We start from the raw sequence: 83,426 nt of genomic DNA, 5'->3' as shown, positions 1-83,426 counted from the left end.
CCCAGCTAGACCACTGGGTTGATAGGCCAGAGGTGGAAGACCGGTAACGGTTGGAGCTGACTGGTACTAATAGGCCGAGGACTTGTTACAAAGACGCTACGCATCCACTGTGCGGTTCTGGAAGAACAACCAGAACCGATCGAGCCCCTTCGGGGTGCTGGTTGTAATTTCATAGTGTTTCGGTGGTTATAGCGTTGGGGAAACACCCGGTCCCATTCCGAACCCGGTAGTTAAGCCCTTCTGCGCCGATGGTACTGCACTGGTTACGGTGTGGGAGAGTAGGTCGCCGCCGAACTTAATTTGCCCTGCGGGTTGAGCGCCACAAGCGCTCCCCGCAGGGCTTTTTTGCGTTCAGAACAGCGTGTCCGCGAGGGCCGCGACCGCCGGCGCGTCGCAGTCGCGGAGCAGTGCCCGGAGATTCGCGGCCGCTCTGCGATCGTCGTACCCGTACCCGAGCCTTGCGATCGCCGCGCCCCACCGGACGTCGTCGTCGACCGCATCGGCCAGGTTCGGCCACCCGCCCCGCAATCGGTGCAAATAGGCAGGCCAGCGCGTGGCGATCTCCGCTACGGCGACCAGGTGACCGGCTTGTTCGATCTCCTCGGTGTAGAGGACGCGGAGGTAGAACTGCCAGACGTTGAGCAGCCGCTTCTCCTCGCGTACCGACTGCTCCGGCTGTGCCCGCAGCCGACGGCGGAGGTGCTCACGTACTTCGGGATGCTGCTCGATGGCGATGACGACCTGCTCGATCTCCTCGGCGGTCGAGACCTCCGCGAACATCGCCGAATCCGCGGCGATGCCCGCGGAGCTCTTGCCGACCTCCCCCTCACGATGCACCGGCCCCAGTTGAGCGAGAAGCACCTGGTCGACGTTGTCCTCGGTGGTGCGAGGCAGTCGTACCGGTAGCTGGACGAGCTTGCGCAGGAACGTCCACCCCGGGCTCGGGTCGTCGGGATGCGTCACGATCTTCGCGTCGGCGAGCTCACGATAGGCGTGGTCGACGTGCGATGCGACCACGGTGGTGTCGAGACCCAGCACGAACCTCGTGGTGGGGAAGTCGTCCGACAGGAAGACGTTGATCGCCTCGAACACCTGGGCAGTGGTGCGCGGCGTACACCGGTCGAGGTCGTCGATGAGCAGGATGAGCCGGTACCTGCGTCTCGAGGTCCTTCAGGAGCGTCTTGATGTCGTGCTGGACCAGGTAGAGGTAACCGGAGCGGGCGTTGTAGTAGGGGTCGCGGATCAACGGATCCGTTGTGGTACCTGCGAAGACAGTGCTTGTCACAGGTCCGGCGAACAGCTCACCCGGCAGGAACCCCGCCGCCTTGGCGAAGAAGTAGCGGAACCCGGTGTGCACGAGACCTGCCGCGGCGAGGCCTGCAGTCACCCACCACGCCCAGCCGACGTTCAGCTTGCTCAGCGCACCCAACGCCGACAGCCCGAACCCGAGCCCGGCGAAGGACAGCAACGGGGAGAAGATCCGCCTCCACAGCTGACGCTGGAGGTGCCGGCGGTCGACACGTCCCGCGTTGCGGGTGAACCAGTACCGGTCGCGGTTGTTCTGCTCCGGCATGATCGCCGACTCGGCGGCCTCGGTCACCGCCTTGGCCAGCCCCGCCCACACCTGCTCGCTCGACTGGTGCCGCCAGGGGTTGAACGGCGCCACGAGCGGCATGATCATCGGTTTGATCTTCGTCGGCTCCTGCGGCCGCGGCTCCATCCCCGCCGGCGGCCGGTAGAGCATCCGGTCCGCCTGGCGCACGGTGAACCTGCGCATCGGCTTCACCGGCGTGGGCGGGGTGCGCAGCCTGTTCCTGACCAGCTCCAGCAGCGTGCTCTTGCCCGAACCCCATGCGCCTTCGACCGTGATCACACTTGGTCCGTCGTCGTCACCTGGCCGGAGCACGTCTCTGAGCGCCTCCACCAGTGTGCCGCGGTCGAGCAGGTCCTCCTGTGCGACGTGATCGCTGAAGCCTCGCGTGGAAACTGAGCCGATTCGGTGTGGTGGCGGGAGAAGAGGATCCCAGATGCGGAGTCTGCCGGTTCGGCTGCCGGACGCGATGCGGGCACGCCCGTCCGGGCCCAGGTAGGTGACGAGCGCGGAAACCCGGGACGGCTCACTCCAGTTCAACAGCTCGCCCGTGCGCGGGTTCCAGAGTCTGACCGAGCCGCCCTCGCTCCCCGACACCAGGAGCGGCTGGCTCGCAGCCGGGCACACCGCAAGCGACGTCACCGAAGAGGTGTGTCCAGCCAGGCGGTGGATCTCACGATTGTTCCGGCGGATGACGATCACGGTCTCTTCTGCCGTCGCGACCAGGTCGGCGATCCGCACCGTCCGGTGGGGTGGGAACAGTCCCTCGGCGAACTTGAGGTTGAGCTGTTCACGGGCACCCGTGAACAGGTTCACGGTCTCGGCGGATCCTCCCTCGAAGTACACCGTGAGCCGCGGCTCGGCGCGGTCGACCGAGAGCCCGGTGATGGTCGCGCCGAGCACGATGGTGCGTTCTAGCTCCAGGTGCGGCACGTCGGCTGAGGTCATGCCTGCAAGGTCGGCAAAGTACCGAGTTTCGTTTCCGGGAGGTTTCTGTCCGGTCGGACCAGTGGGAAAACCGCCTGAACAGGGTGAAGATGTGGACCATGGAACACCGAGCCCGCACCTCTGGACTGCGCCGCAGCCGCACGGTCACCACGCCGAGGCTCGGTGAGCTGTTCAACGGCTATCTGGATCCCGCACGGCCCCATGCCGGCGCCTACGACGAGATGTTCTCCACGGACAACGGGGTGCGGAGTGCTTACCGTGCGCTGTACGAGTCGGTGGCTCCGTCGCAGGTCAACGAGCTGAACGCGCGGTCGGAGGCCCTGGGCAGGGCCTTTGTGGACCAGGGCATCACGTTCTCGCTCAGCGGGCAGGAACGGCCGTTCCCGCTCGACCTGATTCCTCGCATCATCACGGCGAGTGAGTGGTCGAAGCTCGAGAAGGGCATCGTTCAGCGGGTGCGGGCGTTGGAGATGTTCCTGGCGGACATCTACGGTGACGCGCAGATCGTCCGGGATGGAGTGTTGCCGCGGCGTCTCATCACGAGCTGCGAGCACTTCCACCGGGAGGCGGCCGGCATCAGTCCGCCCAACGGGGTGCGCATCCACGTCGCGGGAGTGGACCTGGTGCGGGACGAGCAGGGGACGTTCCGGGTTCTTGAAGACAACCTTCGGTGCCCGTCGGGGGTCTCCTACGTAATGGAGAACCGGCGGACCATGGCGCGGGTGTTTCCCGACCTGTTCGCGCGGCATCGTGTGCGTGCGGTCGGGGATTATGCGGTTCATCTGCTCAGGGCTTTGAGGAATGCTGCCGCGCCCAATGCCGCGGACCCGAACGTCGTTGTGCTCACGCCTGGGCTGGCGAACTCGGCCTACTTCGAGCACTCGCTTCTCGCTCGGCAGATGGGTGTGGAGCTGGTCGAGGGGCGGGATCTGTTCTGCCGCGACAACTTCGTGTACCTGCGGACGACCGAGGGTGAGCGGCAGGTCGACGTCATCTACCGGCGCATCGACGACGACTTCCTCGATCCCGTGCACTTCCGGCCGGACTCGGTGCTGGGCATCGCGGGGCTGTTGAACGCGGCGCGGGCCGGCAACGTCGTCGTCGCCAACGCCGTGGGCAACGGGGTGGCGGACGACAAGCTCGTCTACACGTACCTGCCGGAGATCGTGCAGTACTACCTCGGCGAGAAGCCGTTGCTGCCCAACGTGGACACGTTCCGGTGCTGGCTCTCCGAGGAACGGTCGCACGTGTTCGACCACCTCGACGAGCTCGTGGTGAAGCCCGTCGAGGGGTCCGGCGGGTACGGGATCGTGTTCGGGCCGGACGCGACGGTGCGGGAGCTCAACTCGTTGCGGAAGCGCATCAAGAGCAACCCGCGCGGGTGGATCGCGCAGCCCGTGGTGCAGCTCAGCACGGTGCCGACCAAGATCGGCGACAAGCTGGCGCCGCGGCACGTGGACCTGCGGCCGTTCGCGGTGAACGACGGCAACTTCATCTTCGTGCTGCCCGGTGGGTTGACCCGGGTCGCGTTGCCGGAGGGCAGTTTGATCGTGAACTCGTCGCAGGGCGGCGGGTCCAAGGACACGTGGGTGCTGGCGGCCAAGTCGTCCACGCAGGAGCGGGAGCTGGCGGAGCCGGGGCTCGCCGGTCCGTCCGAAATGGAGGTCGCGGCGGCCGAGCAGGGGCCGGAGCTGACCACGTCCCAGCAACAGCAACAGCAGCAGCAGGGAGGCGCGCAAAATGCTGGCACGCAACGCTGAGTCGCTGTACTGGATCGGCCGCTACGTCGAACGGGCGGACGACACGGCGCGCATCCTGGACGTCTCGGTCCACCAGCTGTTGGAAGACGCGACGGTCAACCCCGACGCCACGTCACGGCAGTTGCTGACGGTTCTGGGCATCACGCCGCCGGAGGGGGCCGACCAGTTCGACGTGTGGTCGTTGACGGAACTGGTGGCGTACAACAAGGACAATCCCAGTTCCATCGTGTCGTCGGTCAACAGCGCGCGCGAGAACACGCGTGGTGCTCGTGAGGTCGTGTCGACCGAAATGTGGGAGTGCCTCAACGCGATGTGGAACGCCGTGGCCGAACGGCAGACCTACGCGCGCACGATGGGACCGCACGCGTTCTTCAGCTTCGTTGAGGAGCGGGCGGCGATGTTCGCAGGGCTCGCGGACTCCACGATGTCGCGGGACGACGGGTGGCGGTTCCTCGTGCTGGGACGGTCGGTCGAGCGCGTCGACATGATCGTGCGGTTGCTGCTGGCTCGGGTGGGGGACAAGGCTTCTTCGCCAGGATGGGTCACGGTGCTGCGGTCGGCCGGTGCGCACGACACGTACCTGAGGACGTACCGCGGTGCGTTGGACGCGTCGCGGGTGGTGCAGTTCCTGTTGTTGGACAGGCTGTTCCCGCGGTCGGTGTTCCACGCGCTGAAGCAGGCGGAGTCGTGCCTGGAGCAGTTGGAGAACCAACCGTCCGTGCGCGTCGGTGCGCGTGCGGAGGCTCTGCGGTTGCTCGGCAAGGCACGGAGCGACCTGGAGTTCTTGAGGCCGCACGACTTGCTGCCCGACCTGCCGAAGCGTCTTTCGGCCTTGCAGAAGACCGTGCGTGACGTCGGCGAGGCCGTGTCGCAGCAGTACTTCCACGTGGCGCCGTGGGTCGCCTGGACGAACACCGAGGTGGGCTGACCATGAGCTGGCGAGTGCGTGTCGTGCACACGACGGGCTATCAGTACGAGGCACCGGTCATGCAGTCGTACAACGAGGCGCGGCTGACACCGCGCGGTGACCGCCGTCAGAACGTGGTGGTCTCCCGCGTCGAGACCACGCCGGCGACCCGTGCGTACCGGTACACGGACTACTGGGGCACGGAGGTCACGTCGTTCGACCTCCACGCACCCCACAAGGAACTGCAGGTCGTCGCGTCGTCGGTCGTGGAGACGAGCGACGTGATCGAGCCGGTGACCACGGGCACGTGGGCGGACATGCGCGAGGACAGCGTCCTCGACCGGTACACGGAGTTCCTGGAGCCGACGCGCTACACGCCGCGCAACCGCGAGCTGCTGGCGAAGGCACGCGAGCTCAAGAAGGGCAAGACGCCGTCCGAGGCCGTGCTCGCCGCCTCCGAGTGGGTGTGGGAGCAGCTGAAGTACCAGCCGGGTTCGACGGGCGTGCACAGCTCGGCCGTGGACGCGTGGCACGAACGCAAGGGCGTGTGCCAGGACTTCGCGCACCTGACGCTGGTGCTCTTGCGCGGAATGGGAATTCCGGCGCGGTACGTCTCCGGATACCTGCACACGAAGAAGGACGGTGCGCTGCGGGAGACGGTGCGCGGCGAGTCGCACGCGTGGATCGAGGCGTGGACCGGTGGGTGGTGGGGGTACGACCCGACCAACGCCATGCCGGTCGGTCCGCGGCACATCTGGGTGGCGCTCGGGCGTGACTACGCGGACGTGGCCCCGTTGAAGGGGATCTACTCGGGTGGGGCGGCCACCGCGCTGGAGGTCACCGTGGACATCACACGGCTTGCGTAGGCGAGGTTGTTTTCACCCGAATGAGCGCCTTCATTGGACCGACTGCAATCCCTAGCGTCGGCCCTATGAGCGTGATCACATCCACCGCGTGCAGCAGGGCCTTGGGCGACGAGCTGCGCCGGCTCCGGGAGTCCTGCACGGACCTGGGCGGTGCCCACATGGCCGTGCGGCTGGGCTGGCACCCGAGCAAGGTGACCAACATCGAGAAGGGCAAGGCGCGCGCCAGCGAGATCGACCTGGTGCAGTTCCTGACGATGTGCGGCAAGGACATCGACTTCTTCGAGGACTTCCGAAGGCGCTACCGGTACGCCTTCGACGAGTACGTGGTGCAGGTGAACGAAGAGCTGCGCACGGTTGCGTTCGCCGAGTCCACGGCGGAGACGCTCAGCAGCTACTCCTCGCGGGGCATACCCGGGTTGGTTCAGACGCCGGAGTACGCCGATGCCCTGTACCGGCTGGGTGGCTTCGTGCCCGAGGAGCGAATCCCGAACCTCGTGCGGTTCCGCGTCGAGCGGCAGGCCATCCTTCGCCGCCACGATCGGCCGACCTGCGTGTTCTTCGTGCACGAGCTGGCGCTTCGGCAGAAGGTCGGCGACGACCGGATCATGGAGGACCAGTACGCCAAGCTGCTGTTCAGCGCACAGGACATCCGGATCGTGCCCGCGGACGTCGTGGTGCCCTCTTCGGGCTGCGTGTTGTGGTCGTACGAGAAGTCGGCGCCGGTGGTCTACTGCGAGGCCGACCTCGTGAACGTGTTCGTGCAGGACCCAGGTGCCATCGCGCGCACCAGGCTCCTCTTCGATCACCTGGAGCGAGTCGCGTTGGATGCGGGACAATCGCGGACGAAGCTGGCGGAGTACGTCAGCCCACCGCGAGAGGAATTCGATGGCCGGGGACCGCGTCTGGCGTAAGAGCAGCTACAGCGGAGCGACCGAGGGCGGCGAGTGCGTCGAAGTGGCGTTCGGCCACGACGTGCTGGTTCGCGACTCCAAGAACGCCGACGCGGGCACGCTGAGCTTCAGCGCACCCGCGTGGCGTGCGTTCGTTCAGCGCCAGCCGTGACGTTCGCGTAGGACGTCCACGACCTGGCCGAAGGCGGCGGGGCCGAGCACGGCGCCCTCGCGGCGGATGTCGTCGTCCGAGTCGAGGGCGAAGACGCGGTCGAGGCGCAGGTACGACGGCTTGCCCTCGCGGTCCCAGGCGCCCGCGCCCAGCTCCAGGAAGTCGCTGCGCGGCTCCTTCGACGAGAGCATCAGCGCGACCAGATCGCCGTTCGCATGGCCCACGACCAGCAGCGGACGGTCCTTGCCGCGGGTGGCGTCCTCCTCGAAGGGAACCCACGCCCACACGACCTCGCCCGGGTCGGCGTCGCCGTCCATGGTGGGGGCGTAGTCCAGCTTGGCGGCCCGTGCCGCGTCGAAGATCTCGCGGACCGCGCCCTTCGCCGGGCGGGGGTCTTCACCGTTCATCTGCACGGACGCACCCTAGTGGTGCAGAGCACGCCGGCCACTATGGGACCATAAGGGGACACCCGTCCGATTTTTTGTTGAGGACTGCCTTGACCACGTTCGCCGACACGACCTTCACGCCGCCGGAGCTCATCCGGAACTTCTGCATCATCGCGCACATCGACCACGGCAAGTCCACCCTGGCCGACCGGATGCTGCAGCTCACCGGCGTCGTCGAGGCGCGGGCGATGCGGGCGCAGTACCTCGACCGCATGGACATCGAGCGCGAGCGCGGCATCACCATCAAGGCGCAGAACGTGCGCCTGCCGTGGCAGCTCGACGGGCAGGACGTCGTCCTGCACATGATCGACACGCCTGGGCACGTCGACTTCACCTACGAGGTGTCGCGCGCACTGGAGGCCTGTGAAGGCGCCGTGCTGCTGGTCGACGCCGCGCAGGGCATCGAAGCGCAGACGCTCGCGAACCTGTACCTGGCGATGGAGAACGACCTCACCATCATCCCGGTGCTGAACAAGATCGACCTGCCCGCGGCGGACCCGGACAAGTACGCCAAGGAGATCGCGCACATCGTCGGCTGCGAGCCGGAGGAGGTGCTGCGCGTCTCGGCGAAGACCGGTCTCGGCGTCGGTGCGCTGCTCGACGAGGTCGTGCGGAAGGTCCCGGCACCGGTCGGAGCGGCCGACTCACCGGCCCGCGCGATGATCTTCGACTCGGTCTACGACACCTACCGCGGCGTCGTCACCTACATCCGCGTCGTCGACGGCAAGATCACGCCGCGCGAGCGCATCAAGATGATGTCGACGGGCGCGACCCACGAGATCCTCGAGGTCGGCATCGTCTCGCCCGAGCCGAAGCCGTCGCAGGGCCTCGGCGTCGGCGAGGTGGGCTACCTGATCACCGGCGTGAAGGACGTGCGCCAGTCCAAGGTCGGCGACACCGTCACGTCGGAGCGCAAGGGCGCCACGGAACCGCTGGCCGGCTACCGCGAGCCGCGTCCGATGGTCTACTCGGGCCTGTACCCGGTCGACGGTTCGGACTACCCGGAGCTGCGCGAGGCGCTCGACAAGCTCCAGCTCAACGACGCCGCGCTCACCTACGAGCCCGAGACGTCCGCGGCGCTGGGCTTCGGTTTCCGCTGCGGCTTCCTCGGTCTGCTGCACCTGGAGATCACCCGCGACCGCCTGGAGCGCGAGTACGGTCTCGACCTCATCTCCACGGCCCCGAACGTCGTGTACCGCGTCGTGATGGAGGACGGCACCGAGCACGTCGTGACGAACCCGTCCGACTGGCCGGAGGGCAAGCGCGCCGAGGTCTACGAGCCCGTCACCAAGTGCACCATCATCGCGCCGTCCGACTACATCGGCGCGATCATGGAGCTCTGCCAGTCCAAGCGCGGCCAGCTCGGCGGCATGGACTACCTCTCCGAGGACCGCGTCGAGCTGCGCTACACGATGCCGCTCGGCGAGATCATCTTCGACTTCTTCGACTCGCTGAAGTCGCGCACCCGCGGCTACGCGTCGCTGGACTACGAAGAGTCCGGCGAGCAGGACGCGGAGCTCGTCAAGGTCGACATCCTGCTGCAGGGTGAGACGGTCGACGCGTTCAGCGCGATCGTGCACAAGGACTACGCCTACGCGTACGGCACGCGCATGGCGACCCGTCTGCGTGAGCTCATCCCCAGGCAGCAGTTCGAGGTGCCGATCCAGGCTGCGATCGGTGCCCGCGTGATCGCCCGCGAGACGATCCGCGCCATCCGCAAGGACGTGCTGGCCAAGTGCTACGGCGGTGACATCACCCGCAAGCGCAAGCTGCTCGAGAAGCAGAAGGAAGGCAAGAAGCGCATGAAGATGGTCGGCCGCGTCGAGGTGCCCCAGGAGGCCTTCGTCGCCGCGCTGTCCACGGACGAGCCGAAGGGCAAGAAGTAGGCGCGGTGGCACGTCTTCATGTCGGTTGCGCGATGTGGAACCACAAGGCGTGGCTCGGGCGGTTCGTGCCGCAGTCGCACCCCGTCGGGGAGCGGCTGCGGGCCTACGCGGGCTGGTGCAACGCCGTCGAGGGCAACACCACGTTCTACGCGACGCCCGCCAGGAAGACCGTCGAGACCTGGGCGCGGCAGACCGGCCCCGGTTTCCGGTTCGTGGTCAAGCTGCCCAAGGTCGTCACGCACGAGCGTCGCCTGACCGGTGTCGAGGCCGAGATGCGTGCCTTCCTGGACGCGGTCGAACCTCTCGGCGAGCGTGCGGTGCTGTGGACCCAGCTGCCCGGCTCGTTCGGCCCGGCTGAGGTCGACGCCCTGGGCCGCTTCCTGCGCAGGCTGCCCGCCGGCCTCCGGCGTGCCGTGGAGGTGCGCCACCCGCTGTTCTTCACCGACGGCGGAGCGACGTCGCTGCTGGAGGGCGCGCTCGCCGGCGCGGACGCCGAGTGGGTGCCGTTCGACACCGAGATCTTCTTCCGGAGCCCGCCGACCAGCGAGGCCGAGCGGGAGGCCTGGGACAGGAAACCGCGGCTGCCGCGGCGCACGCGGGGGCTGACCGACCAGCCGATCGTCCGCTACCTGGGCCGGGACTCGGTCGAGGAGACGGTCGAGGGGTGGCAGCCGTGGACCGAGGTGGTCGCCGGCTGGCTGCGGGAGGGCAGGTCGCCGACGGTGTTCCTGCACACCCCCGACAACAACGACGCGCCGGCGCTCGCCCGCCGGTTCCACGACGAGGTGCGAGCGCTGGTCCCCGGCCTCGACCCGCTGCCCGAACCCGAGCCGGTCGAGCCCGCGACGCTGTTCTGAGCGACCTGGTGTTGCTGAACCAGCAACGTTGATTGCCAATTCGGCACGGTCTGCGGCACCTTGGAACCATGACGACAGCGCAGGAGTTCTGGGAGACCTTCTACTCGGAGCGGGACCAGGTCTGGTCCGGGAAGCCGAATCCGTTGCTGGTGCGCGAGGCCGAACGGCTCACCCCCGGCAGTGCCCTCGACATCGGGTGCGCGGAGGGTGGCGACGCCGTCTGGCTGGCGAAGCGGGGCTGGCGTGTGCTGGGCGTCGACGTGTCGCAGGTCGCGCTCGACCGGGCGCTGAAGCACGCGTACGACGCCGGCGTCGAGATCGCGGTGGAGCGGCACGACCTCAAGGCCACGTTCCCCGAGGGCCTGTACGACCTGGTGAGCGCGCAGTTCCTGCACTCGCCGGTCGAGGAGGACGGGGAGCGCAACAGCATCCTGAAGCGGGCTTCGCAGGCGGTGGCGCCGGGCGGGCACCTGATCATCGGCGGGCACGCGGGCGCGCCGTCGTGGTCGGAGCACCAGGACTACTACTTCCCGACGACCAAGGACGTGCTCGACCACCTCGCGCTGCGCGACAACTGGATCGTCATCACCGACGAGGTGGTGGAACGGCCGCTCACCGGGCCGGACGGTCAGCAGGAGACGCGCAAGGACAACGTCCTCACCCTCAAGCGGCTGTTCTAGAAACGCGAAGGCCACCCTCGGCAACGTTGCCGGGGTGGCCCAAGGGGTCCTCGTCAGGCGGAGCGGATCAAGCGGTCCATCGCCTGGCGGTTGATGATCGAGCGGAGCTCGCCGGTCTCCTCCGCGCTGTGGCGCGACAGGATGGCGTCCAGTTCGAGCCGGTCGCTCTCGGTGGTGTAGCTGGCCAACTGCCGCTCCAGGCTCTGGCGCTTCACACGAGCGGCACGGCGGGAAGCCAGGCTCGAGCGCAGGGACTTCACGGACAGGTCGTGGCGGGTCATCGTGTCCTTCCAATCTTGGTTACGATTCGATAATACACCCTGTTCAAGAGACCTGTACCGATGAAGAAGCGAGTTAGCTCACGTACTCGTCGAGCAACCGGAGCGCCCGCGCGTACTTGGCCTTAAGTCGATCTTGTGTCGCCTCGTCCAGCCGGGCGATGCGGGCGGGCGAGAGGTTGTCGCTGATGTCCGCGCGCTTCACGGAGAGTGCCAGCGGGTTCGCGGCCACGCGCCGCAGGTAGTCCTCCTGCGGCTCCTCCGGCAGGTGCGACAGGGCCACGACGGCGTCGACCACGGCGGCGGGGCAGCCGCGCGCGAGCAGGTCGTCCGCGGTCACCGCCGTGTCTTCGACGACGTCGTGCAGGACGGCGGCCATCTGCTCGTGCTCTCCGGTCACGGAGGCCATGACCCGCAGCGGGTGTCCGATGTACGGCCGGCCCGACTTGTCGACCTGCCCGTCGTGGGCCGCGGTGGCGATCGCGATGGCGTCTTCGAGGGTGAACACGCGCATCAAGCTAAACCAGGGCTTGACCTGACGCAGTGGTCTAGTCCATTTTTAGTCCACTCACAACATGGCCGCCGCATGATGTGTGGAGGTGGACCATGTCCAAGACCAGACGAGCAGCCGTTGCGCTGCTCGCCGCGCTGTTCTCGTGCGCCGGTCTGGTGTTGGTGATCAACGGGAGCGCTGCCGCCGCGAACCTCGCGGCGAACAGCGGCTTCGAGGCCGGCAACCTGAGCGGTTGGACCTGCACCGAGGGCACGAGCGTCACCGGCAGCACGAAGCGCACCGGCACGTACGCACTGCAGGGCGCTCCCGCCGGGCAGAGCAACGCACGGTGCCAGCAGACCGTGACGGTGCAGCCGAACACGGCCTACAAGCTGTCCGCGTGGGTGCAGGGCAGCTACGTCTACCTCGGCGTCACCGGTGGCGTGGAGAAGAACACCTGGACGCCCGGCTCCAGCGGCTTCTCGCAGCTCGCCGTCGACTTCAACTCCGGCAGCGCCACCAGCGTCACGATCTACCTGCACGGCTGGTACGGCCAGCCCGCGTACTACGCCGACGACGTGAACCTCGACGGTCCCGGCACCCCGCCGACGACCACGACCACCACGACGTCGACCACCACCACTACGACGACCACGACGACTACCACCACCACGACCAGCAACCCGCCGAACACCGGTCTGCCCAAGCACGTCCTGACGGGCTACTGGCAGAACTTCTACAACGGTGCGCGCGCTCTGAAGCTGGCGGACGTCCCCACCACCTACGACATCATCGCGGTCTCGTTCGCCGACGCCACGGCGGTGCAGGGCCAGGTCGCGTTCAACCTCGACCCCGGCCTGAGCAGCCAGCTCGGCGGCTACACCGACGCGCAGTTCCGCGCCGACGTCAAGACCGTGCAGGCCCGCGGCCAGAAGGTGATCATCTCCGTCGGCGGTGAGAAGGGCACGATCAGCGTCGGCAACTCGACGGCGGCGACGAACTTCGCCAACAGCGTCAAGGGCCTGATCTCGTCCTACGGCTTCGACGGCGTCGACATCGACCTGGAGAACGGCGTCAACGCCCAGTACATGGGCCAGGCGCTGCGTGCCATCCACGCCGGTGGCGGCAAGGTCATCACCATGGCGCCGCAGACGATCGACATGCAGAACGTCAACGCCGAGTACTTCAAGCTGGCGCTGGCCACCAAGGACATCCTGACGATCGTCAACATGCAGTACTACAACTCCGGCTCCATGCTCGGCTGCGACCAGCAGGTCCACAGCCAGGGCACGGTCAACTTCCTGACCGCGCTCGCGTGCATCCAGCTGCAGTCCGGTCTGCGCGCCGACCAGGTGGGCCTCGGCCTGCCGGCGTCGCCGTCCGGTGCCGGCGGCGGTTACCAGTCGCCGTCCAACGTCAACAACGCGCTCAGCTGCCTCGCCCGCGGCACCAACTGCGGGACGTTCAAGCCGAGCACGACCTGGCCGTCCATCCGCGGCGCCATGACGTGGTCGATCAACTGGGACGCTTCCAACAACTGGCAGTTCGCCAACACGGTCGCTCCTCATCTGGACTCCCTGCCCTAGATGATGGAACCGGTCGGCGCCACGTCCACAGTGGACGTGGCGCCGGACGTCCGTCCGAAGCGGTTCTCGCGTCGCCAACGACACAGCGCTCCGCCAGGCATTCGCCGCCTGATCCAACTAGGTTGTGCTTCATGTTCCACACGCTGGCCGTGCCCGTGATCGCCGCGCCCATGGCGGGTGGCCCCTCCACCCCCGAACTGGTCGCCGCGGTGAGCGAGGCAGGCGGGTTCGGGTTCCTCGCGGCGGGCTACCTCACCGTCGAGCAGCTCGCGGAGAAGATCACGCGCACGAGCGAGCTCACCGGCAAACCGTTCGGGGTCAACCTTTTCGTGCCCGGCACACGGCCGACAGCCGACATCTCGTCGTACGTGCAGCGCGTCACGTCCTACGCCGAGAAGGTCGGCGCGGTACCCGGCGATCCCCGCTGGGACGACGACAACTACGCGGCGAAGCTCGAACTCGTGTTGGCGCTGCGCGTGCCCGTGGTGTCGTTCACCTTCGGCCTGCCCGACGCGGACGACGTGCGGCGGCTCAAGGCGGCCGGCTCCACGATCGTCGTGACGGTCACCACCCCCGGCGAGGCACGGCAGGCGCAGCAGATCGGCGCCGACGTCGTGTGCGTGCAGGGGTCGGACGCGGGCGGTCACCGCGGCACGTTCGTCGACGACGGCGTCTCGCCCGGCGGCGGCGACCTGTACGGCACCCTCGCGGCGATCAGGCTGGTGCGCGGTGCCGTCGACCTGCCGGTGATCGCGACCGGCGGCCTCGTCACCGGCGCCGACGTCGCCGCCGTGCTGGCGGCGGGTGCGGTCGCGGCCCAGCTCGGCACCGCGTTCCTCGGTTGCCCGGAGGCGGGAACCAATGCGGCACAACGGGAAGCGCTCGCCGAAGGAGCCCGGCGCACCGCGCTCACGCGGGCGTTCAGCGGCCGACCGGCGCGCGGGCTCGTGAACCGGTTCATGGTCGACCAGGGCCCGCACGCGCCCGCCGCCTACCCGAACGTCCACCACCTGACGAGGCCGGTGCGCGCGACCGGCGAGGTGGAGGTCATGTCGCTGTGGGCGGGCACCACCTATCCGCTCGCGACGGCCGAACCCGCGGGTGCGCTGGTGGAGCGGATCGGCGCCGAGCTGTCGGAAACGATCAATTCCTTGGCAGAGCGGTTCCCGCGCGGCTAAGAAGGAGGGCGTGACCTCGCTCTCCGATGAGATGTTCCAGGCGATGATGGACTGGAACCCGCTGTTCGCCACGCTCGTCGGCGTGCCGGGCTGGGACGATCGCCTCGAAGACGTCACCGTCGACGGCCACCGGGCGCTGCGAGCCCGGTTGACCGGCATCCTCGGCCGCCTCGACGGCAGCGACGAGGACCCGGTCTCGCGGGACGTGATCCGGCACCAGGCCGAGTCGATCATCACCAGCATCGACGCGCGGCTGGTCGAGCACTCGGTGTCCAGAGGAGTCAACGCTCCTGTCGCGAGCATGCTCCGGGCCGCCTCCCAGGTGGACTTCTCGCGGCGGCGGCACCTCGTCCCGCAATTCCTGGAGCAGGCCGCGCAACGGTTGCTCGACACCGACCGCAGGCCGTTGAGCCGGCACGTGCGCAACGGCGCGGCCTACGTCGAACGGTTCCTCGCCTCGCCGCGCCAGGAGTGGGAGGGCGACGCGGACCTGCGCCCGGCGTTCGCCCGCTACCGCGAGGTCCTGCTCGGCCTGCCCGGACGTGACGACGACGAGGCGGGCCTGTGCTGGCTGCCCGACGGCGAGGAGAACTACCGCGGGCTCGTCCGCAGCTACACGACCGCCTCCTACAGCCCCGCCGAGCTGCACCAGCTGGGACTCGACCTGATCGCCGGGCTGCGCGAGGAGTACGCGGAGATCGGCTCGCGGGTGTGGGGTGTCAGCGACGTCCGGGAGATCTTCCGGCGGCTGCGCACGGACCTGTTGTGGGACAACGAGGACCAGATGCTCGTCAGCGCGGTCGACGCCGTCGCGCGGGCCGAGGCCGAGGCGCCCAAGTGGTTCGGGCGGGTGCCGCTGGCGCGCTGCGAGATCAGGTTCGTGCCGGAGGTCGACCGCCACAACGCCGCGTTCGCGTACTACGAGGACGCGGCCCTCGACGGGTCCCGTCCCGGCACGTACTTCGTGAACCCGTTGAACGCCACCGGACGCAGCCGCACGGTGTCGGAGGTGACGGCGTTCCACGAAGCCATTCCCGGCCACCACTTCCAGCTTTCGATCGCCGCCGAGACCGAGCTGTCGAACGTGCGCAAGTTCGCGTTCATCGAGTCCTACCTCGAAGGCTGGGGCCTCTACACCGAACGCCTGGCCGACGAGATGGGCCTGTACTCCTCGGACGAGGCGCGCCTGGGCATGCTGGGCCTCGACGCGATGCGGGCCGGCCGGCTGGTGGTCGACACGGGCCTGCACGCGCTCGGGTGGCCTCGGCAGCGGGCCGTCGACTACCTGCGCGAGAACACCGCCATGGACGACGCGGAGATCGACTCCGAGGTCGACCGGTACATCGAGGCGCCGGGGCAGGCGCTCGCGTACATGGTGGGGCGCCTGGAGATCCAGCGCGTGCGCGAGGAGGCCAGGGCGGCGATGGGTGACCGGTTCGACATCAAGGAGTTCCACGACCTCGTGCTGGAGAACGGCATCGTGCCGTTGCCCACGCTCGGCAAGCTCGTTTCCGACTGGTCCAGGAGGGCCTGATGTCGCTCGCTGATGAGATGTTCCAGGCGATGATGGACTACTCGCCGCTGCAGGCCACGATGCTGGGGGTGCCGGGCTGGGAGGAAGGGCTCGGTGACCTGAGCGCCGAAGGCCAGCGGGCCGACCGCGACCGGATCGCCGCCCTCCTGGACAGGGCCGAGACGGACGACACCGAGGACGCCGTCACGCTCGCGGTGATCAAGCAGCAGGGCAGGGCGATCGTCGACCGCATCGACGCCAGGCTGGCCGAACACACCGTCGGGACCATGAGCGCGCCGGTGAACGGCCTGCTCATGATCTCCTCGAAGCTGGACGTGTCCCAGCGCCTCGACAAGTACCCGCGCTACATCGAGCAGGCCGCCGAGAGGGTCCGCGACTCCGACCGGCGACCGCTGAGCCGTCACCTCCAGACGGGTGTGCAGCGCATGGACGCCTTCCTGGCCCTGCCCGCGCAGGAGTGGGAAGGCGGGCACTCGGCCGAGATCCGCGCCGCCGTCGCCGGGTTCCGCGACGTGCTGGCGTCGATCGAGGACGGCCGCGACGACGACAAGGCGGGGCTCTGCTGGCTGCCCGAGGGCGAGCGGAACTACGCGAACCTGGTCCGCAACTACACCACGACCTCCCGCACCCCCGACGAGCTGCACCGGCTCGGGCTCGACATCATCGCGTCGCTGCGCGAGGAGTACGCGGAGATCGGCTCGCGGCTGTGGGGCACGAAGGACGTGCCGGAGATCTTCCACCGGTTGCGCACGGAACTGCTGTGGGACAGCGAAGAGCAGATGATCGAGAACGCCGTCGCGGCGATCGCCCGCGCGGAGGCCGAGGCGCCGAAGTGGTTCGGCCGCATGCCGGGCATCGGCTGCCAGGTGCGTGCCGTGCCGCAGGAGGAGCAGCGCACGTCGGCCATCGCGTTCTACCAGCCCGCGCCCGCCGATCGCAGCCGTCCCGGCACGTACTGGCTGAACCCGTTGGGCGCCACCGAGCGCAGCCGCACGCTGTCCGAGGTGACGGCGTTCCACGAGGCCGTGCCGGGTCACCACTACCAGTTCTCGATCGCCGCCGAGACGGAACTGCCCAACATGCGCAAGTACGCGTTCATCGAGGCGTACCTGGAGGGCTGGGGGCTCTACACCGAGCGCCTCGCCGACGAGATGGGCCTCTACTCGTCCGACGAGCAGCGCCTCGGGATGCTGGGCCTCGACGCGATGCGCGCCGGGCGGCTCGTGGTCGACACCGGCCTGCACGCGTTCGGGTGGACGAGGCAGCAGGCCATCGACTACCTGCGCGAGAACACCGTCATGCCGGAGCCCGAGATCAACGCCGAGATCGACCGGTACATCGAGACGCCGGGGCAGGCGCTCGCGTACATGGTGGGGCGCCTGGAGATCCAGCGCATCCGGGCGGAGGCGGAGACGAAGCTGGGCGACCGGTTCGACGTGCGCGCGTTCCACGACCTGGTGGTGGGGAGCGGCGCGGTGCCGCTCTCCACCCTCGACCAGATCGTCACTTCTTGGACTGACGCTCCATGACGGAGTGCCGCTTCGAGTAGGCGAAGTAGAAGATCAGGCCGATCACGAACCAGACCGCGAACCGCAGCCAGGTCTCCGGGGTGAGGAACGTGATCAGCCAGATCGAGAAGATCACGCCGATGATCGGCACCACCGGCATGCCCGGCGTCCGGAACGTCCGCGGCAGGTCGGGCTGCTTGTACCGCAGCACGATCACGGCGATGCAGACGACGACGAACGCCAGCAGGATGCCGATGTTGGTGAGTTCGGCGGCCTCCGCGATCGGCAGGAAACCGGCGATGATCGCGGAGGCGGCGCCCAGCACCCAGGTGATGCGCGAGGGCACGTGCTTCACCGGGTGCGTCTTCGCGAACCACTGGGGCAGCAGGCCGTCGCGGCTCATCGAGTAGCCGACGCGGGCCGCGCCCAGCAGGAACGTGAAGAGCACCGTGGTGATGCCGAGGATGGCGCCGACGCTGATGATGATGCCCAGCGCGGGCAGGCCGACGTCGGCGAACGCCGTGGCGAACGCGGACTCCGAGTCGACGTCCTTGTAGTTGACCATGCCGGTCAGCACCAGGCAGGCGAGCACGTACAGGACCATCGAGATCGCCAGCGAGTACAGGATCGCCTTGGGCATGTGCCGCTGCGAGTCCTTCGACTCCTCGGCCGCCGTCGACATGGCGTCGTAGCCGAACACCGCGAAGAACACCGTCGCCGCACCCGTGAGCGCACCCGAGATGCCGAACGGGAAGAACGGGTTGTAGTTGTCGGTGTTGATGTGGAACGCGCCGACGACGATGACCAGCGCCACCACCGCGACCTTCAGGTACACCAGCGTGGTCTCGAACCGTGCGGCGTTCTTCATGCCCATGTTCAGCACGTAGGCGATCAACAGGCACAGCACCACGGCGAACAGGTTCACCTTGTACGTACCCGCGGCGACGTCGCCCGTCTCGGTGCCCGGTGCACCCAGCATCCACTGCGGGAGCTGGATGTTGAGCAGGCTGAGCAGTTCGGTGAAGTAGCCGGAGATGCCGATCGCGACCACCGCCACGATCGCGGTGTACTCCAGCAGCAGGTCCCAGCCGATGAACCAGCCGACGATCTCGCCCAGGACCGCGTAGCCGTAGGTGTAGGCACTGCCGGCCTTCGGGATCAGGCCCGCGAACTCCGCGTACGAGAACGCCGCCGCCGCGCTCGCGACACCGGCGATGAGGAACGAGACCAGCACGGCGGGACCCGCCGTCTTGTTCGCGACGGCGCCCGCGAGCGAGAAGATGCCCGCGCCGATGATGCCGCCGATGCCGATCGCCGTGAGCTGCCACAGGCCCAGTGTTCTGGTGAGCCCGTCGCCCTTGTCCTCGGCGATCTGTTCGATGGGCTTGCGCCTGAAGACGCCCTGTGTGGTCATGCCTAGCTCCCTTGATGAGTGGGTCCGGGCGAACCTATTCGCGACAACTGTCACGCGGTTTGTCCGGACCCACCAATCAAGGAGCCGATTTTTGGCTTTTCGTGCTGTTTACGGGCGGCTGAACACGATCTTCCCGGCGGTGTCGCCGTCCAGCATCGAGCGGAGGCCCTGCTCGGCGTCCTCGAACTTCAGCTCGGCGCCGATCTGCGGCTTGAGGTCGTTCAGGGCGCAGAACCTGATCAGGTCGCCCAGTTCCTCGCGCGTGCCCATGGTCGAGCCGACCACGCGCAGCTGCAGGAAGAAGAGCCGCTGGAGCTCGGCCGCGGAAGCGTCACCCGACGTCGCGCCGGAGATCACCACGATGCCGCCGGGCTTGAGCGACTTCATGGAGTGCGACCAGGTGGCCTTGCCGACGGTCTCGAACACCGCGTCGACCCGTTCGGGCAGCCGGGCGCCGGACTCGAACGTGTCGTGGGCACCGAGGCTCGACGCGAGCGCGCGCTTCTCCTCCGTGCGGCCCGTGACCCACACGCGGAACCCGGCGGCGCGGCCGAGCTGGATCAGCGCGGTCGACACACCGCCCGACGCGCCCTGCACGAGCATCGTCTGGCCGGGGCGCAGGCCGGACTTCACGAACAGCATCCGGTACGCGGTCAGCCACGCCGTGCCCATGCAGGCGGCTTCGGCGAACGTGAGGTCAGCGGGCTTGGGCAGCGCGTTGCGGGCCGGCACGACGACGTAGTCGGCGAACGTGCCCTGGTGCTTCTCTGTGAGCAGCGTGCGCTTCGGGTCGAGCGTCTCGTCGCCGTCCCAGCCGGGGTCGCCGATGACGGAGTGCAGCACCACCTCGGTGCCGTCGTCGAGGACACCGGCGCCGTCGCAGCCGAGGATCATCGGGAACTGCTCGGCCTTGATGCCGACGCCGCGCAGCGTCCACAGGTCGTGCATGTTGAGGCTGGCCGCCTTCACCGCGACGCGCACCCACCCGGCGGGAACCTCGGGGTCGGGGCGCTCGCCGACGCGAAGCGAGGCCAGCGGGTTCTCAGGACTGGGTTCTGCTGCGTAAACGGCGAACATGGTTCGCAACATACCCACCTGGATCGTGGCCAAATGCCGTGACTCGGGTCACGCGACTACTCTCGGGGGCGTGGACTGGCTGGTGCAGTGGTGGGACGGGGTCGAGCTGTGGGTCGTGCAGCTGCCCGTCGCCGTGCAGTTCCCCGTCGTGATGATCGTGGTGCTCCCGCTCTGCCTGGGCGTGGCACGGCTGATCGACCGGGTCGCTGACTGGGGTGCGAAGAACCCGGCGTCCGGTTCCGAGGTGGAACCCGAGCCCGAGCCCGAGAAGGTCGCCGCGTGAGCCCTGGTCGTCGCCTGACCGTCGCGCTGGTCGGGCTCCTCGCGCTGGTCGTCATCGGGTGGTTCGTCAAGGACAACAGCGCGGAGCCGCCCACCTCGACCACGAGGCCGGTGCACACGGGCTCCGCGCAGGCCGAGACCGTGCCCGGCTCGAACTCCGGGCTGGACGTCGAGGCGCTGTCGAAGCTGCCCGCCGAGGCCGCCCAGACCTGGAAGCTGATCGAGGCGAAGGGGCCGTTCCCGTACCCGCGCAACGACGGCGTGACGTTCCAGAACCGGGAGAAGCGCCTGCCCGCCAAGGACTCGGGGTACTACAAGGAGTACACCGTGCCGACGCCGGGAAGTCCCGACCGAGGTGCGCGGCGCCTCGTCACCGGTTCGGAGAAGGAAGTCTTCTACACCGGCGACCACTATTCGTCGTTCGTCGTCGTGGACGTGAAGAAATGAAACGGCACATTCTCGTTTCGGAGAAGTCCGCCGCGATCTCGGCCATTGCCGCCGCATTGGACTTTCCCGAGTGGTTCGGGCAGAACCTGGACGCCCTCTACGACAGCCTGACCGATCTGTCGTGGCTGCCCGCGGGTGAGTACGTGCTGGTCGTGCCCGCTGATCTGGACTCCTCCGTGCTGGAGGTCCTGCGCGACGCCGCGAAGCAGACCGCCGAATCAGGTGACCGGAAAGTGCGCGTGATTCGCACAGAACGGTGACTTGGGCTGCGGTTGTGGCGTCCGGAGTGGACAGTGCCGTTCCATGGGAACGCAATTCCGCCGCTGGGGCTCCGCGCTCGGCGTCGTCGTGGTTGTCGGTGCGCTTTGTCCGGCGGTGTCCTTCGCCGGTGACCCCGACTGTTCGCAGGAGGGGGCTTTCACGCCGTTCGAGACGATCGACGGCGACAACCCCGTGACGATGCCGAACGGCCGCGTGGTCGAGCTGCGCGCGTCGAACAAGTCCCAATGCGCCTGGGGTCGCATCTCCTACGGCACGCCCGGCGAGGAGATCTGGACCGACCGCAAGGAGCCCTCGGCCAACGGGCACGAGGGCTTCCTCGGTTACACCAGGATCGACTCGGGTTCGGCGAAGTACACCGACGCGTTCAAGAACGACGGCAGGGTGATGCGCGCCTGCGGGTCCTCGCAGGGCGTCATCGAGTGCACCGGCTGGTTCTAGTCGGCAGGCACCCAGGAGGGCTTGCGCTTCTCCTTGAACGCCGCGATGCCCTCCTGGCCCTCCGGGCCGCCGAAGTGCTGGGCCGACAGCTTGAGCATGTCCGCGAAGACCTCACCGAGGTTCGTGGACCTCTCCTGCTGGAGCATCTCCTTGGTGGCCGCGAGCGCGTTGGGGGCGCCGAGCGCGAGCATGTCCGCGTAGCGGCGGACCTCCGCGTCGACGTCGTCGGTGGCGGAGTTGAGCAGGCCGATCTCGACCGCGCGCCTCGCGTCGAACGTCTCGCCGGTGAGGAACAGCTCGTGGGCCTTGCGGGGGAGCAGGCGCGGCAGCACGGTCACCGAGATGACGGCCGGCACGACGCCGATCCTGACCTCGCTGAACGCGAAGGTGGCCGTGCTGGCGGCGATGGCGATGTCGCACGCCGCGACGATGCCGACGCCGCCCGCGCGAGCCGGGCCCTTCAGTGCCGCGACCACCGGCTTCGGGCTGGTCCAGAGCTGTTCGAGGATCGCGGGGAACTCGTTGACGCCCTGGTCGCCCGCGCTCGCGCCGGCCGCCTCCTTGAGGTCCATGCCGGAACAGAACACGGAGCCCGTGTGGGTCAGCACGACCACGCGCACCTGGTCGTCGCTCGCCGCGCTGCTCAGGTGCTCCTTGAGCTCCCGGCGCAGCTGCGAGGACAGCGCGTTGCGGTTGTGGGGGGAGTCCAGCGTGATCGTCGCGATGCCACGCTGCACCTCGTAGTGGACCAGCTCGTCTGCCATGTCGCTGACCTTAGCTTCCGGGCAGGTTGACAGCATCCTGTCATTCATGACAGGATGCTGTCATGACACAGACGGTGTACCTCGTCCTGGCCGACCAGCTCGCCGACTGGGAGTACGGCCACGTGGCCGCGCAGGTGAGCCTGCAGCAGTTCCAGCAGCGGCCGGGGCGCTACGAGCTGCGGACGGTCGGCCTGACCACGGATCCGATCCGCACGGTCGGCGGTGTGCGGATGCTGCCGGACGTCGCCATCGAGGACGTGTCGGTGCAGGACGCGGCGATGCTCGTCATGCCGGGTGGCGACGAGTGGGAAACCGGTTCCCTGGCGGCGTTCGGGAAGCTCGCGCGGCGGTTCCGCGAGGCGGGCAAGCCGATCGCGGCGATCTGCGGGGCGACGGTCGCGCTGGCGGCCGAGGGACTGCTCGACGACGTGCCGCACACGTCGAACTTCCCCGGAGCACTGGGTTCTTACGGCGGCGCGGCTCTCTATCGCGACGAACGCGTGGTGCGCGCGGACGGTGTGATCACGGCCGGTGGCGCGTCCGCGCTGGAGTTCGCCCGCGAGGTGCTGGCGGAGCTGGAGACGTTCTCGCCGGGGACGTTGCAGGCCTGGTACGAGTTCAACCGCGACGACACGGCCGAGGCGTTCGGGAAGCTGGTGGCGAGTGTCCAGGACTGAGTCGGTGCCCAGGACCGAGTCAGGGGACGTGCTGACCGACGTCGTGATGAGGACTTTCCGTTTGTACGGAGCGTTCCTCGACGCGGCCGAGGTGATGACGAAGCCGGTCGGCCTGACCGCGGCGTGGTGGCAGGTGCTCGGCGCGGTGCTGCGCGAACCGCTGTCCGTCTCGGGCATCGCGCGCGAGATGGGACTGGCGCGGCAGTCCGTGCAGCGGATCGCGGACCTGTTGGTGGACAAGGGTTTGGCGGAGTACCTGCCGAACCCGGCGCACGCCCGCGCGAAGCTGGTGCGGCCCACTCCCGAGGGTTTCGCCGCCATCGAACGGCTGCGGGACGCGCAGCACGAGTGGGCCAACCGCGTCAGTGCGCAGGTCTCGCTCGAAGACCTGCGCACGACGCTCGCCACGATGACCGCTCTGGTCGCGGCTACGTCCTGATGCCCGGCAGGGGGTGGGGCATCGGGATCGCTAGCCGATCGTGGTCGTGGTCAGCACGGGGCTCGGGTCCGGGTAGCCCTTCGCGGCGGCGTTGACCGGGAACCCGATGACCGTGACGACGGCGGTGAAGGTGAGGCCCGGGGCGTCGTAGCTGGTGCCACCCAGCTTCGTGGTGATCGTCCCGGTGCCGCCCGCCTGCAGGTTGATGGTGACGGTCGGCAGTTCGAAGTCCGCGCCGCCCTTGATCGGACCCGGCACGCTCAGCACGACGTCGTTGCCCTGCAAGGCGACCGTCGGCGTACCGCCCAGCCCGGAACCGCCGGCCAGCGACGCGGACTGGAACTTCGAGTTGGCGGGCACCGGCAACTTCAGCGCGAGACCCTTGATCTCCCGCACCTGCCGCCCGCCGGCCTCGGTCGGGATCTTGTTGGGCGCGGGGTCGATCGTGACCGCGAGGGAGCCGTTGGGCGCGACGGTCGCGGGTGCCGACGCGTCGACGCCCTGGTCGAGCGTGAAGTCCGACGACTGCCCGGCGGCACTCGCCCGGAGCTTGTAGGTGATGGTCTGCGGAGCTGCTGACGCGTTGGCGGCGAACATCAGCATCGGTACCAGTGCTGCTGCTGCGATTCCGGCTAGCTTCATGGCCTCTCCCCGTTGAGTGGACGAGGGACACTTCCAGCACGCGGCGTAGTCACCTGACTACTCATGAGTAGGTTTCACGTCAACAGTTCACGGTTCACATCGCCCGAACGGCGCTGTGTCTTCGATCTTGTGGCGGCGGCCGGAAGTGGCGCGGGGGAGCGGTTGGGCTCAAATGTGCTAGGCTTCTGGCATAGCCTTCGCCGCTAGGCGGAGGAAGTGAGCCCAGGTGCGCGTCCGGACGGTCGCTGCCTGGGCTTCGCGCTTTTCAGAGCTGGCCCAGGTCCACGACGGTCCCGGTGATGGGCGCGATCCGCCGCTTCCAGTCGCCGCCTGCGCCGTGGCACCAGGCGAGCGCATCGCTGATCCACAGCGCGGGCTCGGCAGACGACTGGATGTGCTCGTACACCAGTCCGGCATCGTGGGCCTTGGTCCTGGTGCCAATCACCAACCGGTCCCGCCCGTTGGCCACGGGGTCACGTGAATCGAGCACCAGGCGGGTGACACCGGCGCCGATGGCGTCCTCCACCAGCAGCGGGAGGAGCTTCGAACGAACCTTCTCGCTCTTGCCGCGCCCAACGTAGACGTTGACCACGAGGTCACAGCGCGCCAGGCTGTCGGCGACCAGCTTGCGGCGGGCGGGTTTCTCGGTCTTGAAGTGCACTCGCCGACAGCCGGGCAGCAGTAGGCCACGCATCATCGAGCGCGTGGAGTGCAAAGCGTTCGGGGCGATCAAGACGGCTGCCATGAGGTAGCCGCTCCGCTCCGACTCGTCGACGAACATATGCATCCAAACAGGATCGCAGGTGACACCGACAAATCCCGTTCGGGTGCTTGCACGTCAACCAAGGACTTGCTTGCGGGACAAGCTAAGCGGCCACCGTACGGCGTGCCAGGGCGAAGTCGTAGCGGTCCAGCACGAGCTGCGCGACCTCCACGTCGTCACCCAACGGCTGGGCCACCACGGCATCGCCCGCGAGCCTCGCCACCTTGTCCGGCAACAAGCCCGGCGCCAGGAACCACGACGCCACGGCGATCCGCGTGGCACCGCGAGCCTTCAGCTTCTCGATCGCCTCGGGCACGGTAGGCGAGGCGATCGACGCGAACGCCGCCTCCACTCCGGCCCACCCCGACTCGCGGGCCCACCGCCGGGCCACGCGGGCCACGGCCTCGTTCGCCGGAGCGTGCGAGGACCCGGCGCCGGCCAGCACCACGCCCAAGGACCTGTCCCCGAACGACACCCCGGCCTCGGACAGCCGGCGCAGAGCCGCCGACTCCAGTCGCGGGTCCGGGCCCAGCACATCCGTCACCACGGCAGGCACGCGGGACTCGGCCACGGCGGCCGGGACGTCGACGCGGGCGTGATAAGCCTTGCCCAGCAACAAGGGCACGACCACGGCGGGGCCGCGCAGCACGTCGTTCAGCCGGGGTGCGCACAGGTCCAGGAAGCACCCGCGGACGTCCAGCTCGGGTCGCAACGACCGCACGACGTCCAGCAGGGCGTGGATCGACGCGGCCGAACGAGGGTCGCGGCTTCCGTGGGCTACAGCGACAAGCGGGATCACAGCGCTCCCGTCAGTCCGCGCGCCCGCAGCACGGCGCGCTCCAACGGCCGGAACAGCAGCAGCTCGATGCCGATGCCCACCAGCAGGATCAGGAAGATCGCCGCGATCACCATGTTGATGTCGTTCAGCGACGACCCGTTGTGCAGGTACTGCCCGAGCCCGACGCCGAGCTGGGGCGACGTCGCGATGATCTCCGCGGCCATCAGCGACCGCCACGAGAACGCCCAGCCCTGCTTGAGACCCGCCAGGTAGCCGGGCAGGGCGGCGGGCAGCAGGATGTGGCGGGCCGAGGCGAGCCGGCCTGCGCCGAGGGCGCGTCCCACGCGCGGCAGCAGCGGCGGGATCTGGTCGATGCCCGCCACGAGGCCGTTCGCGATCGACGGCACCGAACCCATCAGCACCACGAAGTAGATCGTGGACGGCGTCACGCCGAACCACAGGATCGCCGCCGGGACCCAGGCCACCGAGGGAAGTGACTGCAGGCCCGTCAGCAGCGACCCGATCGCCGCGCGGACCACCCGCACCTTGGCGATGAGCAACCCCAGCGGTGTCGCGATCACGACGGCCGCCAGGAACCCGAGCACCGCACGGTGCAGCGAGGTCCACAGGATGCCGAACGCCTCGCCGGTGGAGATCGAGCGGACGAGCTCGTTCCACACGTTGACCGGGGCGGGGAGCTGGAACTCGGGCAGCAGAGCCGAAGCCCACAACGCCTGCCACACGCCCAGGAGCAGCGCGAAGGCGATGATGGGTGGCACGCCCGTCTTCAGGAACCGGCGCCAGACCGGCGGCTTGTGCTCCTCGACGGGAACATCGAGCGCGTCGAGGCCGGCGCCGACCTTGTCGAGCGTGTCAGGAGGCGTGGCCACTGATGACCTCTCGCAGGTGGGTGTTGATCTCGTCGAGGACGTCGGACGAGGAGTCCGTCACGTCCCACTCGCGCACGACACGGCCGGGACGCGAGGACAGCAGGACGACGCGCTGGCCGAGGCGAACGGCCTCGCGCACGTCGTGCGTCACGAAGATGATCGCGGTGTTGGTGGTCTCCCAGACGCGCAGCAGCTCGCTCTGCAGCACGTCGCGCGTGATGGCGTCGAGGGCCGCGAACGGCTCGTCCATCAGCAGCAGGGCGGGAGCGCCGTCCGCGGAGACGGTGGTGGACGCCAGCGCGCGAGCCAAGGCCACGCGCTGACGCATACCGCCGGAGAGCTCGTGCGGACGCTTGTCCGCGACGTCGCCCAGCCGCACCAGTTCCAGCAGCTGCAGCGCGCGGCGCTTGCGGGCCAGCCGGCCGACACCGGCGAAGCGCAGTGCCAGCTCGACGTTGCGCGCGGCGGTGAGCCACGGCATCAGCGCGGGCTCCTGGAACATCACGGCCGGACGCGAGGTGTTGAGCTGCAGCTCGCCGGACGTCGCGGCGTCGAGGCCGGCGACGATGTTGAGCAGCGTGCTCTTGCCGCAGCCGGAGGCGCCGAGGAGGCACACGAACTCACCGGGCTTGACCTTCAGGTCGACGCCGTCGAGCGCTACCACGGCCGAGTTGCCGTGGCCGAACACCTTCCGGACTCCGGCCAGTTCAACGGCAGTGTCCACAGTGGACGGGACAGTGGTCTCGAGCGTGGCGGTCATGGTCGTGTGCCTTCCCTCGGCGTCGAAGACTTACTTCTTGTCCAGTCCGGCTGCTTGCACCTGCGGCTTGCCCTGTGCCTGGAGAACCTTGTTCAGCAACGTGAAGTCGGCGTACCCGGCGACGTTCGCGGCCTCCTTCGCCACGCCCGCCGTCACGGCGTCCTTCGCGAGCTGCGGGAAGGACTTGGCCTGCGCGTCGGTCGTCAGCTCGATGTTGTCCCACGCGGCGTCGAGGATCTTGTCGCCGAGCTTCTTGGACGTGAGCTTCTCCAGTGAGGCGTTCACGGACTTCTTCGCCTCGTCCTTGTTGGCCTTCGCCCAGTCGATCGCGGCGACGTGGCCCCTCAGCACCGCCTCGACCGTCTCCGGGTGCTCCTGCAGGAACTTCGTCCGCACGATGACCACGGTGGTCGGGAACGCCCCGCCCTCCCACAGCGTCTTCTCGTCCACCAGCACCTTGGCACCGGCCTCGGCGACCAGGCGCGCCGACCACGGCTGCGGTGCCCAGGCGGCCTGGATGTCGCCCTTCTTGAACAGGTCGAGCGACGCCGCGTTCTCCGCGTTCTGCACGGTCACCTGGCCGGTGAGGTTCTTCTCCGCGAGGAACTTCTTCAGCGACACGTCCTGCGTGTTCGCGAGCTGCGGCGTGGCGACGACCTTGCCCTTGAGGTCCTCGATCGAGTTGATCTCGGGCTTCACCACGAGCTGGGCGCCACCGGACGTGGCACCCGCGATGAGCTTCACGGCCTCGCCCTTGGACTTCGCGTAGGCGTTGATCGCCGGGCCGGAGCCGATGTACGCGATGTCGAGCGACTCGCCCAGCAGGGCGTTCACCTCGTCAGGGCCCGCGTTGAAGGTCTGCGTCGTCAGCTTGGTGCTGCCGAGCTCCTTCGCGAACAGGCCCTTGTCGACGCCGATCAGCGCGGCGGCGTGGGTGACGTTCGGGAAGTACCCGAGGCGGACCTCGGCGGCGGCACCCTTGGACTCGGCGGCGGGGGCGTCGGAGGAACCGGCGCGGCTGCAACCGGACAGGGCTGTCAGAGCGATCAGGGTGACGGCGATGGCGGGCTTGAGGTTCACGGAAGCGAGGCCTTTCAGGGACCAGGGGAGACGAGGGCGTGAGTGTCGGGGGCAGCGGCGCTGCCCCCGGTACAGCTCTCCACGCCGTCCTCAAGCAGCGGCAGCGGAGCCCCGACCAGTCCGGCGGCGAGAGTGGAACCGTCACTCGCGTCGATCACCAGGAAGGACCCGGTGCGCCGGCTGAAGCTGTAGTCGTCCAGCGGAACGGGCTCCGCGAGTCGCAGAGCCACTCGGCCGATCTCGTTGAGCTCCAGCGAGCCAGGACTGTCCACACTGGACAGGTTCTGCTCGTCGAAGCGGTCGCGCAGGTCGGTGACCATCGCCTGCACGGTGCGCGTGCCGTGCTTGACGAGGACTCGGGCGCCGGGCCGCAGCGGCTTCTCCGCGAGCCAGCAGAGGGTGGCGTCCAGCTCGTCGGTGACGGTGGGTTCGTTGCCCGCCACCGAGATCAGGTCGCCGCGCGAGATGTCGATGTCGTCGGCCAGCAGCAGCGTGACGGACTGGCCGGCCGCCGCCTCGGTCAGTTCGCCGTCCGCCGTGTCGATCTTGGTGACCGTCGAGCGACGGCCGGAGGGCAGCACGACGATCTCATCGCCCGGCTTGACCGTGCCCGCCGCGATCAGACCGGCGTACCCGCGGTAGTCGAGGTGCTCGGCGGTGCGCGGGCGGATCACGTACTGCACGGGGAAGCGGAACGGCGCGTCGTGCGGGTCGGGCTCGACCGGCACGTTCTCCAGGTGCTCCAGCAGGGTCGGGCCGGAGTACCAGGGCGTGTTCGCGGACTTCTCCACGACGTTGTCGCCCGCCAGCGCGGACACCGGGATCTCGACGACCGCGTCCTCGGTGTAGCCGAGGGCCGTGGCGTGCGCCGTGAACTCCTTGGCGATGCGGGAGAACGTCACCTCGTCGTAGTCCACGAGGTCGATCTTGTTGACCGCCAGGACGAGCCGCGGCACGCCCAGCAGCGCGAGGACCGCCGCGTGGCGCCGGGTCTGCTCGATGACGCCCTTGCGCGCGTCGACGAGCAGGACCGCGAGCTGCGCGGTGGAGGCGCCGGTGACGGTGTTGCGGGTGTACTGGACGTGGCCGGGGGTGTCGGCGAGCACGAACGACCGCTTGGGCGTCGCGAAGTAGCGGTACGCCACGTCGATCGTGATGCCCTGCTCGCGTTCCGAACGCAGGCCGTCCACCAGCAGTGACAGGTCCGGCGTCGCGAGACCGCGGTCGGCGCTCGCGCGGTGCACGGCGTCGAGCGTGTCCGCGAGCACGGACTTGGTGTCGTAGAGCAACCTGCCGACGAGCGTGGACTTCCCATCGTCCACGCTGCCCGCGGTGGCCAGCCTCAACAGGTCGCTCATTTAGAAGTAGCCCTCCCGCTTGCGGTCTTCCATGGCGGCCTCGGACAGCCGGTCGTCGGCCCGCGTGGCGCCGCGCTCGGTCAGTCGTGACGCGGCGACCTCGGCGATCACCGCGTGGATGTCGGCGGCGTCGGACTCGACGGCACCCGTGCAGGAGCCGTCGCCGACCGTGCGGTAACGAACCGTCTTGCGCAGCAACGTCTCGCCCTCGCGCGCGGTGCCCCACGGGCCCTCGGCGAGCCACATGCCGTCGCGCAGGAACACGTCGCGCTGGTGCGAGTAGTAGATGTCCGGGAGCTCGATGCCCTCGCGCTCGATGTAGTTCCACACGTCGAGCTCGGTCCAGTTCGACAGCGGGAACACGCGGACGTGCTCACCGGCGCGGTGCCGGCCGTTGTAGAGGTTCCACAGCTCCGGCCGCTGGCGCTTCGGGTCCCACTGGCCGAACGCCGTGCGCAGGCTGAAGATCCGCTCCTTGGCGCGGGCGCGTTCCTCGTCCCGGCGGCCGCCGCCGAAGACCGCGTCGAACTTGTGCTGCGTGATGGAGTCCAGCAGCGGCACGGTCTGCAGCGGGTTGCGCGTGCCGTCCGGGCGCTCCTCGAGACGGCCGTCGTCGATCCAGTCCTGGACCTTCGCGACCTCCAGGCGCAGACCGTGCTGTGCCACGACGCGGTCGCGGAACTCGATGACCTCGTCGAAGTTGTGCCCGGTGTCGACGTGCAGCAGCGGGAACGGCACCGGCGCCGGGTAGAACGCCTTGATCGCGAGGTGCAGCAGCAGCGTCGAGTCCTTGCCGCCGGAGAAGAGGATCACCGGCCGGTCGAACTCGCCCGCGACCTCGCGGAAGATGTGAATCGCCTCGGATTCGAGGCGTCCCAGGGTGTCCAGAGCCAGTGTCATCCGTGCAACCCACATTCCGTCTTCGCCTGACCGGCCCAGCGACCGCTGCGCGCGTCCTGCCCCGGCAGCGGCTTGGCGGTGCACGGCAGGCAGCCGATGGAGGGATACCCCTCCTGCACCAACAGGTTCTCGAGGACGCCCTTCTCGCGGATGTAGGCGTTGAACTCGTCGTCGCTCCACGGCGCGATCGGGTTGATCTTCACCAGGCCGTTGCGCTCGTCCCACTGCACGATCGGAGTGTTCGCCCGCGTCGGGGCGTCCACGCGGCGCACGCCGGTGACCCACGCGTCGTACTTCGCGAGCTCCCGGCGCAGCGGCACGACCTTGCGCAGGTTGCAGCACTTCGCCGGATCCGACTGGTACAACAGGCCGAACTCCGCCTCCTGGTCCGCGACCGACTGCTCGGCGGCGGCGTTGACGATGCGCACCTCCGGGTAGACGACCCCGACGGCGTCGCGCACGCCGATGGTCTCCGGGAAGTGGTAGCCCGTCTCCAGGAACAGCACGTCGAAGTTCGGCTTCACCTTGGCGGCGAGGTCGATCAGCACGGCGTCCTGCATGTTGGAGGCGACGATGTAGTTGTCGCCGAACGTCCGCGCCACCCACTCCAGCGCCTCTTCGGCGGTCGCGTCCTTCAGCTCCAGTTCCGCGGCCTCGGCGACGATCCTGAGGTCTTCCTTGAGATCGCTCACTTCTTCACCTCCTGCGGCAGGTTGAGCCCGACGAACGAGACCTTGAAGACGCGGCGGCACCCGGTGCACAGCCACGCGTAGCTGGGTTCCTCCTGCGGCCGGAGGTCCTCGTCGCCGCAGTAGGGGCAGTAGAACGGCGTCGCCCTTTCACTCATCGCAGCGAACCCTCTTCCGCCCTGGCGACCCACTGCGCGAAACGCTCGTCGGTCTCGCGCTGGGCGACGAAGTTCCGCACGACCCGCTCGACGTACTCGGGCAGTTCGGCCGCGGTCACCTTGTGGCCGCGCAGCTTCCGGCCGAATCCGGCGTCGAGGCCGAGGCCGCCGCCGAGGTGCACCTGGAAGCCCTCGACCTGGTTGCCCTGCTCGTCGGTGACGATCTGGCCCTTGAGGCCGATGTCCGCGGTCTGGATGCGGGCGCAGGAGTTGGGGCAGCCGTTGATGTGCACGGTGATCGGCGCCGTGACCCCGTCGACGATGTCCTTGAGGTTGGCTTCGAGCTGCGTGACCAGGTCGAGGGCACGCGCCTTCGTCTCGACGATCGCGAGCTTGCAGAACTCGATGCCGGTGCAGGCCATGATTCCCCTGCGCCACGGCGACGGGTCGACCTGCAGGCCCAGCTTGGCGAGATCGCTCTTGAGCGCGGGGATCTCGGCCTCGGGCACGTCCAGCACGATGATCTTCTGCTGCGGCGTGAAGCGGACGCGGTTCGAGCCGGCCCGCTCGGCGAACTTCGCCACCTCGACGAGGATCGACCCCGACACGCGGCCCGCGACCGGCGCGGCGCCGACGTAGAACAGGCCGTCCTTCTGCTTGTGCACGCCGATGTGGTCGAGCTGCTGGTCCAGGGTCTCCGGCGCTGGACCGTCGATCATCTTGCGCTTGAGGTACTCGTCCTCGACGACCTGGCGGAACTTCTCCGGGCCCCAGTCGGCGACGAGGAACTTGATGCGCGCGCGGTGGCGCAGGCGGCGGTAGCCGTAGTCGCGGAAGACGCTGATGACGGCTTCCCACACGTCCGGCACCTCGTCGAGCGGCACCCAGGCGCCCAGGCGCTTGCCCAGCATGGGGTTCGTGGACAGGCCGCCGCCGACCCAGAGGTCGAAGCCCGGCCCGTGCTCGGGGTGGTTCACACCGACGAACGCGATGTCGTGGATCTCGTGCGCGACGTCCTGCAGACCGGAGATGGCCGTCTTGAACTTGCGCGGCAGGTTGGAGAAGCGCGGGTCGCCGATGTAGCGCTCGAGGATCGTGTCGATCGCCGGCTGCCCGTTGATGATCTCGTCCTGCGAGATGCCCGCGACCGGCGAACCGAGGATGACGCGCGGGCTGTCGCCGCACGCCTCCATCGTCGTCAGGCCGACGGCTTCGAGCTTCTGCCAGATCGTGGGAACGTCCTCGACCCGGATCCAGTGGTACTGGATGTTCTGCCGGTCGGTGATGTCCGCGGTGTCCCGGGCGTAGGTCTGCGAGATCTCGCCGAGGACCGTCAACTGCTCCGTGGTGAGCGCACCGCCGTCACTGCGGACGCGCATCATGAAGAACTCGTCGTCCAGCTCCTCCGGCTCCAGCGTGGCCGTGCGGCCGCCGTCGATGCCGGGCTTGCGCTGGGTGTAGAGGCCGTACCAGCGGAACCGTCCGCGCAGGTCGGCCGGGTCGATCGAGTCGAAACCGCCGTGGGCGTAGATGTTCTCGATGCGGGCGCGGACGTTGAGCGGGTTGTCGTCCTTCTTGCTCCGCTCGTTGGGGTTCAACGGCTCTCGGTAACCGAGTGCCCACTGCCCCTCGCCGCGACGCTGCTTGGCGCGCGGTGACGTCTGCGGCGTGGCCATCGCCATCCTCCGGGGTTTCGTGGCGCTCGGTGCGCGTGCGAAGCCCGGAGGTGCTCGTGGTGGGGGCGTCGTCAGCGCGCCGGGCGCTGACGGGAACAAATCAGCGCGCGGTCATGCCGAACGACGGCACATCGCGCTGGAGACACGACGGAAGTCGACGTGGCGGCGGGCCACGAGGCGGACTCCAGTCGAATGCATGACCTCAGTGTGCATGCCGTCCAGTGCGTGGTCCACCGCCAACCGCATGCTGGGATCCCCGAGGGGAAGTTGACATCGTGGGCCGATTTCACTCCGTGATAATTCTGTCACCGACAGATACTTCCGCTGGTCGAACACCGCCATTCGGGCCGGGTAGGGGACACTGGGAGTCATGCCCTCCGCTTTGCCCGATGGCGAGCCCGCGCCCGCCGACGGTTCGCTTCCCCCTTCCGCTCTCGCCGGTGTCGGCTCGCGCCCGTTCGGCGTCTACGTGCACGTGCCGTTCTGCGCGACCCGGTGCGGCTACTGCGACTTCAACACCTACACGCCCGGTGAGCTCGGTTCCTCCGCGTCACCGGAGTCGTGGCTGGAGGGCCTGCGCCGCGAGCTGGACCTGGCCGCGTCCGTCCTCGGGTCCGCCGTGCCCGCTCAGACCGTGTTCGTCGGCGGCGGCACCCCGTCGCTGCTGGGCGCCTCGGGCCTCGGCGACGTGCTGGACGCGGTGCGGCAGTCGTTCGGCCTGGCCCCCGGCGCCGAGGTGACGACGGAGTCGAACCCCGAATCGACGTCTGTTCCGTTCTTCGAAGGGATTCGTTCGGCTGGCTACACGCGCGTGTCCCTGGGCATGCAGTCCGCCGCACGGCACGTTCTCGCCGTGCTCGACCGCAAACACACGCCCGGCCGTCCGGGTGAAGCCGCCCGTGAGGCGCGGGCAGCCGGATTCGACCACGTGAACCTGGACCTGATCTACGGCACACCGGGGGAGCGGCCCTCGGATCTGGCCGAGTCCCTCGACGCCGTGCTGGCCGCGGGCGTCGACCACGTGTCCGCCTACGCGCTGATCGTGGAGGACGGCACCGGCCTCGCCCGCCGCATCCGCCGCGGCGACCTGCCCATGCCCGACGACGACGTGCTCGCCTCGTCCTACGAGATGGTCGACTCTGTGCTCAGCGGCGCCGGCTTCACCTGGTACGAGGTGTCGAACTGGGCGACGTCCGCGCAGGCGCAGTGCCGGCACAACGTCCTGTACTGGAAGGGCGCCGACTGGTGGGGCTTCGGCCCCGGCGCGCACAGCCACGTGGGCGGGGTGCGCTTCTGGAACGTGAAGCACCCGGCCCGCTACTCGGCCCTGCTCGCCGAGGGCAAGTCACCCGCCGCGGGCCGCGAGACGCTGTCGGCCGAGGACCAGCGCGTCGAACGGGTGCTGCTGGAACTGCGCCTCGCCGAAGGCCTGCCCGTGGACGTGCTGGACGACGCCGGCCGCGAGGAGGCGAAGCAGGCGATCGCCGACGGACTTCTCGAGCCGCACGACGACCGCTGCGTGCTCACCGACCGCGGCCGCCTGCTGGCCGACGCCGTGGTCAGGCGCCTGCTTCCCTGATCAGCGGGCGCGCAGGTCGTGCTGGCTGCGCACCTCGGTGATCTTCTGTCCTTGTTTGTCGTACGTGACCGTGCCCCACCAGAGCCCGTCCTCCCTGCGGGTCTCCTCCCAGACGACCGAGCCCTTCCACCACTCGTCGTCGCTGAGCACCAGGCATGGTTTGCCGGGTGGCCGCAGCCACACAACGTTGTCCACGTTTGGACCCTAGCGACCAGCACCGACAAAAACCGGAGCCCGGATCGAGCACGACTTCAGAGCGCGCACCGAGCAGGAAACGGGCTGGGTAAACTCGGGAGCACGGACATGGAGGTGAACAGCGGTGAACGCCGATGAGCGTCGTTTCGAGGTGCTTCGCGCCATCGTTGCCGACTACGTGTCCAACCAGGAGCCCGTGGGGTCGAAAGCCCTGGTCGACCGGCACAACCTGGGTGTGTCGAGCGCGACCGTGCGCAACGACATGGCCGCGCTGGAGGACGAGGGGTACATCGCCCAGCCGCACACCAGCGCGGGGCGCGTGCCGACCGACAAGGGCTACCGGCTCTTCGTCGACAAGCTGAGCGAGATCAAGCCGCTCTCGCAGGCCGAGAGGCGGGCCATCCGCAGCTTCCTCGACGGCGCGATCGACCTCGACGACGTGATGCGCCGCAGCGTGCGGTTGCTCGCGCAGCTGACCCGGCAGGTGGCGGTGATCCAGGTGCCGACGCTGTCGCGCGCGGCCGTGCGGCACCTGGAGGTGCTGCCGATCACGCCGTCGCGGCTGATGCTGGTGCTCATCACCGACACCGGCCGCGTCGACCAGCGCATCGTCGAGCTCGGGGACGTGATCAGCGAGGAGCACACGGCCCAGCTGCGCGGCGTGCTGAACCAGGCGATGGCGGGGCAGCGGCTCGCCGAGGCGAGCGCCAAGGTCGCCGAGCTGCCGGACGAGGTTCCGTCGAACCTGCGCGACCCGATGCTGCGAGTCGCTACTGTGCTCATCGAGACGCTGGTGGAGCACCCCGAGGAACGGCTCGTGCTCGGCGGTACCGCGAACCTCACGCGCAGCATCACCGACTTCCCGGGCTCGCTGCGGCAGGTGCTGGAGGCGCTGGAGGAGCAGGTCGTCGTGCTCAAGCTGCTCGCCGCCTCCCGCGACCCCGGTCGCGTGCTGGTGCGCATCGGCGAGGAGAACGAGGCCGCCGAGATGCGCAGCACCTCCGTGGTGTCCATCGGCTACGGCAGCCGGGACAACCCGCTCGGGGGCCTGGGCGTCGTCGGACCGACGCGCATGGACTACCCCGGGACCATGGCCGCCGTGCGCGCGGTCGCCAGCTATGTCGGTGAGATCCTGACCGGTCGTTGACCAGAAACGTCTTGCACTTGAGATGAACACGAAAGCGAACAAGGTGGCCAGGGATTACTACGGCATCCTCGGTGTCTCGCAGAACGCGACACAGGATGAGATCAAGCGCGCCTATCGCAAGCTCGCGAGGCAGCTGCACCCGGACGTCAATCCCAACGAGGAGGCCCGCTTCAAGGAGGTGACGGCCGCCTACGAGGTGTTGTCGAACCCCGAGAAGCGCCGCGTCGTCGACCTGGGAGGCGACCCGCTCGACTCGGGCGGCGGTGGCCGAGCGGGTGGTGACCCGTTCGCGGGCTTCGGCCTCGGCGACATCATGGACGCCTTCTTCGGTGCGTCGCCCGGTGGCGGCCGCGGGCCGCGCAGCCGCGTGCAGCCCGGTTCCGACGCGCTGATCCGGCTCGACATGACGCTGGAGGAGTGCGCGGCGGGCGCCACCCGTGAGCTCACGGTGGACACCGCGATCCTGTGCGACCGCTGCCACGGCGCCGGCACCCAGAACAACTCCAAGCCGGTGCAGTGCGACACCTGCCACGGCCGCGGCGAGGTGCAGTCGGTGCAGCGCTCGTTCCTCGGCCAGGTCGTCACCTCGCGCCCGTGCCCGGTGTGCCGCGGCTACGGCGAGGTCATCCCCGACCCGTGCCAGCAGTGCTCGGGTGACGGCCGCACGCGGTCGCGCCGCACGATCTCCGTGAACATCCCCGCCGGTGTCGCCGAGGGCATGCGCGTGCGCCTCGCGGGCCAGGGCGAGGTCGGTCCCGGCGGCGGCCCGGCCGGTGACCTCTACGTCGAGGTCGAGGAGCACCCGCACGAGATCTTCGAACGCGACGGCGCCGACCTGCACTGCATCGTCCAGATCCCGATGACGACGGCCGCCCTGGGCGCCACGTTGCCGTTGAAGACCCTGGACGGCGAGGAAGAACTGCAGATCGACCCCGGCACGCAGCCGGGCACGCAGCTCGTCATGACCGGCCGCGGCATGCCGAAGCTGCGGTCCACCGGCCGTGTCGACGGCCGCGGCGACCTGCACGTGCACCTCGAGGTGGTCGTGCCGACCAAGCTCGACGCCGCGCAGGCCTCGTTGCTGCGCGACCTGGCCGAGATGCGCGGGGAGAACGAGCCCTCGCTGTCGCACAACGGCAAGGGCGGCGGCGGGCTGTTCTCCCGCCTGCGCTCCTCGCGCGGCCACCGGTGACCCTGCCGGTCTTCCTCGTCGAGGCGTTGCCCTCCGGTGAGGAGTTCGTGCTCGACGGCCCGGAAGGCCGGCACGCCGCCACCGTGAAGCGGTTGCGCGCGGGTGAGGAACTCGTGCTGTCGGACGGTTCCGGTGCCCAGGTGCGCTGCGTCGTGGTGGCGGTGGAGAAGGACGCCCTGGCGGTGCGCGTGGTCGAGCGCTGGGTGGAGCCCGAACCGGCACCGCGCGTCGTGCTCGCCCAGGCCCTGGTGAAGGGCGACCGGGGCGAGCTGGCGGTCGAGCTGGCCACCGAGGCCGGTGTGGACGGTGTGGTGCCGTGGCGCGCGGCCCGCTGCGTGGCGAAGTGGGAGGACGGCCCGCGCGGCGCGAAGGCGTTGGGGCGCTGGCGATCCACGGTTCGTGAGGCGGCCAAGCAGGCCCGCCGCGCGCGGGTGCCGTTCGTCGACGAACCCGTGAGCACGAACCAGCTTTCTCATCGCGTGTCGTCGTCGGCGCTCACTCTCGTGTTGCACGAGAGTGCGACCGAACGGCTCGCGGACGTCGCGTTGCCCGATTCCGGGGACGTGCTGCTCGTCGTGGGTCCCGAAGGCGGAATCACGCCGGAGGAACTCGACGCGTTGCGATCTTCGGGTGCCCGGATCGTCCGATTGGGGCCAACCGTTCTGCGTGCATCTACCGCCGCGGCGGTTGCTCTTGGTGCCATTGGGGTACGTACTGCTAGGTGGTGACCCCGATCACTCCTAGGGTGAACATCGGATGGATTGGCTTGACGCAAGTTGTAGCGAACCGCAGGCGGTTGGGGTTACTCTTGTTCGCAGTGGGGCTGATTGGTCTATCCGGAAACGGAGTAGACGATTAGACCTTCTGACCAAAAGACTCGCCGGACACCTCCCCCCTCGGTCCGGCGTCGGCGCCTCGCGGCGAAGCGACCCCCAGGCTTCGGACCGCGAGGCGCCCCTTTTGGTTTCCAGGCCTGTTTGTGCGGCCCCCTGGCCTGCGGGTTCGTCACCTCCTATCGAACCGGCGTGCTTCCCGGCGAATTCTTGCCGTTCACGTAAGTTCTGCGTGTGCAGCGAATTGCTTACGGTGACCACCCCAGTCAGTTCGGCGAGCTTTACGTTCCCGAGACCGCGACTCAGGGTGCCGTTGTCGTCATTCACGGTGGTTTTTGGCACCAGCGCTACGGCCTCGAACTAGGCCGTCCTCTCGCGGACGTGCTCGTCGCGGAAGGATTTGTTGTCTGGAACATCGAATACCGGCGCGTGAGCGGCGGAGGAGGGTGGCCGCAGACCGGTGAGGACGTGCTCGCCGCCATCGACGCCGTCGACATCGGGCCCGTCGTGACGCTCGGGCACAGCGCGGGAGGCCACCTCGCCGTCTGGGCGGCCAAGCACAGCGCGCGAGTGGCCGGAGCGGTCGCCCAGGCGGCGGTGCTCGACTTCACCAGACACATCACACCGCGGGCGCTGGAGCTGTGCACCGAGGAGCAGTTCGCGCAGGCCTCGCCGGCCGCGCTGATCCCCATCGGCAAGCCCGTGGTGTGCGTGCACGGCGACCAGGACGAGGACGTCCCGGTCGAGCAGTCGATCGGGTTCTGCGCCGCCGAGCCGCAGGCGGAGCTCGTCGTGGTCGAAGGGGCCGGCCACATGGACATGATCACGCCGGGTACCGAGGCGTGGGAGAGGTGCCGCGCGGCTGTCGTCCGGCTCGCGCGCGACTGCTAGAAAGGGCCGGTGCCGAAGGTTGTCGACCACGAGGAACGCCGCCGCGAACTCGCTGAGGCAGTGTGGCGCATCGTGCGGCGGGACGGCATCGACCACGCGTCCGTGCGCGCCGTAGCAGCGGAGTCCGGCTGGTCGAGCGGGTCCCTGCGCCACTACTTCCCGACGCAGGACGCCTTGCTGGGGTTCGCGATGGAGCTCGCGTACCGGCGGTTCATCGCGCGGCTGGAGAAGATCGACACCACCGCCGCCAACCGGGAGGTGCTGCGGTCCTTCGCCCACGAGATGCTGGCGATGGACGACGACCGCCGGGTCGAGGCCGCGGTGCTGCTGTCGTTCCTGCCGCGGGCGATGGTCGAGCCGTCGTTGCACGAGCTGGAACGCCTCGGCACCCGCGAGCTGTACGGCGAGGTCGCACGCGTTCTCGTCGCTGCGCAGGAAGCCGGTGAGCTGCGGGACGGCGTCGTGCCCATGAAGGCCGCGCGGCGGTTGATCGTGCTGATCGACGGGCTCAACATCCACCACGGGCTCGGCCCCGACGAGCTCACGGTCGCCGACATGGTCGAGGCCGTCGACGAGCAGCTCGACCGGCTGTTCGCTTAGCTTGGGGCCATGTCCTGTTTGTTCTGCCGGATCGTCGACGGTGAGGTTCCCGCGACGGTCGTGCACGAGACCAAGACGACGCTCGCGTTCCGCGACATCCAGCCCAAGGCGCCCGTGCACGTGCTGCTCATCCCGCGCGAGCACGTGCCGAACGCCGTCGACCTGGACGGCGACCAGCTCGGCGACCTCTTCGCCGCCGCGAAGGAGGTCGCCGACGCCGAGGGCGTGGCCGAGTCGGGCTACCGGCTGCTCTTCAACACCGGGCCGGACAGCGGGCAGGAGGTCTTCCACGCCCACCTGCACCTGCTGGGCGGGCGGCGCCTCACGGCCTAGCCCAGGGCCTGCAACAGCGGAGCGTGGTAGCGGGTGCGGTCACCCGGCAGGTGCTCGGCACCGCGGACCATCCAGGTGGCCTCACCGCACGACTCCAGTCCGTTCTCACGCACGAACGCGACGACCTCGGGGTCGTGCACGTCGACGCGCACGCTGGGATCACCGGCGGCGCAGTCCGCGATGAGCGCGCACGCGTCGGCGGCGGAGTCCGCGATGACCGGGCCGATCAGCTTCCGGGCCTCGCGCACCTGCCACGTGCCCGCGGCGCCGTGCTCGGAGATCAGGACCGTGCCCATCCTGAGCAGCGACTCCCACAGGTACGGCCGCGTGAGGCCGGTGACCTTGGTGTCGAGCGCGACGAGGTCGTCGAGATCGGCGGCGGTCGCGGCGCGCGACACGCCGGAGGCCGGTCCGGTGAAGGCCCCGACGTGCATGTCGGTGAACCCGACGGCGTGGAAACCCATCCGCTCGTACAGCGGCCTGCCCATCGGCGTCGCGAACAACGTCGACACGTCCGTGTCGAGGACGTGTGACACCAGCCGGTGGGCGTGACCCTGGCGCGCGGCGCGTTCTGCGACCAGCACCATGCTGACCGACGCCAGCTCCGGATAGCGCGTCACGATCGTCGTGCCGACGAGGCCCCGCTCGTCGAACAGCCCCCAGCCCTCGCCGTACGCGAGCAGGAACTCCCACTTGCTCTCCTCGCGCGGCCACGACCGGCTTTCCGCCAGGTCAGCGCACGCGGGAATGTCGTCCAGCGTCAGTCGTCGCAGTTCCACGGTTCCCCCTGTCATCCCAGCGCGAGCGACGCGGGCGCGAAGTACCGCCCGCGGTCGCCGCCGACGTCGTCGACGCCGTGCACCATCAGCGCGCAGCACCCGCGCACCTCGTACCCCTCGCCCGACAGGAACGCCACCACGTCCGGGTCGCTCACGTCGACGCGGGACGGTCCGGCGCCGGCGGCCACATCAGCAATGATCTCGCACGCGGCGGCCGCGTCCGGCGCTACCAGCGGACCGATGACCAACGTCTCACCCATGCGCCGCGTGCAGACGAAACCGTCCTCCGCGACGTGGGGCGTGTACACCGACGACGAACCGAACACGTGCGCCCAGAACGCCTCGCGCGTGAACCCGCTCGCCGCCCGGTCCAGCGCCACCACCGAGGCCAGGTCGTCAGGCGTCGCCGGACGCGTCACGCCGGCGGCCGCGCCGGTGATCTCGCCGTGGTACTCCGACGCCCGCCCGACCGGGTGAAAGCCGAGCCGCTCGTACAGCGGCTGGCCCATCGCGGTGGCGTACAGCACCGAAGGACCCGCATCCAGAACATTGGACACGAGAGCACCGGCGATGCCCCTGCGTTCGGCCCACGAACCGACCAGCACGCCGCTGATCGCCTGCATCTCGGGATACGGCGTGACCAGGGTCGTGCCGAGCAACCCGGTCTCGTCGAAGGCGCCGAAGCCCGGACCGAGGACCAGCAGCATCTCCCACTGCGCGGGCGTCCAGCTCCAACCCCGGTCCGTCACGAGCTTCATGCACTCGGGTACGTCTTCAACGCCAAGCCTGCGGATCTCCACAGCTGCCGAGCACACACCGTGAGCAAAGCGGTAGCCACCCATTTTCGGCCGGACTAGCATCGACGGCACCAGATCCGAGCGACAGGAAGCAGGCCGGGGCCACGTGGCCGAAGAAAACCAGCAGAGCAACAAGGAAGGTCAGTCCCGGTTCGCCGTGCCGGAAGGTGCGGTGCTCACGCTGCTCGGGTCGCGCGACGAGAACCTCCGGCTCGCGGAGGAACTGCTCGACGCCGACGTGCACGTGCGCGGGAACGAGATCACCTTGTCCGGCGACCCCGCCGACGTGGCCTTCGCCGAACGCGTCTTCTCCGAACTGATCACCCTCGCGGGCCGCGGTCAGGCCATCGACCAGAACGCCGTCCGCCGCATCGTCGCGATGCTCAGCGCGAACGACGTCGAGTCGCCCGCCGAGGTCCTGAGCCTCGACATCGTCAGCCGCCGAGGCCGCACGATCAGGCCGAAGACGCTGAACCAGAAGCACTACGTCGACGCGATCGACAAGAACACGATCGTGTTCGGCATCGGTCCCGCCGGCACCGGCAAGACGTACCTCGCCATGGCCAAGGCCGTGCAGGCGCTGCAGGCCAAGCAGGTCAACCGCATCATCCTCACCCGCCCGGCCGTCGAGGCGGGCGAGCGCCTGGGCTACCTGCCCGGCACGCTCTACGAGAAGATCGACCCGTACCTGCGCCCGCTCTACGACGCGCTGCACGACATGGTCGACCCGGAGTCGATCCCGCGCCTGACGCAGGCGGGCACGATCGAGGTCGCACCACTGGCTTACATGCGTGGTCGGACCCTCAATGACGCGTTCATCATCCTCGACGAGGCGCAGAACACGACGCCCGAGCAGATGAAGATGTTCCTCACCCGCCTCGGCTTCGGCTCCAAGGTGGTCGTCACGGGTGACATCACCCAGGTCGACCTCCCCGGCGGCCAGCGCAGCGGCCTGCGGGTCGTGAGGGACATCCTCGAAGGCGTCGACGACGTGCACTTCTCGGTGCTGACCAGCCAGGACGTGGTGCGCCACCGCCTGGTCGGCGACATCGTCGACGCGTACGACAAGTGGCAGGTCCAGCAGGACCTCGTCGACCAGAACGGGCAACACCACGGACCCGGTGCACGCCGGGGGAACCAGCGGCGGGGACGATAGGCGCCGTGAGCATCGAGATCGCCAACGAGTCGGGTGTCGGAGTCGACGAGGGTTCCATCGTCTCCGCCGCCCGCTTCGCGCTGGACCGCATGGGCGTGAGCCCGCTGGCCGAGCTGTCCGTCCTGCTCGTGGAGCTGGACGTGATGGCCGACCTGCACGAGCGCTGGATGGACCTGCCGGGTCCGACGGACGTCATGGCCTTCCCCATGGACGAGCTGGACTCCGCGCGCCGCCCCGACGCCGCGGGCCTCGGGCCCGCGCTGCTCGGGGACATCGTGCTGTGCCCCGCGTTCGCCAAGGACCAGGCCAAGAAGGCGGGCCACGGCCTGCTGGACGAGCTGCACCTGCTGACCGTGCACGGCGTGCTGCACCTGCTGGGCTACGACCACGCCGAGCCCGCTGAGGAACGTGAGATGTTCACGTTGCAGAACCGCATCCTCGGCGACTTCCGCACCGCCCGTGACGAGGCCGAACGGGCCGCGCACCAGCGCAGCGCCGACGACAAGGTGCTCGGCGCGGTCGGCCTGGACGAGAAGAACGAAGAAGCCTGACGCGATGAGCGCGAACCCTGCCAGTGTGATCGTGCTGGCCGTTCTGCTCGTGCTCGCCGCAGGCCTGTTCGCGTGCGTGGATGCCGCTCTCGGCACCGTGTCACGCGCACGGGTGGAGGCCCTGCAACGGCAGGGCCGCTGGGGCACCGGGCAGTTGCTGCACGTCCTCAACGACCGGCCGCGGCACGTCAACCTGCTGTTGCTGCTGCGGCTGGCCTGCGAGATGTCGGCCGCCGTGCTGGCCACGACGGTGTTCCTCGACTTCGTGGAGCACGACGGGCTCGCTGTCCTGTACGCCTGCCTGAGCATGCTCATCGTGTCGTACGTGCTGGTCGGCGTCGGACCGCGCACCCTGGGCCGTCAGCACCCGTACGGCGTGAGCCTGCTCGCCGCGGGCACCGTCCGGCAGCTCGGGCGCGTGCTCGGTCCGCTGTCCAAGCTGCTGATCCTCATCGGTAACGCCATCACGCCCGGCAAGGGCTTCCGCGAGGGGCCGTTCAGCTCCGAGGTCGAGCTGCGAGAGCTCGTCGACATGGCGCAGGAACGCGGCGTCGTGGACGAGGGCGAGCGCGAGATGATCCACTCGGTGTTCGAGCTGGGCGACACCATCACGCGCGAGATCATGGTGCCGCGCACCGAGATCGTGTGGATCGAGCAGTCGAAGTCGGTGCGGCAGGCGCTCGCGCTGTCGTTGCGCACGGGCTACACCCGCGTCCCGGTGATCGGGGAGAGCGTCGACGACGTGCTCGGCGTGGTGAACCTCAAGGACCTGATGCGGGCCACGCTCGCCGAGGACGAGGACCCGAAGAACGTCGCCGAGCTGATGCGCCCGATGAGCTTCATCCCGGACTCGAAGCCCATCGCGGACCTGCTGCGCGAGATGCAGGTGTCGCGCCGGCACATGGCGATCGTCGTGGACGAGTACGGCGGCACCGCGGGCCTGCTGACCATCGAGGACATCCTCGAGGAGATCGTCGGTGAGATCACCGACGAGTCCGACACCGACGACCGCCCGCCGGTCGAGCACCTGGAGGACGGCGCGGTGCGGGTCAGCGCGCGCCTGCCGGTGGACGACCTCGACGCGTTGTTCGGCACCGAGCTCGACGACCACGAGGTCGAGACCGTCGGCGGCCTGCTCGCGCAACGCCTCGGGCGCGTGCCGCTGCCCGGCACCGAGGCGGAGATCGCCGGCCTGCGCATGCGGGCCGAGGGCGGCAAGGACGAACGCGGCCGCATCCGGGTGACCACTGTGCTCGTGCGTCCAGTGCAGAAGGAGACAGAAGAAGATGACTGACGTCGACCCGGAGAACGCGAAGCTCATCACGCTGGCGCGGTCCGTCCGTGCGCGCAACGGCGCCGAGGAGGGCGCGGCGGTGCGTGATCTCGACGGCCGCACCTACAACGCCTCCACTGTCTCGTTGCCGTCGCTGAAGCTCACCGCGCTGCAGGCGGCCGTCGCGGCCGCCGTGTCGAGCGGGGCCGAGGGACTGGAGGCGGCGGCGGTCGTCACCGAGTCGAACCGGGTGGACGGGGAGTCGCTGGCAGCCGTGCGCGACCTCACGCCGTCGGGCCCGGTGCTCCTCGCGAACCTCTCGGGCGAGCTGCGCGAGCAGTTCTAGACGCCCCGGAAGGCCCCGCGAACGGCCATAACCAGCAAGAGGGACAATGGACGGATGGATGGTTACCGCTCCGGGTTCGCGTGCTTCGTCGGCCGCCCGAACGCAGGGAAGTCGACGCTGACGAACGCGCTGGTGGGCACGAAGGTCGCCATCACGTCCAGCAAGCCGCAGACGACGCGGCACACGATCCGCGGCATCGTGCACCGCGAGGACGGCCAGCTCGTGCTGGTCGACACGCCCGGTCTGCACCGGCCGCGCACGCTGCTCGGCCAGCGCCTCAACGACCTGGTGCGCGAGACGTGGTCGGAGGTCGACGTCGTCGGCTTCTGCGTGCCCGCGGACCAGAAGGTCGGCCCCGGTGACAAGTTCATCGCCGCCGAGCTGGAGAAGGTCGCCAAGCGCACGCCCGTGGTCGGCATCGTCACCAAGACCGACCTCGTGTCGCAGCAGCAGGTGATGGAGCAGCTGCTCGCGTTGCAGAAGGTCATGGAGTTCGCCGAGATCATCCCGGTGTCCGCCGTCGACGGCTTCCAGGTCGACAAGCTGAGCGACCTGCTGCTGAAGAAGCTGCCCGAGGGCCCGCAGCTGTTCCCGGACGGCGACCTGACCGACGAGCCGGAGCAGACGCTGGTCGCCGAGCTCATCCGCGAGGCCGCGCTGGAGGGCGTGCGCGACGAGCTGCCGCACTCCATCGCCGTGGTGGTCGAGGAGATGCAGGCGCGCGAGGGCCGCAACGACCTGATCGACATCCACGCGTTCGTGTTCGTGGAGCGGCCGTCGCAGAAGGCGATCATCCTGGGCCACCGGGGCGAGCGGCTCAAGCAGGTCGGCATGGCCGCCCGCAAGCAGATCGAGGCGCTGCTGGGCAGCCGGGTGTACCTGGACCTGCACATCAAGATCGCCAAGGACTGGCAGCGCGACCCGAAGCAGCTGCGCCGCCTGGGATTCTGATGGCCAACCTGTACCGCGACACCGGCATCGTGCTTCGCGTGCAGAAGCTCGGTGAAGCGGACCGGATCATCACCTTCCTGACCCAGAAGCACGGCAAGCTCCGCGCCGTGGCCAAGGGCGTGCGCCGCACGTCGTCGAAGTTCGGGGCGCGGCTGGAGCCGTTCTGCCACGTCGACGTGCAGTTCCACCCCGGCCGGTCGCTCGACATCATCACCCAGGTGCAGACGCTGGACGCGTTCGGCGTCGGCATCGTCACCGACTACCAGCGCTACACGGCCGCGTGCGCCATCCTGGAGACCGCCGAACGGCTCACGGCCGAAGAGGGCGAACCTGTCCTGCGGCTCTACATGCTCGTGGCCGGGGCGTTGAGGGCTTTGTCGAACGGTGAGCGCGACCCGTCGCTGCTGCTGGACGCGTTCCTCATGCGCGCGATGGCGTTCGCGGGTTGGGCGCCCGCGGTGAACGAGTGCGCGAAGTGCGGCGATCCCGGTCCGCACCGGGCGTTCAGCATCCAGGCGGGTGGCTCGTGCTGCCCGAACTGCCGTCCCGCGGGCTCGTCGTCGCCGTCCAGCGACACGCTGACGTTGCTCTCCGCACTGCTGCACGGCCAGTGGACCGTGGTCGACGAGATCCCGCACATCGCCCGTCGTGACGCGAGTGGGCTGGTCGCGGCGCATCTGCAGTGGCACCTCGAACGGCAGCTCAGGTCGTTGCCTTTGGTCGAGCGCAAGGCGCAGCCGGCCGACGGCTAATGTGGCGGCTACCCGACAACGGTTTTCGCCCGAGAGGATGCCGAGCTCTTATGTTGCGTCGCCGCCGCTCCGAGCGTGAGAAGCGCGTACCGCGCCCGCCGGAGCCGCACGAGTCCGGTGCGACGCCCCCGGACATCCCCGCCGACCTGGTGCCCAAGCACATCGCGATCGTGATGGACGGCAACGGCCGTTGGGCGAACCAGCGCGGGCTGTCGCGGGTGGAGGGGCACAAGCGCGGTGAGCAGGTCGTGCTCGACGTCGCGAAGGGCTCCATCGAGCTGGGCGTGAAGTGGCTCTCGCTCTACGCCTTCTCCACGGAGAACTGGAAGCGCAGCCCCGAAGAGGTCCGCTTCCTGATGAACTTCAACCGCGACGTGATCGCGCGCCGCACCGACGAGCTGGACGAGATGGGTGTCCGCATCCACTGGGCCGGCCGCTCGCCGAAGCTGTGGGGCAGCGTCATCAAGCAACTGCAGGAGGCCGAGGTCCGCACGGCCGAGAACGACGTGCTGAACCTCGTGATGTGCGTGAACTACGGCGGCCGCGCGGAGATCGGTGACGCCGCCCGCGAGGTCGCGCGGCTGGTCGCCGCCGGGAAGATCAACCCGGACAAGGTCGACGAGCGCACGCTCGCGAAGTACCTGTACAAGCCGGAGATGCCCGACGTCGACCTGTTCATCAGGCCGTCCGGTGAGCAGCGCATCTCGAACTTCCTGCTGTGGCAGTCCGCGTACGCCGAGATGGTCTACCAGGACATCCTCTGGCCCGATTTCGACCGCCGCGACCTGTGGCGGGCCTGCGAGAAGTTCGCCGGGCGCGACCGCCGCTTCGGCGGTGCCGTCGACAAGCCGGGCGAGGAGGTGGTGTCGTCGTGAACGCGAGTGGTGAGGCCCTGGAGGCCGCGCGCAAGGCGTTGGAGCTGTTCCACGACGTCTCCGTGGACGACGACGGCGCGTTGAGCTTCCGTCACGGCGACGTGCCGTGCGCGGTGCAGGGCATGGAGCTGGCCGAAGGGCTGACGGTTCTCTCGCTGACGGTCGTCGTCGCGTGGGACCTGCCGGCCGAGGCGGCCGGGTGGGTCGCTGAACGCGCTGGTCAGGGTCTGTTCGGCACGCTCGGCGTGATCCATTCCGAACGTGGCACCGATGTGATGCTGCGCTACGCCTTCCCGGCGGACGGCCTCAAGCCCGAGCCGCTGAGCACGCTGCTCATGCTCGTCGTGTCGACCGCGTCGCAGGTGCGCGGCGAGCTCCTCTCCCGGTTTTCTTGAGAAAGGACCCTTCCATGGGTGGCGTGATCATTTACGAGCCGGAAGAGGACTCGGACGTCAACGAGTTCCCGTGGACCGTCACGTTCGAGCCTTCGGGCGGCGACGACTGGGACTCGTTCATCTGCGGCCCGTACGAGCGTGACCACGCCGTCGCGCTGGCCGAGGCCGTGGCGCTGGACGACGCCGAGGGCGGCGTGCTGGCCATCGTGAAGCCGATGCTGCCCGCGCTGTCGGCCGAGGACGTCTCCGCCACCATCGAGGAGCTCCGCGAGGCCGCCCTCGAGGAGGAGGCCGACGACGAGGAGACCGTCAACGGCACCCCGGTCGACTTCGACGACGACGACCTCGAAGAGGAGGAGGCGGAGTTCGACGAGCCGCCCTCGCCCGAGGAGATCCGCGAGGGCATGGCGCGCCAGTACCGCCGCCTGCTGGACCTGGACGCGGACGCGGACGCGGAATGACGATCACCGGCGAGATCCGCTCGTCGAAGCGGCGCTCGGGCCCGCCTCGGCTGAAGATCACGTCGTTGGAGGTGCTGTGCGGGATCCTCGTTCTCGCACTGCTCTTCCAGTCCAGGCTCGTGGACCTGCTCGACGTGCCGAAGCTGCGCACGGCCTCGACGGTGTTCGTGGCGATCTGCGTGCAGGCGATGCCGTTCCTGGTGCTGGGCGTGCTGATCTCGGGCGCCATCGCGGCGTTCGTGCCCGCCTCGGCGCTGCGCCGGCTGCTGCCCTCGAAGACCGCGCTGGCCGTGCCCGTGGCCGGTGTCGCGGGCATCGCACTGCCGGGCTGCGAGTGCGCCTCCGTGCCCGTGGCGAAGCGGTTGATGCAGCAGGGCGTCGCACCCGCCGTGGCGCTGACGTTCCTGCTGGCCGCACCCGCGGTGAACCCGATCGTGCTGGTGTCGACCGCCGTGGCGTTCAACGACACCCCGATGATGGTCGCCGCGCGGTTCGTGGGCTCCCTGCTGACCGCGATGGTCATGGGCTGGCTGTGGGTGCGCTTCGGCAAGATGGAGTGGATCGCCGAACGCGCGCTGGCCAAGCTCGCTGACCACTCCGGCAGGTCCAAGTGGGCCGTGTTCGCCGAGAGCGCGCGGCACGACCTCGTGGACGCCGGCGGGTTCCTGGTGCTGGGCGGGCTGTTCGCGGCGGCGTTCAAGACGTTCGTGCCCACCGCGTGGATGCAGACGCTGGGCGGTCAGATCGTGCTGGGCGTGATCGTGATGGCCCTGCTCGCCGTCATCCTGGCGCTGTGCTCGGAGGCCGACGCCTTCGTGGCGGTGGCGTTCTCCGCGCTGCCCCTGCTGCCGCGCCTGGTGTTCCTCGTCGTCGGCCCGGCCGTCGACGTGAAGCTGATCGCGCTGCAGGCCGGTGCGTTCGGCAAGTCCTTCGCCTTCCGCTTCGCCCCGGCCACCTTCGTGGTGGCGATCCTGTGCGCCGTCGTGAGTGGAGTGGTGCTGCTGTGAGACGGGAAACCCAGAACATCCTGCTGGTCCTGCTCGGCGGCGCGCTGCTGAAGATCAGCTTCTCGGGCCTGTACCTCAGGTACGTGCAGAAGAGCCTGCTGCCCCTGCTGATCGCGGCCGGCGTGATCATGATCGGCCTGGCGCTGTTCGCCATCGTCCAGGACATCCGCCGCGGCAAGGCCGCCTCCGAGGACGACCACGAGCACTCGCACTCGTCGCGCTCGACGTGGCTGATGCTGCTGCCGGTGCTGGCGGTGTTCCTGATCTCGCCCCCGGCCCTCGGCGGCGACGTCGTGAACTCGGCCGCGGACACGAACCAGACGCAGCGCTCCCGCAACCTGCTGGGCGAGCTGCCGTCCGGGGACGTGATCCCGTTGTCCATGACGGAGTTCGTCACGCGCACGGCGTGGGACGAGTCCGGGACGCTGGACGGGCGCCGGGTGAAGCTGACCGGGTTCCTGCTTCGCGCGGAGGGCGACACCTTCGTCGCACGGCTCGCGATCTCGTGCTGTGCCGCCGACGCCCGGCCGCTGAAGGTGCGGGTGACCGGGGACGTGCCCTCGCTGCCCGACGAGCAGTGGGTCGAAGTGACCGGTCAGGTCGTGCCGAAGTCGGCGAACGAGAAGAACTCCTGGGTGCCGAGCTTCACCGTGGAGTCGTTCACGCCCGTGGCCGAGCCGGTCGAGCCCTACGAGAGCTAGTGGCGCGACTCGGAACGTTGGCGAGGTGATCCACGCTCAGCAGGGCGCCTCGCGGCACCGCCCCCACGCCCCCATACGTCCAGTATGAGGACGTGGGGGCGGCACCACGATGCACCCGTCTGACCGCGAATTCCCCCGGCAACCTTCCGAGCCACACCACTAGGTCCGGGGCGCCCCGGACCGGGTGCCCCGTCCTCGCCCTACTTGAGGCCCTTGGCCGTGCACTCCGCGCACGTCCCGAAGATCTCGACGGTGTGGCTGACCTCGGAGAACCCGTTCTCGGCCGCCACCCGGTCCGCCCACTTCTCGACGGCGGGACCCTCCACCTCGACCGTGCGGCCGCAGTGGCGGCACACGAGGTGATGGTGGTGGTGCGCCGAGCAACGGCGGTAGATCGCCTCGCCCGAGTCGGTGCGCAGGACGTCGACCTGGCCCGCGTCGGCGAGGGACTGCAGGGTGCGGTAGACCGTGGTCAGGCCGATGCCCTCGCCGCGGCGGCGCAGTTCCTCGTGCAGTTCCTGGGCGCTGCGGAAGTCGTCGAGCTGGTCGAGCAGGTTCGACACCGCGGTGCGCTGCTTGGTGGACCTCAGTCCGGTCACAACTTCTCCTCGACGTGCGTCACAGCGTCCACCACGATGTGCGCCAGATGTTCGTCCACCAATCGGTACACGACCTCACGGCCGTGTCTCTCGCCGTGCACCACGCCCGCCGACTTGAGCACGCGCAGGTGCTGGCTGATCAGCGGCTGCGCGACTCCCAGCGCCTCGACCAGTTCGTGCACGCAGCGGTCGTGTTCCCGCAGCTGCAGAACGATGGCGATGCGGACCGGGGCAGCCAGTGCGCGCAGCAGGTCGCCGGCCTCGGCGAGGGTGTGCGCGGAGCGAGGTGCCGCGGGCGCCGGGGCCTCGCGTTCGGGGGAGTGCTCGCCGTGCAGTTGAACGGTCATGGCGGCGCACCTCACCTGGTAGGGATTTTCACAACCAATTCTACGGTGATGATGAGCAGTACCAGCAGGACCACCACGCGCAATGTGCGATGACCTGGGGAAAGAACCTTCCAGGTGGCCGCCAGGAGCGCCGCGGCACCCACGAACAGCACACCGAGCAGCACCGCGCCGAGGGTGCCGCCCACCAGAACGCCGGTGATGAACAGACCGAGCACGAGCACGAACGCCACGACGGGGCGCACACGCGCGAGTGGGCCGTCGCCGGGCAGGAGAGGGCGCTTGGAGGTCACCGTGCCATCCTTGCACCGTGCTGCTGGTGTGCCGATTCCGCGTGTCCGACCCCGAGACGTTCACCGCCCGCGTCGAAGAGGCGTTGAAGCTGCTGACGGCTCAGCCGGGGTGCCACAAGGGCACGCTCGCGCGGTCGACCGACGAGGACGACCGCTGGGTGCTGACCGTCGAGTTCGAGTCCGTGGTGGCGTACCGGCGCGCGATGTCGCCGTTCCCCGTGCGCGAACACGTCATCCCGCTGCTCTCCGAGGCGTTGACCGACGAGCCCGCCATGTACGAGCCGACGCTGACCAGCACCGGCGGCGAGGTCGAGACGCACACGAGCGTGCTCGCCGAGGACGCGTTCACGGTGCGGCTCGGCGAGGCGGCGGGTCCTACGACCCCGCGGCGATAGCTTCCATCTCCTTGACCCATTCCTCCTGCGAGTCGTGGGGGAGCAGTTCCAACGCCCTGCGCGCGGCCTCGGCAGCCTCCTCCGACCGGCCCAGCGCATGCAGCGTCTTGGCCTTGCCGCTCTCGGCGTAGGCCTCCGGGGTCTTCTCGAACGCGTCGAGCGCCTCGTCGTAGCGGCCGTTCTCGAAGTAGAACCAGCCGAGGTTGTTGTGCAGCGGTCCGAGCCAGCGCACCAGCTCCGGGTTCGCCACGACGATCTCGAGGCCCTGCTTGGTCCACTTCTCCGGGTCGTCGACCAGCGACGCCATGTGCGCGGCGTCGACCGCGAGCGACAGGTCACCGCGCGTCTTCGCCAGGATGAACGCCGCCACGAACAGCGGTTGCGCCGCCTCGGGGTCGCCGGCGGAGCGGTGCAGCCTGCCGCGTTCGAGCAGCGCGCGCACCCGGCCCGTCGAGTCGGGGGCGACCAGCACCTCCGCCTCGTCGACCAGGGCATGACCTGGGGCGAAGTTCTCCCTCAGGCCCTCGACGCGGGCGAGCTGGGTCAGCACCTCCGCCCGCTCGTCGTCGGTCTCCACGTTGCCCAGGAACGCGCGGAACCTCGCCTCGGTGCCGTCCAGGTCGGCGAAGTCCCACAGCTCTCGCAGCCGGTCTTCCATCTGCGCAACGTACCGCGAAGGGGCCACTGGTTTCAGCTGGTGAGAGAATCGCGTAGCAGGATCGCACGGTGAGGTCCGCCCGACGATGTGATCGTGTGGAGGCAGGGGTGCGCAGGTCGTTCAAGTTCCTGCTGCGCCCGACTTCCAAGCAGTCGAAGGCGCTGGACGAGATGTTGCGCGATCACTGCTCGCTCTACAACGCGGCGTTGCAGGAACGCCGCGATGCTTGGCGGCATCCGTCGAAGACGACGATTCGCTACCCAGACCAGTCTGCCCAGCTCAAGGAAATCCGCGCGGCCGATCCCGGACGGCAGGGCCGCTGGTCGTTCTCCAGCCAGCAAGCGACGTTGCGGCGTCTCGACAAGGCGTTCGCCGCATTCTTCCGCCGAGTGAGCAACGGCGGGAAGCCCGGCTATCCGCGATTCAGGGGCGTTGGTCGGTTCGACACCGTTGAGTTCCCCAAGGATGGTGACGGCTGCCGGTGGGATTCCGTCTCAGGGCAACCAGCGACCCGTGTCCGGTTCCAGGGAATCGGGCACGTGCGAGTGCATCAGCACCGCGCGCTGAAGGGCAGAGTCAAGACCGTCAGCGTTAAGCGCGAAGGAACACGCTGGTACGTAGTGGTGTCCTGTGACGACGTACCGGCACAGCCGCTACCCCCGACCGGGCGACACGTTGGCATCGACTTGGGCGTCGTGCACTTCCTGACCACCTCATGCGGCGGTCACATCGCCAATCCACGGCACGGCAGGCGCAACGCCAGTTCTCTTGTAGATGCACAGCGTGCTCTCAAAGCGTTCCCAAAGGTCCGCGACGGCCAGAGAAGCGTGCGCCATCGCCGAGCTGTGGCCAAGGTCGCCGCGCTGCATCGCACCGTACATCGCCAGCGAATTGACCACGCGCACAAGACCGCCCTCACCCTCGTTCGCTCCTATGATCAGATAGCTCACGAAAAACTGAACGTCACGGGCATGGTTCGCGCACCTGCGCCTCGGGCGGACCCAGCCGGGCACGGAGGCTTCCTGCCGAATGGTGCCGCCGCGAAGTCCGGGCTCAACAAAAGCATTCTCGATGCGAGTTGGGGGTGTTTCCTGAGCATCCTCGCGAACAAGGCTGAAAGCGCCGGTCGCGTCGTGATCGCTGTGGACGCCCGCAACACCTCCCGCGTCTGCCCTCAATGCGGGCACCTCGCGAAGGAGAACCGCATCACCCAGGACACGTTCAGGTGTGTCAGTTGCGGCTACTCGGCCAACGCCGACCACGTTGGCGCACTGAACGTCGCAGTCAGGGCCGGGCTGGCCCTTCCCGTCGTGGCTCAGCGCCCGCCGGGAGAACCCGTGGTCTCACCGCGGGAGGAGTCACTCGTGCAGGGTAAGGCGCTACCGGTCGCTCGTTCGGGGCACGACGTGACGGGCTAGGCTTGAGCCCCCGATTCTCATTCCCCCGATGGAGTTCCCCTTGCCCGCCGATCGCATCGAGACCGTTGTCAGCCTCTGCAAGCGCAGGGGGTTCGTCTACCCGTGCGGGGAGATCTACGGCGGTACCCGCTCGGCATGGGACTACGGGCCTCTCGGCGTCGAGCTCAAGGACAACATCAAGCGGCAGTGGTGGAACTTCATGGTCCGCGGCCGCGAGGACGTGGTGGGCCTCGACTCGTCGGTGATCCTGCCGCGTGACGTGTGGGTCGCCTCCGGTCACGTCGAGGCGTTCGTCGACCCGCTCGTCGAGTGCGAGTCGTGCCACAAGCGGTTCCGCGCGGACACGCTGTCCGAGGAGTACGCGGAGCGCACCGGCAAGGAGGTCGCCGAGGGCGACGTCTCCGACGTGCCGTGCCCCAACTGCGGCGTGCGCGGCTCCTACACCGAGCCGAAGATGTTCAACGGCCTGCTCAAGACGCACCTCGGTCCGATCGAGACCGAGGAGGGCCTGCACTACCTGCGCCCCGAGACCGCGCAGGGCATCTTCACGAACTTCCTGAACGTGCAGACGACGTCGCGCAAGAAGCCGCCGTTCGGCATCGGCCAGATCGGCAAGTCGTTCCGCAACGAGATCACGCCGGGCAACTTCATCTTCCGCACCCGCGAGTTCGAGCAGATGGAGATGGAGTTCTTCGTCGAGCCGGGCACGGACGAGGAATGGCACCAGTACTGGATCGACGAGCGCACCCGCTGGTACACGGACCTGGGCATCTCCAAGGAGAACCTGCGCCACTACGAGCACCCGAAGGAGAAGCTGTCGCACTACTCGAAGCGGACGGTCGACGTCGAGTACCGCTTCCAGTTCGGCGGCCAGGAGTGGGGTGAGCTCGAGGGCATCGCGAACCGCACCGACTTCGACCTCACGACGCACTCGAACCACTCGGGTGTCGACCTGTCGTACTTCGACCAGGCCACGAACTCGCGCTTCCGGCCGTTCGTCATCGAACCGGCGGCCGGTGTCGGCCGCCCGATGATGGCGTTCCTGCTGGAGGCCTACACCGAGGACGAGGCCCCGAACGCCAAGGGCGGCGTGGACAAGCGCGTCGTGCTGAAGCTCGACCGCCGCCTCGCGCCGGTCAAGGTCGCGGTGCTGCCGCTGTCGCGCAACGCCGACCTGTCGCCCAAGGCCCGCGACCTCGCGACGGCCCTGCGCCGCAACTGGAACGTCGACTTCGACGACGCCGGCGCCATCGGCCGCCGCTACCGCCGCCAGGACGAGATCGGCACGCCGTTCTGCGTGACGGTCGACTTCGACACGCTCACCGACCTCGCCGTGACGGTGCGGGAGCGCGACACGATGTCGCAGGAGCGCGTGGCGATGGACCAGCTGGAGTCGTACCTCGCGGCACGCCTCGTCGGCTGCTAGGAAACATCCGGCCGCGAGGCAACAGATCGGCGTGTGCGTGCGTGCTTAGTGCATGCACGCACAGCGATTGACGCGGACAGGCGTCCCGCTCCTCGGAGCGGGGCTCGTCCTGCTGGCCGGGATGGTCGTGGTGGCGCTGACCATCCCGGTGACCGGTTACGCCACCGTGCAGGTCTGGGTGGGCGTGGCGGCGGTGGCGCTCGGGCCGTGCTGGGCGGGCCTGGTCCTCCTGCGGTCGTCGCGGCACCAGGCGCCCCAGCGCCTCGGCCTTCCGGTGGGCGCCTCGATGGTGCTGACCGCCACCGCGGGACTCGCCGTGCGAGATCACCACGTGGAACACCCGGCCGCACCGGTCACCGCCGCCGCTGTGGCCTACGGCGTGATCGCCCTGGTGTCGGTGCTGCTGACGGTGCTGGCAGCCACGATGATCGAGCCGCCGCTCACACCGGACGAGCTGGACAGCCGTCCGGTGGACGTCCGCGACCTGCACACGTGGGGCAAGCGCACAGCCGTGCTCGGCGCCCTGTTCGCCGCGGGGCTCGTGGCGACCTCGTTGACCGCCTCAGCACCGGACGCCGCACTGTTCGGGGTGATGACGGCCGGCTGCGCGGTCGTCTCCGGTGTGGTGCTGACGAGGGTCCACGATCTGCGCGGGGCCTTCCGGAGTCGCGCGCTGGTGACCGTGCTGCTCGTGGTCGCGATGTTCGTCGTGGCCATGGCGTGGCCGGTCGTCTACGGCATGTCCGCGGAATCCTTGATCGGGGCGGTTCTGCACGCACTCCAGCTCATCGCCGCGATGTTCGTCGTCGCCCTGTGCGCCTTCCGGCTCGTACGCTTCCTCGGTCGGTACGGCGCGTTGCCGCACACCCGTCACCGGCCGGACGCGGAGGTGGCGCGATGAGCCCGCGGGAGATCAGGCAACTCGGTGTCGTGCTCGTCGCGGCGGCGCCGGGAATGGCGCTCGCGGCGTTCGTGTCGGCGATGACGTTGCCGCTGTACGACTTCGTTCGTCCCTGGTTCGTCGCATGGGGTCTCCTCGTGACACTCGGCTGCGCGGCCGTGGGGGTGGTCGTGGTCCAGGTGCCGGACCTGACGCGGCTGGCCAAGGCCTTCCGGTTTTCGCTCTTCATCCCGGTTGTCACGGGCTTCATCGCGCTGGAGACCCTCTACACGGACTATCCCGAGGTGGACGGCCTGCTGACGAGCCCGAGCTCGATCGCCTTCACGGTGGCTGTGATCGCGTCGCTGGCGGGTTTGTCGTACGTCGGGGTGCAGGTGGACCGGACCGCCAAGCATGACCAGCGAGGTGGTCCCGCCTTGGAGACGTTCATCCCGTGATCGCGGGTTTCGAGCCGCGAGCAACATCCTCGGACGTTCGCGCGTGTAGAAGACATGACGGGGGCACGCGGGCAGGCGGCGGCGGGGGTGGTGCTCCTCGCCTGGATCGTGGTGTTCGCCGCGCTGACCGAGGTGGAGAACCCCCAGGTCCTCCTGGCCACGGCCGTGAGCGGCGGGCTGGTGTGCCTGTGCGCGGTGGCGGGCGGCGTGGTGGCGGTGCGGGTCACCGACGCGGAGGCGGCTGCCCGGCTGCGGCACGTGTTCGTGGTGCTGGAAGGCACCGCGATGGCGATCTTCTACCTGTTCTACGGGTTCGCGTTCAGCGTGGAGCCGGTGGGGAGGCCGGGGGAGTTCGCGGTCGTGGTCCTGCTGGTGCTCTCGGTGCCGGCGCTCGGTGCGCTGGTGCTGGTCCTGTCGCGGAGCTACGCCGTGCACAAGCTCGTCGTCAACGCCTACGGGCCGCTGGTGCCGGATTCCGGCGAAGGGGTTCGGCTGCAGCGGATCAGGGTCCTCGGGACCGTGCTCGTCACGGTCGGGCTCGCGCTGGCGGTGTCCGCCATGACGGTGGCGCTCGTGGCGCCGCTGTACCGGCCGGTGCTGCTGGTCGTGGGTCTGCTGGTCACGCTCACGCCCGTCGTGCTCGGGATGAGCCTGGCGCGGGTGACGGACGTCCACTCCGCGCGGCGCCGCAACGTCGGCAACTACGTCATCGTCCTCGCCGCTTCGGGCTTCGCCGTCTCCGAGTTCTCCTCCGGCGCGGGCGTCGCGGGGGCGTTGTTCGGCGCGCTGGTCTTCGGCGCGGTCGTGCTGCTCGTGATCGCGATCCTCGTGGTGCGCGAGTTCACCGGCGAGTGGGACCGGCCCTGGCGAGGTCGGCGGGTCAGCCGTTGACGCCCAGCTTCGCGAGGACCGCCGACGCGACGGCGTTGATCGACTGCCTGGCCGTCGTCCACGAACCCGTCGGGCTCGTGGTGAGCACGGCGACGGCGTAGCGGCCGTCGAGCACGCCCGCGCTGTGCAGGTAGACGTCGCTCGGCAGGTAGTACATCCAGCCCTGCTTGGCGTAGACGCCGGTGACGCCGAGCAGGCCGAACGCCTGGTCGAAGCCGTCGGCGGCGGTGGCGGGGGCGGACGACAGCGCCGCGACGACCGCGTCGCGCGCCGGCGAGCCGAGGATGTAGTGGTAGAGCCGCACCATGTCGTTCGCGGTGATGACGACCTCTCCCCACTGCGAGGGGTCGTCCGGCGCGTGCGTGCCGGTGAGGCCCGCCGCGGCGGCGACGCGGCCGATGGCGTCCATGCCGTCGAACCGCGTCCACAGCACGTCCATCGCGTTGTCGTCGCTCGTGCTCAACGCGCGGTGGATCAGGTCTTGGTCCTCGCCGGACAGCTGCTGCTGCAGCGCGTCCACGGCGAGGATCAGCTTCGACAGCGACGCCGAGTAGAACGGCTTGTCGCCCTGCTCCGAGACCGCCTGGTCCGTCTGGAGGTCCAGCACCGCGAGGCCGACGTCGGACGCGCCGCCCGCCGCCGCGATGCCCGAAAGTTCGGTGGCCGACATGCCGGCTATCGCCGAGGACGAGCCGGGGTCCGGCGTGTCGGCCTCGGCGGTGTCCAGCACGTCGGGGCCGCGCGAGACATCGGCCGCCGGCTTCCCGTGCGCCAGGCACGGCGACGCTTCTGGCACGACGAAAACGGCCGCGACGAAGAAGAGGATCAGGGCCCAGCGCACACTTCAAAGGTCCGCTTCACAGGACTCTGGTGTCGAGCTCTTCCTCCTGTGCGGTTGCTGAAGAATCGTCCCTGACCACCACGTATGCGCCGGAGCCGGGACGTTCCGTCACCGCCTCGACGAGTTCGGTGCCGCGGTAGAGCAGGCCGACGCCGTCGTCGGTGCAGTACGTCGTCGGCAGCACCCCGGCGGCCACGGCGGCGTGGATCTTCGGGCGGCGCTGCTCCTCGGAGTCGTAGTGCACGCCGTTGCCGTAGGGCAGGAAGCCCAGGCCGTTCGTGACGATCCGGAGGTCCGGGCCGAACGAGTCGGTGGCGCCGCCCGCGTGCCAGCAGATCGAGCCCGCCGACACGCCGCTGAGCACCACGCCGGCCTCCCACGCCGTGCGGAAGACCGCGCCGAGCCCGTGCACCTCCCACACCGCGAGCAGGTTCGCCACGGAGCCACCGCCCACCCAGATGACGTCGTGGGACAGCACGTAGTCCTCGAGGTCGTCGGTCGGCGGCATCGTGAAGAGGTTCAGCACCGACACGTCGACGCCCGCGACGCGGCCCGCCTCCGTCATGTTCGCGTTCATGGCCCGCTGGTCGCCCCCGGCGGTGCCGACGTGGCACAGGCGCGGTGTGCGGCCGTCGACGCCCGACAGGTCGAGGGCGAAGTGGATCAACTTGTTGAACTCGAGGAAGGTCCGGCTGCCGGCGCGCAGACCTCCGGACGTCGCGAGGATGGTGGGCTGCTCAGCAGGCATGACGATGATCCTCGCAGGGGCGTCAACGCGGCACCCGCGCGGTCTGGGAGCATGCGTGGTGTGCGGACCACGCCACTGAGACCACTCGCCAGGATTCGCCGGATCGTGTTGCGCCTCTTCTTCGGGGCGTTGGTCATCGGCATGCTCGTGGGCGGCGGCACGGCGTTCCGCGTCTGGCAGGTCGCGCGCGTGGACGACTGGACGAAGGCCGACATGGCGATCGTCCTCGGTGCCGCGCAGTACAACGGCGTCCCGTCCGACGTGCTCGCGGCACGCCTGGAGCACGCGCTCGGCCTCTACGAGGAGGGCGTGGTCAGCTACATCGCCACGACCGGCGGCCGTCAGCCCGGCGACAACTTCACCGAGGGCCAGGTCGGCAAGTTGTGGCTGGTCAAGCGCGGTGTGCCGGAGGACAGGGTGCTGCAGGTCGGCGAGGGCGCGGACACGCTCGGGTCGCTGCGGGCCGTCGCGTCGGTCGCGAAGGAACGCGACCTGAAGACGGCCGTGATCGTGAGCGACCCTTGGCACTCCCTGCGCGCCCGCACGATGGCCGAGGACGCCGGTCTGCGGGCGTGGACGTCCCCGACCCGCAGCGGTCCGAACGTGCAGACGCGCCAGACGCAGTGGTTCTACATCAAGCGCGAGACCGGAGCGTTGCTCTACTACCGCCTGATGAAGGCGCACGCCGGCGTGTTCGACGAGCTCAAGCTCCCTAAAATCGGCTGATGGGATACACCGGCCACGACACGGAGCGCCTGCTCCCCGAAGTGCCCAAGAGCGCCGCGTTGCCGGGTGCCCGCACCGACACGCGCACGCCGTTCTCCCGTGACCGGGCCCGTGTGCTGCACTCCGCCGCGTTGCGCAGGCTCGCGGGCAAGACCCAGGTCGTCGGGCCCGGTGAGGGCTCCGAGGTCACCGGTGTGCCGCGCACGCGCCTCACGCACTCGCTGGAGGTCGCGCAGATCGGCCGCGGCATCGGTGAGGAACTGGGCTGCGATCCCGACATCGTCGACACGGCCGGCCTCGCGCACGACATCGGGCACCCGCCGTTCGGGCACAACGGCGAGAGGGCGCTGAACGAGCTCGCGGGCCCGTGCGGTGGCTTCGAGGGCAACGCGCAGACGTTCCGCATCCTCGCGCGCCTCGAACCGAAGACCGCGCACGGCCTGAACCTCACGCGTGCTGTGCTCGACGCGTCGACGAAGTACCCGTGGCCGCGCACGCCGGGCACGGTCAAGTTCGGCGTGTACGACGACGACCTCGAAGTGTTCGAGTGGATGCGTGCGGGTGCACCGGACCGTGAGCGGTGCATCGAGGCGCAGGTCATGGACTGGTCCGACGACGTGGCGTACTCCGTGCACGACGTCGAGGACGGCGTGCTGGCCCACCGCATCAGCCTCGGCGCGCTGGCCCGTCCCGACGAACGCGGCGCCATCGCCTCGCTCGCCGCGAAGACGTTCTCCGACGAGTCCGTCGCGACGCTCGAAGCCACCGCCGAGGAGTTGCTGAAGCTGCCGGTGATCGCGTACTGGACCGACCGCGAGTACGACGGCTCGCTCGGCGCGCAGGTGGCGTTGAAGAACCTCACCAGCGAGCTGGTCGGCCGGTTCGCCTCCGCCGCCGTCACCGCGACCCGCGCCGTGCACGGCGACGGGGCGCTGACGAGGTACAACGCCTCGCTGGAGATCCCGACGCAGGTCGCGGCGGAGGTGGCGCTGCTCAAGGCGATGGCCGTCCGGTACGTGATGAGCGATCCGGCGCGCCTGGCCATGCAGGCGAAGCAGCGCGACCTGATCACCGAACTGGCCGGCCGCCTGATGGAGCGCCCGACGCTGCTCGACCCCGCGTTCCGGCCGGTGTTCGCGGCCGCTTCCTCCCACGCCGCACGGCTTCGCGTCGTCGTCGACCAGGTCGCGCTGCTCACCGACGCGCAGGCCGTGGCCTGGCACCGCGCATCGGCGTAGCTTCGAGGGCGTGGCGGACGACTCGAGACCGCGGGCTTCGACGACCAGGGGATGACGACGGTTCGGCCGGTGTGCGCGAACCAGGGCACCCAAGCCTTCCGGGCCGGTGGGAGGAGCGGGAGAACGGCCCGTCCCGGACGATCCGATCGTGATGTCACTGCCAGACCCACGCCGACAGGGGAGTGTTCCCGTGACCGATCAGGCCGACTTCGCCCTGAACCTGCACCGCGTCGCCGTACCTGATCCGTCCACGAACGCGTGCTGGTCACCCTTCTCGGTGGCCGGCGCGCTCGCGCTCGCCCGTGAGGCCGCGCGCGGCGAGACCCGCGCCGAACTCGACGGCCTGCTGAGGGACTTCGACGCCTCCGACGCGCTCGACGTGCCCGAACTGGCCGTCGCGAACACGTTGTGGGCCGACGACGACCTGACGGTCGACCCCGGCTTCCCGCTCGCCGGTGCGGTGCGGCGCACCGCGTTCTCCGACCCCGCGACGGTCCGCAAGCTCGTCAACACCGACGTCGCCGAGACCACCCGCGGCCTCATCCCCGAACTGCTGACGGACCCGCCGCCGCCCGACGCCGCCGCGATCATCGTGAACGCCCTGTACCTCAAGGTCGGCTGGCTCAACGCGTTCTCCGCCTGGGAGACCGCCGCGAAACCCTTCCACGCGCCCGGCGGTGACGTGGACGTGCCGACGATGAAGGTCACCGAGAAGTTCCGCTACGCCCGTCACGAAGGCTGGCAGACGATCGTGCTGCCCGCCGACTCCGGCGTCGAGGCCGTGATCCTGCTGCCGGACGAGTCGCTCGACCAGCCGCTGAGCCCGTCCGTGCTCACCGCGCAGAACTTCACCCGGCTCGAGCTCTCGATGCCCAAAGTGGACGTGCGGGCGAAGTTCAACCTCAAGAACACGTTGCGGCAACTGGGAGTCGAGCGCATGTTCGCGCGCGACGCCGACTTCTCCGGCCTCTCGCCGGACGAGCGGATGTTCGTGGACGACGTCGTGCACGAGGCCGTGCTGCGCCTGGACGAGGAAGGCCTCGAAGGGGCGGCGGCCACCGCCGTCACGTTCCGCACGGTGTCGATGGAGATCCCGGTGGACCCGCTGGTCGTGGCGGTCGACCGGCCGTTCCTCGTGGCCGTCCGGCACGCGCGGTCCGGTGCGCTCTACTTCCTCGCGCAGGTCGCCCGCCCGTGAGCGATCTGACCACCTTCGCGCTGGACCTCCACGGTCTGGCAGACGATCGCTCTGCCCGCCAGGTCGGGGGGTGGAAGCACTGCCCAAAGTGGACGTTCGGGAGCTTCCTCGCGCAGGTAGTCACTCCGTAATCAATTCCGGGCAGCATTCGCCCTGTAGGGCAGGCGTTTCGCGCGGCGAGATCATGATCATGGCCTTACCGTTCCACCATGACCCAGCACGGTGCAGGTGAGCAGCTCGTGGTGCTCGCCGCAGCGGGCGCCACCCAGATCACCTGCTTCAGCGGCGTCACCATTCCCGTCCTGCTCAGAACCGAGTGCTACGCGAAGGCGCTGGCCAGCGCCCTGGGGTTCGCGCCGACACCGGAGCTGCAACGCGACGGCGTGCTGCCGCGGTGCGTGTTCTTCATCCACGAGTACGCGCTGCGCACCGTCGTCGGCGGCAACCGGCTGATGGAGGACCAGGTCCTGCACCTGCTGTTCCACGCGCCGTCGATCCGGGTCGTGCCGGCCAGCGCGGGCGGGGCGGCGGCGGTCGGGCTCGACTACGCGCTCATCCAGTACGAGCACGAGCCGCCGCTGGTCTACCTCGCGAACTGGACGCTCGCCAGCGACGCGGCGACCGTCGAACGGGCCGTGGCGATCTTCCAGCGCATGCACGCCGTCGCGCTCGACAACGAGAAGTCGCGCGATGTGCTCATGGAATATGTGGCCGTGTACGACCGCTAGGGGGTGTTGCGGCGCAGGAACAGCCGCATGCCGTTCTCACCGGGCAGCGCGCACAGCAGGAGTTTGACGTTCTGGTGCCGCACCGGAACCGCACACGAGTCGCCTGCCAGCAGCGTTCCCGCCAGCAGGCCGGCCGACTCGTGGTCCAGGTCCAGCACGAAGTCGTTGCTCATGGAGGGACCCTATGAGCAGACCGGCTCGCGCCCCAGTCACCCAAAGGTGTCACATTCCGGCGGGCCACCTCGTCCAGTGGGCATGACGAGGATCAAGGGAATCACGAAGAAGGACGCCGGCCCGCTGCTCAAGGCCGTGTACTGGTTCGCGCGGCGCGAGTTCGGCGCCGTGCCGGAACCCGTCACCGTGATGGCGCACCACCCGAAGCTGCTGATGGCGAGCGCCCGGCACGAGCTGGCGGTCAAGAAGGCGGTCCACGGGCCGTTGTTCGAGCTGTGCGTCTACCGGACGGCGGTGAAGCTCGGCTGTTCGTGGTGCGTCGACTTCGGCGCCATGCTGATGAAGCACGGCGGCCTCGACGTCGAGCGCCTCAAGCACATCGACTCCTACGCCACGTCTCCGCTGTTCACCGACCTAGAACGCAAGGCGCTCGCCTACGCCGACGCGATGACCGAGACCCCGGTCGCGGTCACCGGCGAGCAGGTCGCCGAGCTGGAGAAGCTGCTGGGGCGCAAGGAACTCGTCGCGCTGACCTACCAGATCGCGCTGGAGAACCAGCGCGCCCGGTTCAACAGCGCGTTCGACATCAAGGACCAGGGATTCACCAGTGGCGACGCCTGCCGCGTGCCGCCGGCCCAGCCGCCCGGATCGCGCACGCCGGCCGAGCCGGGCCGATAGAGTCCGTTGGCGAGCCACGCCAAGCAACTGGGGAGTAGCGGCATGCCGGTCGATCGATTCAAGTCCACCTGGGAGGACCTCGGACGGGTCGACCCGCTGTGGGCGGTGCTCACCGATCCGCAGCGGCGCAACGGCGGCTGGGAGCTCGACGAGTTCCTCGCCACCGCGACCGGGCCCATCGCGTCGGTGCGCAAGCTCGTCGACGAGGCCGGGCTGTCGTTCGGGAACCGGGTGGTCGACCTCGGGTGCGGCGCCGGACGCCTGTCCAACGCGCTCGCCGCGCACGTGCACGAGGTCGTGGGCGTCGACGTCGCGCAGTCCATGGTCGACGAGGCGAACCGGATCAACCAGTTCCCGGACCGGGTCAGCTTCGTCGCCTACGACGGCTACCGGCTGCCCTTCGCCGACGAGTCGTTCGACTCGGCGCTCAGCCTCATCTCCCTGCAGCACTCGCCGCCCGCGCTCCAAGTGCAGGCCCTGCTCGAACTGCAGCGGGTCGTCCGGCCGGGCGGGGTGCTCGTGATCCAGCTCCCGTGCCGCCCGACCAGGCGCGAGGAGCTGCCGGAGGAGGGCATGCGGGCCGGCATCGAGCTGCTCGACGTGCCCGCCCAGGTCGGTGCCGGTCAGACCGTGACCGTGCGGGCCAGGGTCACCAACGTCAGCGCGCACACCTGGCCGTCCGGTCAGCTGATCAGGCTCGGCAACCACTGGCTCAAGGGCGACGAGCCGGTCACCTGGGACGACGGGCGCGCCGACCTGCCGCACGACCTCGCGCCCGGTGCCGCCGTCGAGCTGAACCTGGAGGTCGTCGCGCCGGAGGAGACCGGGGAGCACCACCTCGAGCTGGACGTCGTGCAGGAGGCCGTGACCTGGTGGGCCGCGGTCGGCAGCACGCCGGCCAGCACCGGGGTGACCGTGGTGCCGGACGCCGTCCCCATCGCGTCCGCGTCCGGCGCGGCGCAGGAGGTCGTCATCGCGGCCCAGCAGGCGCCCCACCAGCGCAAGGACGGCGGCATCGAGATGTTCGGCGTGGACACCAACCTCGTCCGGCTGCTCTTCGCGCACTGCGGCTCGCAGGTCGTCGACATCGTCGCCGACGACATGGCCGGGGACGACTGGGAGAGCTTCACCTACGTGATCCGGCGGGGAGAGACGGTGTGACGTGGAGAAGATCACTCTGACGGGCACGCAGGAGACCATGCTCGCCACGCTGTACGGCCGGGCGCTCGACAGCGAGCGCCCCGCGTCCGTGCTGCACGACACCGAGGCCAAGCGCGCCGTCGACCGCATCGACTACGACTTCGCCAAGACCGGGATGAACACGACCACCGCGATCGGCGTCGCCATCCGCGGCAGGGTGCTCGACGACTGGGCGCGGGACTTCCTGCGGCGCACCCCGTCCTGCACGGTGCTGCACCTGGCCTGCGGCCTGGACACCCGCGCCCATCGCGTCGAACGTCCGGACACCGTGCGGTGGGTCGACGTCGACATGCCGGACGTGGTCGCGTTGCGGCACAAGCTCCTGCCCGAACCCCAGGGCGACTACCGGCTCGTCGCGTCGTCGGTCACCGAGGACGCGTGGCTCGCCGAAGTGCCCGCGGACCGTCCTGTCGTGGCGGTGTTCGAGGGCCTCTCGATGTACCTGACGCAGGCGGAGGGGCATGCGTTGATCAGCAGGATCACCAGCCGGTTCTCCAGCGGTGAGCTGCTGTTCGACGTCTACGGCTCGTGGGGGATCAAGCTGCAGAAGCTCGTCCCGGCCGTGCGCAACGCCGGCGCGACCCTGCACTGGGGCGTCGACGATCCGCGCGAGATCGAGGCACTGCACCCCGGACTGACCACTGTGGACTCCTGGCGCAGCGTGGACCTGCCGCACCTGGACGCGTTGCCCAGGTCCGGCAGGATCCAGATGAAGGTCGTCAGCGCGATCCCGAAGCTCCGCGACGTCGGGAAGCTGCTGCGAATGCGGTGGTGAACTTCGGGCCGGTAGTTCAGGTTTCCAGGACGAAGTCGAACTTGGCGGTGTAGCGGTTGCCGACGAGCGGCCCGAGCTCGACCTCGCACTCGCGGTCGAGGTAGGCGTCGCGCCGGTTCAGGTAGGCCACGTTCATCCCGTACGCCCTGAGGTTGTCCGGGAAGAACAGCTGCGTGGTGAGGATCCGGCCACCGCGTGGCTGGGCCTTGACGTGGATGTGCGGTGTGCGGCCGGGGTAGTCCTTGGGCACGATCGTCTCCAGCACGTACGCGCCGGAGGCGTTGGTGAACTGGTGGCCGCGCATCTTGAACGTGGTGTTGTCGTACACGCCCCGGTCGTCGGCCTGCCAGAAGTCCAGCAGCGCGTTGGGGATCGGCTGGCACTTCATGGTGTAGACGAAACCGGTGATGCTGAGCACGATCCCGGCGACGCCGGGCGTGCGCAGGTTCGTGCGCTGCGGGGAGTTCCGCTTGAAGTAGGGACCCTCGATGTTCGACGGGGTGTCGTCGTCATCGACGCAGGTCGGGGTCAGGGGAAGGGACGCGCTGCGCGCCGTGGTGGCGCCGGCGGCGGTCAGTGCGACCACGGCGGCCGCACCGGTCGCCAGGAACGCCCGGCGTGAGGGGATGTCGTGTTCGGGCATGTTCGGACTCCGGTGGTTGCAACCCGCGGCAGGGGGCTTGGGCTGGACCAGCGGACGGAACGTTAGCCCCGGAACGATCCCGGTTCCAGTTGTGGTCCAGACCAAAACCGGGTCAGAACGCCACGTGGGTCAGCTTGTCCGGGTTCGCGATGTCGTAGACGGCCGCGACCTTGCCGTCGTGCACGGTGAACGCCGTCACGCGCGCCGTCACCTCGCCGTACGCGGGCATGAGCACGCCCAGTTCGCCGTTGACGAACACCGGGCGGTACTCCTCCGGGTGCCCGTACTTGCGCAGCAGGCCGAGGAAGAAGCGAGCGACCTTGTCCGCTCCGGAGACCGTGTTGACCGCCGTGCGCACCTTGCCGCCGCCGTCGCCGACCATCACCGCGTCGGGGTGCAGCAGTGCGAGCACGCCGTCGATGTCCCCGCTCGCCATGGCCCGCAGGAACTTCTCCAGCACCTCCTGCTGCTCGGCCAGCGCGGCGCGGGGCGGTGGCTCGGCGTCCGCGACGGCCTTGCGGGCACGCGAGGCGTGCTTGCGGGCGGCCGCCTCCGAGACCTGCAGCACGTCGGCGATCTCGTTGAACGGCAAGGAGAACGCGTCGTGCAGCACGAACGCGACGCGCTGGTCCGGCGTGAGCCTGTCGAGGACCACCAGCGCGGCCATCCGCACCCCGTCGGACCGCACCACGCTCGCCAGCGGGTCGTCCTCGCCGGTCGTGAGCAGCGGCTCGGGCAGCCACGAGCCCACGTACGTCTCGCGGCGCACAGCGGCGGAGCGCAGCCGGTCGAGGCAGATGCGGCTGACGACGGTCGTGAGCCAGCCGCGCGCGTCCTGCACGCCCTCGGCCTTCGCGAACCGCGGCCACGCCTCCTGCACGGCGTCCTCGGCGTCGGCGAAGCTGCCGGTCAGGCGGTAGGCGACGCCGATCAGATGTGTCCGGTGGAGTCCGAAGACGTCAGCGGTGGTCACGGTTGGCAGTTTGCCAGGGCATTAGACTCGGACGCGTGGCAGGACGCATCAGGGAGAGCGACATCGCATTGGTGCGTGAGCGCAGCCGTATCGACGAGGTCGTCGGTGACCAGGTTTCGCTGAAGCGCGCCGGCGGCGGAGCGCTCAAGGGGTTGTGCCCGTTCCACGACGAGAAGTCGCCGTCGTTCAACGTGCGTCCGTCGCACGGCACGTTCCACTGCTTCGGCTGCGGCGAGGGCGGCGACGTGATCGCCTTCGTGATGAAGGTCGAGCACCTGTCGTTCGTGGAGGCCGTCGAGCGGCTCGCGGACCGGGCGGGCATCCAGCTCACCTACGAGGGCGGCGGCGCCACGATCCAGCGCGACCGCGGCACCCGCAGCAGGCTCATCGAGGCGCACAAGGCCGCTGCCGAGTACTACGCCGAGCAGCTCGCGACCCCCGAGGCGCAGGCGGCGCGCGAGTTCCTGGCCGAGCGCGGGTTCGACGAGGCCGCCGCACGCCAGTTCGGCTGCGGGTTCGCGCCCGGCGGCTGGGACAAGCTCACGAAGCACCTGCTCGGCCGCGGGTTCGAGCTGCAGGAGCTGATCAAGTCGCAGCTCACCAAGGAGGGCCGGCAGGGGCCGATCGACCGGTTCCACCGGCGGTTGCTGTGGCCCATCAAGGAGATCAGCGGAGACGTCGTCGGCTTCGGCGCGCGGCGGATCTTCGACGACGACCCGATCCAGGCGAAGTACCTCAACACCAGCGAGTCGATGATCTACAAGAAGTCGCAGGTGCTGTTCGGCCTCGACCAGGCCAAGCGCGAGATCGCCAAGCGCAAGCAGGCGGTCATCGTCGAGGGCTACACCGACGTGATGGCGATGCACCTGGCCGGCGTGCCGACGGCGGTCGCCTCCTGCGGCACGGCGTTCGGCACGGACCACATGAACGTGCTGCGCAGGCTGCTGATCGACGACGACGTCAACGGCGAGGTCATCTTCACCTTCGACGGCGACGAGGCGGGCCAGAAGGCCGCGCTGAAGGCGTTCGACGGGGAACAGCACTTCTCCGCGCAGACCTACATCGCGGTCGCGCCGGACGGCATGGACCCGTGCGAGCTGCGGCAGTCCAAGGGCGACGTGGCGGTGCGCGACCTGGTGGCGCGGCGCGTCCCGTTGATCGAGTTCGCGATCAAGGCCCAGCTCAAGACCTACGACCTCGACTCCGTGGACGGCCGCGTCGAGGCCCTGAAGAAGATGGTGCCGTTCGTCGCCCAGATCAAGGACAGGGCCAAGCGCGACGGCTACGCGACGCGGCTGGCCTGGTGGGTGGGCTGGGACGACGAGGCGATGGTCGTGCGCCGGGTCCGCCAGGTCTCCAGCGGCAAGGCGCCGGTCGCCACCGCCCAGCGCGTCGACCCGAACCAGATGGCGCTGGGCGTCGAGGTCGACGGCCCGCCCCGGCCGAACCCGCGCGACCCCCGGCTGGTGGCCGAACGCGAGGTGCTCAAGATCGCGCTCCGGCTGCCCGAGTACGCCGGTCCGCTGTACGACTCGCTGCCGGACGAGTCCTTCACCGACCCGGCGTACGTGGCGCTGCACCGCGCGATCCGCGCGGCCGGTGGCGCGTCCTGCGGCCTGGAGGGCTCGGCGTACCTGGACGCGATCTCGCAGGCGTGTTCGCACGCGTCGGTCCGGTCGGTGCTGACCGAGCTCGCGGTGGAACCGCTGGCCGTCAAGCAGAACGACGAGTTCCGCTACGTGTCGATGGTCATCGCGCGGCTGCAGGAGGTCCAGGTCGGCAAGCAGGTCGAGGACGTGAAGTCGCGGCTGCGGCGGCTGTCCCCGATCAAGGACGCCGAGGAGTACCGGGCGCTGTGGGGCGACCTGGTGGCGCTGGAGGAGTACCGCAAGGCGCTCCTGCAGCAGAGCGCTGGAGTGCTGTAGTGGGGTTGTTCCGACGGTTGTTCGGCAACGGTGCGCCGGACGGTTTCACCGGTTCGCTGGAGAAGGACGAGACCGTGATCGCGCACGCGCCCGTGCAGACGGGCGGGCACCTCGTGGTGACGTCGCTCGGGCTGTGGGTGCCGGGTGACGAGCCGCGGCGGATCGGCTGGCACCTGATCAGCAAGGTGAAGTGGGAGGGCTCGCTGCGGGTCGTGGAGGCGGCCGAGGCCTCCACCGAAGGGCCCGTCGTGCTGCTGGAAGACCTTCCCGCGCAACGGTTCGCGCTGGAAGACCCGCGGCGCGTGCTGCGGGCGATCAGCCAGCGCGTCGAGGGGTCGATCCGGCAGCGTGAGCGCGTCGAGTCGCCCGGTGTGTGGATTCTGCAGCGCAAGGTCCCCGGCCGTGACGGCGTGGTGTGGCAGGCGCGCGGGGATGCCGGCGTGGAGCTGGGAGCCGTGCGCGAGGCCGTTTCGGCGTTCGCTTCGAAGCTTGCGGGCTAGCAGTACGCGTGTACTGTTAGCGATATGTGGGATCCGGCGCAGTACTTGGCCTTCGCCGATCACCGGGCGAGGCCGTTCTACGAACTCGTGGGGCGCGTCCGCGCCTCGGAGCCCCGTCGTGTCGTCGACGTGGGCTGCGGGCCCGGCAACCTGACCTCGTCGCTGTCCGAGCGGTGGCCTTCCGCGGTCGTCGAGGCGTTCGACTCGTCTCCGGAGATGGTCGAGGCGGCGCGTGCGGCCGGGGTCGACGCCCGCGTGGACGACGTGACCACGTGGGAACCGTTGCCGGACACCGATGTCGTGGTGTCGAACGCGGTTCTCCAGTGGGTCCCGTCACATCCCTCGATCGTGTCGAAGTGGATGGCGGCGCTGCCGTCCGGCGCGTGGCTCGCGTTCCAGGTCCCCGGCAACTACGCGGACCCCTCGCACCGCCTGATCCGCGAGGTGGCGGGAGAAGGCCTGGCGCACGTCTTCCGTGCGGAGAAGCCTGTTCTGGCCCCTGTCGAGTACGCGGACCTGCTCGGCGACTGCGCCGTCGCGGACGTCTGGGAGACCACGTACGTGCAGCGGCTCTCCGGCGCGGATCCGGTACTCGAATGGGTGAGCGGCACGGCTTTGCGGCCCGTGCGCGCGGCACTGTCCTCAGCGGACTGGGACGCCTTCGTGGCGGAACTGGCGCCGCGGCTGCGTGAGGCGTACCCGCAGCGAGCCGACGGCACCACTTGGTTCCCCTTCAGGCGGATCTTCGCGGTCGCCCAGGTGTGAAGCTCGTCACTTCCGGGGCGTCATCGGAGGAGTGGCGGCCTTGCCGTTGGTCTCCTCGTGGTGGCGCCACGGAGCCTTCTCAGCTGCCTTTTCCGCGGCGTCCGTGGCCAGATCCTTCGCCTGAACTGCGGCTTCGAACGCCTTGTCCTTGGCTTGGGCGGCCGTCTTGCGCACCGTCGGGTTGGCGGTGAAGCGGTGCCAGAGGCGCACGATCTGGTCGTAACGCTCCCGTCCGGCCTTCGCGCCGAGCACGTAGCCGATCGCCGCACCTACCAAGATGCCCTTCATGTGGCGTCTCCTCTCGCATCGTGCCTGGTCATGGCCTATGTTGCCGCCAAGTGGGGGGTGCCTGCAAAACCCCTTTCGCGACTCATGTAGAGTTACCCACTGTCAGGAGGAACCAAGCCTGACGAGCTAGAACAACCGAACATTCCCCCATAGCTCAATTGGCAGAGCATGCGACTGTTAATCGCAGGGTTACTGGTTCGAGTCCAGTTGGGGGAGCTTAGCCACTAGGCCCCAGTCATCCGACTGGGGCCTAGTGCTTTGTCGGGCCTTGAGCCAGCTTGGACGGATGGCCGCCCGCTTCGCGAACCTCCGCCGCATCTCCGCGCTCGACCCCGTGACCGAGCACGAGGAGATCATGAGGATCTCCGCCGGCCTCGAGTTCCCCTGGGACTACCAGAAGTCCCTCGAGATGGCGCTGTTCCGCACCTACTGCGTCCCGACGATCTCGGGCCTGCTGGAACGCACCGGAGAGTTCGAACGGCGCCCGCAGAAGCGCTACGACGACACGGCCGTCCTGATGGCCGAACTCGTGGAGCACGGCTACGACTCCCCACGCGGCCGCGAGGCGCTCCGCGTCGTCAACCGCCAGCACGGCCGTTACGAGATCTCGAACGACGACATGCTCTACGTGCTGTCGACGTTCATCTACGACCCGATCGACTGGCTGAGCCGCTACGGCTGGCGCCCCCTGACCCGCACCGAGGAACTGGCCGGGTTCCACTTCTACCGCGCGGTCGGCGCCCGCATGGGCATCAGGGACGTCCCGGCCGGCTACGACGAGTTCCTGGCCTTCAAGACGGCCTACGAGCAGCAGCACTTCGTCTTCGCGCCATCGAACCGCCGCATCGGCCAGTACACCTTGGACCTGTTCTGCTCGTGGTACCCGTCCGTCGCGCGCCCGGCGGTCGCACGAGCCGTGGTAGCGATGCTGGACCCGGCGATGGTGCGCGCGTTCGGGTTCACAGCGCCCCCGTCGTGGGTCGGCGCCTTGGGACGGCATGCGTTGCGCCTGAGGGCTTTCGTCGTGCGCCGGATGCCGGTGCGCAAGACCCTGAAGCTCACCAGCAACCGCAACCGCACCTACCCGGGCTACCCGCGCGGCTACCGCCCGTCGGACCTGGGCGCGATCTCCAGCACGGCCCGCTGACCGTTGAACGCGAAGCCCATCGCCTTGAGGAACTCGTTGCCGGGCTTGAAGTCGTCGAGCCGCACGTGCACCCGCGTGACGTCCGGAAAGCGCTCGGCCAGAGCCCTCGCCATCTCACGCCCGATGCCCCACCGGCGCAGGTCCCGCGGCACCAGGAAGAACCCGATGCTGGCCTCACCCCGAGCGGGGTGGCCGACCACCAGGTCCACGAACCCGATCATGCCCTGCGCCTGCGCGACGAGGAGGTGCTTCTGCTCGGACGCGGCCCCGTCCGGCAACGCGTAGAAGAGGCTCTGTACGTCACCGGGCCCGGACGGATGCCCCGTGGCGGCCTGGAACCAGTCGTCGCAGTCGGCGAACAGCGCCAGCACCTCCGGCTCGTCCGCCGGGGTGAAGTCGCGGAGGGTCAAACGCACGCGTCCACCCTATGTGTCGCTCGCCACGGGGGTGCGCAAGGCCCGTTCGGCGTGATCGGTATCCTCCACCACGCGGTGTTAGCGGGTCGGGGGCGCCGCGGCTGCGAGGGGGAAGTAGCTCAGTTGGTTAGAGCAGCGGACTCATAATCCGTCAGGTCGTGGGTTCGAGCCCCACCTTCCCCACTAGAACTACCAGCGTAAATGGGCTCTTCGAAGATCCAGACTTGATCGTCTGTCCATGTTGCTGTCCATTGACACCGGGTTGACCATGAGGTCATGACCAGGGCAGACGGCTCCGAAGACCGCCGGACGCGAGGCAGCATCCGCGTTCGCGGCAACTCGCTTCAGGTCCGCGTCTTCGCGGGCAAGGACCCGGTTACAGGCAAGGACGTCTATCTCACCGAGTCGGTGAAGGGCACGAACAAAGCTGCCTACAAGGCGGCCGACAAAGCGCAGACTCGGCTACTCGCTGAGGTCGACGCGCAACGGGCGGCCAGCACCACGGTGTCGTTCTCGTACGCCATTGATGAGTGGCTGCGGACCTCTGATCTTGAGGACACCACGCGCGAAGGCTACGAGGGGTACGTCGAACGCACGATCCGTCCCGCGCTCGGCAGCATCCAGGTCAAGAAGCTGACCGCGCGCATGCTCGAAAACCTCTACGCGGATCTTCGCCGCTGCCGGGCCCGGTGCGACGGCAAGCCGTTCGTGGAGCAGCACAAGGCAGAGGGGCAGCACGACTGCAAGGAAGCGAAGTGCAAGGCGCACAAGTGCTCTCCGATGGCAGCTTCGACCGTGCGGCAGATTCACGCGATCATCAGCGGCGTCATGAACGCGGCGGTCCGGTGGGACTGGGTCACGAGCAATCCGGCCAAGGTGGCGAAGAAGCCGCAGCAGAAACCACCACAGCCAGACCCACCGTCGCCCGCTGAAGCTGCTCGTCTGGTCGAAGAAGCGTTCGTCATGGATGACGACTGGGGAACGCTGGTCTGGCTCGTGATGACCACGGGTGTGCGCCGTGGCGAGATCTGCGCACTGAAGTGGTCGCGCGTTGATCTGGACGAGGGCGTGATCGAGGTCCGGCGTAGCTACACGCTGCGTCGAGGTGTCGGCAAGGAGAAGGACACCAAGACCCATCAAATGCGCCGGATCGCGCTCGACACCGAGACGGTGGTGTTGCTCATGGAGCACCGGCAGCGATGTGAGGAGCGGTTCGCCGAACTCGGCATCGAGCGGACGGACGACATGTACGTCTTCACCGGCGTGCGGAAGATCGACCCGACCGTGCCCTATTCGCCGCACGCCGTGTCGAGCCGCTACAAGGACATGGCGGAGCGGCTGAGGATCAAGACCCACATTCACGCCCTGCGGCACTACTCGGCAACCGAACTGCTCACCGCTGGTGTGGATCTGAGGACCGTGGCCGGACGACTGGGCCACGGCGGCGGGGGCGCGACGACACTGCGCGTCTACGCGGCCTGGGTCGCCGCATCCGACCGGAAGGCGGCCGAACTGCTCGGCTCCCGCATGCCGAAGCGGAAGCCGAAGAAGTCAGCCGACTAGGGCCGTGAGGCGTTTGCCCTGACGCACCGAACCCACCTGAGCTGCCAGCAGCCGTGCACGTTCCATGTGCGCGGCTGCTGCGTCTTTCTCGCCGGTCGCGATGAACACCTGAGCAAGATCGACCCGCAGCATTGTCTCGGCACGCGCAAAGCTGCGGTCGAGCTGCTCCAACACGTCGGAGAGAACGCCGATCGCTTCGCGTACACCGAGCCGGGCAAGGGCGTTACCGCGCCAGCGGGACAGGTGGGTGGTGTCGAAGACGAGATACGGCGTGTCCCCGGTGTCTGTAGCTGGCATGGAGCGCACGGCCTCATCAAATGCCCGCATCGACCTGAGGTGTTCGCCGTTCGCCGCGCACGCTTCGCCATAGCCTGCGGAAAGCCATGAGAACAGCAGGTCCGGCACTCGTCCCTTCGCGGTCGTACGCACGTCAGCGGTCAGTTCGACTGCGGCTTGCGTCTCGCCGATGTCGAGCAGCACGACGGCTTGCCCTGCACGCGCGTACGCCTCAAGCGCGGGTGATTGCGCATGCCTCGCTGCCCGTATGGCTCGGTTGTAGTAGGTCCACGCATCGCTGGTCAGCCCTTGATCAAGCGACTGCCATCCGGCAAGTGCGGAAGCATCGACCAACACGGCGGCCAAGTCCGCCTGAGTCGGCTGGTCCAGAACGTCGTCCAGCACGCCGTCCATTTGGTCGATCTGCGCTCGAAGCTGCCCGAGCAATGCGGGTGCGCCCAGCCGGCGATCGATCACGCGAGTGATGTCCAACTGGTGATGGAAGAGCCGCACCGTCCTCTCATCGATGTTGCGCCCTGCGGCAATGCGGGCCTGCAACTCCAGGTCGCCCGACACCGAGGAAACCGGCACCTGCGCCGGTTCGAGAAGCCGGGTCATCGGCAGGTTGAACATCTCTTCGAGCAGTCGGCGGGTAACCGGTCGAGGTGGACCGAGCGGACGGCCGTCAGCGCGAACGCCGGACGCAAGGCGCTGAACATGACGTGGGCTGAGCGTGGCTCGGATGCCGTGTTCGCGGGCGAATCGTTCCGCTTCGCGGCTGAACTCTTCGGCTGTTTGCGTCCGCTGCCGGAGCAACTCTCCGAACAACGTCCCCGGCCGCTCGCTTCGATCTGGCGAACTCATCGGCTGACCTCTCCGTCTCGCTAATGTCAGCGCCAACAAGTGTAGGTCGATTCATGTCGCGTTAGGTCGCTGCCAGGCCATTTACACCCAATCTGCGGTGCAAGACGCTGATGTCTGCTGATCTGGTGTCGATGCGGGCGGGTGAGGTCATGGTGTGGGACGCGACTGGGCTTCTGTTGTTCCTTCTCTGGCTCCTGCTGCCTCCGCTCTACGTGGCGGCGTTCGGCAGGCTCTACGTCCGTCGGTGCTCCGAGATGTCCCAGCGCATCGGCGCGGTCCGTGATGAGCTGCTGGACCTGGTCGATGAGCTTGAGGCCGCCAGCGAACGGCAAGAGCCGTCCGAACAAGTCGCGCCCGTCGTGCCTGCCGCGCGCGACGACGACACGCACGAGTTCAGGGCGATCACTTCTGCTGCTGGTCGGCACCGACTCAATGAGTCCGCGCTAGCCGCGCACGGCTCAGCGCACCAGCGGTGATCGCGATGCGCCCAGTTCCCGCCTACTTGCTCGTTCGTCTGCGTCAGGGACTCGTCGGCGAATCGCAGCGCACCTGTCACATGGTGCCGACTCCAACCACGGATGAAGTTCCAGAGCGACTGATCGCCTTGTGTGGCCTAGCGATCGAACGCGGCACGGCCGAGTTGGTCGCGCTAGGAGAAGGCATGCCTTGCGAAGCGTGTCTGCTTCTCGCGCCTCTCGCCCCTTCCCACTCTGCAAGCCACCGACTCCACACCTCATGATCATCTGGACGCGCCAACGATGCCGAAGAACTTCAAGTCCAACCTTCAAAACCGGGCGGTTGCTCGCGCGCTTGCATTGTGGCGCAGGGAAAGCGGACTCAGTCTGGACGAGGTGACCAAACGTGTGCGCTGGTCGGCGGCCAAGACGTCGACGATGCAGAACGGGCTGGTCCCGATCACGGATGCCGACGTGACAGCTCTGGCCCTCGTCTATGGGATCGACGCAGTGCGGCGGGACCCGGTGTTCTGGGGAGCACAACGAGCACTCGATCCCGTGACGTTCGACCTGTTGGCAAGAGGCACGGCGCATAGCGTCGGCTGGACTTATCCCGAGGTGGAAGCTGAAGCGAACTACATCCGAGCTGTAGCGCTCGATGTGCTGCCACCGCTGCTCTGGACGCCGGAGTACGCGGTCGCGATCAGAAGCGCACAGGTGGAATCGGTCTCGGAACAGGGCCACCGCCATTACTTGGAGGATCACCGTGCAGACGCGGTGCATCAATTGGCCAACGGCCCGTCACTCCGGATGGACGTCGTCCTGAGCGAGGCAGTCTTGAGGCGTGCCGTTGGTGGACCTCTGGTGATGGCAGATCAGCTGTTCCAACTGGCGTCGTTCGCCCAACTTGAGGGTGCACGGGTGTTCCTGCTGCCGGACAAGAGGGGCGCGTTCGCGGGAGCGGCCTCGTTCGCGCTGCTGTCGTTCCGTGAGCCGCAGTTCAATGACGTGGTGTACCTCGACAGCCTGCACGGCGGGACGTGGCTGGAGAGCGAGCTTGAACGGCGACCGTACGCGGACACGTTCGAGCGACTGGTGACCGTGGCACTTCCGGAGGCCGTGAGTACCGGATGGATCGTCAAAGCGGCGCAGTACTTCAAGGACGTCGCGACGGATTGAGGTTGTGACGGGTGTGCCGCGCCATCCCTCGGGACGGCGCGGCACGTGGCATTTCCAGGCTTTGTGACGGGTTGCCCGTCACGCTTGGAACCCGTCACGGCGGCTCATACGCGCAGCTAGGAGGCGGTTTTGCCCCCGTCACATCGGGTGAGACGGGACGATTGGCCGTTGGAACGGGTAGTGACGGGTCACTGGTCATTCTCGACCACCTCACCGTCGATGGTGCTGTCTCGTGCGCGCTCGATCGCTGCGCGGATGTCGGCTACGTCGTAGCCGCGCACCTGCCGGACTCGATCGCCGTCGGTCACACGGTCGCGCGTCGGTCGGCAACCAAGCTCCGCCATGTCACGCCCGAACACGGTGGGTTCGACGTTGAGTGCGGCTACGAGTTCGGCGGTGGGCACGAACTCCCGGCTGTCGTCGCTATCAAGTTCACTAGCGAGGTAGTCCACAACGGACGCAAGCGGCTCTGGCAACCCTGCACGTTCAGATTGGGCTCCTGTCACGCTGCCGATCGCTTTGGCCACGCTGGTGTGGTCGAGCATCGGCCGCGTGGTGTGCCCGGCAGCATGGCCGGACAGAGTCCCCTCCTGTTCGCGTAGCACGCGGCCTTGTACGCAGATCTCCCGCCAGTCTTCGTTGGGCATGTAGAACGTCCGCACGGTCAACGCCAGTACGTCCGCTCCTGCTTGGGCTTCGCCGTCCGGCCGCAGGATGCCGACGCCCTTGTGAGAGGGCAGCAGTCGGCTGGAGTCGTAGCCTCGGGTGTTCATCTGCTCGCCGAGGATGATGTTGCTGTCGCGCCAGTCCATCACCCGCAGCGCGAAGCGTGAGCCGAGCACTGCCCGCAGCCCGGACGGGATGGTCTTGCCGTCTGGGCGCTGTGTGGCGAGCACCAAGATCACGCCAGCTGCCGGAGCCTTCTTGGCGAGCCACATCAGCAGCTCGCCGCAGTACTCGCCAGCAGTGAGCTTCTTACCGTGCACCTCGACAGGTGTCCTGTCCTCCAGCGGGATCTGGACCTCGTCCACTATCAATGCGGTGATCGGCATTCCCAACGCGAGGTCACGGGACATCGCCGGAGTGACCTTGGACTCCGGGCACGTGACGTCATCGAGCTCCTGCATGCGGCGGTATCGGGCCTGGACGTCTGCCACGAGCTCCGCCAGCCAGTCCACGAAGGTCAGCACATACTCGGAATCGTCGCCCGCCATGAACCGATGCGCCACCTGCTCGGCTGCCTTCCAGTCCTTTCCGTTCTTGAAGTCGGCTATGTAGAGCCTGACGTGCGGGTCCAAGATCAAACCCGCGGCGGCCAGTCGTTCGGCCATTGTCTTGCCCTGCCTAGGGATTGCGCCGATCAGAACCGATGTCCACACCAGCGGCAGATCGATCCGGCGACCCCGAGCGTCGGTGCCGAACGGCACTGGTCGCCACGCATCCCACCGCTCTGCCGATAGCAGCGGCGTCCGGACTGGTGGTGCGCTGTAGGGGTCCTCATCGGCCACCCACAGCGCCACCCGTCCGGCATGGCCGCTGTTGCCTCGGACGCGCTCCACGTTGAGTTGGATCTCATCGACTGCGAGCGCGGACGCCAGCGCATCGCGATTCTTCACGATGTCGACCGCCTTGCGCGTCGCCGGGAGATCAACGGTGATCGCCCACCCTTCGCCCTGCCGGGTCGCACGCTCGACCAGACGCAGGGTCTCGTCTTTGCCGATGAGCTTGGCGTCGCGGAACGCGTCCACGAGGACCTGCGGGTCCATCGTCCACGTCAGCGTGCGCGGTCCAGAGAGCACCGCACGCCGTCCGGGGCTGCCGTCGCGCTGACGTCCGAGTACAGCCAGCGCCACCGCCACGACCAATCCAGCGAGCCACAGCGCACGCGGCCCGTAGAGCAACCACAGCACCAGGCCGGCTGTGGGCATGACGGCAGCCACGGCCCCAGTGACCTTCCACCGGAACAGCGTGAGTGCGCGGATGTCGGTGAACTTGTCAGCGAGCTTCTCCGACTGCTCGGCAGCGTCGCGGTAGTCCCGCACAGTCACCCATGACCGCCACCACCGCACTGCGACCACCAGGCCCCGCACCACAGCTCCGACGAACCGGAACGGTGAACGCAGCGCGGTCACGGTCACGTCCTTCGCAGCCTGCACCGCGTGAACGCGGCTCTTCGCCCACAGCGGTACACGCGGAGAACGAAGCCACGCGTTCACGAACCTTTGCCGCCACGACGGCGGAGGCACGACAGGGCCATCGTTCACGAACTCGCCTTCGAGCACTGCTCGAACCGGAAGGGTCTGGCCCGACCCGGTGAGCTCCTGCCCGTGCTCACTCATCGGGACCACCGCCGGTCAACTCCGCCAGCAGAGCGGCAGACACCCGAGGCGACAGGCCGCGCGAGCAACCGGTGACGCCACGGACCCATGCCGGACTCACGTCGACACCAGGCGACCACGCTTCACGTGCCACGCCTAGGTAGTCCGCAAAAGACACCCGCTTCCGAGGCCGTTTGTTGTTGCTCCGCTTAGGTTCTCGGTGCTCGTGAACAGGGACCGCAGGCAAGTCCGCGGTGACAGTCAAGGCGCGTGTGGACGCTTCCATGAACGCCGCCGCAACGGCCTCGGTGAGCTTGTTTCGCAGGTCCGTGACCGCCTCCGCCGCGACGAACACCACGAGCGGCGGCACCGAGTGCAGCACCACGCCGGACACCGAACCGGCCGCCCACGAGTGCCAGGTGTTCATGACGTAGGTGGCGGCGAGCGTGAACCACTTCGCCCGACGCGTCCACGAACCCGTGCGCACCCGGTATCGCGCGGTGACCTGCTCGGCTCGCAGGATCGCCAGCAGCACCAGCGAAACGGTGGGGTCGAGCAGCCATGCCGCAAGCCACGGCAGCGACCACGCCGGCGTTCCCGCCGCCGCGAACGACTGCACGTTGGTCATGGTGAACCCGAGACCGAGCACGATCCCTGACCAGCACAACCGGTCGACCTGGGTGCGTACCCGCTCGACCCGCAGCGCGATCACGTCCGGATGAGTCGCGTACGCCCGTAGCTCCGCAGCCTCCGCCGCGTCGGCGGCGAGCCTCTCGGCTGCCGGGGCGGCGGGTGGCCGCCCGAAGGCGGCCACCCCTTCCCGAACCCTCTCCAGCGTCCTCATCGCCGCTCACCCCGGCCACGCGGACCTTCATGCGTGGTGATCGTGAGCGCCTTCGTCAGCGTGTACGCCGCGAACAACGCGGGCAGACCCAGCACCACGAGCAACAACGTCGTGTCGCCGGGGTGCGTGATCACCACCCACTGGACACCCACGATCGCCCCGGCCATCAGCAGCACCCGCCCGGTCAGCGAGAGCAACCGAGCACCGGCACGAGCCGCGCTCGCCGCCGCCTTCGCCCGCCGGGCACTGGCCCGCCAGACCCACAGCAGCACCACGACCACACCCACCGCAGCGAGAATCTGCGTCGGAGTCAGGTTGATCGTCATGACGACTCACCGCCTTTACGGCGAGCACGCCACACCCGGTATACCTCGCGGCGGTCGTCCTGCGACAGACCACCCCACACGCCCACCGTGTCCTCACCGGCTGTGCGCAACTCCAGTTCCAAGCACACGCCCCGGACCGGACAGTCCGCGCACAACCGCGCGGCGGCCTCGCGGTCGCTGATCTTCTCCGTCTCCCACTCCGGGCCGTCCTCGTTGGCCCACAACCACATGCACGCACCGTCCCGCGTCACGATCTCCAGCAGGACCTCGTCCGGCACCTTCGCGTACCGGTCGAGTTCGGCCGCCACCACCTCGTAGTAGTTCTCCGGGTTCACCACGCACCCCCGGTCGCCCGCTCGAAGTCACGGGCGTTGCGACGGTCGGCGGCCATCTGCGCGACGTCGACAACGCCGCTGGACTCCGCCGCCTGCCGAGCAAGCTCCTCGACTGCCCGTGCAGGGACCACGTACCTGGTGCGCACCCGCACAGCGGGAAACGCGTCCTCCCTGATCGCTCGGTAGATGGTGGCCGCGTCTACCCGCAAGATCTGGGCAGCCTCTGTCACCGTGTAGAAGATCGGCGAGCGTTCACCCGCCGTGTTGTTCGATGTCATTGCTGTAAGCCCTTCAGACGACTGATTTCTTCGATGAAGGCGCTGACATTGGCGATAATAATCGGCAATTCTCCGCTGATGTCTGCGCTAAGTCCGCTTTCCGTCTGTCAGTCGAGCTAATGTCGGCGCTAAGGCGGAGCACGGAGGCGCACGTGGCGGAGGACTGGTCGGCGGTCGCGGAGGCAATCAATGCCCGCGCGAACGAGCTGGCTTTGAAGCAAAAAGAGATCGCCGAACGATCCGGCGTATCGCACGCGATCGTTCGCGAGATTCAGCAGGGCCGGATCAAGCGCCGGCGAAGCCCCCGCACCCTCGAAGCGCTGTCGATCGCGCTCGACTGGCACCCGGAGCACCTGTCGGCTGTGCTGCAAGGGAAGCGCCCGCCAGAGGTGACCCCGTCGGCCGAATCCTTCGACCCGCTGGTTCCGCTGCTTCAGACGGTCATTCGCGAACTCCGCGGACTTCGCGCCCAAGTCGGAACACTGACCAGTCGCCTTGACGACAGGAGCAGTCAAAAAGACTAGGTAGATTTCGCTAATCGGTTTCGGTGTCGCTGTCATAGGAACAGCAGACCGTTAGGGAGGGGGGCGAAATAATTGCCCGCGGCTAACATGCCGCGTGTTAGGACGAGTTAAGTCCGCAGGTCACGGCCGTTGGGGAACGGGGGAGCGTGACGAAGAGAAAGCGCGGAGAGCCGCCGCGAACGCGCTTGCAGGCGGTACGCGAAGAGCTTGGCCATACCCAGGACCACGTCGTCAGGTACTTCCTGACACGCGGTCCTCAGATCGGCATCGCCGTGGCATCCGTGTCGGCGCTGCCGATCATGATCTCCCGCTGGGAGAACGGCCACGTCGAGGTATCGGAGCTGGGCTATCAGCGGCTGTTCCGAGAGCTGTACGGCCGCTCGAACGAAGAGCTTGGCTTCCCGCCAGAGACGTTCAACCAGTCCGCCGAAGAGCTGCGCGATCGCCTCTTCGTCGCGAAGAACATCGACGTCGGGATGCTCGACCTGTTCCAGCGACAGGTCAACGATCTCCGTAGTTCGGATCACCGCTTCGGTGCACTCGTAGTGCTCGACCAACTCAACAGCCTTGTGCGTCAGATCGAAGACGTGAAGGTGTTCAGCGTGAGCACGCACCTACGTCAGCGCTTGGCCGCAATCCTCACCGACGCGCGCACGCTCGCAGGATGGACAGCGCTCGATCGTGGTTCGCAGATGCAGTCATGGCAGTACCACGAGGACGCGAAGATCTCCGCGAGAGAAGCGGATTCGCCTTCGCAGCTGGCGCATGCGGCAGCACAGCAAGCCGTGATCCTGCTCGACATCGGTGAGGCCGATGCGGCGGTCGAGTTGCTGGAGTACGCGAGGTACGTCGCAGAGCATCGTGCGCCTTCGTTGCTGCAGAGCTGGCTTGCCGCCGCGCACGGCGAGGGCCTGGCCGCCGCCGGCGAACGTGACCGGTCGTTGCGAGCCTTCGATGACGCAAGTTCTTTGCTGCCAACGAATCCGGTCGATCCTGAGCTGGCGTTCCTCCTGCTCAACGATGGGCAACTCGTTCGGTGGCGCGGCAACGCACTCCTGCGGCTGGGAGATGCCGACGCGATCAGCCAGCTTGAGGCTGCTGTGCGGGACTTCGCCAACCCGCAACGATCGGCGGTGCGCGGTCTGACGAACACCTACGTGGATCTTGCGTTCGCGTACGCCGCCGCTGGCGACAGCAAGGGAGCTGTGGAGTTTGCGCAGAAGGCGCGACAGCTCGCCAAGCGCATCGGGTCTGACCGTCAGCGGCAGCGTCTCGCGAAGCTGGAGCTACCGAGCCCCAGAGGTCCCGGTGTTGCGTGAGGCTAGATAATAGAGGAGCGGAATGATCGCGCCGGAGCCGAGCACCTCGCCACGCTGCACGAGAGCCAAGACTTGACTGATTGGTATCCACTCAATTCGCGCGGCTTCTTCGGTATCTGTTGGCTCTCCAACTTTCTCGGCGCGTCGCCAAATAAAAGCGTCGACTGGTGCCTCTATAATGCCTGGAAGGGGCTGGAATTGGCCAATGTGCTCAGGTTCTCCGATTGGGCGCCACCCAGTCTCTTCTTCGGCCTCCCGCGCTGCGGTGGCACGGGGTTCTTCGCCTGGCTCGACTAGGCCGCCGATAAGTTCATAACCCCATTGGTCAACCGCAAACCTATAACGCCAAAGAGTCAGGACCTCGTCCTGATGGTTAACCAAGAGCGCGACGGCGACATGATCAAGTCGGACGACGTGATGCTCGAAGCGGGTACCGTCCGGAGGTTCGACGTCAACGAGGTCAACCGTCACCCAGCGGTTATCGTAAACTGTCCGTTTGCCATGGATTCTCCACCTGAGCTCTTCTGGGTACTCTGTCACAGCAGCAGTCTAGAACCGACCGCGCCTTTGTGAAGGATCGGATCTTACTTCGTGCACTTGGTCGATCGGTGATGTAGTCTGTTGCGCCTGGACCGCCGCATCCTGGAGTGCTAATGCAACGCCGCAACTACCACGAGCTCTCGCCTTACGATTTCGAGTGTCTCGTCCGGGATCTTCTAAGTGCGGAATGGTCTGAGCGACTTGAGTCGTTCCCGCCCGGAGCAGACGGCGGAATTGATGTGAGGCTTCTGAAGAGCCTTGAAAATATAGAGGTCGTAATTCAATGCAAGCACTCTCCAGGTAAAACCTGGTCCGGAATATCTGGGATGCTTGCACGTGAAGCGGAAAAGATCAAAGATAAAAGGTGGTCCG

The 83,426-nt window shown here is 68.5% G+C and carries 99 protein-coding genes, 2 tRNA genes and 2 rRNA genes (1 of these 103 running past the window's edge); 63 read left to right on the top strand and 40 right to left on the bottom strand.

From position 1 onward, the window contains the following. Positions 1-90 (top strand): 23S ribosomal RNA (locus ORI60_RS36570); the annotation flags it as partial. Between the two features lie 88 nt (positions 91-178). Then, positions 179-295 (top strand): 5S ribosomal RNA (gene rrf / locus ORI60_RS36565). Between the two features lie 56 nt (positions 296-351). Here rrf and ORI60_RS36560 read toward each other — a convergent pair. Together ORI60_RS36560 and ORI60_RS36555 are read right to left on the bottom strand one after the other, a co-directional pair. Next, a complete protein-coding gene (locus tag ORI60_RS36560; protein WP_266042579.1) occupies positions 352-1,092 on the bottom strand; it encodes a P-loop NTPase fold protein in 741 nt (246 codons plus the stop codon). Then, a complete protein-coding gene (locus ORI60_RS36555; protein ID WP_266042578.1) occupies positions 983-2,539 on the bottom strand; it encodes a P-loop NTPase fold protein in 1,557 nt (518 codons plus the stop codon). Before ORI60_RS36555 ends, ORI60_RS36560 begins: the two co-directional genes overlap by 110 nt. Before the next feature lie 98 nt (positions 2,540-2,637). On the opposite strand from ORI60_RS36555, the gene ORI60_RS36550 reads away from it, so the two are divergent. The 5 genes from ORI60_RS36550 to ORI60_RS36530 all read left to right on the top strand — a co-directional run bounded on the left by ORI60_RS36550 (position 2,638) and on the right by ORI60_RS36530 (position 7,134). Then, on the top strand, positions 2,638-4,299 hold the full coding sequence (locus ORI60_RS36550; RefSeq protein ID WP_266042577.1) for a circularly permuted type 2 ATP-grasp protein: 1,662 nt from the start codon (positions 2,638-2,640) through the stop codon (positions 4,297-4,299). Continuing rightward, positions 4,280-5,227: an alpha-E domain-containing protein gene (locus ORI60_RS36545; RefSeq protein WP_266042576.1), complete on the top strand. Its 948-nt coding sequence runs from the start codon at positions 4,280-4,282 to the stop codon at positions 5,225-5,227. The genes ORI60_RS36550 and ORI60_RS36545 overlap by 20 nt, the downstream gene beginning before the upstream one ends. Before the next feature lie 2 nt (positions 5,228-5,229). Further along, positions 5,230-6,072, top strand: coding sequence for a transglutaminase family protein (locus tag ORI60_RS36540; RefSeq protein WP_266042575.1), 843 nt, complete (start codon positions 5,230-5,232; stop codon positions 6,070-6,072). 65 nt (positions 6,073-6,137) lie between these two features. Beyond that, positions 6,138-6,983, top strand: coding sequence for a helix-turn-helix domain-containing protein (locus ORI60_RS36535; RefSeq protein ID WP_266042574.1), 846 nt, complete (start codon positions 6,138-6,140; stop codon positions 6,981-6,983). Next, positions 6,958-7,134 carry a DUF397 domain-containing protein gene (locus ORI60_RS36530; protein WP_266042573.1) on the top strand — a complete coding sequence of 59 codons (177 nt, stop codon included), beginning with the start codon at positions 6,958-6,960 and terminating at the stop codon, positions 7,132-7,134. The genes ORI60_RS36535 and ORI60_RS36530 overlap by 26 nt, the downstream gene beginning before the upstream one ends. Here ORI60_RS36530 and ORI60_RS36525 read toward each other — a convergent pair. Next, on the bottom strand, positions 7,119-7,541 hold the full coding sequence (locus tag ORI60_RS36525) for a type II toxin-antitoxin system PemK/MazF family toxin (protein WP_266042572.1): 423 nt from the start codon (positions 7,539-7,541) through the stop codon (positions 7,119-7,121). The genes ORI60_RS36530 and ORI60_RS36525 overlap by 16 nt on opposite strands. A gap of 89 nt (positions 7,542-7,630) precedes the next feature. On the opposite strand from ORI60_RS36525, the gene lepA reads away from it, so the two are divergent. From lepA to ORI60_RS36510, 3 genes are all read left to right on the top strand, one after another. Further along, on the top strand, positions 7,631-9,466 hold the full coding sequence (gene lepA, locus ORI60_RS36520; RefSeq protein ID WP_266042571.1) for a translation elongation factor 4: 1,836 nt from the start codon (positions 7,631-7,633) through the stop codon (positions 9,464-9,466). 32 nt (positions 9,467-9,498) lie between these two features. Further along, positions 9,499-10,323, top strand: a complete 825-nt coding sequence (locus ORI60_RS36515; RefSeq protein WP_266042588.1) for a DUF72 domain-containing protein — start codon at positions 9,499-9,501, stop codon at positions 10,321-10,323. Between the two features lie 68 nt (positions 10,324-10,391). Further along, positions 10,392-11,003, top strand: a complete 612-nt coding sequence (locus tag ORI60_RS36510) for a class I SAM-dependent methyltransferase (protein WP_266042570.1) — start codon at positions 10,392-10,394, stop codon at positions 11,001-11,003. Positions 11,004-11,056: 53 nt separating this feature from the next. Here ORI60_RS36510 and ORI60_RS36505 read toward each other — a convergent pair whose 3' ends face one another. Together ORI60_RS36505 and ORI60_RS36500 are read right to left on the bottom strand one after the other, a co-directional pair. Next, complete coding sequence (locus tag ORI60_RS36505; RefSeq protein WP_266042569.1) at positions 11,057-11,284, bottom strand: hypothetical protein; 228 nt, start codon at positions 11,282-11,284, stop codon at positions 11,057-11,059. 73 nt (positions 11,285-11,357) lie between these two features. After that, the gene (locus ORI60_RS36500) at positions 11,358-11,789 is read right to left on the bottom strand and encodes an HD domain-containing protein (protein WP_266042568.1); all 432 of its coding nucleotides are present in this window, start codon (positions 11,787-11,789) and stop codon (positions 11,358-11,360) included. Positions 11,790-11,887: 98 nt separating this feature from the next. Between ORI60_RS36500 and ORI60_RS36495 the strand changes: the two genes are divergently transcribed. From ORI60_RS36495 to ORI60_RS36480, 4 genes are all read left to right on the top strand, one after another. Then, positions 11,888-13,360, top strand: a complete 1,473-nt coding sequence (locus tag ORI60_RS36495; RefSeq protein ID WP_266042567.1) for a chitinase — start codon at positions 11,888-11,890, stop codon at positions 13,358-13,360. 131 nt (positions 13,361-13,491) lie between these two features. Next, the gene (locus ORI60_RS36490; protein WP_266042566.1) at positions 13,492-14,538 is read left to right on the top strand and encodes an NAD(P)H-dependent flavin oxidoreductase; all 1,047 of its coding nucleotides are present in this window, start codon (positions 13,492-13,494) and stop codon (positions 14,536-14,538) included. 10 nt (positions 14,539-14,548) lie between these two features. After that, on the top strand, positions 14,549-16,072 hold the full coding sequence (locus ORI60_RS36485; protein ID WP_323055983.1) for a DUF885 domain-containing protein: 1,524 nt from the start codon (positions 14,549-14,551) through the stop codon (positions 16,070-16,072). Next, positions 16,072-17,601: a DUF885 domain-containing protein gene (locus ORI60_RS36480; RefSeq protein WP_266042565.1), complete on the top strand. Its 1,530-nt coding sequence runs from the start codon at positions 16,072-16,074 to the stop codon at positions 17,599-17,601. Before ORI60_RS36485 ends, ORI60_RS36480 begins: the two co-directional genes overlap by 1 nt. On the opposite strand, the gene ORI60_RS36475 is transcribed toward ORI60_RS36480, so the two are convergent. Both ORI60_RS36475 and ORI60_RS36470 read right to left on the bottom strand, forming a co-directional pair. Next, the gene (locus ORI60_RS36475; RefSeq protein WP_266042564.1) at positions 17,576-18,994 is read right to left on the bottom strand and encodes an amino acid permease; all 1,419 of its coding nucleotides are present in this window, start codon (positions 18,992-18,994) and stop codon (positions 17,576-17,578) included. The genes ORI60_RS36480 and ORI60_RS36475 overlap by 26 nt on opposite strands. Positions 18,995-19,102: 108 nt before the next feature. Then, complete coding sequence (locus ORI60_RS36470; RefSeq protein ID WP_266042563.1) at positions 19,103-20,071, bottom strand: zinc-binding dehydrogenase; 969 nt, start codon at positions 20,069-20,071, stop codon at positions 19,103-19,105. Positions 20,072-20,141: 70 nt separating this feature from the next. Here ORI60_RS36470 and ORI60_RS36465 point away from each other — a divergent pair, with 70 nt between their 5' ends. From ORI60_RS36465 to ORI60_RS36450, 4 genes are read left to right on the top strand one after another with little or no spacing between them, the layout of a single operon-like run. After that, the gene (locus ORI60_RS36465; RefSeq protein ID WP_266042562.1) at positions 20,142-20,354 is read left to right on the top strand and encodes a hypothetical protein; all 213 of its coding nucleotides are present in this window, start codon (positions 20,142-20,144) and stop codon (positions 20,352-20,354) included. After that, entirely contained in the window at positions 20,351-20,800 is a 450-nt protein-coding gene (locus tag ORI60_RS36460) for a ribonuclease domain-containing protein (protein WP_266042561.1), read from the top strand. Before ORI60_RS36465 ends, ORI60_RS36460 begins: the two co-directional genes overlap by 4 nt. Beyond that, complete coding sequence (locus ORI60_RS36455; protein ID WP_266042560.1) at positions 20,797-21,060, top strand: barstar family protein; 264 nt, start codon at positions 20,797-20,799, stop codon at positions 21,058-21,060. Before ORI60_RS36460 ends, ORI60_RS36455 begins: the two co-directional genes overlap by 4 nt. 43 nt (positions 21,061-21,103) lie before the next feature. Beyond that, on the top strand, positions 21,104-21,520 hold the full coding sequence (locus tag ORI60_RS36450; protein WP_266042559.1) for a hypothetical protein: 417 nt from the start codon (positions 21,104-21,106) through the stop codon (positions 21,518-21,520). On the opposite strand, the gene ORI60_RS36445 is transcribed toward ORI60_RS36450, so the two are convergent. After that, positions 21,517-22,284, bottom strand: coding sequence for an enoyl-CoA hydratase family protein (locus ORI60_RS36445; RefSeq protein ID WP_266042558.1), 768 nt, complete (start codon positions 22,282-22,284; stop codon positions 21,517-21,519). The two genes, ORI60_RS36450 and ORI60_RS36445, sit on opposite strands and share 4 nt — an antisense overlap. Before the next feature lie 62 nt (positions 22,285-22,346). Between ORI60_RS36445 and ORI60_RS36440 the strand changes: the two genes are divergently transcribed. Continuing rightward, complete coding sequence (locus ORI60_RS36440) at positions 22,347-22,961, top strand: DJ-1/PfpI family protein (RefSeq protein ID WP_266042557.1); 615 nt, start codon at positions 22,347-22,349, stop codon at positions 22,959-22,961. Then, positions 22,948-23,400 carry a MarR family winged helix-turn-helix transcriptional regulator gene (locus tag ORI60_RS36435; protein WP_266042556.1) on the top strand — a complete coding sequence of 151 codons (453 nt, stop codon included), beginning with the start codon at positions 22,948-22,950 and terminating at the stop codon, positions 23,398-23,400. Before ORI60_RS36440 ends, ORI60_RS36435 begins: the two co-directional genes overlap by 14 nt. A gap of 30 nt (positions 23,401-23,430) precedes the next feature. Here ORI60_RS36435 and ORI60_RS36430 read toward each other — a convergent pair whose 3' ends face one another. From ORI60_RS36430 to ORI60_RS36380, 11 genes are all read right to left on the bottom strand, one after another. Beyond that, positions 23,431-24,042, bottom strand: a complete 612-nt coding sequence (locus tag ORI60_RS36430; protein WP_266042555.1) for a cyclase — start codon at positions 24,040-24,042, stop codon at positions 23,431-23,433. Positions 24,043-24,307: 265 nt separating this feature from the next. Further along, positions 24,308-24,829: a hypothetical protein gene (locus ORI60_RS36425; RefSeq protein WP_266042554.1), complete on the bottom strand. Its 522-nt coding sequence runs from the start codon at positions 24,827-24,829 to the stop codon at positions 24,308-24,310. Between the two features lie 79 nt (positions 24,830-24,908). After that, positions 24,909-25,604, bottom strand: a complete 696-nt coding sequence (locus tag ORI60_RS36420) for a sirohydrochlorin chelatase (protein WP_266042553.1) — start codon at positions 25,602-25,604, stop codon at positions 24,909-24,911. Further along, the gene (locus tag ORI60_RS36415) at positions 25,601-26,473 is read right to left on the bottom strand and encodes an ABC transporter permease (RefSeq protein WP_266042552.1); all 873 of its coding nucleotides are present in this window, start codon (positions 26,471-26,473) and stop codon (positions 25,601-25,603) included. The genes ORI60_RS36420 and ORI60_RS36415 overlap by 4 nt, the downstream gene beginning before the upstream one ends. After that, positions 26,457-27,233 carry an ABC transporter ATP-binding protein gene (locus ORI60_RS36410; RefSeq protein ID WP_266042551.1) on the bottom strand — a complete coding sequence of 259 codons (777 nt, stop codon included), beginning with the start codon at positions 27,231-27,233 and terminating at the stop codon, positions 26,457-26,459. The genes ORI60_RS36415 and ORI60_RS36410 overlap by 17 nt, the downstream gene beginning before the upstream one ends. 30 nt (positions 27,234-27,263) lie before the next feature. Beyond that, the gene (locus tag ORI60_RS36405; RefSeq protein ID WP_266042550.1) at positions 27,264-28,313 is read right to left on the bottom strand and encodes an ABC transporter substrate-binding protein; all 1,050 of its coding nucleotides are present in this window, start codon (positions 28,311-28,313) and stop codon (positions 27,264-27,266) included. 14 nt (positions 28,314-28,327) lie between these two features. Next, positions 28,328-29,671, bottom strand: coding sequence for a sulfate adenylyltransferase subunit 1 (locus ORI60_RS36400; RefSeq protein WP_266042549.1), 1,344 nt, complete (start codon positions 29,669-29,671; stop codon positions 28,328-28,330). Next, positions 29,672-30,571 carry a sulfate adenylyltransferase subunit CysD gene (gene cysD / locus ORI60_RS36395; RefSeq protein ID WP_266042548.1) on the bottom strand — a complete coding sequence of 300 codons (900 nt, stop codon included), beginning with the start codon at positions 30,569-30,571 and terminating at the stop codon, positions 29,672-29,674. Continuing rightward, positions 30,568-31,263 carry a phosphoadenylyl-sulfate reductase gene (locus ORI60_RS36390; protein WP_266042547.1) on the bottom strand — a complete coding sequence of 232 codons (696 nt, stop codon included), beginning with the start codon at positions 31,261-31,263 and terminating at the stop codon, positions 30,568-30,570. The genes cysD and ORI60_RS36390 overlap by 4 nt, the downstream gene beginning before the upstream one ends. After that, on the bottom strand, positions 31,260-31,418 hold the full coding sequence (locus tag ORI60_RS36385; protein WP_030472080.1) for a hypothetical protein: 159 nt from the start codon (positions 31,416-31,418) through the stop codon (positions 31,260-31,262). Before ORI60_RS36385 ends, ORI60_RS36390 begins: the two co-directional genes overlap by 4 nt. Further along, complete coding sequence (locus ORI60_RS36380; RefSeq protein ID WP_266042546.1) at positions 31,415-33,094, bottom strand: nitrite/sulfite reductase; 1,680 nt, start codon at positions 33,092-33,094, stop codon at positions 31,415-31,417. Before ORI60_RS36380 ends, ORI60_RS36385 begins: the two co-directional genes overlap by 4 nt. A gap of 370 nt (positions 33,095-33,464) precedes the next feature. Between ORI60_RS36380 and hemW the strand changes: the two genes are divergently transcribed. Then, on the top strand, positions 33,465-34,673 hold the full coding sequence (gene hemW / locus ORI60_RS36375) for a radical SAM family heme chaperone HemW (RefSeq protein ID WP_266042545.1): 1,209 nt from the start codon (positions 33,465-33,467) through the stop codon (positions 34,671-34,673). Here the strand turns inward: hemW and ORI60_RS36370 are convergent, their stop codons facing one another. Beyond that, a complete protein-coding gene (locus ORI60_RS36370) occupies positions 34,674-34,868 on the bottom strand; it encodes a hypothetical protein (protein WP_266042544.1) in 195 nt (64 codons plus the stop codon). A gap of 124 nt (positions 34,869-34,992) precedes the next feature. Between ORI60_RS36370 and hrcA the strand changes: the two genes are divergently transcribed. From hrcA to ORI60_RS36340, 6 genes are all read left to right on the top strand, one after another. After that, the gene (hrcA, locus tag ORI60_RS36365) at positions 34,993-36,015 is read left to right on the top strand and encodes a heat-inducible transcriptional repressor HrcA (RefSeq protein WP_266042543.1); all 1,023 of its coding nucleotides are present in this window, start codon (positions 34,993-34,995) and stop codon (positions 36,013-36,015) included. A gap of 43 nt (positions 36,016-36,058) precedes the next feature. Further along, positions 36,059-37,207 carry a molecular chaperone DnaJ gene (gene dnaJ, locus ORI60_RS36360; protein WP_266042586.1) on the top strand — a complete coding sequence of 383 codons (1,149 nt, stop codon included), beginning with the start codon at positions 36,059-36,061 and terminating at the stop codon, positions 37,205-37,207. Further along, positions 37,204-37,935: a 16S rRNA (uracil(1498)-N(3))-methyltransferase gene (locus ORI60_RS36355; RefSeq protein WP_266042542.1), complete on the top strand. Its 732-nt coding sequence runs from the start codon at positions 37,204-37,206 to the stop codon at positions 37,933-37,935. The genes dnaJ and ORI60_RS36355 overlap by 4 nt, the downstream gene beginning before the upstream one ends. Positions 37,936-38,274: 339 nt before the next feature. Further along, positions 38,275-38,931 carry an alpha/beta hydrolase gene (locus tag ORI60_RS36350; protein WP_323055982.1) on the top strand — a complete coding sequence of 219 codons (657 nt, stop codon included), beginning with the start codon at positions 38,275-38,277 and terminating at the stop codon, positions 38,929-38,931. A 9-nt stretch (positions 38,932-38,940) separates the two neighbouring features. Continuing rightward, positions 38,941-39,531, top strand: a complete 591-nt coding sequence (locus tag ORI60_RS36345) for a TetR/AcrR family transcriptional regulator (protein WP_266042540.1) — start codon at positions 38,941-38,943, stop codon at positions 39,529-39,531. A 9-nt stretch (positions 39,532-39,540) separates the two neighbouring features. Then, a complete protein-coding gene (locus ORI60_RS36340) occupies positions 39,541-39,864 on the top strand; it encodes a histidine triad nucleotide-binding protein (RefSeq protein ID WP_266042538.1) in 324 nt (107 codons plus the stop codon). On the opposite strand, the gene ORI60_RS36335 is transcribed toward ORI60_RS36340, so the two are convergent. Continuing rightward, positions 39,861-40,643, bottom strand: a complete 783-nt coding sequence (locus ORI60_RS36335) for a GNAT family N-acetyltransferase (protein WP_266042537.1) — start codon at positions 40,641-40,643, stop codon at positions 39,861-39,863. The two genes, ORI60_RS36340 and ORI60_RS36335, sit on opposite strands and share 4 nt — an antisense overlap. Positions 40,644-40,654: 11 nt before the next feature. Continuing rightward, positions 40,655-41,401 carry a GNAT family N-acetyltransferase gene (locus ORI60_RS36330; RefSeq protein WP_266042536.1) on the bottom strand — a complete coding sequence of 249 codons (747 nt, stop codon included), beginning with the start codon at positions 41,399-41,401 and terminating at the stop codon, positions 40,655-40,657. 145 nt (positions 41,402-41,546) lie between these two features. Between ORI60_RS36330 and ORI60_RS36325 the strand changes: the two genes are divergently transcribed. The 11 genes from ORI60_RS36325 to ORI60_RS36275 are packed head-to-tail and all read left to right on the top strand — an operon-like array spanning position 41,547 to position 49,908. Next, positions 41,547-42,596, top strand: a complete 1,050-nt coding sequence (locus tag ORI60_RS36325; protein WP_266042535.1) for a PhoH family protein — start codon at positions 41,547-41,549, stop codon at positions 42,594-42,596. Between the two features lie 5 nt (positions 42,597-42,601). Next, on the top strand, positions 42,602-43,147 hold the full coding sequence (gene ybeY, locus ORI60_RS36320; protein WP_266042534.1) for an rRNA maturation RNase YbeY: 546 nt from the start codon (positions 42,602-42,604) through the stop codon (positions 43,145-43,147). Positions 43,148-43,151: 4 nt separating this feature from the next. Continuing rightward, positions 43,152-44,441, top strand: a complete 1,290-nt coding sequence (locus ORI60_RS36315; RefSeq protein WP_266042533.1) for a hemolysin family protein — start codon at positions 43,152-43,154, stop codon at positions 44,439-44,441. Further along, positions 44,434-44,766, top strand: a complete 333-nt coding sequence (locus ORI60_RS36310; protein ID WP_266042532.1) for a cytidine deaminase — start codon at positions 44,434-44,436, stop codon at positions 44,764-44,766. Before ORI60_RS36315 ends, ORI60_RS36310 begins: the two co-directional genes overlap by 8 nt. 54 nt (positions 44,767-44,820) lie before the next feature. After that, positions 44,821-45,717, top strand: coding sequence for a GTPase Era (gene era, locus ORI60_RS36305; RefSeq protein ID WP_266042531.1), 897 nt, complete (start codon positions 44,821-44,823; stop codon positions 45,715-45,717). After that, complete coding sequence (gene recO / locus ORI60_RS36300) at positions 45,717-46,469, top strand: DNA repair protein RecO (RefSeq protein WP_266042530.1); 753 nt, start codon at positions 45,717-45,719, stop codon at positions 46,467-46,469. The genes era and recO overlap by 1 nt, the downstream gene beginning before the upstream one ends. Positions 46,470-46,519: 50 nt before the next feature. Continuing rightward, the gene (locus ORI60_RS36295) at positions 46,520-47,344 is read left to right on the top strand and encodes an isoprenyl transferase (RefSeq protein ID WP_266042529.1); all 825 of its coding nucleotides are present in this window, start codon (positions 46,520-46,522) and stop codon (positions 47,342-47,344) included. Next, positions 47,341-47,739, top strand: coding sequence for a YbjN domain-containing protein (locus tag ORI60_RS36290; protein WP_189159908.1), 399 nt, complete (start codon positions 47,341-47,343; stop codon positions 47,737-47,739). The genes ORI60_RS36295 and ORI60_RS36290 overlap by 4 nt, the downstream gene beginning before the upstream one ends. A 23-nt stretch (positions 47,740-47,762) precedes the next feature. Further along, positions 47,763-48,200 carry a hypothetical protein gene (locus ORI60_RS36285; protein WP_176929614.1) on the top strand — a complete coding sequence of 146 codons (438 nt, stop codon included), beginning with the start codon at positions 47,763-47,765 and terminating at the stop codon, positions 48,198-48,200. Then, a complete protein-coding gene (locus ORI60_RS36280) occupies positions 48,197-49,207 on the top strand; it encodes a permease (RefSeq protein WP_266042528.1) in 1,011 nt (336 codons plus the stop codon). The genes ORI60_RS36285 and ORI60_RS36280 overlap by 4 nt, the downstream gene beginning before the upstream one ends. After that, positions 49,204-49,908, top strand: coding sequence for a TIGR03943 family putative permease subunit (locus tag ORI60_RS36275; RefSeq protein WP_266042527.1), 705 nt, complete (start codon positions 49,204-49,206; stop codon positions 49,906-49,908). Before ORI60_RS36280 ends, ORI60_RS36275 begins: the two co-directional genes overlap by 4 nt. Before the next feature lie 200 nt (positions 49,909-50,108). Here ORI60_RS36275 and ORI60_RS36270 read toward each other — a convergent pair whose 3' ends face one another. From ORI60_RS36270 to ORI60_RS36260, 3 genes are read right to left on the bottom strand one after another with little or no spacing between them, the layout of a single operon-like run. Beyond that, positions 50,109-50,507: a Fur family transcriptional regulator gene (locus ORI60_RS36270; RefSeq protein WP_090100492.1), complete on the bottom strand. Its 399-nt coding sequence runs from the start codon at positions 50,505-50,507 to the stop codon at positions 50,109-50,111. Then, the gene (locus tag ORI60_RS36265; protein WP_189159914.1) at positions 50,504-50,854 is read right to left on the bottom strand and encodes an ArsR/SmtB family transcription factor; all 351 of its coding nucleotides are present in this window, start codon (positions 50,852-50,854) and stop codon (positions 50,504-50,506) included. The genes ORI60_RS36270 and ORI60_RS36265 overlap by 4 nt, the downstream gene beginning before the upstream one ends. An 11-nt stretch (positions 50,855-50,865) precedes the next feature. Then, a complete protein-coding gene (locus tag ORI60_RS36260; RefSeq protein ID WP_266042526.1) occupies positions 50,866-51,144 on the bottom strand; it encodes a hypothetical protein in 279 nt (92 codons plus the stop codon). Positions 51,145-51,161: 17 nt separating this feature from the next. On the opposite strand from ORI60_RS36260, the gene ORI60_RS36255 reads away from it, so the two are divergent. Beyond that, positions 51,162-51,539: an antibiotic biosynthesis monooxygenase gene (locus ORI60_RS36255; RefSeq protein ID WP_266042525.1), complete on the top strand. Its 378-nt coding sequence runs from the start codon at positions 51,162-51,164 to the stop codon at positions 51,537-51,539. On the opposite strand, the gene ORI60_RS36250 is transcribed toward ORI60_RS36255, so the two are convergent. Further along, the gene (locus ORI60_RS36250) at positions 51,520-52,197 is read right to left on the bottom strand and encodes a tetratricopeptide repeat protein (protein ID WP_266042524.1); all 678 of its coding nucleotides are present in this window, start codon (positions 52,195-52,197) and stop codon (positions 51,520-51,522) included. The two genes, ORI60_RS36255 and ORI60_RS36250, sit on opposite strands and share 20 nt — an antisense overlap. Before the next feature lie 107 nt (positions 52,198-52,304). Here ORI60_RS36250 and ORI60_RS36245 point away from each other — a divergent pair, with 107 nt between their 5' ends. From ORI60_RS36245 to ORI60_RS36225, 5 genes are read left to right on the top strand one after another with little or no spacing between them, the layout of a single operon-like run. Next, positions 52,305-53,615 carry an RNA-guided endonuclease InsQ/TnpB family protein gene (locus ORI60_RS36245; protein ID WP_266042523.1) on the top strand — a complete coding sequence of 437 codons (1,311 nt, stop codon included), beginning with the start codon at positions 52,305-52,307 and terminating at the stop codon, positions 53,613-53,615. A gap of 40 nt (positions 53,616-53,655) precedes the next feature. Next, on the top strand, positions 53,656-55,041 hold the full coding sequence (locus ORI60_RS36240; protein WP_266042585.1) for a glycine--tRNA ligase: 1,386 nt from the start codon (positions 53,656-53,658) through the stop codon (positions 55,039-55,041). Positions 55,042-55,093: 52 nt separating this feature from the next. Then, entirely contained in the window at positions 55,094-55,942 is an 849-nt protein-coding gene (locus tag ORI60_RS36235) for a hypothetical protein (RefSeq protein WP_266042522.1), read from the top strand. Continuing rightward, positions 55,939-56,379, top strand: a complete 441-nt coding sequence (locus ORI60_RS36230) for a hypothetical protein (RefSeq protein WP_266042521.1) — start codon at positions 55,939-55,941, stop codon at positions 56,377-56,379. Before ORI60_RS36235 ends, ORI60_RS36230 begins: the two co-directional genes overlap by 4 nt. Before the next feature lie 54 nt (positions 56,380-56,433). Next, the gene (locus ORI60_RS36225) at positions 56,434-57,270 is read left to right on the top strand and encodes a hypothetical protein (RefSeq protein WP_266042520.1); all 837 of its coding nucleotides are present in this window, start codon (positions 56,434-56,436) and stop codon (positions 57,268-57,270) included. Here ORI60_RS36225 and ORI60_RS36220 read toward each other — a convergent pair. Further along, a complete protein-coding gene (locus tag ORI60_RS36220) occupies positions 57,260-58,111 on the bottom strand; it encodes a serine hydrolase (RefSeq protein ID WP_266042519.1) in 852 nt (283 codons plus the stop codon). The genes ORI60_RS36225 and ORI60_RS36220 overlap by 11 nt on opposite strands. A gap of 16 nt (positions 58,112-58,127) precedes the next feature. Beyond that, positions 58,128-58,859, bottom strand: a complete 732-nt coding sequence (locus tag ORI60_RS36215; RefSeq protein WP_266042518.1) for a peptidase E — start codon at positions 58,857-58,859, stop codon at positions 58,128-58,130. Positions 58,860-58,910: 51 nt separating this feature from the next. Between ORI60_RS36215 and ORI60_RS36210 the strand changes: the two genes are divergently transcribed. The 4 genes from ORI60_RS36210 to ORI60_RS36195 all read left to right on the top strand — a co-directional run bounded on the left by ORI60_RS36210 (position 58,911) and on the right by ORI60_RS36195 (position 62,749). After that, the gene (locus tag ORI60_RS36210) at positions 58,911-59,585 is read left to right on the top strand and encodes a YdcF family protein (RefSeq protein ID WP_416234547.1); all 675 of its coding nucleotides are present in this window, start codon (positions 58,911-58,913) and stop codon (positions 59,583-59,585) included. After that, on the top strand, positions 59,585-60,823 hold the full coding sequence (locus ORI60_RS36205; RefSeq protein WP_266042517.1) for a deoxyguanosinetriphosphate triphosphohydrolase: 1,239 nt from the start codon (positions 59,585-59,587) through the stop codon (positions 60,821-60,823). Before ORI60_RS36210 ends, ORI60_RS36205 begins: the two co-directional genes overlap by 1 nt. Before the next feature lie 190 nt (positions 60,824-61,013). Beyond that, positions 61,014-62,021, top strand: coding sequence for a serpin family protein (locus tag ORI60_RS36200; RefSeq protein ID WP_266042516.1), 1,008 nt, complete (start codon positions 61,014-61,016; stop codon positions 62,019-62,021). A gap of 209 nt (positions 62,022-62,230) precedes the next feature. Then, positions 62,231-62,749, top strand: a complete 519-nt coding sequence (locus tag ORI60_RS36195) for a Scr1 family TA system antitoxin-like transcriptional regulator (protein WP_266042515.1) — start codon at positions 62,231-62,233, stop codon at positions 62,747-62,749. On the opposite strand, the gene ORI60_RS36190 is transcribed toward ORI60_RS36195, so the two are convergent. After that, entirely contained in the window at positions 62,746-62,922 is a 177-nt protein-coding gene (locus tag ORI60_RS36190) for a hypothetical protein (RefSeq protein WP_266042514.1), read from the bottom strand. The two genes, ORI60_RS36195 and ORI60_RS36190, sit on opposite strands and share 4 nt — an antisense overlap. An 82-nt stretch (positions 62,923-63,004) precedes the next feature. Between ORI60_RS36190 and ORI60_RS36185 the strand changes: the two genes are divergently transcribed. The 3 genes from ORI60_RS36185 to ORI60_RS36175 are packed head-to-tail and all read left to right on the top strand — an operon-like array spanning position 63,005 to position 65,576. After that, positions 63,005-63,601 (top strand): carboxymuconolactone decarboxylase family protein, encoded by a 597-nt coding sequence (locus tag ORI60_RS36185; protein ID WP_266042513.1) that lies wholly within the window; start codon positions 63,005-63,007, stop codon positions 63,599-63,601. Between the two features lie 42 nt (positions 63,602-63,643). After that, complete coding sequence (locus ORI60_RS36180) at positions 63,644-64,762, top strand: class I SAM-dependent methyltransferase (protein ID WP_266042512.1); 1,119 nt, start codon at positions 63,644-63,646, stop codon at positions 64,760-64,762. A 1-nt stretch (position 64,763) separates the two neighbouring features. After that, positions 64,764-65,576 carry a class I SAM-dependent methyltransferase gene (locus ORI60_RS36175; RefSeq protein WP_266042511.1) on the top strand — a complete coding sequence of 271 codons (813 nt, stop codon included), beginning with the start codon at positions 64,764-64,766 and terminating at the stop codon, positions 65,574-65,576. Positions 65,577-65,592: 16 nt separating this feature from the next. Here the strand turns inward: ORI60_RS36175 and ORI60_RS36170 are convergent, their stop codons facing one another. Continuing rightward, the gene (locus tag ORI60_RS36170) at positions 65,593-66,219 is read right to left on the bottom strand and encodes a dioxygenase (protein ID WP_266042510.1); all 627 of its coding nucleotides are present in this window, start codon (positions 66,217-66,219) and stop codon (positions 65,593-65,595) included. A 112-nt stretch (positions 66,220-66,331) separates the two neighbouring features. Then, positions 66,332-67,192 (bottom strand): sigma-70 family RNA polymerase sigma factor, encoded by an 861-nt coding sequence (locus ORI60_RS36165; protein ID WP_266042509.1) that lies wholly within the window; start codon positions 67,190-67,192, stop codon positions 66,332-66,334. 35 nt (positions 67,193-67,227) lie between these two features. Here ORI60_RS36165 and dnaG point away from each other — a divergent pair, with 35 nt between their 5' ends. The 3 genes from dnaG to ORI60_RS36150 are packed head-to-tail and all read left to right on the top strand — an operon-like array spanning position 67,228 to position 70,382. Then, positions 67,228-69,117: a DNA primase gene (gene dnaG / locus ORI60_RS36160; RefSeq protein WP_266042508.1), complete on the top strand. Its 1,890-nt coding sequence runs from the start codon at positions 67,228-67,230 to the stop codon at positions 69,115-69,117. Continuing rightward, on the top strand, positions 69,117-69,617 hold the full coding sequence (locus ORI60_RS36155) for a hypothetical protein (RefSeq protein WP_266042507.1): 501 nt from the start codon (positions 69,117-69,119) through the stop codon (positions 69,615-69,617). The genes dnaG and ORI60_RS36155 overlap by 1 nt, the downstream gene beginning before the upstream one ends. Before the next feature lie 24 nt (positions 69,618-69,641). Next, complete coding sequence (locus ORI60_RS36150) at positions 69,642-70,382, top strand: trans-aconitate 2-methyltransferase (RefSeq protein ID WP_266042506.1); 741 nt, start codon at positions 69,642-69,644, stop codon at positions 70,380-70,382. Positions 70,383-70,388: 6 nt separating this feature from the next. Here the strand turns inward: ORI60_RS36150 and ORI60_RS36145 are convergent, their stop codons facing one another. Beyond that, positions 70,389-70,670 (bottom strand): YtxH domain-containing protein, encoded by a 282-nt coding sequence (locus ORI60_RS36145; RefSeq protein WP_266042505.1) that lies wholly within the window; start codon positions 70,668-70,670, stop codon positions 70,389-70,391. A 143-nt stretch (positions 70,671-70,813) separates the two neighbouring features. Between ORI60_RS36145 and ORI60_RS36140 the strand changes: the two genes are divergently transcribed. After that, positions 70,814-70,886, top strand: a tRNA-Asn gene (locus tag ORI60_RS36140). A gap of 70 nt (positions 70,887-70,956) precedes the next feature. Further along, complete coding sequence (locus ORI60_RS36135) at positions 70,957-71,817, top strand: oxygenase MpaB family protein (RefSeq protein ID WP_266042504.1); 861 nt, start codon at positions 70,957-70,959, stop codon at positions 71,815-71,817. Here the strand turns inward: ORI60_RS36135 and ORI60_RS36130 are convergent. Beyond that, positions 71,772-72,233: a GNAT family N-acetyltransferase gene (locus ORI60_RS36130; RefSeq protein ID WP_266042503.1), complete on the bottom strand. Its 462-nt coding sequence runs from the start codon at positions 72,231-72,233 to the stop codon at positions 71,772-71,774. The two genes, ORI60_RS36135 and ORI60_RS36130, sit on opposite strands and share 46 nt — an antisense overlap. A gap of 108 nt (positions 72,234-72,341) precedes the next feature. Here ORI60_RS36130 and ORI60_RS36125 point away from each other — a divergent pair. Both ORI60_RS36125 and ORI60_RS36120 read left to right on the top strand, forming a co-directional pair. Beyond that, positions 72,342-72,416: transfer RNA gene (locus ORI60_RS36125), tRNA-Ile, on the top strand. Between the two features lie 225 nt (positions 72,417-72,641). Next, on the top strand, positions 72,642-73,796 hold the full coding sequence (locus ORI60_RS36120; protein WP_323055981.1) for a tyrosine-type recombinase/integrase: 1,155 nt from the start codon (positions 72,642-72,644) through the stop codon (positions 73,794-73,796). On the opposite strand, the gene ORI60_RS36115 is transcribed toward ORI60_RS36120, so the two are convergent. Continuing rightward, positions 73,785-74,936 (bottom strand): hypothetical protein, encoded by a 1,152-nt coding sequence (locus tag ORI60_RS36115; RefSeq protein ID WP_266042501.1) that lies wholly within the window; start codon positions 74,934-74,936, stop codon positions 73,785-73,787. The genes ORI60_RS36120 and ORI60_RS36115 overlap by 12 nt on opposite strands. Positions 74,937-75,046: 110 nt before the next feature. Between ORI60_RS36115 and ORI60_RS36110 the strand changes: the two genes are divergently transcribed. Both ORI60_RS36110 and ORI60_RS36100 read left to right on the top strand, forming a co-directional pair. Beyond that, positions 75,047-75,412 (top strand): hypothetical protein, encoded by a 366-nt coding sequence (locus ORI60_RS36110; protein WP_266042500.1) that lies wholly within the window; start codon positions 75,047-75,049, stop codon positions 75,410-75,412. A gap of 282 nt (positions 75,413-75,694) precedes the next feature. Then, on the top strand, positions 75,695-76,570 hold the full coding sequence (locus tag ORI60_RS36100) for a DUF5753 domain-containing protein (RefSeq protein WP_266042499.1): 876 nt from the start codon (positions 75,695-75,697) through the stop codon (positions 76,568-76,570). 188 nt (positions 76,571-76,758) lie between these two features. Here the strand turns inward: ORI60_RS36100 and ORI60_RS36095 are convergent, their stop codons facing one another. From ORI60_RS36095 to ORI60_RS36075, 5 genes are read right to left on the bottom strand one after another with little or no spacing between them, the layout of a single operon-like run. Next, complete coding sequence (locus ORI60_RS36095) at positions 76,759-78,909, bottom strand: FtsK/SpoIIIE domain-containing protein (protein WP_266042498.1); 2,151 nt, start codon at positions 78,907-78,909, stop codon at positions 76,759-76,761. Next, on the bottom strand, positions 78,902-79,732 hold the full coding sequence (locus ORI60_RS36090) for a hypothetical protein (protein WP_266042497.1): 831 nt from the start codon (positions 79,730-79,732) through the stop codon (positions 78,902-78,904). Before ORI60_RS36090 ends, ORI60_RS36095 begins: the two co-directional genes overlap by 8 nt. After that, positions 79,729-80,058, bottom strand: coding sequence for a hypothetical protein (locus ORI60_RS36085; protein WP_266042496.1), 330 nt, complete (start codon positions 80,056-80,058; stop codon positions 79,729-79,731). The genes ORI60_RS36090 and ORI60_RS36085 overlap by 4 nt, the downstream gene beginning before the upstream one ends. After that, positions 80,055-80,393: a WhiB family transcriptional regulator gene (locus ORI60_RS36080; RefSeq protein WP_323055980.1), complete on the bottom strand. Its 339-nt coding sequence runs from the start codon at positions 80,391-80,393 to the stop codon at positions 80,055-80,057. The genes ORI60_RS36085 and ORI60_RS36080 overlap by 4 nt, the downstream gene beginning before the upstream one ends. Next, the gene (locus tag ORI60_RS36075) at positions 80,390-80,671 is read right to left on the bottom strand and encodes a helix-turn-helix domain-containing protein (protein ID WP_266042494.1); all 282 of its coding nucleotides are present in this window, start codon (positions 80,669-80,671) and stop codon (positions 80,390-80,392) included. The genes ORI60_RS36080 and ORI60_RS36075 overlap by 4 nt, the downstream gene beginning before the upstream one ends. 152 nt (positions 80,672-80,823) lie before the next feature. On the opposite strand from ORI60_RS36075, the gene ORI60_RS36070 reads away from it, so the two are divergent. Together ORI60_RS36070 and ORI60_RS36065 are read left to right on the top strand one after the other, a co-directional pair. Beyond that, complete coding sequence (locus ORI60_RS36070) at positions 80,824-81,195, top strand: helix-turn-helix domain-containing protein (RefSeq protein WP_266042493.1); 372 nt, start codon at positions 80,824-80,826, stop codon at positions 81,193-81,195. Between the two features lie 146 nt (positions 81,196-81,341). Further along, a complete protein-coding gene (locus ORI60_RS36065) occupies positions 81,342-82,514 on the top strand; it encodes a tetratricopeptide repeat protein (RefSeq protein ID WP_266042492.1) in 1,173 nt (390 codons plus the stop codon). Here the strand turns inward: ORI60_RS36065 and ORI60_RS36060 are convergent. Then, positions 82,482-82,985 (bottom strand): NUDIX domain-containing protein, encoded by a 504-nt coding sequence (locus ORI60_RS36060; RefSeq protein WP_323055984.1) that lies wholly within the window; start codon positions 82,983-82,985, stop codon positions 82,482-82,484. The genes ORI60_RS36065 and ORI60_RS36060 overlap by 33 nt on opposite strands. Before the next feature lie 182 nt (positions 82,986-83,167). Between ORI60_RS36060 and ORI60_RS36055 the strand changes: the two genes are divergently transcribed. Continuing rightward, positions 83,168-83,426 carry the beginning of a restriction endonuclease gene (locus ORI60_RS36055; protein ID WP_266042490.1) on the top strand. Its footprint extends 2,033 nt past the window's final position, so only the first 259 of its 2,292 coding nucleotides appear in the window; its start codon is at positions 83,168-83,170; the stop codon falls past the right edge of the window.

Source organism: Lentzea sp. NEAU-D7, assembly GCF_026242055.1.
Lineage (GTDB): Bacteria > Actinomycetota > Actinomycetes > Mycobacteriales > Pseudonocardiaceae > Lentzea.
This window is presented reverse-complemented; position numbering and strand designations above follow the sequence as displayed.

What these genes read in the sequence shown, in the direction of transcription:
- ORI60_RS36090 (WP_266042497.1), bottom strand. Translation starts at nt 79,732, where the DNA reads ATGAGGACGCTGGAGAGGGTTCGGGAAGGGGTGGCCGCCTTCGGGCGG.
- ORI60_RS36475 (WP_266042564.1), bottom strand. Translation starts at nt 18,994, where the DNA reads ATGACCACACAGGGCGTCTTCAGGCGCAAGCCCATCGAACAGATCGCC.
- ORI60_RS36215 (WP_266042518.1), bottom strand. Translation starts at nt 58,859, where the DNA reads ATGCCTGCTGAGCAGCCCACCATCCTCGCGACGTCCGGAGGTCTGCGC.
- ORI60_RS36225 (WP_266042520.1), top strand. Translation starts at nt 56,434, where the DNA reads ATGACGGGGGCACGCGGGCAGGCGGCGGCGGGGGTGGTGCTCCTCGCC.
- ORI60_RS36330 (WP_266042536.1), bottom strand. Translation starts at nt 41,401, where the DNA reads ATGAAGCTCGTGACGGACCGGGGTTGGAGCTGGACGCCCGCGCAGTGG.
- ORI60_RS36150 (WP_266042506.1), top strand. Translation starts at nt 69,642, where the DNA reads ATGTGGGATCCGGCGCAGTACTTGGCCTTCGCCGATCACCGGGCGAGG.
- ORI60_RS36505 (WP_266042569.1), bottom strand. Translation starts at nt 11,284, where the DNA reads ATGACCCGCCACGACCTGTCCGTGAAGTCCCTGCGCTCGAGCCTGGCT.
- ORI60_RS36185 (WP_266042513.1), top strand. Translation starts at nt 63,005, where the DNA reads ATGACGAGGATCAAGGGAATCACGAAGAAGGACGCCGGCCCGCTGCTC.
- cysD (WP_266042548.1), bottom strand. Translation starts at nt 30,571, where the DNA reads ATGACACTGGCTCTGGACACCCTGGGACGCCTCGAATCCGAGGCGATT.
- recO (WP_266042530.1), top strand. Translation starts at nt 45,717, where the DNA reads ATGGCCAACCTGTACCGCGACACCGGCATCGTGCTTCGCGTGCAGAAG.
- ORI60_RS36525 (WP_266042572.1), bottom strand. Translation starts at nt 7,541, where the DNA reads ATGAACGGTGAAGACCCCCGCCCGGCGAAGGGCGCGGTCCGCGAGATC.
- ORI60_RS36340 (WP_266042538.1), top strand. Translation starts at nt 39,541, where the DNA reads ATGTCCTGTTTGTTCTGCCGGATCGTCGACGGTGAGGTTCCCGCGACG.
- ORI60_RS36400 (WP_266042549.1), bottom strand. Translation starts at nt 29,671, where the DNA reads ATGAGCGACCTGTTGAGGCTGGCCACCGCGGGCAGCGTGGACGATGGG.
- ORI60_RS36230 (WP_266042521.1), top strand. Translation starts at nt 55,939, where the DNA reads ATGAGCCCGCGGGAGATCAGGCAACTCGGTGTCGTGCTCGTCGCGGCG.
- ORI60_RS36480 (WP_266042565.1), top strand. Translation starts at nt 16,072, where the DNA reads ATGTCGCTCGCTGATGAGATGTTCCAGGCGATGATGGACTACTCGCCG.
- ORI60_RS36450 (WP_266042559.1), top strand. Translation starts at nt 21,104, where the DNA reads ATGGGAACGCAATTCCGCCGCTGGGGCTCCGCGCTCGGCGTCGTCGTG.
- ORI60_RS36100 (WP_266042499.1), top strand. Translation starts at nt 75,695, where the DNA reads ATGCCGAAGAACTTCAAGTCCAACCTTCAAAACCGGGCGGTTGCTCGC.
- ORI60_RS36380 (WP_266042546.1), bottom strand. Translation starts at nt 33,094, where the DNA reads ATGGCCACGCCGCAGACGTCACCGCGCGCCAAGCAGCGTCGCGGCGAG.
- ORI60_RS36250 (WP_266042524.1), bottom strand. Translation starts at nt 52,197, where the DNA reads ATGGAAGACCGGCTGCGAGAGCTGTGGGACTTCGCCGACCTGGACGGC.
- ORI60_RS36265 (WP_189159914.1), bottom strand. Translation starts at nt 50,854, where the DNA reads ATGACCGTTCAACTGCACGGCGAGCACTCCCCCGAACGCGAGGCCCCG.
- ORI60_RS36280 (WP_266042528.1), top strand. Translation starts at nt 48,197, where the DNA reads ATGACGATCACCGGCGAGATCCGCTCGTCGAAGCGGCGCTCGGGCCCG.
- ORI60_RS36235 (WP_266042522.1), top strand. Translation starts at nt 55,094, where the DNA reads ATGCACGCACAGCGATTGACGCGGACAGGCGTCCCGCTCCTCGGAGCG.
- ORI60_RS36095 (WP_266042498.1), bottom strand. Translation starts at nt 78,909, where the DNA reads ATGAGTGAGCACGGGCAGGAGCTCACCGGGTCGGGCCAGACCCTTCCG.
- ORI60_RS36315 (WP_266042533.1), top strand. Translation starts at nt 43,152, where the DNA reads ATGAGCGCGAACCCTGCCAGTGTGATCGTGCTGGCCGTTCTGCTCGTG.
- ORI60_RS36170 (WP_266042510.1), bottom strand. Translation starts at nt 66,219, where the DNA reads ATGCCCGAACACGACATCCCCTCACGCCGGGCGTTCCTGGCGACCGGT.
- ORI60_RS36115 (WP_266042501.1), bottom strand. Translation starts at nt 74,936, where the DNA reads ATGAGTTCGCCAGATCGAAGCGAGCGGCCGGGGACGTTGTTCGGAGAG.
- ORI60_RS36195 (WP_266042515.1), top strand. Translation starts at nt 62,231, where the DNA reads ATGACCCAGCACGGTGCAGGTGAGCAGCTCGTGGTGCTCGCCGCAGCG.
- ORI60_RS36210 (WP_416234547.1), top strand. Translation starts at nt 58,911, where the DNA reads ATGCGTGGTGTGCGGACCACGCCACTGAGACCACTCGCCAGGATTCGC.
- ORI60_RS36555 (WP_266042578.1), bottom strand. Translation starts at nt 2,539, where the DNA reads ATGACCTCAGCCGACGTGCCGCACCTGGAGCTAGAACGCACCATCGTG.
- ORI60_RS36510 (WP_266042570.1), top strand. Translation starts at nt 10,392, where the DNA reads ATGACGACAGCGCAGGAGTTCTGGGAGACCTTCTACTCGGAGCGGGAC.
- ORI60_RS36530 (WP_266042573.1), top strand. Translation starts at nt 6,958, where the DNA reads ATGGCCGGGGACCGCGTCTGGCGTAAGAGCAGCTACAGCGGAGCGACC.
- ORI60_RS36535 (WP_266042574.1), top strand. Translation starts at nt 6,138, where the DNA reads ATGAGCGTGATCACATCCACCGCGTGCAGCAGGGCCTTGGGCGACGAG.
- ORI60_RS36545 (WP_266042576.1), top strand. Translation starts at nt 4,280, where the DNA reads ATGCTGGCACGCAACGCTGAGTCGCTGTACTGGATCGGCCGCTACGTC.
- ORI60_RS36495 (WP_266042567.1), top strand. Translation starts at nt 11,888, where the DNA reads ATGTCCAAGACCAGACGAGCAGCCGTTGCGCTGCTCGCCGCGCTGTTC.
- ORI60_RS36430 (WP_266042555.1), bottom strand. Translation starts at nt 24,042, where the DNA reads ATGAAGCTAGCCGGAATCGCAGCAGCAGCACTGGTACCGATGCTGATG.
- ORI60_RS36190 (WP_266042514.1), bottom strand. Translation starts at nt 62,922, where the DNA reads ATGAGCAACGACTTCGTGCTGGACCTGGACCACGAGTCGGCCGGCCTG.
- ORI60_RS36440 (WP_266042557.1), top strand. Translation starts at nt 22,347, where the DNA reads ATGACACAGACGGTGTACCTCGTCCTGGCCGACCAGCTCGCCGACTGG.
- ORI60_RS36205 (WP_266042517.1), top strand. Translation starts at nt 59,585, where the DNA reads ATGGGATACACCGGCCACGACACGGAGCGCCTGCTCCCCGAAGTGCCC.
- ORI60_RS36425 (WP_266042554.1), bottom strand. Translation starts at nt 24,829, where the DNA reads ATGCATATGTTCGTCGACGAGTCGGAGCGGAGCGGCTACCTCATGGCA.
- era (WP_266042531.1), top strand. Translation starts at nt 44,821, where the DNA reads ATGGATGGTTACCGCTCCGGGTTCGCGTGCTTCGTCGGCCGCCCGAAC.
- ORI60_RS36410 (WP_266042551.1), bottom strand. Translation starts at nt 27,233, where the DNA reads ATGACCGCCACGCTCGAGACCACTGTCCCGTCCACTGTGGACACTGCC.
- ORI60_RS36540 (WP_266042575.1), top strand. Translation starts at nt 5,230, where the DNA reads ATGAGCTGGCGAGTGCGTGTCGTGCACACGACGGGCTATCAGTACGAG.
- ORI60_RS36490 (WP_266042566.1), top strand. Translation starts at nt 13,492, where the DNA reads ATGTTCCACACGCTGGCCGTGCCCGTGATCGCCGCGCCCATGGCGGGT.
- ORI60_RS36295 (WP_266042529.1), top strand. Translation starts at nt 46,520, where the DNA reads ATGTTGCGTCGCCGCCGCTCCGAGCGTGAGAAGCGCGTACCGCGCCCG.
- ORI60_RS36455 (WP_266042560.1), top strand. Translation starts at nt 20,797, where the DNA reads ATGAAACGGCACATTCTCGTTTCGGAGAAGTCCGCCGCGATCTCGGCC.
- ORI60_RS36180 (WP_266042512.1), top strand. Translation starts at nt 63,644, where the DNA reads ATGCCGGTCGATCGATTCAAGTCCACCTGGGAGGACCTCGGACGGGTC.
- ORI60_RS36110 (WP_266042500.1), top strand. Translation starts at nt 75,047, where the DNA reads ATGTCTGCTGATCTGGTGTCGATGCGGGCGGGTGAGGTCATGGTGTGG.
- ORI60_RS36135 (WP_266042504.1), top strand. Translation starts at nt 70,957, where the DNA reads ATGGCCGCCCGCTTCGCGAACCTCCGCCGCATCTCCGCGCTCGACCCC.
- ORI60_RS36310 (WP_266042532.1), top strand. Translation starts at nt 44,434, where the DNA reads ATGACTGACGTCGACCCGGAGAACGCGAAGCTCATCACGCTGGCGCGG.
- ORI60_RS36075 (WP_266042494.1), bottom strand. Translation starts at nt 80,671, where the DNA reads ATGACATCGAACAACACGGCGGGTGAACGCTCGCCGATCTTCTACACG.
- ORI60_RS36515 (WP_266042588.1), top strand. Translation starts at nt 9,499, where the DNA reads ATGTGGAACCACAAGGCGTGGCTCGGGCGGTTCGTGCCGCAGTCGCAC.
- ORI60_RS36145 (WP_266042505.1), bottom strand. Translation starts at nt 70,670, where the DNA reads ATGAAGGGCATCTTGGTAGGTGCGGCGATCGGCTACGTGCTCGGCGCG.
- ORI60_RS36385 (WP_030472080.1), bottom strand. Translation starts at nt 31,418, where the DNA reads ATGAGTGAAAGGGCGACGCCGTTCTACTGCCCCTACTGCGGCGACGAG.
- ORI60_RS36445 (WP_266042558.1), bottom strand. Translation starts at nt 22,284, where the DNA reads ATGGCAGACGAGCTGGTCCACTACGAGGTGCAGCGTGGCATCGCGACG.
- ORI60_RS36550 (WP_266042577.1), top strand. Translation starts at nt 2,638, where the DNA reads ATGGAACACCGAGCCCGCACCTCTGGACTGCGCCGCAGCCGCACGGTC.
- hemW (WP_266042545.1), top strand. Translation starts at nt 33,465, where the DNA reads ATGCCCTCCGCTTTGCCCGATGGCGAGCCCGCGCCCGCCGACGGTTCG.
- ORI60_RS36085 (WP_266042496.1), bottom strand. Translation starts at nt 80,058, where the DNA reads ATGACGATCAACCTGACTCCGACGCAGATTCTCGCTGCGGTGGGTGTG.
- ORI60_RS36470 (WP_266042563.1), bottom strand. Translation starts at nt 20,071, where the DNA reads ATGTTCGCCGTTTACGCAGCAGAACCCAGTCCTGAGAACCCGCTGGCC.